This is a genomic window from Kitasatospora herbaricolor, assembly GCF_030813695.1.
Classification (GTDB): domain Bacteria; phylum Actinomycetota; class Actinomycetes; order Streptomycetales; family Streptomycetaceae; genus Kitasatospora; species Kitasatospora herbaricolor.
This window is the reverse complement of record NZ_JAUSVA010000002.1, coordinates 9,061,494-9,173,350: the sequence shown is the minus strand read 5'-3', so window position 1 is coordinate 9,173,350 and position 111,857 is coordinate 9,061,494. Positions and strand designations below refer to the sequence as shown.

Genomic DNA, 111,857 nt, shown 5'->3' with positions numbered 1-111,857 from the left:
CCTCCGGTTCCGGCCCCGGCGCCTTCACGACCTTGGCCCTGCTGCTGGTGGCCTGCGGGGTCACCGTCGCGGTGGTCCCCCAACTGCTGCAGTACCTGCAGGCGCAGCTACGGCGGGCGGTGGGGCTCCGGGCCCAGCTCGAACTGCACACCGCCGTCGACCGGTTCGTGGGCCTGAGCCGCTTGGAGGACCCGCGCTTCCTCGACCGGCTCCGGCTGGCCCAGCAGTTCGGCGGGTCCGCCCCGGTGGACGTGGCGGGCAGCGGGATCGGGCTGGTCGGTGCCCTGGTGACCCTCACCGGGTTCCTCGGGACGCTCGCCCTGCTCGGCCCCTGGACGGCCGTGGCCGTCCTCGCCTCCGGACTGCCGGTCCTCTGCGCAGAGTTGGCGCTCAGCCGCCGCCGGGCGGAGCTGACCTGGACGGTCGGGCCGGCGGAGCGCCGCGAGCTGTTCTACGCGGCGCTGCTGACGAACCTCCAGGCCGCCAAGGAGATCAGGCTGTTCGGCGTCGGCCGTCACCTGCGGGAGCGGATGATCACCGAGCGCCGGACCGCCGACGCCGCCAGGCAACGGCTGGACCGGCAGGAGCTCGGCGTCCAGGCCGGACTCGCCCTGCTGTCGGCCGTGGCTGCCGGCGCAGGACTGCTGTGGGCGGTGGCCGCGGCCGGCTCCGGGCGGATCGGCCTCGGGGACGTGACCGTCCTGGTGGCCGCGCTGCCGGCGGTGCAGGGGGCGCTCGCCGCCCTGGCCCTCGAACTGGCCCGCGCCCACCAGTCTGCCCTGATGTTCCGTCACTTCATCTCGGTGACCGGCGCTCCGGCGGATCTCCCGGCGCCCGCGCAGCCGCGGCCCGTACCGCCGCTGCGCGACGCGGTGGAGCTGCGCGACGTCTGGTTCCGCTACGGCGACCGGCAGCCCTGGATCCTGCGGGGCGTCGACCTGGTGATCCCCGCGGGGCGGTCGGTGGGCCTGGCCGGCCTCAACGGCGCCGGCAAGTCCACCCTGGTGAAGCTGCTCTGCCGGTTCTACGACCCGACCCGCGGGCAGATCCTCTGGGACGGCGTCGACCTGCGCGAACTCTGCCCGCGCGAGCTGCGCCGGCGGCTCGGGGCGACCTTCCAGGACTACATGGAGTACGACCTCACCGCCCGCGAGAACATCGCCCTCGGCGATCTCACCGCCCTGACGGACCCCGGCCGCCGGGTCGAGCAGGCCGCCGAACTGGCGGGCGTCCACGACAAGCTCACCGGCCTGCCGCACGGCTACGACACCCTGCTCAGCCGGATCTTCTTCAGCGAGCAGGACAAGGAGGACGCCGGCACGGGCCTGGTGCTCTCCGGCGGCCAGTGGCAGCGGCTGGCCCTGGCCCGCTCCCTGGTCCGCTCCGACGCCGACCTGCTGATCCTGGACGAGCCGAGCTCCGGCCTGGACCCGGAGGCCGAGCACAGCGTCCATCAGCGCCTGCGCGACCACCGGGCGGGCCGCGCCGGGCTGCTCATCTCGCACCGGCTGAGCGCTCTGCGGGAGGCGGACACCATCGCCGTCCTGGAGGACGGCCGGATCACCGAGACGGGCCCGCACCGGGAGCTCGTCCGCCGCGGCGGCTCGTACGCCCGCCTGTTCGCCCTCCAGGCCGGCGGGTACGGGGCCGCCGAGGAGACCGGCGGTGACGCAGCGGTGCCGAGCGCCGCAGGCGCGAGTGCGGACGCGGGCACCGGCAGGGACGGGTGGACGTGAGGTCCGTACGGCTCGTCCGGTGGATCCACCGCGTCCTGCGCGGCCGGGTGCTCGCCGTCACGGTGACCGGCCCCAGCATGGAGCCGGGCCTGCGCGACGGTGACCGGGTGCTCGTGGTGCGCCGTCGCGCCCGTCGGCTGCACCGGGGCCAGGTCGTCGTCCTCGGGCCACGGGCGGCTCCGCCGGTCGTGCTGGGAGCCGCACGGGCGGGGAGCCTGCCCGCACCGGACGAGCGCCCGGTGGGCCCCGCCCAGTTGCTGATCAAACGGATCGCGGCCGCCCCCGGTGACCTCGTCCCCGCCGCCCTGGCCGCCGCCCTGCGCTGCCCGCCGGGCTCGACGGTGCCGCCGGACCGCTTCCTGGTCCTCGGCGACAACGGGCCCCGCAGTGTCGACTCCCGGCACTTCGGCTACGTGACGCGGGAGCAGGTGGTCGGGGTTGCCGTCCGCCCGCTGCGCCCGGCGCCGGCCGGGCGCTGAACGGGGGCGCACCGGACGGGACGCCTCCCGGTCGGCCGTCAGCGCGGGCCTGGCACCCGGGCACGCCGCCACCTGCACGGGGGCCGCTCCCAGGGGGACGGTGCCAGGCGGCATCCCGGCCCTCGCCGCCGGGTCGGCCGGCGGCGGCCGGCCCCGCGCAGGCATGTGCCAGGATGACGCCGGTGTCGATGTTGATCCTCAAGTTGCTCCTCGCCCCCGCGCTGGTGGTCGCCTCCTCCTTGGCCGGGCGCCGCTGGGGGCCGACGCTGGCGGGCACGCTGGTGGCCCTGCCGATCGTGGCGGGGCCGATCCTGTTCATCACCTGGCTGGAACACGGCCGGGATTTCGCCGCGCGGGCCGCCGGGGCCTCGCTGCTGGGGCTGGTCTCGCTGGCCCTGTTCGCGGTGGTCTTCGCCCTGCTCGCCCGGACGGCACGGGCCGGACACTGGGCGGTCACACTCGTCCTGGCCTGGACGGTCTGCCTGGCCGCGGACCTCGTGCTGAGCCGGCTGTCGGTGTCGCCCGTCCTCGCGCTGGGCCTCTCCCTGGCCGCGACCGCCTGCGGCGCGAAGGCCCTCGGCCGGGCCCGCGCGGGTGAGGTGCCGAAGGCGCCGCCGCCCCCACGGTGGGACCTGCCGGCCCGCGGGACGGCGACCGCGCTCCTGGTCACCGCGCTGACCACGGCCGCCTCACACCTCGGCCCCGACCTGACGGGCGTGCTCGCGCCCTTCCCGATCGGCACCAGCGTGGTGGCGACCTTCGCGCTCGCCCAGGGCGGAGCGGCGGTCGCGGAGGCGACCCTGCGCGGCGTGCTGCGCGGTCTGGTGGGCTTCGCCGCCTTCTGCTACCTGGTGGCCGTGCTCACCGGGCCCCTGGACGGCGCGGCCGCGTTCGGCATCGCCGTCGTCTGCACGCTCGCCCTCCAGCTGGGCGTCGGACGGTTGCAGGGCACCGTCGCGGCACGGCGGACGGCCCGCGCCGCGCACCCGGAGGAGCCCGCACCCGACGACTCGCCCGTCCGGGCGACAACCGGGGCGCTCCCCGGTCCTCCTTCCCCGTCCGGCGCCGCCGGCCCCGGCCCGGGCGGCCTGCTGTCGTCGACCGCCGCCGAAGGCCGCTCCCGGCCGTCCCCCTGACGTCCGGGAGCGGCACGGTGTCCGGTCCGCTCCCGGACGACGCCGCAGTGCGCGCCGGTGCCGGTGCCGGTGCCCGTGCGCGCGCCGGCCCCGGCGGCTCCTCGACCCGCCGCGCCGCCAGGGCGTGCAGGACGCAGGCCCGGGCGGCGCGGCATGTTCAGCCCGTGGCCGCCGCGGCGGCGGCGTTGGCCCGCTCCAGCAGGGTCCGCAGTGCGCGTTGCTGCTCCGAGCGGCTGGTGGTGGCGCCCAACCCTTGGTAGTAGGCGGTGAGCCCCGCCAGCGCGCCGGCCGCGTCGGAGGGGCGGTCCGCCTGCTGGACCTCCTGGAACCACTGCTCCAGTTGGGCCCGGTGCGCCCGCTCCGGCACGTTGAACCGGTCGATCGTGAACTCCTCGCGCCAGTCGGCCCAGGCCTTCTCGACCCCGGCACGCCCGTCGTCCCCGAAGACCGTGGTGAGCGAGCGCTCCCAGGCGCCGAGTCCCGACAGGTACTTGGCGCCCAGCGCGGAGTCCAGCGGCCGGAGCCGGCCGGCCTCCAGCAGCGCCTGCATGTTCTTGTCGCTGAAGGTCCGCTCCGCCAGGTGGCCGATCGTCTCCCCGTTGACCGGGCCGAGCGTGCCCGCCAGGTGCCCCCAGCTCAGGTAGGCCCGGTCGAGCCGCTCCCCCGCCATGCCGAACGGCGCCGCACCGTCGAAGTGGCTGGCGACCACCCGGTGGTGACGGTCGGTCCCGATCTGCCCGAGGTCGAGCTCACCGCTCGCGGTGGCCCGGGCCAGCTGGAAGTCGTCCACGAAGGTGGTGTGCGGCAGCTTCTGGTGGGCGACCACGAAGAGCCGGATGAGATCGCTGGTCCGGGCCGGGCGCAGCGAGGGCGGGGTGTTCCCGATGTCCGCCAGCTCGCGCCGGGCGTGGTCGACCACCGCGCGGGTGGGCCCGTCCAGGTCCTGGATGCCGTGCATCTCGTCGAAGCGCGCGCCCAGCCAGCCCTCCAGCACCTGCGGGCTCTTCCCCTCGAAGGAGAGCAGCGAGGCCCGCATGAACGACCAGGACGCGGCGTGCGAGTTCTGCGTCTGGTACTGGGTGTCCGGCCGGGCCTGCTCGCTGAGCATGATCCGGCCGATCAGGGACGGGTCGCGGCGGTCGAGGGCGATGTCCGCGACCAGGTCGCTGTCGGCGCCGTAGCGCCGGAAGGCCTGGACGGTCGGTGGCAGGTCCGTGTGCGGCTGCACCGTCACCGGTGTGTCCATCCGCAGCAGGCCCTCGATCTCGGCCTTGCGGCCCGCCGTCAGGTAGTCCGGGAAAGCCCGGTGCAGGCTCTTGATCAGGTGTTCCCTGGCGGCGGCCGCGTCCTCCTTGGTCAGCGCGTTGTTCTCCTTGAGGTCCAGCAGGGTCCCCACCACCTCCTGCGGTGTGGGGGGCAGGCCCTCGCCCCGCACGTACCGGTCGATCCGGTCGATCATGTTCGCCTCGCCCCGGCCCTTGGCGGCGCCGTCGGCGAAGGAGGCGAAGGAGGTGATCTGGGACAACTCGATGTAGCCGGAGACCAGGTCGCCGAGGCTGCGGTGCCACTCCTGCAGGGGCAGGTCGGCCGGCGGATGCTCCGGCAGCTCGCCGAGCCGGCCCATGATGTCGTTCCAGCGTGCCACCACCGTCTGGTGTTCGGCGGCCGCCGCGCCCTTCGGCAGCGGCGGGTAGTTCTGGAACTCCTTGATGTCCGAAACCAGTTCGTTCCACACGGAGTCCGCCGTACGGTTCGCCAGGCCCTCCGCGGCGCGCCGGGTGAGCACCCACGGCACGGTGTGCGAACGCTGGTCGGACCCGAACCGGGTCATCGGCCGGTCGTTGGACGGGAGCACCTCGGTCAGCCACACCTGGTCGCCCCGGAGCGGGAACCGCGGATCGCCGGTGAAGCCGGTCTGCACGGCGACCGGCAGCGGCCGGCGCGGCGGGACGGTCGCCGGCTGCACCGGGCCCGGTTCGGAGCTCTGGGAGTGCACGCCCATGTCCTCGTCCAGGGCGGGGCTCGGGGTGCGGGAGCCCATGTCCGTGTCCATCGGCGCGTCGTTGCGGTTGACCGTCGGCGCGGGCGGCGGGGGCGGCGGGGCCTGCGTCGGGTGCAGCCCGCGGGAGACCGGGCCGGTGGTGAAGGCGGGCGGCGGCGGGGGCGGGGGCGGCGGTGCCGAGGTGGTGCGGCTGTCGGTACTCGGGGTGGGATGGGGCGGGTTGGCCGGGTTGGCCGGGGGGGTCGGGGTGGGCGGGTTGGCCGGGTTGCCGCGGTCGGTGGTCGAAGTGGACCCGCTGGCATGGGCGTTGGCGTTGGCGTTGGCGTTGGCGTTGCCGTTGCCGGCAGCGGCGGCGGCGGCCGCCTTGAGGCGCTTCGCCTCCTCCTTCGCGGCACGCAGCTCCGCCAGCTGCTCGGGAGTCGGCTTGGCGCCCTTCGGCTCCCTGACCGGCCGGGCCGTCGGTTCGCTGCCGAGACGCTGGGAGATCTCCTCCAGGGTGTGCAACTGCGCCGGGGTGAACCGGTCCGCCGAGTGCCTGGAGACCTCCGCGACCACGTCGGCCAGCTTGCCGATCGCCGGCCGCATCGACTCGCGGCCGTCCCGCAGGTGGTCCAGCGCGGCCGGGTCGAGCTTGGAGTGCAGCGTCAGCACGTCCAGGGCGTCGCGGACCCGCTTCTCGCGGAGCATCGCCACGTCAACCTTGGCGTCCTGCTTGCGCATCGCCAGCGCGGCGAGCTTGTCGCCCAGCAGGTCCTCGCTCGCCACCACCTTCAGCGGGACGGTCTCGCCGTTGTGGGTCTCGCCGTTGACGACCACCTCCATCGGGTGCTCCTGGGAGCGCACCGGCGCCAGCGTGATGCTGACGTCGAGGCCGCCGAAGCGACCGGTCACCGTGGTCGAGGCGGTACGCCGGCCGGGCACCACCTGGCTGTCCGTGAGCACTTCGTCCGCCAGGAAGCGGAGCACCTCGTTGGGGTTCCTGATCCCGTCGCCGCCGAAGGACAGGCGCATGTCGAGGTCCTGGACGGGACGGTGCAACTGGAGGGCGGCGACGCCTCCGCCGCCGCCGAGCACGAGGGAGCCGGGCGGCAGGCCGAGTCCGCTCCCGCCGAGCCGCTCGACGACGGTCTGCTCCAGGAGCGCGGCGGTGCCGAGCCGGAACTCGGACTCCGCCGTCTCCCGGTCGGTCATGCCGTCGGGCGTCGGGTAGGTCGTGGGAGCCGGCGGCGGGGGCGCCACCGGGTGGGCGGGGTTGGGCGTGCCGTGCGTCCCCGGGGTGGGCGCCGCACTGCCGGGTACCGGCGGCGGGGCGTGCGAAGGGGCCGGCGGCGGGGTGTGGGCGGGCGCGGGCGTGGCGGCGGCGGGCTGGTGCTCGACGCCCTCCATGAAGTCCCGGAGCCCTTGGTACATGTCGTTCTCGGCCCGGGTCGCCTCGACCGGGTTCGCCGGGGCGTGCGTCCCCGGGACGGGGTCCGGGCCGTAGAGCCGCTCCAGCAGCGGGAGCAGGGCCGGCTCGTTCGCCCGCACCCAGGCCGGGCCGTTGTTGCGCTGCTGCCCGGTGTGCGGGTCGGTCCCGTGGTTGGTGCCCAGGTAGGCGTTGGTCACCTGGGCGAAGTACTCCAACTCGTCCCGCGAGCCGTAGTTGTCGACCGGGTTGCCGTGGAGGTCCTGGCGCGGCCCGTCCGTCCAGGCCGCGTTCGGGTCGTTCAGCTTGCTCTGGTAACTGCTGGTGATCGTGGCCCGGTCCGGGGCGGGGAGGCCGTACTGGTGGACGGTGTGCGCGAACTCGTGCGTGGTGGTGGAGTAGCCGTCCGCGTAGTGGGTCGCGTTGCCGACCGAGGTGCTCTCCCCGAGCAGGTTCTCCTCGGTGACGGCGGCCCGCCGCCCGCCCGAGCCGCGCACGTCGTCCCAGCCGCGTCCGCCGCCGGACGCGCCGCCGGCCGTCGTCCCGCGCAGCCCGTGGAAGGCGTTGACCGAGGTCATCGAGACGTCCTTGGGGACCACCACGATCCCGGCGCCGCCCTTCAGCAACCTGGCCGCCACGTCGGGGTCCTGGAGCATCCGCTCGGCCTGTGCGCGCGCCTGGGCCCGGGCCGAGACCGGCTGGGCGGTACGGCTGTCGACGTCCACCATCAGCCGGGCGGCCGTGGTAGCGAACTCCTTGGCCGGCAGGGCGCCGCGCAGCGCGTCCACGAACGCCGGGTCCTTGGCCAGCCAGCGCCGGTACTCCGGGCGCAGCGCGTCCAGGGTCTGGGCCCGCTCCTGCGCGGACATCGTCGGCACGTCACGGACCAGCTGGGCCGCCTCGGGCGGCCGGGTGATGGTGAACTGCTGCTCCCGGCCCATCTCCTGGGCCGTCCGGCCGACCCGGCCGGAGCCTCCCTGACGCAGCGCGTCCAGCTCGGCCTGCCGCTGGTTGCGTTCGGTCTGGTGGATCTGGTCGGCCGCCTGCGAGGTCAGCGGGCGGTGCGGCGTGCCGGACCCGCCCGGGGTGCCGGCGGTGTTGCCCTGGTTCGGGTTCTGGGTCGGGTTCTGGGTCGGGTGCTGGGCCGGGTTCGAGGTGGGGTTGGCCGTCGGGTGCTGCGCGGACGGCTGCGCCTGCGTACGCGGCGGAATCGGCGGGGCGGTCCGGCCCGGCGCGGACGGAGCGGCGCGCGGGGGGATCGGCGGCGCGGTCCGGCCGGCGTTCGAGACCGGCTGCTGGGTCGGGTTCTGCGCCGGGTGCTGCGCCGGGTGCTGAACCGGAGGCTGCTGCCCCGACGGCTGCGCCTGACGACGCGGCGGAATCGGCGGAGCCGTCCGACCCCCACCGGAAGCCGGAGGCTGCACCGGATGCTGCACCGGATTCTGAACCGGAGGCTGCTGCCCCGACGGCTGCGCCTGGCGGCGCGGCGGAATCGGCGGAGCCGTCCGGGTCGACTGCGGCGGCGGGGCGGCCGACGGGCCGTGAGGGGTCCCGCTCCGAGGAGCGGCGCCGCCCTGGACGCCGTGCGGCGTGCCGGCGGCGGCCGCGCTCGTGTCCGCCGGGGGCGGCGGCGGTACGGACGGGGTCTCGGTCGAGCGGGAAGGCTGGTCGCCGGCCGCCGGCCGGGCGGTGGGGACGGACATGCCGGGCGGCATGCCTGCGGTGTCGAGCCGGCTCGTGCCGGTGTCGGCGGGCTCACGAGTGGTCGGCACCGGGTGGTCCCCCGCCGACGGGTGGGGCGCCGCCGGGCCGGACGGCCCCTGGGAAGGCCCGTGGGCCGTCGGCGCACCGCCGGGCGCCGCCGTCGCGTGGGCGGCCGGGGCGGCGGACGGCGTGGCGTGGCCGGGCGGCGGGGTGGCGGAGGCGGCGGCCGGCGTCTCGTGCGGAGCCGCGTTCGGGGTGTGGTCGGGCGTGCTGTGCGTCGGCGGGGGCGGCGGGGACGTCTCCCGGGAGGGAGCGGCGGCCGGGGTCTCGGAGCGCGACGGCGAGGCGGCGGGCGCCTCGTGCGGCGTGGCGCTCGGAGCCTGCTCCGGCGTGCTGTGCAGCGCCGGCGTCACGGTCGGGGCCGGAGTCGGGACGTGGTTCGCCGGGGTCGGCTCGGTACGGCTCTCGGCCGTCCGGCCGGTGTCGACGGGAGTCGGGTCGGGGGCAGACTGCCGGGGGACGGCGTCCGGTGTGGTGCGGGTCGGCGCGTCGGCTGCCGCCGTCTGCTGCGGCTCGGGCCGCTGCAGGCCGCCGGTGCTCGGCTGGGTGTCGGCGCGCCGGTCCGCCGCCGGGGCGGGCTCGGCGGGGTGCACGGTGTTCTCCGGCGCGGCGTTGCGCGGCGCGCTCTCGGTCGCCGGGGTGTGCGACGGTGCCGGCGCACTCTCCGCGACCGGGGTGTGCGACTGAGTGCTCTCCGCGACCGGGGTGTGCGACGGAGCCGGAGCCGCCTGGTGCGGGGCGGCCTCCGGCGCGGTGGCGCGCGGGGCGGCCGGTTCCGTACCGCGCGGCGCGCTCTCCTGGGCCGGGACGTGCGCGGGGGCCGAAGCCGCCGCGGGGGTGGCGGGCGTCCCGGTGGTGTGGTCGGCGACCGGGCCCGGCGTGGCCGTTCGGTCGGAGCCGAACGGGACCAGGCCGCCCGCTCCTCGGCCGCCTGCGCCGGCGCTACTGCCTGCAGCGGACGCACTGCCTGCGCCGGTGTCGGTCGAACGGCCGCCGGACGTGGTGTGCCCGGCCCCGGAGGCCGAGGAAGCGTCGGCGCCGTCGAGGGTGCCTCGGGTACCGGTCCCCCCGGCGGGGCCCTGGTAGGCGGAGGTGGCGGCATCCGGCCTGGAGAAGGCCGGTGTGCTGTCACCGTGCCCGGCCCCGCCGGACGAAGCGGCGCCCGTCGAGCCGGCGCCCGCCGAAGCAGCGCCGGAGGAGGCGCCGGTGGAAGCCGGACCGGAGGAGGCAGCGCCCGCCGAGGCGGCACCGGACGGCCCGGCACCGGCTCCCGAACCGGGCAGGGAACCCGAGCCGGAACCGGCCCCCGACAGGGAACCGCCGATGGGCTTGCCCCCGGTGCTGGTGGCGGCTCCACCACCCGTGGGCGGAGCGCTGTGCGGGGTGGGACCGGCCGGCGGGCCGTTGAACCGGCCCTTGATGTTCGCCGATCCGGCCCGCAGGCCCACCGCGGCACCGCCGCTGAGACCCGACCCGAGCAGGCTACCGCCCTCGACGTGGCCGGTGGTGATCAGCTGGGTCGACACGTCCGCACCGACTCCGACGGCCGCGCCGTGGACCATCTTTCCGCCGGTGGTCTGCATGGCGCCGGCCAGGCCGAGCTTCGAACCCGCGCCGCTCAGCCCCTTGCCGATCAGGTGTCCGCTGGCGCCGGCGACGGCGCCGCCGAGGGCGTTCTGGCCCAGCTCCTTCATGTCGATGCTCTTGCGGTGGCCCTCCATCAGCTCGATGCTCTGGGCCATCAGGTTGATGGCGGCCATCTGGGCCGCCTGCTTGGCGGCGAACTCCAGGGCCTCCTTCAGCAGTTGCTTGAGGATCTGCTGGACGACCGTCCGGCTGATCCCGACGAACACCGGGATCTCGGCCAGCGAGAGACCGGCGGTGAACGGCGCCTCAGCCTCGGCCGTGGCGACCTCGAAGGCCAGGATGCCGAGTTGCGCGATGATCTGGATCTTGGCGGTCTCCGCCGAGTTGGCCATTGCCTCCAGCATGTCGCCCATGCCGTTGCAGGCCTGCACCAGCCCGGGGAAGTAACCCGGGTCCTGCTCGGTGCCCTTGCCCACGGTGAACTGCGCCCAGTGCTTGGCCAACGCCTCGGCGGCCACGCCCTGCTGGCCCTCCAGTGCTCGCTTCAGCGCGGAGTCCGCGGCCTCACCGGCGTCCTTGAGGGTCTCGGCCCCTTGTCGCCAGCGCTCCGCCATGTCGCGCAGCATGTCCTCGTCCGCCTCCGGCCAGCGGGTGCCGGCCAGCAGGAGGAGCACCCACTGGAGGGGTTCGGGCAGCTCGACCGCCATCGGATCAGGCCTTTCGGTTGGTGTGCGACGGCGCGTCGGCGATGCCGCGCAGGGTGGCGGTGGGCAGGGTCGGGTCCACCGGTGCGCTCCATGACGCGGGCTGGCGGACGGCCGCGACGTCCGCCTCGGCGCTGCCGCCACCGAAGACCTCGGCGGTGGCCGCCTCGCTGTTGCGGTAGTTCTCGGTCATCGCCTTCAGGCCGTCGGCGATGTAACGCACGGCTTCGGGCATCCCCTTGAGTCCCTTGAGGGTGCCCGTGCTGTACGTCAGGTAGCCCTTCTCCCCCTCGGCGAACTTCTTGCCCGACTCGTCGTTGCCCCAGGGGGCGGTGGAGTGCGTGTGGTCCAGGTAGGCCGTCAGGCCGGTGACCAGTTGCGCCAGTTGGTCGGAGGCGGCCAGGATCGGCCCGATGGCCGCGCTGTACTGCTCGGGGTCGATCTGGAACCCGCTGCCCGCCGACCCGGGCACGGTGGCGGCGGCCGCCGTCGGGGAGGTGGGCAGGCCGTCCTGACCCGTGGGGGTGGCCAGCCGCTTGGTAGCCGTCGCCTCTCCCTGCTCCGCGCCCAGCGAGTCCTGCGCCGCCAAGGACTCGCCCTCGGGGCTGCGGAGCGCGGTGCTACGGGTCCGGGCGGCAAGCGGATGCACCGCTTCGGCCTCCAACGGACGCAAGGCGGCCTGCATGGGCTCGGCCTCCATCGCACGCAAAGGCGCCTGCATCGGCTCAGCCTCCATCGCACGCAAAGGCGCCTGCATCGGCTCGACGTCCGTCGGACGCAAAGCCTCCCGTACCGGCTCAGCCTGTGCGACGACCCGTTGGGTCACCCGGGTCGGCTGCAGCTCGGGCTGCTCATCCACGGCGGTTCCACCTCTGGCTGGTCGGGGTGCCGGTCGGAAGAGCGGCGGGGTGACGGGACTGCGGCCGGTCGGCAGGCGTCATCGGCCGGCCGCCGGTGCCGGGCGGGCGGCGTCGGCGCCCTCCAGCGAGCCGGTGGCGGCCAGCCGGGACAGCGCGGCGCGGAGGAACGGGCTGGGCACCTGGAACCCGCCCTCCTCCCGCAGGGGCGCGGGGCGCCCGGCCTCGGCGGCGGGCGTGGTGGAGGGCGACGCGCCGGCCTCCGGAGCGCGCCCCGCCGGGGCCTCCTCGTCGGGCCGGCCGCGGCGGGCGGCCGCCGCACGGGCCCGGTCGAGGTAGGCGTCGTCGCCGGTGGCCGTGGTGTCGGCCGCACCCTGCGGTGCGGCCGTCGCGGTGGGCGTGGCGGACGCGAGGTGTGTGCCCGCCGGCTCGGTGGTCGCCGCGCCGGTGTCCGGGACATCGGCCTGCGGCGCTGCGGTGCCCAGCACCGCGCTGGCGAGCTGGGTCAGCAGCGCCTGCTCGCTGCTCGCGGTGTCGGCGCCGTCCGCGCCGTCCGGGCCGGGCCGGCCCGCGTGCTGCGCGCCCGTGCCCTGCGGGGCGCCCTGGTCGTCGCTGCGGGCGGCGTCCAGCCAGCGGCGGCGCATCTGCTCCATCCGGCGGTCGCCCTGCTCGTGCCGAACGGCCTGCCCCTGGACACCGGAGTCGGTGAGCGCCGAGCCGTCCTCGTCCTCCGCTCCGCACTCGCCGAACCGGCTGGGCCGGACGAAGCGGTTGCCCTCGCCCTTGCCCTTGCCCCCGCGGCCACCGCCGCCGCCCGGGTGACCGCCCGCGTGGGCGCCGCCCGCACCGGCGGCCGAGGCGCTGCGGCCGGTGCCCGCACCGGCGCCGGCGGCCCCGCCCGCACCGCCGCGCCCCGAGCCCGCGCCGGAGCCGAGACCGGAGCGGGTGGAACCCTCGCCGCTGCCGGCGACTCCCAGCCCCGATCGCGCGCTGCCGGCCCGGGCGCCGGCGACCGATCCGCTGCCGCCCCCGCGACCGCCGCCGAAGCCGCCGGCCGCACCCCCGGCCGAGCCGCGGCCGGCACCGCCGGCACCCGGCATGCCGCCGCCGAGGCTCCGTCCGGTGGTCCCCGTGACGCCCCGTCCGGCCGACGCGGCGGTGGTGGAGCCCGGCGTGAACCGGCTGCCGCCGGTGGACGGCCGGGTCGCGCCGGAGCCGAGGCCACCCGGCAGGCCCAGGCCCCCGAACGGCGACGCCCCGCCGAAGGCTCCGCCGAACGATCCCCCCGCGAGGGTGGGTCCCGATCCGGACGAGCCACGACCGGTCCCGCTCCACGGGCTCAGTGCGCCGCCGATCCCGCCGCTCGGGTCGAAGCTGCTCTGCGACCCGGAGAGTCCTGCCAGGCTGAGGCTCGTGGGGTTGGGCCGGTAGACGGGCAGGTCGGCGCCGCCCATCCCGATGCCGCCGCCGGACCCGCCGCCCGACACGCCGCCGAAGCCGCCCAGGCCGCCGGGGGCCGGCGGCTCGAAGGGCTTGAAGGAGGCCAGCTGCGGCCGGTAGGGGCTGCCACCGGACCCTCCGACGCCCCCCATTCCGTCCGGAAGCGTGCCCGGCATCCCGCCGGGCCCTCCGTCCGCGGCGCTGAAGGGGGAGAACTCGGCCGCCGAGCCGCCGGGCGGGACGGCCCCGGAGTAGGAGGCCAGGTCCACGCCGTCCGGGCGCTGGAGGGTGGAGGGGTCGAACGAGGCGCCGGCCGCAGTGCCCCGGGTCGGGGCCGTCGTTCCGTCGCCGTGGCTGCCGAGGGTGGCGATCTGGCCGGCACCGGTCATCCGCTCGATGTGGCCGGCGCTCTCCCGGAGCATAGAGTCGACGCTGGTGCCGACCTGGCCGACGTAGCGGTTGTAGGTGTCCGCGGCCGTCTTGATGCCTTCGGACTGGGCGATGTCGTCGTGCTTGCCGGCCGGGTTCTGGTCCATGTACTCCTTCGCGTAACGGAGTTCACGGACCATCTCGCTCTTGGTCTGGGTCACCGCCTGCTCGGCCCCACGCAGCGACTGGGCCATCGCGACCCCGGCGTCCAGGGTGGTGACCGCGTGCGACTGGTCGGTGCCGGCGTACTTGCGCAGGTAGGCCTCGAAGCTGTCGGCGGCGGCGCCGGACATGTTGGCCATCGCCCGGTTGGCGCTCGCCACGATGGTGCGGACCGCGGGTTCGGCGGCGGTGTTCCAGGCCTCCCAGGCGGCTGCCAGCTCGGCCAGCAACTCCTCGTTGGCGTTCGGGAACACGATGCCGGAGCCGTGCTCGTTGCTCTGGACGACCTTCAGCACCTCGGCGAGGTCGGACGGCAGCTCGATCATGACGAGTCGCTCTCTTCGGCTGGCCGGCTGGCCTGGGACGGATGAGGGGAATGAGGGGGCGACGGACGGCCGGGCCCGGGGTCCCCGGGCCCGACGCCGTGTCACCGGTACGGCGGAGCGGGTGCGGTGCCGGGCCGCCCGGCGCCGGTGGGCCTCCCGGGCCCCCCGGGGCGGCGGCCCCGGCCCGCGTGGGCGGCCGCCGGTCGGACGGACCGACCGATCAGATCAGCTGGTTGTGCGCGCCGCCGGGAGCCGGGCGCGGGATCGGCTCGGGGTCCGGATCGCGCTCGTTGTAGTCGAGTTCGGGGGCCGTCGGGTCGTGGTAGATGTCCGCCTGGCCGTGCGGGACGTGCAGCGTGACCGGGTCCTTCTGCGGGATCGGCGGCTCCTGCACCGTGGGCAGGCTCGCCGGGACGGGCTCGGTCTCGCCGCGGCCCCCGTCCAGGGCCCGCAGGTCGACCGCGCGGGCCTCGTCGGTCGCCCGGTAGCGCTGGCACATCAGCTCCAGGTTCGCCGCCAGCTGCGCCGAGTTCTGCAGGTAGCGCTTGACGCCCTCGAAGACCTGCTTCTGGTGCTCGGACAGTCCGCCGACCGAGGACGTGCCGCCGGTCAGCGACTTGCCCACGTTGTCGGTGCCGTAGACCGTCGGCTGGATCTGCTTGATCACGGCGTCCAGCCGGGCGGCCGGGGCCTCCAGGTCGTCCAGCATGGTCCGGATCTTCTTGGCCGCAGCCTCGACCTCGTCGAGGTCGATCTGGAACGACGAACCGCTCATGGCCGCCCACCCCACTTTCCCGGGCGCCGTTGCCGCCGCCCGTCCCCTTCCGCCTCCGGCCCGCTGGGGGCCGGAGGCGGTCTTCGTCACGATCCGTTTGCGTCTGCCGTGCCGGTCAGAGCGTGGTCGCCCCGCCCGGGCCGACCACGTGCAGGCCGGCCTCGCCGAAGGCGACCGCCAGCGGCAGCCGGTCCAACTCGGCCTCGTTCAAGAGTGTTCCGCTCCCGGCGTGCCAGAGCCGCAGGGTCGCCCCCTGGTCGCCGGCGGCCAGCAGGGTCTCGCCGCCCAGGTCCTGGAGGACGAGGCTGCGCACCGGGGACCCGCCTCCGGCGAAGTCCCCCGCCGGGCTGCCGTCCCGGGCGTCCCAGATCCGCAGCGACCCGTCGGCGCCGCCGCCGACCAGCACCTCGCGGGTGTCCAGCAGGCCGAAGGAGAGCGCGGTGACCGGGCCCGGCAGGGAGCCGGCCGGCGCCGGGCCGGGGGCGCCGTCGGTGGCGTCCCAGAGCCGGACCGTGCCGTCGCGGCCGGCCGTGGCGAGCGTCGGACGGCCCGCCACCGAGCCGACGGCCAGCGCCGTCACCCCCGCCGGATCGGCCGTCAGGCGCAGCAGCGGGGCGCCCCCGAGCGCCTCCCGCACCCGGACGGTCCCGTCGGTGCCGGCCGAGGCCAGCAGGGCCCGGCCGTCCTGGTCCGGGGCGCCGACGGCGACCGCCGAGACCGGCCCGGTGTGCGAGGTGGGGACGGACAGCGGGGCGCCGCTGCGGGGGTCGAGGCAGCGGACCGCGCCGGTGGCCGTGCCGCAGACGACGAGTGTGCGGTCTCCGGCGGGGCAGAGCGCCACGGAGGTGACCGGTCCGCCCTCCGGGGCGGCGGTGTGCAGGGTGGTGCGGGTCGCGGCGTCCCACAGGCGCAGGGTGCCGTCGCCGTGGCCGGCCGCCAGCACCGGCCGCCCGTCCAGCTCGCCCACGGCCAGGGCGTTGACCGGGAAGTCCTGGCCGGGGCCGGGCGCGCAGTCGCCGACGGCCGTCCAGGTCGCCGGGTCCCAGAAGGTGAGTTGCCCGCTCTCGTCGCCGGTGACCAGCAGGTCGCGTCCGTCGTGCGGGACGGCGGCCAGCGCGGTGAGCCAGCCACGGGCGACGGGACGGCCGTCCAGGGCGCGGGCGGTGTAGACGTCCCAGGTGCGCACGGTGCCGTCGAGGGCGCAGGAGGCGAGCAGGGGGTCGCCGCCGGTGCGCAGGAAGGCGAGGGCGGTGACCGTGCCGGAGTGGCCGGTGAGCACGGCCAGCGGCTGCCCGGTGGCGAGGTCCCAGAGCCGGACGCTGCCGTCCTGCCCGGCGGAGGCCAGCAGGGCCTGGTCGCCGAGGCTGAGGACGGCGAGCGCGGTGACGCGGTCGCCGTGGCCCACCAGCAGGTGAAGCTGTTCGCCGGTGGCGGCGTCCCAGACGCGGACCAGGGCGTCGTCGCCGGCGGCGGCGACCAGGTCGAGTCCGGCGCAGCGGGCGTGGCAGAGGACCGCCGCGCCCTGGCCGGCGACCGACAGCAGCCCGAGGGCCCGGCCGTCCTCGGCGTGCCAGGCCTGCACCTCGCCCTGCCGGCCGGCCGAGAAGACCAGCGGCACGCCCTGGACGAGTCCGGCGGTCACCGCCTGGGCCCCTTCGCCGCCGGCGGTGCCGTGCAGCAGTGCGCCGCTGACGGCGTCCCAGACCTGTACGGCGCCGTCGGCGCCGCCGACGGCGAACAGTTCGCGGCCGCCGGCCGTTCCGAGTGCCAGGGCGGTGGGCAGCACGCCCGCCTCGGTCCCCGAGCCGCCGAGCGGGTCGGCGCCGTCGAGGGCCACCAGGCCGAAGCCCTGCTCGGGTTCGGCCAGCGCGTACGCGGCGCGACCGCCGACGGTGCCGATCGCGGCGGCGGGCCGGGCGGTGGTTCCGGCCTCGGCCGGGTCGATCTCGTCGAGCGCGAGCAGGACGCCGGGCAGCCGGCCGGCCGCGGCCGGGTCCAGCACCTGGGCGGCCAGCGCCTCCAGGGCCCGTCCCACGCCCGGGACCGGGCTGGTGGTGGCGTCGTCCCAGCTCGCGTCGCCGTCCGGCAGCAGGCCGGTGACGGTGAGCCGGCGGCCGGTGTCCGCCGCGGCGGCGGGGCCGTCGGGCGCGGCGTCCCGGCCGGGCGCGGCGCCGGGCGGGCCCGCGAGCAGCGCGCCCAGGACGCGGTTCAGGACGGCCAGATCGAGTCGGCCGGTCCGGACCGTCCGGGTGGTGCCGACGAGGGCCTCCACCCGGAGCCGGCCGTCCGCCGCCACGGTGAGCGCGACCCGGCCCGAGGGGAGCTGTGAGCTCCCGTGGACGTACGACAGGCCGTGTACCGACGATTCGTCAGTTCCGGCCGCAAAGACCGGAATCCCGGTTCCCCCCGACATCACGTTCTCCTCCTGGACGGCATGGCCGTCGCCTTGTCCTCACAGAGCACCCCCGTACTCGGAACACAATCCCTGTCTCAGCACAGATCCTGTGGCTGCAGGGTGGCATGCACGGCGTCGTGCAGCGTCTGGGTCCGGGAGCTGCGGAACAGCCCCGGGCGGTAGCCCGCACGCCGGAAACCTATGGACGCGCCGACCACCTGAACGGGCATGTTATCCCTTGCGGCGTACGCGTCAATATGACACAGGCCGAGCCCTTCGAAGCCGAACCTGCAGATCAACCGCAGTGCCGAACTCGCCACCTTGAGGCTGCGCGCCTGCGGCAGCAGCCAGATCGAAGCCTCGGCCGCGCCCTCCGCCGGCCGCAGGTCGACCAGCTCGGCCCAGCCCACCGAAGGCCCGTCCCCCACCACCACCGAGAAGTACGCCGCCCGGTCCCGTGCCCAGAGGGCGCCGGGCACCTCCGCCAGCCAGCGGCGCGCCTCCGCCATGTCCCGATGGGGGATCACCCCCTGCATGAACTCACGGACCAGCGGATCCCTCGATCCGGCCAGCAGCGTGGCGGCGTCGTCCACCTCCGGCCGCCGGATGGACACCTGACCATCCGTCAGCGTCGGTACGGGCAGCGTGCTCAGAAGACGCATCACCAGCCCCTTCCGTGCGCCGAGGGCACCTAGGAGACCACCTCTACGCGCGCAGATCAAACCGGCCCCGAAGTACCCGAACACCCGTCCGGGGCCCCTCTAACCCGCCGGTGGACTGGCCCGAGGCCCCCGGAGAACCGGGGAGGCCACCACCGAGCTTTGCCAAGAATTTGCCGTACGGGGTGAACGACGCGGCAACTCCACCCCGAATCCCCACACACCCCGCCCACCGAACCCCGGGCGGAGCGGCCGGCAGCCGCCCGGCGGATCGCCACGGCAGCCCGCACCGGGGCGGGCTGTGAGATCGGGTGCACCGTCACCGCGCGGCGACGGCAGGACCGTCCCCGGCCTCGCCGGGCACCGTGAGCTCTGGTGGCCGAACGCCGGGATCATCGCCGGAATCGGGCTCAGGCCAGCCGGCCGGACGCATGCAGCATGTCGAACACCAACCGGTCCACTGCCGAGACCCGGGCACGATCGCCGTAACCGAACCAGGCCGACTCCGCGATCTCGCCGGACGGGGTCAGCGGACCGGTGACATCGGCGGTGTAGCAGATCATCCGGAACTCGGTACGTCCGTCGGTGTCCCGCCGCGTCTCGAAGGTACCGACATGGACCATCGTGTCCGTGTCGACGCGGGACCGGAGCTCCTCGTCGATCTCGCGTGCCAGGGTCTCGGCATCGGACTCACCCGGCTCCCGCTTCCCACCGGGGAAGTAGAAGACGTCAACCCCGCGGTCGCGCGTGACAAGCACCCGACCGCCACGCACCAGAACCCAGGCCACCTTCTCGGGGACGAACTCCACCCTCTCCATGGCCGGACCCTACCCGTCCGCACCGGCACCACGGCAGGGCCGCGGCACGGCGCACGGGTGGTCGCCGGCGGCCCGGCCCGCTCCCCCGATCCGGACCACGATCCACGCGAGCATCACCTACCGGCGGCCCACGCTACGCGCTCGCCCCGCCGCCCCGGTCCGCGGGCTCGGCCGCCTCGCCGGTGACGCGCCGCGTCCGGCGGAAGGCCGGCGGGACCAGCACGAGGCAGAGCGCGAACCAGCCCACCGCGAGCAGCCAGCCCCCCAGCACGTCGAACGGCCAGTGCACGCCGAGGTAGACCCGAGTGAGGCCGACGGCCACCCCCACCACCCCGAGCAGCAGCGCCACCGGAACCGCCACCCGGCGCCGGACCGTGCACAGGACGGCCCAGGCCAGCAGGCCGGCCGCGAGCGCACCGGTGAAGGCGTGGCCGGAGGGGAAGGCGTAGCCGCTCGGCGAGGCGCCGACCCAGTCGGCCGCCGGCGGGCGCGGCCGGGCGAAGGCCAGCATCAGACCCCTGCGGAGCAGTTGCCCCACCGCCAGCACCAGCACCGGACCGCAGATCCACAGGATCCGCCGCCGCACCGGTTCGACGCCCCGCGCCAGGAGGACGCCCGCCCCGACCGCGGCGGCGTACGGCGGAAAGCCGGTGCCCAGGTCGGTGACTGCGCCCGCGAGGCGCACGGCCCACCCGGGACGGTGCGTCACCGCCCGGTCGTGCAGCCACGACTCGGCGGGGAACGGTCCCCAGCCGTGCAGGGCGAGCAGGAGGGCCAGCACGCCGAAGGCCGTCAGCGCGATGCCGGCGGTGAGCGCGGCGGCGCGCGGAGGAACCAGGGGCCGACCGCTGGGCTGGGGCATCCGCGGAGGACCTCTCGTCGCCGGGCCGCTGTCACATCCACACGTCTACATCAGTGTAGACCGTCGGCGCGGCCGTGGATCATCACCGATCCGCGCGGACCCGCACCCGGCAGGCCGGCCCGCCGCATCCGGCACCACGTTCAGCCCGGCAGCCCGGTCAGCCCTCGCGGCCGGCCTGGAGAGCGCCGAGCATCAGCCGTTCGGTCTCGGCCAGGTACGCCTCGGCGGCCGTCCCGGCCTGCACGGCCCGGCCGTCGGCGACCGCCGCGACCACCGGGGCGAGCCGGGCGGCGGCCGCGGCCGGGTCCTCGAACGGGGCCCGCAGGGCGGCCCGGACCGGGAGGTAGGCGTTGAACAGGGTGTTGGTGAGCAGCAGGTAGACGCGGTTGCCCGTGGCGCGGGCGAGTTCGCGGTGGACCTCGGCCTCGGCGAGCTGCGCGGCGTCGCCGTCGGCCGCCGCGGCGATCTCGTCGAGCAGGTCGCGCAGGCGCCGGGCCTGCCGGTCGGTGCGGCGGTCGGCGGCCCGGCGGGCGATCAGGGCGCCGATGTGGCGGCGCACTTCGAAGATCTCGGCGAGCCAGCCGCGGTCCTGGGCGGCGAGCATCGGCAGCAGGTCGGCGCCGCCGAGCCGCAGGAAGTCCCGCACCCTGGTGCCGATGCCGTGCCGGGTGCTGAGCAGTCCGGCCTGTTCGAGCCGGGAGAGGGCGTGCTTGAGGGTCGTCCGGGTGACGCCGTAGCCGGCGGCGAGTTCCCGTTCGGGGGGCAGGAGTTCCCCGGGGGCGTGGGCGCCGCCGAGGATGTCGTCCCGCAGCCGGTGCTCCAGCACGTCGACGACGGACTGGCGGGCGATGATCTCGACGGGCACGGACGGTCTCCTCGGTCGCGGGGGGGTGCCGTCGGCCGCCGCTCGGGCGCCCGCCGTCGCACCGGTCGTGGCGCTGTCCGGGTGGCTCCGCCACCGGTGACCGGAGTCAAGCCGCCGGCGGGCCGGCCGTCAAGCACCGCCCGGGGCGACCCCCGGGGGCGGACGGCCCGGTCCGTCCGGGGCGCCCGGCGAGGGGCGCTCCGGACGGCCCGGTGCCGGCGGCGGCCGGGGGTCAGAACTGCTCGACGAAGTACGGCGAGACGCTGAGCCAGCCGTTGGCCGCGGCGCCGTCGAGGCGGCCCGAGCTGGTCCGGGCGAGGGTGTACCAGGAGTCGACGTAGTCCGGGTCGTCGGTCCACCAGGAGGCGGGCACGGCCGACAGGACGGCGTTCACCAGCGGGATGTAGGCGCCCTGGTCGGCGATGGTGAGCAGGACGGCGGCGATGGCCGTGGCGAGTGCCTGGTAGTTGGTGTCGCCGTCGTCCTCCATCAGCACGACGTCGGCCAGGTTGTACTTGTAGTTCGACCAGTTGACCAGGATCTGGTTGGGGCGGTAGACCGTCCCGTCGTTGTTGAGATAGGGCATGTCGACGGAGTCGACCCGTACCTTGCCGTCAAGCCCGAAGCCGGTGACCAGGGCGAACATCTCCGCGTCACCCTTGAACCAGGGCTCCTCGTCGTCCTTGACCTCGACGGCGTCGATCTTGGTGGCCCACCAGCCGGCGGCGGCCGGGGCGGCGGGCCGGGCGACCGGCAGGCCGAGGCCCTGGCGGGCGAGTTCGGCGCCCAGCACCCGCAGGCCCGCGGCCGTGGTCCGGGCGGAGTCGAGGTCGACCAGGTAGACGGGTCGGTTCGGGATCTCCTCGGTCCGAAGGAGGTGCGAGCGGCCGGCCGTGTCGTAGGCGGTGATGGTCCGGGCGTGGTCGTCGGCGGTGGCCGCCGCGACCAGCGGGGCCAGGCCGGCGTCGAGCGCCGCCCGCATCGAGGGGTCGGCCAACTGCACCTGCAGCAGCGGGCCTGGTTCGGCGCCGAGGCCCTTCGCGGCGGCGATCCGCCGGTCGGCGTCCGCGACACCGGCGGCGAGGCCGCGAGCGGCGGGCGCGGAGGAACGCGAGGCCAGCGGGGCGAGTTGCGCGGTCCCCGCGTCCGCGCCGGCCCGCAGCCCGGCCCGCCAGGCGGGGTCGGCGAGCGAACGGGCGAGGTCGCGGGCGACCTGCTCCTCGATCCGGGTGACCTCGCCGCCCTTGGCGGGCGGCGCGGCGGGGGCCGGCGAGGCTGTCGCCGGGCCGGCGGTGATGGTCAGTAACGCGACGGCGGCGACGGCGGCGAGGGCGCCGCGACGGGTGCGGGAGCGGGACATGGGTGTGCACTCCTGACGGGTCGGGGAGGGCGGACGGCACCGGGTGCGGTGCGGCCGCATCCTATCCAGTGCGTACATGACACAACATCGATATTACCCAGCGTCAGCCGCTCTCAACAGCCGCCTGCGAGACGGCCAACGACATTGCCATGACGGTGAGTTGCGGGTTGACGCCCGGGCAGTCGGGCAGCCCCGAGGCATCCGCCACCAGCACCCCGCGGACCCCGCGGAGCCACCCCCGCGCATCCGCCGGGGCGACGGCCGGATCGGCGCCGAGCGCGACCGTGCCGGACGGGTGGAAGGCCGACAGGTGCAGGTCCCGGGCCCGGCATCGGTCGAGCAAGGCGGTCAGTTCGGCCGCCGACCGCACCCGGGGAGCACGCGGCAGCCCGGTCAGCACCTCCTGCGCGCCGGCCGCGAAGAGCAGTTCGCCCATCGCGCCGACCGCCCGCAGCAGCGAGCGGCCGTCGGCCGGGTCGAGCCGGTAGCTCAGCAGCGTCCGGCGGCTGCCGTGCACCCGGCCGCCCGGGCGGTCCGCGATCATCGCCCCGAGAGTGGCCAGCCGGTCGGCGTCCGCCAGCTCGCTCCGCAGCTCCCGCCCGAGACCGGGCAGCACGAAGGACCCCATGCCCGGCGGCGGCGCGGTCGCCTCGATCAGGATGCCCTGCTCGTGCAACTCCTCGACCCCGGCGCTCTGCAGCACCGCGGGCCCGGCCGCCACCGCCTCGGCGAACCGGCCGGCCACGCTGGTGGCCGGGTGCACGGCGAGGTTGCGGCCCGTCCTCGGGTGGCCGCCCAGCCCCGACCGGCGCAGCAGCGTCGGGCTTTCGAGCGCCCCGGCGGCGAGCACCACCAGCGGGGCGAGGATCTCCAGACGGGTGCCGTCCGGCCGCCGGACGGCGACCCCGGCCGCGCGCGGGCCGCCCGGACGGTCCCGGTCCACCAGGATCCGCCGGACCCGGGCCGAGGTGACGATCCGGGCCCCCGCGGCGCAGGCCGCCGGGAGCACGGAGAGCTGCACGCTCTGCTTGGCCCCGGCGGGGCAGCCGACCACGCATTGGCAGGAGCCCCGGCAACCAGGGGCGCTGCGCCGCAACGGACCGGCCCGCCAGCCGAGTTCGGCAGCGCCGGCCAGGGCGAGCAGGCCGTTGCGGCCGAGCACGTCCAGCGGTTGGGTGGCGACCCGCAGGGTCCGCTCGATCTCGTCCAGGCCGGCGCCGAACGCGGCCCGGTCGGCGAGGTCCACACCGTGGGCGGAGCGCCAGCGGTCCAGCACCCGGTCGGGAGTGCGGTAGCAGGTACCGGAGTTGACCACCGTGGTGCCGCCGACGGCGCGACCGGTGGGCAGCAGCACGGGCGGGACCCCCGCCATCACGGTGGCGCCGGCGTCCCGGTACAGCTCGGCGAAGCGGTCGAGCGGGGCGCGGCGCCCGAACTCGGCGGTGCTGTGGTGCCGGCCCTCCTCCACGACGACCACCCGCAGGCCGGCCAGGGCCAGGGTGCGGGCGGCCACGGCGCCGCCGGCGCCCGAACCGACCACCACCGCGTCGGCGGTCGCCCGGTCCGGCCATTCCGCGGCGGGGACGCAGTCCAGCGGCGGGTCCTCGGGGGCGCCGGGCGCGGGCGCCGGGAAGGGGCTGCGGTGCAGCAGCCGCTGCGTCCCGGCGGCCAGCAGGACGGGCACCTTGAGCACGTCGAGCAGGGGCAGCAGGGCGGGCCGGCGGGCGAGCCCGGCGATCAGCGCCTCGCGGTCGGGCGGCGGCAGGTCGTCCAGCCGGGCGCCGGTGCGCAGCAGCGCGTACCCGTCGAGGGCGGCGGTCGCGGCCCGGTGGGCGGCCCGGGCCGGGCGCGGCATGGCGGCCAGCAGGTCGTCCAGGCGGCCGGCGGTGCCGGGGACCCAGGCGTCGCGGCCGTCGTCGGCGAGCAGGGCGGCGACCAGGCCGCTGCCGCTCCGGCCGCTGCTCCCCGGCCGGCTCCGGAGGTCGGGGTGTTCGCGGCTCATCGCCGGCCGACCTCGGCGTGCGCGGTGCCCGTCAGCTCCCAGCGCGCGTGCGGGCGCCAGCGGCCCCACCAGCGCTCCACGGTGATCTCGGCGTCGGCCGCCTCGCTGTTCCGGCAGACCGCGCGGCTGCCGTCCGGGTCGGTGTAGTCCAGGGTCAGGGTGCGTTCCGGTGGTTGGCGTACCGTCACGGTGATCCGGCGCAGCGCGGTGCGGCCGGTGACGCTCCAGCCGGGCAGGCCGATCCGGGCCCGGAAGCCGCCGAGGGCGGAGCGGACGGCGCTGCGCGGCCAGACCCGGCCGTCGCGGCGCAGCCGGAGCAGGACCACCGGCGGCAGGCCCCGCAGCCCGGGCCGGTGGGCGACGGCGGCGATCACCTCCAGCACGTCGCCGCCGCCGAGGTCGGCGTGCAGCCAGGCCCAGCGGTGGGCGTTGCCGTGCCCGCGGATGCGGGCGGTGGCGCCGGGGGCGTCGGCAAGGGTGAGTGTGCCACCGGGGTGGCGGACGGTGCCGGTGTAGCGGGCGGTGGCGGCCGGCAGCATGTGGGCGGCGGGCAGCACCGGGCGGCGCCAGGCCCACCGGGGGAAGGTGTGCAGCGGTGGCCCGGCGGGTCGTTCGGTGAGGTCCCAGCTGTACGGGCCGGCCGCGCCGCGCAGCCACTCGGGCGGGGTGTCGGGGCCAGGCGGTGCCTGCGGCCCGTACCGGGCGTGCTGGGCGCGGCCGTCCGGCGGGAACACGGCGATCCAGCCGTGGGCGTGGGCGGGCCGGCCGTCGGTGGGCGTGGTCAGTTCGTGGTGCAGCCAGAGGCCGGTGCCGGTGGCCGGGTCGGTGAGGGTGGTGTACCAGACCTCCGTCCGGCCGGGTCCGCCGTCCGGACGGGGCAGCAGGTCGGCGTCCGCGGGGCGCGGGCGCGGGAAGCGCCAACCGGCCAGGAAGGGCAGCAGACCGGTGGCGGGGGGGAATCGCAGGGTGCCGCGGCCGGCTTCGGCGCCGTCCTCCAGGAGGGTGAACGGCAGCACGGTCAGCGAGGTGAGCGGCCGGCGCGGGGAGAGCGACTTCCAGCCGTGCAGGGTGAGCCGGCGGCCGGCGGCGGTGAAGTGGAGCCGGTAGCGGATCCGTCGGCGGGCGAGCGGTGAGATCTCCAACTCCCCGGTCGCCGCCGGGTCGTCGGCGAGCCCCTCGATCCGGACCCGGCCGGTGAGGCGGGCTTCGGTGGTGCGGTGCGGCAGGACCACCCGGTCGGCACCGGCGGCGAGGTCGAGCCGGATCGGGCGTGCCCCGGCCTCGCCGGTGAGCCGCACCGTTCCCACCATCCGTTCGTCGAACGCCGTGCCGCGCCGGGGCTTGGTCGTCATCAGGCCTGTCCCTTCGGTGGTCCAGTGGCTGAGCCACTGAACCATTGTGACGACGCCCCGTCAATCCCTGCGGCGGGCAGGCGGATTCCGGGCGCGACCGAGACGTCTCGGGCGGGCGGACGCCATTGCGTGACCGCCGGCCCGGACCTTCAGAGCGCCTGACCGGCGCGGTCCGCTCGGCCGGCCGTCGGCGGCAGCGTCACCGTGAACGCGGCGCCGCCCTCGGGCCCGTGGCCCTCCACACCGATCGTGCCGCCGAGCAGACCGCTCAGCCGGTGGGCGATGGCCAGGCCCAGGCCGCTGCCCACCGGACGGGTGGCCCGGTAGCGCTCGTAGAGCGCTCCGGCGTCGAAGGCGACCCGGACGTCGTCGTCGGTCAGGCCCGGCCCGCTGTCCCGGACCTGCAGGTGCGCGCCGCCGCCCGCGGCGGGCCGGACGGCCAGCACCAGGTCGCCGCCGGCCGGGGTGACCCGCAGGGCGTTCCGCACCAGGCCGTCGATCAGCTGCCGGACCCGGAAGGCGTCGGTGTCGACCACCGGCGGCGGCCCGGCCGGCTCCGGGCCCGCGGCCGGCTCCACCCGCAGGCACACGCCGTGGCCCGCGCCCGGGCCGGCCCAGAAGGCGGCGGCCTCGGCCACCAGCGCGGCGAGGTCCGTCCGGCCGGTGTCCAGGCGGAAGTCCTCGGCCTCCAGCCGGGCGAGGTCCAGCAGGTCACCGAGGAAGCGGTCGAGCCGCTGGGTCTCGTCGGCCAGGATCCGGCCGACCTCGGGGATCCGCCCGGGTTCGATCAGGCCGTCGGCGAGCGCCTCGGCGTATCCCTGCAGCGCCGTCAGCGGGGTGCGCAGCTCGTGCGAGACCGACAGCAGGAAGTCCCGCTGCCTGCTCTCGCTGCGGGCCAGGGCGGCGTCCAGGACGTCGAGGGCGTGGATGATCTCGGCCGCCTCGCGCGGCCCGTCGACGGTGGCCCGCACCCCGCGTTCACCGCCGGCCAGGCGGTGGGCGACGTGGGCGGCGGCCACCAGCGGGCGGGCGGTCCGCCGGGCCAGCAGGGCGCCGGCCAGCGCGGCGCCGACCATGCCCACCACCAGCGGCAGGACGGTGCTGCGGCGGATCCGGCCGGTGTTCCGCTCGACCACGGAGTACGGCTCGGTGAGCACCACGGCGCCGCCGCGCAGGCTCGGCCGGCCGACAAGCAACACCTCCTGCCCCGCCAGCACACCGGTGGTGGAGACCGGCCGGCCGGCCAGCAGCGCGGCCCTGGAGGCGGTGTCCAGGGCCGGGGTGGCGACGCCGGCCACCCGCCCGTCCGGGGTGAGCACCGCGAACTCCTCGCCGTTCGGGCCGCCGAGCACCTGGGCGCCGTCGAAGAGCAGCGGCGAGAGGTCGGGCACCCGGCTGAGCACCGTAGCCTGCCGGGTCAGCTGCTCGCGTTCGCGCTGCTCGGCGCCGTGCGCGGCGCTCTGCCAGGTGACCAGCCCGGTCAGCAGCACCGCGAGGGCCGCCACGGCGGTGGTCAGCCCGACGACGGCGCGGGTGAGGGAGCCGCGCGGGGTGCGCCCGCCGCTCATCCGGCCGGGTCCGTCGCGCTGTAGCCGACCCCGCGCACGGTGCGGATCGGACTGGCGTCGCCGAGTTTGGCGCGCAGCTGCGAGACGAAGACGTCGACCATCCGGGTGTCGCGGTAGCCCGGGTAGCCCCAGACCCGTGCCAGCAGCTGCTCCCGGGTGAACACCTGGTTCGGGTGCCGCACCAGGTGCTCGATCAGGTTGAACTCGGTGGTGGTCAGCTCCACCGGCCGGCCGTCGCTGCGCACGGTGCGGCTGACCGGGTCGACGGAGAGCCGGCCGACGCTGCCCGGCAGTGCCGTCGGTGGTCCGCCGGCCCGGCGCAGGACGGTCCTGACCCGGGCGACCAGTTCGCGCGGCGAGAAGGGCTTGGTCAGGTAGTCGTCGGCGCCCAGCTCCAGCCCGAGGATCCGGTCGGCCTCCTCGCCGCGCGCGGTCACCAGCAGCACCGGCGTCCAGTCGCCCTCGTCCCGCAGGGTGCGGCAGAAGGTGATGCCGTCCAGACCCGGCAGGCCGATGTCCAGCACGATCGCGACCGGGTGCATCCGCCGGGCCGCGGCCAGCCCGGCCGCCCCGTCGCCCTCCACGTGCACGCCGAAGCCCTCGCGGGCCAGGTAGAGCCGCTGCACGTCGGCGATGTGGCGCTCGTCCTCGACGATCAGCACCAGGCCCTTGGACTGCGGCCCGGGGCCCATGGATTGCGTCACGGCTGCCACTCTCACCTGCGGGGACGTGAGGGGGCTCACGTGCGGGGACGCCACCGATGCTAACCACGCGGCCCCGCGGCCGGCCCCCGGCCCCGGCGGCCCGTACATTCCCCGAACAGTGCGCCCATGGTCCCCGTACGCCGGTGCGGCAGAGTGCCGCCCATGCAGAGAGCATCCACCGGCGCCGAACCGACCGGCACCGAACCGACCGGGACCGGAACCCCGCACTCCCCGGCACCCCTCCCGGAGCCACCGCGCTCCCCGACGCCCGGACGACCCGGCCTGCTGCACCGGACGGGCCACTGGTGCGCCCGGCACGCCTGGCGCGTCCTCGCCGTCTGGGCCCTGCTGCTGGCCGGGCTCGCCGTGGCCGACCGCGCCTGGGGCGGCGACTACGCGGACAGCTTCTCGCTGCCAGGCACCGGCGCCCAGACCGGCGCCGACCTGCTCCGGGCCCACAGCAGCGGCGCGGCGGGCGTGAGCGCGCCGATCGTGATCAGCGCCGGCACCGGGTCGCTGGCCGGCCACCGGGACGCCGTCGAGGCGGCCGTCGGCGGCCTCGGCCGGCTGCCGGACGTCCTCTCCGTCACCGACCCGCTCGGCACCCCCGGGGCGCTCTCCGCGAGCGGCTCCACCGGCATCGTCACCGTCCACTTCGGCGCCGACCCGGCGGGCTACGGCGACGCCTACCTGGCCCGGCTCGACAGCGCCGTCCGGCCGCTGCGCGCCGACCACCTCACCGTCGAGTACGGCGCGCCGCTCGGGCAGCTGACCGCGCCCAAGGCCGCCGACCGGGCGTCCGAGGCGATCGGCCTCGCGGTCGCCGTCCTGGTGCTGCTGGTCGGCTTCGGCAGTGTCGCGGCGACCGGGCTGCCGCTGCTGACCGCGGTGGCCGGCCTGGCCGCCGGACTGGGCGGGCTCGGCCTGCTCGCCGCCCGGGTCGACTTCGCCCGGTCCGCCCCCACCCTGGCCGCGATGATGGGCCTGGGGGTCGGCATCGACTACGCGCTGTTCCTGACCACCCGCTACCGGGCGCTGCTGCGGGACGTCCCGGAGCCCGCCGAGGCGGTCGGGCGCACGGTCGCCACCAGCGGGCGGGCGGTGCTGGTGGCGGCCGCCACCGTCGCGATGGCGCTGGCCGGCCTGTACGCCGGCGGGGTCTCGTTCATCGGCACCCTCGGCGCGGCCGCCGGGCTGACCGTCCTGGTGGGCGCCGCCGCCTCGCTGACCCTCACCCCCGCCCTGCTCGGGCTGCTCGGTGACCGGATCGACCGCCTCCGGGTGCGCACGCCGGTCGCCGAACCGGTCGGCGACCCGGACGTCTGGCACCGCTGGGCCGGGGCGCTCGGCCGCCGGCCGTGGCTGTACCTGGTCGGCGGTCTGCTGGTGCTCGGCGTGCTGGCCGTTCCGGTGGCCTCCATGCGGCTCAGCCATGTCGACGCCGGCGCGCAGCCCACCAGCCGGACCGACCGGCGCGCCTACGACCTGATCGGCGAGAACTTCGGCCCGGGCGCCAACGGGCCGCTGACCGTCGTCGTCCAGCTGGACAGCGCCCTGGTCGCCGACCGTGCCCGGCGTGAGGCCCTCGCCTCCTCGCTGCGCCAGGAGCTGGCGGCCCTGCCCGGCGTCGCCGCCGTCTCGCCGCCGACCTCCGGCCCCGACGACGTCCTGCTGATCGCCACGGTCACCCCCGGGACCGGCCCGCAGGACGAACGCACCGCGGATCTGTTCCACACCCTGCGGGACACCGGCCTGCCGCACGCGCTCGCCGGGACGGGCGCCGTCGGCTACGTCACCGGCGGCACCGCCACCGGGCTGACCTTCACCGACACCCTGGTCAGCAGGCTGCCTCTGGTGGTCGGTGTGGTGGTCGCGGCCGCGTTCCTGCTGCTGCTCACCGTCTTCCGCAGCGTGCTGATCGCGGTGAAGGCCGCGCTGCTCAACCTGTTCTCCATCGCCGCCGCCCACGGCGTGGTGGTCGCGGTCTTCCAGTGGGGCTGGGGATCGTCGCTGCTGGGCGTGACGGCCCGGGTCCCGGTGGAGTCCTACGTGCCGATGATGATGTTCGCGATCGTCTTCGGGCTCTCGATGGACTACGAGGTCTTCCTGCTCTCCCGGATCCGCGAGACCTGGCTGCGCACCGGGGACAACCACCTGGCGGTCGCCACCGGCCTGGCCGCCACGGCCCGGGTGATCACCTGTGCGGCGGTGATCATGACCAGCGTCTTCCTGGCCTTCCTGCTCTCCACCGGTGTGGTGGTCAAGATGCTGGCGCTCGGGCTCGGCGTCAGTGTGATCATCGACGCGACGGTGGTCCGCCTGCTGCTGGTGCCCGCGAGCATGTACCTCTTCCGCCGGGCCAACTGGTGGCTGCCCCGCCGGCTGGACGCGCTGCTGCCGCACTTCGACCCCGAGGGCCCCGCCGTCCCGGCCGCCCGGGGTGAGCAGCGGTGAGGCGGCGGCCCTTCCGGTCCGGGCCCGGCCGGCTCCGGACCGACCGGCCCCGGCCGGCCGCGCGGGGGCGTCGCACCCGCCTGCTCGCAGCCGCACTGGCCCTGGTGCTGGCGGCGGGCGCGGGGGCCGGCGAGTTCACGGCCCGTCAGCTCATCCGGAGCAGGATCGCCCGGGCGGCGCCCGCGCTCGGGGACACCCTGACGGCCCGCACCGGCGACGGCTCGGCCCTTTGGGACCTGGCGAACCGGCGGATCCCCCGGCTGGACATCAGCAGCGAGGACGCCCGGCTGGGACCGCTCCCGCAGGCCGCCGTCCGCGCCAGGCTGGACGACGTCCGCCTCGGCGGCACCACGACCGTCGCCCGTACCCACGCCGAGGTCACCGTCCCCGTCCGGTCCCTCGGCGCGGCGGTCCGCGCCGCCGCCGGGTCGACGCCGGTCGGCCAGGTGCGCACCGACCCGGCGGCGGGGACGGTCGAGGTGGCCCTGGGCCAGGGCGGATTCGGCCGGCTGACCCTGCGCCCGGTGATCGCCGACGGCAGGGTGTCCCTGACGGTGTCGAGCCTGACCGTCCTCGGCCGCGGCCTCCCGCCGGACGATCCGGGGCGGGGCGGCGGGTGGGGCCCGTCCGACGGCCGCCCGTACCCGCTCGGCCTGCGGGCCGGCTCCGTCCAGGTCCTTGCGGACGGCCTCCGGGTCGTCCTGGACGGCGGCCCCGGCACCGTCTCCGCCCCGGACGGCGGCTGGACGGCGGCCCCGGACCCCGGTGCGGCTCCGTGACCACGGCGTGGCCGGCCCCCGCACGCCGGGAGACGCCCTGGCGGCCTGGCCGGCGCCGTCGACCCGTGGCGCCCCTGCCGATCGTGGTGACCCTCCGACTGCAGCGACCCCTGTGACCGCAGTGACTCCTGTGACCACGGTGACCCTTGTGACCGGGACGTGCCTAGCCAGGTGACTAAGCGCTTGCTTAGACTACTCCCGCAACCCCACGGGCCGCCCACCCGACCTGCGGCCCGCGCGGCCCGGACCGGCCGGGCCGGCCGGGTGACCGGCGCCTCGACCGGCCCACCCCGAACGACAGGAGACGTCATGTCCGGAACGAACCGCCAGATCCGCCTCGCCGCGCGACCGGTCGGCGAGGTGAAGCCCGAGGACTGGGAGCACGTCACCGAGCCGGCGGCGGCACCCGGAGAGGGCCGGTTCGCCGGACGGACGCGCTTCATCTCGCTGGACCCGGCCATGCGCGGGTGGCTCGACGACCGCCCCTCCTACCTGCCGCCGGTCGGCATCGGTGAGGTGATGCGGGCGGGATCGGTGATCGAGGTCACCGAGTCCGAGCACCCCGGGTTCCGGCCCGGCGACCACGTGGTCGGCACCTTCGGCGTCCAGGAGTACGTGGTCTCCGACGGCAAGGGCGTGCTCAAGGTCGACCCGGCGCTCGCCCCGCTGTCGACCTATCTCGGCGCGCTCGGCATGCCCGGTATGACGGCCTACTTCGGGCTGCTCGACGTCGGAGCACTCAAGGAGGGCGAGACCGTCGTGGTCTCCGGGGCCGCGGGCGCCGTGGGCACCATGGTCGGCCAGATCGCGAAGGTGAAGGGGTGCCGGGTGATCGGCATCGCCGGCGGCGCCGACAAGTGCGCCATGCTGACCGGTGAACTCGGCTTCGACGCGGCCGTCGACTACCGCTCCGACGACGTCAGGAAGGCGCTGCGCGAACTCGCGCCGGACGGCGTGGACGTCTACTTCGACAACGTCGGCGGCGACATCCTGGACGCGGTGCTGACCCGCCTGGCGCTGCACGCCCGGGTGGTCGTCTGCGGGGCGATCAGCCAGTACAACAACGAGACGCAGGTCCAGGGCCCGTCGAACTACCTCAGCCTGCTGGTGCGGCGCGCCCGGATGGAGGGCTTCGTGGTGTTCGACTACGCGCCCCGCTTCGGCGCCGCCGCCCGCGAGCTCGCCGGCTGGATCGCCACCGGGCAGATCAAGGTCAAGGAGCACGTGGTCAGCGGCTCGCTGGACGACTTCCCCGCGACGCTGCAGATGCTCTTCCGCGGCGAGAACGTGGGCAAGCTGGTGCTGGAACTGAGCTGAAGCGGGACGGGGGCCGGGCCGGGGCGGCTGCCGGCCCGGCCCCCGTCAGCCCCCGCTCGCACCCGCCGGGGCCGGCGGCGATGATGAAGGTATGCCACGGGATCTTGTCCTGGTGGGCGCGCCGACCAGTGCGGGCAGCTACGCACCCGGCCAGGAGGCCGCGCCACGGGTCCTGCGCGACCTCGGCCTGGTCGACCGGCTCCGGGCCGCGGGCCGCCAGGTCCGGGACGCCGGCGACGGACCGCTCCAGGTCTGGGCGCCGGACCCTGCGCACGCACGGGCCCAGAACCTCGCAGCGGCCGTCCTGGCCGTGCGGACGGTCGCCGGGCAGGTGGCGGCGGCGCTGGAACAGGACGCCGACGTCCTGCTGATCGGCGGCAACTGCACCATCGCGCTCGGCGTGATGGACGCCCTGATCCGGCACGACCCGGACGCCGGTCTGCTCTACATCGACCGGCACTTCGACCTCAACACGCCGGTGAGCAGCATCGACGGCGCCCTGGACTGGATGGGCCTCGCCCACGGACTGGACCTGCCCGGAGCGGCGGAGCAGCTGGCCGCGGCCTTCCACCGCCGTCCGCTGCTCACCCCGGAGCAGTTGTACCTGCTCGGCACCGACCCGGCGGGCTCCACCCCCTGGGAGCGCGAGCAGGCCCGGCTGCTGTCCCTGCGGTGGGTCTCCGGCGCGGACCTGGCCTCGGCTCCGGAGGGCGCGGTGGCCGGGGCCCTCGGCGCCCTCCCGCCCGGTGCGCTGGCGGTGCACATCGACGTGGACGTGCTGGACTTCACCGACGCGCCGCTCGCGGAGAGCACCGACGGCCGCAACAGCGGCCCGTCGCTCCAGGCGATCGCCGGGGTGCTTGACACCGCCTGCCACGACCCCCGCGCCCGGGTGCTCTCGATCGGCGAGCTGAACCCCGCACGGGCCGCCGGGCGTCCCGAGATCCTGCCCCGCTTCCTGGCGAGCGTCGCCGACGCCCTGCGATCGACCGCACCGCCTGCCTGAGGCCGGGCCCGGCCGCCTAGGCCGGCCCGGCCGACGGCGGCCGGCGCCGCCGCAGCGGGAAGGCGGCCGCGAGCCTGCCCCGGGCCCAGCCCGACCCGGTCGGCCTCGGAGCCTGCCCGTCCGGGCCCTTCGGTTCCTGCGCCCGGCCGGCCGCGCCGCCGGGGAGTTCCAGTTCGTCGGGCGGTACCCGCAGCAGGTCGTCGATCCGGTCCCCGGCCGGGCGGGGGCGGTCCGGGCAGGGCCAGGCGCAGCCGCCGTGCGGGGTGCGTTCGCGCACGGCGAGGCAGGCGGCGCAGATCTCCATCTGCGCCGCCGCGTCCTGGCCGCCTGCCGCCACCGTCGCTCCCGCCGTCCCGTCCTGGACCGTCCCTGTCCGGGGCAGCCGTGGAGGAACGGTACGGGTGGCACCGGGCCGGCGGGGGACGAACGTGCGGTTCCTCACCCGTGGCGCTGATCACGGGCGGGCCGCCCCAAGGCCTCGGACAGGTGCGCCCAGCACAGACCCATGCCTTGCCCCACAAGGGCCGTACGTGGACGTCCGAGGAGCTTCGAGGGGCGGCCGGGTCCGCGCGGGTCAGGCGGGTGGCGCCGCCGCGAAGTCGACGTCCGCCGTGGCCACCGTCCCCGCCGTCCGGCCCGGGGCGGCGTGGTACGTCCAGTACAGGTTCGTGTGGGCGATCACCTGCTCGGGCGGCGGGGCGCCGAAGGAGGAGAGGTCCTCGGTCGTGTGGGCGTCGGCCACCAGCAGGGCGTCGTAACCGCGGACGATCGCGCCGTGCAGGGTCGAGCGGATGCACTCGTCGGTCTGCGCGCCCGCCACGAAGAGCCGCCCGATGCCGCGCTCGGCGAGCACCGGCTCCAGGTCGGTCTCCTCGAAGGAGTCTGCGTAGGTCTTGTGCACCAGCGGCTCGGCGTCGCGCCGCCGCAGCTCGGGCACGTACTGCCAGCGGTCGCTCTCCCGGGGCAGCTCGGCGCTGCTGTGCTGGACCCAGACGACCTCGATCCCGGCGGCCCGGGCCCGGTCGACCAGGGTGGCGATGTTGGCGACGACCTTGTCACGGTCGTACGCGTCCCCCACCACGCCGTTCTGCACGTCGATCACGAGCAGCGCGGTGTCAGGTCGGTCGGCGAGCGTGGTCATGGGCTCTCCCTGTCATCCGGAACATGGCCAGGGCCAGGCTAGGCCCCGCCACCGACAACGGCCCCGGACGACGGTCCCGGACGACGGTCGTCCACCGCCGGGGCCATGGACGCGGGACTCCCCCGGACCGGCCCGGACCGGCCGCCGCCATTCGGCTGAACCGGCCGGAACGCCTGCGGCCGGTTTCCCGGCCACGTGGCAGGCTTCGCCTATGCGCGCCGGAACAGAGACCGCCGGTAGAGCCGGAGCCACCCTCGTCCTGGCGACGCTGGCCGCCGGACAGTTCCTGATGGCCCTGGACAGTTCCGTGATGAACGTGTCGATCGCCACCGTGGCCGAGGACGTGGGCACCACGGTGAGCGGGCTCCAGGGGGCCATCACCGCCTACACGCTCGTCATGGCGATGCTGATGATCTCCGGCGGCAAGGTCGGCGCGATCATCGGCCGCAAGCGGGCCTTCACCATCGGCTGCGTGATCTACGGGGCCGGCTCCGCCACCACCGCGCTGGCGCCGAACCTCCCCGTCCTGCTGCTCGGCTGGTCGCTGCTGGAGGGGATCGGGGCGGCGCTGATCCTGCCGGCCATCGTGGCCCTGGTGGCCGGGAACTTCACCGTCGAGCGCCGGCCCGCCGCCTACGGCCTGGTCACCGCGGCCGGAGCGATCGCCATCGCGCTCGGGCCGCTGATCGGCGGCGTCGCGACCACGTACTTCTCCTGGCGCTGGGTGTTCGCGGGCGAGGTCGTGGTGGTGCTCGGCATCCTGCTGCTGGCGCGCAAGCTGGCGGACGCTCCGCCGGACCACCGCCCGCGCCTGGACGTGGTCGGTGCCGTCCTCTCGGCGCTCGGCATCGGCCTCTTCGTCTTCGGGGTCCTTCGCTCCGGCACCTGGGGCTGGTTCCTGCCGAAGCCGGACGCCCCGGCCTGGCTGGGCGTCTCGGCGACGGTGTGGCTGATGCTGGCCGGCCTGCTGCTGACCTGGCTCTTCCTCCGCTGGGAGGGCCGCCTGACCCGCCGGGGCACCGAGCCGCTGGTCGATCCGGCGCTGCTGCGCAACCGGCAGCTCACCGGCGGTCTGACCATGTTCTTCTTCCAGTACCTCGTGCAGATGGGCGTGTTCTTCCTCGTCCCGCTCTACCTGTCGGTCGCCCTCGGCCTCTCCGCGCTGATGACCGGCGTGCGGATCCTGCCGCTCTCCCTCACGTTGCTGGCCGCCGCGCTCGCCATCCCCAGGTTCCTGCCCGACGTCTCTCCCCGGCGGGTGGTGCGCCTGGGCATCCTCTCCATGCTCGCCGGGGCGCTGGTGATGCTCGCCGCCCTGGACGCGGACGCGGACGCGGCCGTCGTCACCGTGCCGCTGCTGCTGATCGGCCTGGGGATGGGGGCGCTGGCCTCCCAGCTCGGTTCGGTCACCGTCTCTGCGGTGCCGGACGAGAAGAGCGCCGAGGTGGGCGGTGTCCAGAACACGGTCACCAACCTCGGCGCCTCGATCGGCACCGCCCTGGCCGGCTCCATCATGATCGCCACCCTGACCACCTCGTTCCTCACCAGCGTCGAGCAGAACCCGGCCGTCCCGGACCAGGTCAAGACGCGGGCGAGCACCGAACTCGCCGCCGGTGTGCCCTTCCTCTCGGACGCCCAGCTCACCACCGCGCTGGACGACGCGAACGCCTCGCCCGAGGTGACCGCCGCCGCCCTGGACGCGAACGCCGAGGCCAGGCTGGACGGCCTGCGGGCCGCGCTCGCCGTCCTGGCCTTCGCCGGGCTCGGCGCCCTCTTCTTCACCCAGCGCATCCCCGCGACCCAGCCCCGCGCGCCCGGTGCCGAAGCCCCCGCCCCCGGGCGGCCCGGCCCGCACCCGCCCCACGACCCGGCCGACCCGACGGACCCGGCCCGCCCCCGGTAGCACCGGGGACGCCGGCCCTGTCCCGCCCCGAGGAGGGCACGACGGCCAGCATCGACCGCGAGCGCGTTCTCCGGACGCTGACCTTCTGGCTGCGCCCGGACTTCGCCCTGCGCGTCGTGAACCGCTTCCAGAAGATCGTCGGCTTCGACCGCTCGATGGCACTCGCCTCCAGCGCGCTGACCTCGCTGATCCCCTTCACGATCCTCGGCGCCGCGGTGCTGAGCCGGTTCGGGAGCAACGACGTGGCGAGCCGCATCATCAGCCGCTACAGCCTCACCGGCGGCGGCGCCGAGGCGGTGCGCAGCCTCTTCGCCCCCACCACCAGCGAGGCGGACCCGGGCGTGGGCGTCCTCGGGGCACTGTTCCTGATGATCTCGGTCCTCAGCTTCACCCGGGCCGCCCAGCGACTGTTCGAACAGACCTGGGAGCTCAAGCCGCTGAGCGTGCGCAACACCCCGAACGGCCTGTGGTGGATCCTCACCCTGGGGGCCTACCTGACCGTCACGAGCTGGATCCGGGTGCTCTTCGGCAGCGGCCGGCTGGAACTGGGGGCGGCCCTCTGCTCCGCCCCGGTGACGGGGGCCTTCCTCTGCTGGACGGGCTGGATCCTCTCCGCCCGCCGGATCCCCCGCCGCCTGCTGCTGCCGTTCGGCATCGTCGCCTCCGCTCTCACGGCGGTCTACTCGATGGGCGCGAGCCTCTACCTCCCGCGCCTCTTCAACTCCTACGCCACCCGCTACGGCTCCCTCGGCGCCGTGCTCGCGCTGATCTCGGCGCTCTTCGGCGCCATGCTGGTGATCGTCGCCTCGGCCGCGCTCGGGCGGGAGGTGGGCGACGAACTCGACCGGATCCGCCGCGGGCAGCGCCCCGCCGACGACGAGATCAGACGGCAGTGGGCCAACGTGGTCGACCAGACCCGTTCACGGTGGCACACCGCCCGGGAGCAGATCTCCCGGCACCGCTCCGACGGCCGCGACAAACCCTGAGCGCCCGCACCCTCAGACGTGCGGCTCGGCCGGCCGCCCGGCCGGATGGGCGGAACCGAGCGGCGCCAGCACCACGGCGGCCGAGGCCAGCGACTCGGCGAGCAGGGCCGCCGTCCGGCCCGCCTCGTAGAGCTGCTCGCGAGCGTCACGGGCGGACCGCAGGGCGTCGTAGCCGGAGCCGGCGCCAGGATCCTCGCCGGGGCCCGGCCCGATCCGCCCGGCGGCCTGCTCACTGCTGAGGAAGCCGGCCAGAACGTCGAGGAGTTCCGGCAGCCGCGCGGTCAGGCCGGCCAGCGCCGCCGCGGTCTCGGCGGCGTCCGACGGGTGGACCAGTCCGGGGTGGCTGCTCCGGGAGGTGGACAGCGCGGCGCTGCGCATCAGTTCGGCGGCCTCCGCGGTCAGCTCCGCGATCGACAGGCCTGGGGGTACGGGATTGCTCACGGTGGTCTCCTTCGGGTGTCCGGGGGCCGGCCCCGAAGCGGTCGGGCGGCCCGCAGCCCGTCTGCCCCCTGCCCCCGGCGACAGGCCCGCCCGCTGGAGAATGGCCGGGAACCGACGGTCCGCGCGGTCCGACGCGTTCGACGGTGCGTGCCGGAACCATCCGCACCCGCATGACCACTTAGAGTGTCGTCGACGGCACTCATGGTGATCGACGCGAGGAACGGCCTGGTCATGGCGATGGACTCAGCACACGGTGCGGCACCCGGGGACGCGGATGTGATCTTCTTCGGCGGGGAGATCGTGACGGTGGCCGACGGGCCGGAGACTTCGCCGCCCGAGGCGGTGGCGGTCAAGGACGGCAGGATCGTCCATGTCGGCGATCACGCGCGGGCGGTCGCCGACTGGCAGGGCCCGCACACCCGGCTCCGCGACCTGCAAGGACGGGCGCTGCTGCCCGGCTTCATCGACGCCCACGGCCACCTCACCGGCACCGGTCTGCAGGCCAGCATCGCCAACCTGCTGCCCGAACCCGACGGCGAGGTCACCGACATCCCCTCGCTGCAGGCCGCGCTGCGCGAGTTCGCCGCCGGCGAGGTGGGCGGGCGCTCCGAGTGGATCATCGGATTCGGCTACGACGACTCGATGCTCGCCGGGAAGCAGCACCCCACCCGCCAGGACCTGGACGAGGTGAGCCGCGACCGGCCGGTGCTGGCCGTCCACCAGTCCTTCCACCTCGGCGCGGTCAACAGCCGTGGCCTCGAACTCCTCGGGTACGACGCCGGGCAGCCGAACCCGAGCGGTGGTGTGATCCGGCGCGAGGACGACGCCCAGCCGTTCGGCACGCCCGACGGCGTCCTGGAGGAGTCGGCCTTCAACCCGGCCTACGGCCTGGCCGTGACGGGCATGCACGAGGACGACATCGCCCGGTTCCTGTCGACGGGTCTGGCGGCCGCCGCGAGTTTCGGCTTCACCACCGTGCAGGAGGGGGCCGCCACCCTCGACACGCTGGACGCACTGCGGGAGGCCGTGAAGGACTCCGTGGCGGGCCTGCCGATCGACGTGGTCGTCTACGTGAAGGCGGACGAGGCCCTCACCCACCCGGAGCGGGTCCGGGCGAGCCGGGAGTACGACGGCGGACTGCGGGCCGCCGGGATCAAGATGGTCCTGGACGGCTCGCCCCAGGGCCGCACGGCCTGGCTCACCCGGCCCTACACCACCCCGCCGGACGGCACCGGGCCGGATTACCGCGGCTACCCCGTCCTCGACGACGCGACGGCGCTGGCCCAGCTCGGCACCGGCTTCGAGCAGGGCTGGCAGGTCATCGCGCACGTCAACGGCGACGCCGCCGTCGACCAGTTCATCACCACCGTCCGGACCGTCAGCGCCGAGGCCGAACCGGGCGACCGGCGACCGGTGGCGATCCACGCCCAGACCGCCCGCGAGGACCAGATCGACGCCTTCGCCGAGCTCGGCGTCATCCCGTCGTTCTTCTCCATGCACACGTACTACTGGGGTGACTGGTACCGCAAGACCGTCCTCGGCCCGGAGCGGGCGAAGGACATCTCCCCCGCCCGCTGGGCGCTGGACCGGAAGATGATCTACACCTCCCACCACGACGCCCCCGTCGCGCTGCCCAACTCCATCGCCATCCTGGCCAGCCAGGTCACCCGGGTCACCCGCTCCGGGTACGTGCTCGGCGAGCACCAGCGGGTCTCAGCGCTGGACGCGGTGAAGTCCCTCACCGTCAACGCCGCCCACCAGTACTTCGAGCAGCGGGACAAGGGCAGCATCGAGGTAGGGAAGCTGGCCGACCTGGTCGTCCTCAGCCACAACCCGCTCACCGTCCCCGGGGCGAAGATCAAGGACATCACCGTCGAGGAGACCATCAAGGCGGGCAGGACGGTTCACGACCGCCACCACGCCCCGGGCCACCACACCCCCGTCCTGGTCACCCGCGGCGCGGCCCCGGGCCGGCACTGCTGAGACGCGTGGGGCGCGGCGGCGTACGCTCGCGCCCCCACGCGTCCGCGGCCGGAGGCCCGGGTCCGGCCGCCGGCTCACTCGTTGACGATCGCCATCCACCAGTCCGGCTTCGGCAGCGGCACGAAGCCCGCCTTGGCGTACACCCCGTGCGCGTCCGCGGTGGCCAGCAGGACGCGGCGCACCCCGTAGGGGGCGAGATGATCGCGGACGGCGGCAGCCAGCGCCGTGCCCAATCCCCGGCCACGGGCCTGCGGCGCGACGTAGACATCGCACAGCCAGGCGAAGGTGGCCCGGTCGGTGACCACCCGGGCGTAGCCGACCTGGGCACCGGCGGAGCGTTCGTAGATGCCGAAGTTGAGGGAGCTCTCGACGGCCAGGTCGTGCTTCTCGCGCGGGCGGCCCAGTGCCCAGTAGGCGTCCTGCGAAAGCCACCGGTGGACCAGGTCCTTGTCGAGGCGGGCCGGGTCGGTGGAGAGTTCGTAATCGGCGGGGAGGTCGTGGTCCATGCCCGCATGAGATCAGCACCGGCCGCCACCCGGCCAGCGAATTCCCGGCGGCGCGCACCGGCACCGCGCTCGTGATGCTCGCCCGGACGGGGCCGCCGCCCGCCCTACCGGTGGGACCGGTGCGCCAGGCCGATGCCGGATAGGCTCGTAGGTGTCCGCAGCGACAGACCGCGACCGCTCCCCCGAGGGCCGTGGACGACGGACGGAGGACGCGGTGTCCCCAGACGAAGGGCCCGTCGGGCCGCCCGGCGGCGAGGCGGGCACGACCCGTCCGGCGGCCGCGGCCCGTCCCGCCGGCACCGGCGAGGCGGCGCACACGGCAGGCGGGACGAGATCCGGCCCCGACACCCGGCCGGCCGCCCCCTCCGGGGCACGCGACGGCACACGCTCGACCGGCGGCCGGGTGGACATGGTCGGCACCGGTTACGGCGAGGCCCTCTTCGAGCCGTGGAAACCCGGCGAGGGCGAGCGGATCGACCTGGGTTCCATGGCCTACGACACCTTCACCCGGGCCCGGCTGCTCGCCCTGGGCGCCGGGCCGGGCACCCGATGCCTCGACATCGGTGCCGGCACCGGCACCATCGCGCGCTGGCTCGCCACCGAAGCCGGCGTCGACGAGGTGCTCGCGGTGGACCGTGACGTCCGCTTCCTGGAGCCGTACACGGGCGGCGCGCTGCGGACCCTGGCCGCGGACGTCACCGAGCCCGGCTTCGCCCCCGGCCGGTTCGACATCGTCCACGCCCGCTTCGTGCTGATGCACCTCCCCGAACACCGGCGGGTGGCCGCCCGGCTGTGCGAACTGCTCAACCCGGGCGGCCGCCTGGTGCTCGGCGACGCCGTCGACCTCACTACCGCGGCCCCGCCGGACACCCCCTACCGGCTGGCCATGCGGGCGATGTGGCAGGCCCTGCGCAGCACGATCGGGACGGACGTCAGCTGGACGCCCGAATACCCCCGGCTGCTCCGCGACCTGGGGCTGACCGAGGTCGGGGCGGAGATCCAGGTACCCGAACTGACCGCCGGCAGCCCGATCGGCGCGTTCTGGCTGGAGACCTGGGAGCGCACCCGCGAGGCGATGCTGGCCACCGGCCACGTGGACGCCGGCCTGCTCGCGGAGGCCGCCGAGTCGATCGCCTCCGGCACCGTCGCGGACCTCTCCCCCGGGCTGGTCACGGCCTGGGGCCGGCGCCCCTGACGGTCCGGCACCCGCCCCGGGACGCACTGCCGACCCGTTCCGGGTGACCGGGGCCCGTGTGCCCGTGTGCCTGTGCGCCCGTGTGCCTGTGCGCCCGTGTGCCCGGAACGGTCAGGGCACGTCGCCCTCCCAGTCCCATCGCGACGGATCGCCTGCTCGCGGCCCGTAGCAGGCCCGGCCACCGGCCCCGTGGGCACCGATCTCGGTGGGGAGGGCCGCTCCGTCCGCCAGTTCCGCGGCGCTCCAACCGGTGACGTCCAGCAGCAGTCCGTCCAGCGGCCCGGCCACCAGCTCCCGGTACGCGTGCCCCACCCTCGGCCCCGGGTCGGGATCCTCGTGGTCCGCCCCGTACACCCGCCCCCGCATCAACCGCTCCTCCTCGTCCATCACCGCAGCATCGCACCCGCCACCGACACTCCCGGCGGCTCGACACCGTCCGGTCGTCACCCCCGGTCGACGCCCGTCGCAGCCGGCTGCCGGGCGGGCCTCAGGGCCGGGGCCAGGGCCGCCCGTGCAGGTTCTCGATGTCCGTGTTGAAACGCTTGAGGAACGCCGCGAACTCGGCCACGTCCTCCGCCGACCAGTCGGCCAGCACCTTGTCGAGGCCGCCGACCAGCTCCGTCCGCGCCTCCTCCAACCGGCGGGCGCCCTCCTCGGTGATCCGGAACTTGCGGGCGATGCCGCCCTCCAGGTCGGGGATCCGGTCGACCAGGCCCGCGCGCATCATCGCCGCCGTCTGCCGGTTGAGGGTCGAGGCGTCCAGCCCGAACGCCTCGCTGAGCCCCCCGATCGACATCGGGCCCTGCATGCGCAGCCGGCTGAGCAGGATGTAGGCGCTGCGGTCCAGGTTCCCGCCGGTGCGCTTGCTGCGCGCACCCATGTGGACGTGCCGGCCCAGCAGCATGGTCTCGTACTCGATCGAGTCCGTGGGCTTCTCCATGCGAACCGTCTCCCCATTCCTCGCACCTGCAGCTCAGTATGCCTGCCGCTACGTACGGCGCCCGAAATGTCCCCCGTCCTTCGGTGCGACGGCCGGGCAGGTCACGGCGCCGCTGACCGAGACCGTGCGGGCGGCGAACCCGAGCAGGACAACCGCCCACGGCCCCTCGGCGGGACCGTCCGGCGCGCTGACGGCAGGCGGCCGGTCCTGCTCCGGCTCGGCCGGGAAAGGACGGGAAAGGAGTGGTCTCCTGAGGCGGGCGGACAGTAGGTTGTCCCCGCCCTGCACGCCGACCGCAAGGAGTCCTCGTGTCCGACAACGTCCAGGACCTTTCTCCGGAGAGTGCCGCACGCCTCGGCCCCCTGGTCGAGCAATGCGAGCGGTTGCTGGAGCAGGGCAAGGACATGGAGGACGTGCAGCGCCTGCTGCGGGACCTCGGTACCGGGGTCCAGGACTCGGTCGCCGTCACCCGGGCGCTGCTGGGAGTCGGCCTGAGGGAAGCGGGCGAGAGCGTGCTGTCGAGCGCCGCACGGACCGTCGAGCTGCGGACGCGCCAGCAGCTCGCGGACGTGACGGAGCGGGCGAAGGACGTCGCCGACGGCCTCCTGGAGCTGCCCCGCACCCGGGGGAGCAGCAGGATCGTCGCCATCGACGGCGCCGGGGGATCAGGCAAGACGACCCTGGCCGCCGCGGTGGCCGGCCTCCTCGACGGAGCCGACGTCGTCCACGTCGACGACTTCTACCGCCCGATGCCCGACCACGAGCGGGAACTGCTCGATGCCGAACAGGGCTACCACCGCTACTTCGACTGGGAACGCCTCCGGGACCAGGTCCTGATCCCGCTGCGGAACGGCGGGGCCGCCCGGTACCAGCTCTACGACTGGCCCACCGAACGGCTCGGTGCCTGGCGCGAGATCGCCCCCGGCACCCCGGTGATCGTCGAAGGGGTCTACGCGGCGCGCCCGGAACTCGCCCCCTACTACCACTTCACCGCCTACGTCGACACCCCGCGCGAGGTCTGCCTGCAGCGCGTACGAGCACGCGGCGAGAACCCCGAGGAGTGGATCGGGCGCTGGCGCGCCGCCGAGGACCACTACCTGCACACCACCTGGCCCCAGACCAGGGCCAAACTCGTCGTCAGGGGCTACTGAGGCAGGCGGGGCCCGGTGCGCGCTGGGCCCCTGCCCGGCGTGGAGGCCCGCCGAGCGCCGCGGGAGCCCCCACCGGAGGTCGAGGCTGTTCCGGACCAGCACCTGGAACAGCACGAACCCACCCGCCGGCGGCGCCACCGCGGCCGGCACCAGGCCCACCGCCCCGGCCGCGGTACCCGTCCGACTCAACGCCCGCTGCTCGCCCACCACATCCCCTCGGTCCACTGTCGGTTCCGACCGCCACCCCAGGGACCGGCGTCCTCGCGCACATGAGCATCCGTACGCATCCGGGCCGGCCCCCACGCCGTTCCCGCCGGTCGGAGCGCCGGAGGGCCGGCCCCGACGGCGGCCACGGGGGCGCGTGGAGCCGCCGAAGGCCCGGGCAAGGCGGCGAGCGACGTTTCGAGTCGGGCCTGCGTCGGTATCGTGGTCAGCATGTCCACCTTGGTCGAGCTGCCGGAGCAGCTGGAGTCAGCCGTCCGCGCGGCAGCCGCCGAAGCGGGTCTCAGCGTCAGCGACTACGTCACCCGGGTCCTGACCGCCGATCAGGCGGCGGCCGCCGGCAGTCCGGCCGAGCGCGCCGCGCGGGCGGATGCGCTGGCCGCCGCCGCCTACCGTCACTGGGTGGCCGGCGGGAGCAGCCAGGCGGGGTCGATGTCGATGGACGAGGTCTTCGGAGGCTGACGAACTCCTGCGCCGGCGACCCTCCTCACGGCGTGGACGCCTTCGGTGATCTTCATGATCGTCGGGCTCGCAGACGACGCGCCCGGGCGATCCAGCCCGGACCGGCGTGATGGAACCGACGGCACATCAGCGCGTTTCCCCGGAATCGCTCGGCCGGGCGGCGAGGATGCGCTCGTTCAGCAGATCGACGCACTCATGGATGCCGGGAGTCGGCGTTTCCGCGCAGTCGCGCATCCACTTGATCGCCTGGACGTAGTGGCCGGCGGCGACGAGCCGGTCCACCTCGGCCTTCCCCTCGGCCGAGATCCTGTCCCACAGAGAGTTCTCCACGTCGGCATTGAACCGCCCCGGTGACCTGCGGGCCCAGCGGATTTCCCGCCGAACCACCGCGCGGGAGTCGCGCCCCGGCCGGCGTCACGGCCCGGGCGGGAACCAGACCGGGCGGCGAGGCCGGCGCCCGGGCCGGCGCGGTCCGTCGCGGCGCCCAGCAGCCTTCCGTCGCGGTCGCCCGGCTGCACGCTCTCAGCGAAAGCGGCTGGGCCTCCAGGGCGTTCGGTGCTTCAGTGGCGGGATGGACATTCTGGTACTGGGCGGGACGGCGTGGTTGGGCCGGGAGGTCTCCCGGCAGGCGATCGGGCGCGGGCACCGGGTCACCTGTCTGGCGCGCGGCGAGAGCGGGGCGGTGGCGGAGGGAGCGGTCCTGGTGGCCGCCGACCGTGGCGATCCGGCGGCCTACGAGGCGCTGCTCGACCGGGACTGGGACGCGGTCGTCGAGGTTTCGTGGCAGCCCGGCTTCGTCCGTGAGGCCCTCGGCGCACTGGCCGGCCGGGCCGGGCACTGGACGTACGTGTCCTCGGTCAGCGCCTACGCCTCGCATGCCGAGCTGGACGCGGACGAGAGCACTCCCCTGCTCGCTCCGACCGAGCTGGCGGAGGCCGGACGTGAGGCGTACGGCGAGGCGAAGGCCGCCTGTGAGGTGGCGTCGGCAGCGGCTCTCGGCGACCGCCTGCTGATCGTCCGCGCCGGACTGATCGGCGGGCCCGGCGACCACAGCGGACGCTCCGGCTACTGGGTGGCCCGGGCCGCCCGGGATCCGCACGGCCCGATGCTGGTGCCCGCGGCGCCGGACGCACCGACCCAGGTCGTCGACGTGCGCGACCTCGCCCACTGGCTGCTGGACGCCGCCGAGGCCGGGACCACCGGCACCTTCGACGCCGTCGGCCCGGTGCTCGCCCTCGGGGACTGGATCGCGCTGTCCCGTACCGTCGGCGGGCACACCGGCCCGCTGGCCGCCGCCGAGCCGGACTGGCTGGTGGCCAAGGAGGTGGCCCAGTTCATGGGGCCCGAATCGCTGCCCATGTGGCTGGCCGAACCGGGCTGGGAGGGCTGGTCGGCCCGCAGCGGCGCGGCGGCGCGCGCGGCCGGGCTGCGCCACCGGGCCCGGGTCGAGCTGCTGGCCGACACCCTGGCCTGGGAGCGCGAGCAGGGCCTGGGGCGGAGCCGGCGGGCCGGGCTCAGTGCCGAGCGCGAACAGGACCTCCTGGACGCACTGGGCTGACACCGCGGCGTCCGCTCCGCGCTACTTCCGGGCGACCGGACGGTAGGTGCACACGTTCACACCCGCGCCGCTGCTGACGGCGGAGACCAGTTCGAGGGTGCGCAGCGCGCCGTCGTCCGGGAAGACGGACTTTCCGCCGCCGAGCAGCACCGGCATGATCATGAGCCGCAGTTCGTCCACCAGACCCTCGGTCAGCAGGGAGCGCACGAGGGTGGGGCTGCCCATCACGGCCAGGTCCCCGCCGTCCCGGTCGCGCAGCTCGCGGATCCGGGCGGCCGCCTCCGCGCCGGGGACGCGGGTGGTGTTGTGCCAGGTCAGGTCGGCGTCGTCGAGCGTGCTGGAGACGACGAACTTGGGGATGGAGTTCATCCGGTCCGCGAACGGGTCGCCGGCCCGCTCGGGCCAGGCCGCGGCCATCGACTGCCAGGTGCGGCGCCCGAACAGCAGCGCCTCCGCCTTCGCCAGCGCCTCGGTGAAGGCACCGCCCACGACCTCCGGGTCGAAGAACGGGTGTGACCAGCCGCCGTGGGCGAAGCCGCCGTCGGTGTCCTCCTCCGGTCCGCCCGGTGCCTGCACGACGCCGTCAAGACTGATGAACTCACTGATCACGATGCGCACGGGATGCACTCCTCTTCCTGTCCCGGAGGCCGCGGAGGGGGGGCTCCGCCTTGTGGCAGACCATCTCATCCGGTACTGACAGTGCCTCAGGTGACCTGCGGGGCAAGGGGGATCTGCAGGCACACCCGGTGCGGCGGCCGGGAGCCGCCCCGCGCGGGTGGTTCTCCCCCGCCGCGCGGCCCCACCGGCCGGCCGCGCCGACGCGTCAGTCCCACCACAGCGTCCAGACGTCGGTGTCGACCAGGTGTTCCGCGTAGGCGGACAGGGTGCCGACTCCCTGGAGGATGTTGTCCGGGCAGAGCGCCAGGTGCTCGGCGGCGACCAGCAGGGCCTCGTCGAGGTTCGCGGGCGGGGCCGCGACACCGAGGTCGAGGGTGTCGAAGCCCACGGCGACGACCTGGGCGCCGAATCGCTGCTCCCAACTGCGGAGCACACCGGCGATCCTGCCCATGTCGTTCTCGTGGTTCAGCGGGCCGCTCCACCCGCAGGACGCCAGGGCTGCCGCGCCGTCCGTGCCCGCGACCAGCCCGATCCGGAGCGCCGGCCGGACCTGCAGCAGGGCGGCGGCGCAGGCCCGCGCGTGCTCGTCCGGACTCCGCGTCAGGGCGCCGGCGGGTGCGAGACCGGGCCAGGACGGGCCGAACGGCGCGGTGATCGCGCGGCGCTCGGCCTCCTCCTCAGGGTCCTCGTCCTCCCACCCGGCAATCCCCTCCCACCACTGGCGCAGCAGGTCGGGGGCGTCCTGGCTGTCGGGCGACGACATCTGGTCCGGGAACAGCTCCTGGGACCCCCAGGGGCGGAAGTCCGGCTCGTCCCGGAGGGGCGCCAGCAGCAGCGGCCAGAGCCCCGAGGTCTGTCGCTCGCGGTGGAGCGCCTCCCACAGCCCGACGGGTGCCGGGCCCTCACTCATCCACAGCACGGGCCTCGGGTCCCTGCCCTCTTCGGCCCCGACCAGGCGGCCGGCCGGGAGGGAGGAGTTCAGGGCGTGGTGGCCGGCCGCGACGCGCCGGAAGAGGGGGCGCAGTTCGGCGGGCAGGGGCGGGGAATCGGTCATGCGGGTCACGCTAGGCGGAGGCACCGACAACCGGGCGCCCCCTGCCTGCCCTCGTGCCGTCAGGGGCACCAGCACCGGGGCGGAGGTGCCTGGTCCGGGCGGACACCGGTGGGCGGCGCCGGACGGCTTCGCCGCGCGTCCTACGCCTCGTCGCGTACTCCTCCGGCAGGTGCTCCAGGACGGGCGCCCAGAAGCAGGAGTTGTCCGCGCCCTGGCCCGGTTGCCGGAGCAGGACGGCGCGGCTCCGTCCGGGCGGGGCGGAGCCGGTCCCCGCCCGCGCGGACGGTGACGATCCCCTTCAACCGGGCGGTGCTGACAGCCCGTCGGGCGGGCGCGGCGGCCGCTCCCCCGACAGAGGGAGCGGCCGCGACGGCCTCAGGCCGGACGGGGCGCCGTCCGACGTCCGAGCGCCCAGGCGATCAGCGCGAGGACCCCGGCGAGCGGGCCCAGGAAGGGGACGGGGGTGGTGTGGAAGACGGTGCTGCCGAGGACACCGATCAGCTGCCAGCCGCAGGTGAGCACGGCCAGCAACGACAGCCAGTGCCAGCGGTCCTGGCGCACCACGGTGAAGGGCAGCGCCAGCACCGCCACGGTCTGGACGACGTACCCGTACTGGAACCAGCTGGTGTAGAAGACGTTCCACCAGGGCGAGGGCAGGGCCGGCCCGTCCGCGTACTCCTGGCGGAACTCCAGGAAGGTCGAGTCCCGGTAGCCGGAGGACCACCAGGGCCACAGGTACAGGCCGACCAGGGTGAGTACGAGTGCGACCACCGCGAGCACGGCCGAGGGTGCCTTGCTGGGGGGCGCGGGTTCGATGAAGGGCATCTGGATCCTCGTCCTCTTCGGGCCGGAAATGAACTGACGGTGCGACAGGCTGTCCTCCTGTCACGGCTCGTCGTGCCGTCAATGGTCGGGCCGACGGGCCTGCGACGCCAGGGATTTGGGAGGAGTGCCTGGCCGCAGGGGTCGCCTCCACGCCGGGGGCGCATCCGTCCCACGGCCGGGCCGGCGGCGCGGTACGGCATCCGGGCGATGCGGCGGGCGGATGCCGCGGGCGGAGACGGCAGACGGGCGGGGCGCTTGACGCGGGCGCCGTCACCGGGATTGCATATGTCGTATCACGTTCGAATATGTTGGGTTATGAAGATTTCAGCGGACCCGTCGGCCCTGGCCGGGGCACGACCGAGTGGTCCGACGATCGGTGAAGGAGATCGCGATGGTGCACGCACGAGCCGGTTCCCCGGCGGAGCCCGGGGACCTGGTGGACGTGGCCGAACTGGTCACGGCGTACTACACGCTGCACCCCGACCCGGCCGAGCCCGGCCAGCGGGTCGCCTTCGGCACCTCCGGCCACCGCGGGTCCTCCCTGGACACCGCCTTCAACGAGGACCACATCGCCGCCACCACCCAGGCCATCTGCGAGTACCGCACCACCCGGGGCACCACCGGCCCGCTCTTCCTCGGGGCCGACACCCACGCCCTGTCCGAACCCGCCACCGCCACCGCACTCGAGGTGCTGGCCGCCAACGGCGTCCACGTCCTCCTCGACAGCGCCGGCGGCTGGACCCCCACACCCGCCGTCTCCCACGCCATCATCACCCACAACCGCACCCACCCCCACGCCACCGCCGACGGCATCGTCGTCACCCCCTCCCACAACCCGCCCCGCGACGGCGGCTTCAAGTACAACCCCCCGAACGGCGGCCCCGCCGGCTCCGACGCCACCGGCTGGATCCAGGACCGCGCCAACCAGCTCATCCGCAACGGCCTCACCGGGGTCCGCCGCACCCCCTACGCACGGGCCCTGGCCGCGGACACCACCGGCCGCCACGACTTCCTCACCCACTACGTCGAGGACCTGCCCGCCGTACTCGACCTGAACGCCGTCCGCGCCGCCGGCGTACGGATCGGCGCCGACCCCCTCGGCGGCGCCTCCCTCGCCTACTGGCAACGCATCGCCGAGACCCACCGCATCGACCTCACCGTCGTCAACCCGCTCGCCGACCCCACCTGGCGGTTCATGACCCTCGACTGGGACGGCAGGATCCGGATGGACTGCTCCTCGCCGTACGCGATGGCCTCCCTCATCGCGCGCCGCGACGAGTACCAGGTCGCCACCGGCAACGACGCCGACGCCGACCGGCACGGCATCGTCACCCCCGACGGCGGCCTGATGAACCCCAACCACTACCTCGCCGTCGCCATCGACTACCTCTACCGCCACCGGCTCGACTGGTCCCTCACCGCCGGCATCGGCAAGACCCTCGTCTCCTCCTCCATGATCGACCGGGTCGCCGAGGAACTGAAACGCACCCTGGTCGAGGTGCCGGTCGGCTTCAAATGGTTCGTCGACGGCCTGACCGACGGCACGGTCGCCTTCGGCGGCGAGGAGTCCGCCGGAGCCTCGTTCCTGCGCCGCGACGGCGAGGTGTGGACCACCGACAAGGACGGCATCCTCCTCGCCCTCCTCGCCGCCGAGATCACCGCCGTCACCGGCCGCAGCCCCTCCGAACGCTACGCGGACCTCACGGCCCGCCACGGCGACCCCGCCTACGCACGGGTGGACGCACCCGCCACCCGGGAGCAGAAGGCCCTGCTGGCGCGGCTCAGCCCCGAACAGGTCAAGGCCGACACCCTCGCCGGCGAGCCCATCACCGCGATCCTCACCCAGGCCCCCGGCAACCACGCCCCCATCGGCGGGCTCAAGGTCACCACCGAGAACGCCTGGTTCGCCGCCCGCCCCTCCGGCACCGAGGACGTCTACAAGATCTACGCCGAAAGCTTCCACGGCCCCCAACACCTCACCCAGGTGCAGGAGGAGGCCCGCACCCTGGTGAGCGACGTACTCGGCACCTGATCAGACCCCGGAGAGCACGGAACCGCCGCCCGCCCGGTACATCCGGAGGGGCGGCGGTCATGACGGGCAGGACGCGCCCGTGCCAGGGCCGGGCCGTCGCGACGGGGGCCGGAGCCGGGCGGGTGCCCGCCCGGTCAGCGGCCGTTGCGCGGGTGCCGCGAGGCGGTGCGTTCGTTGCCGCGCTTGTAGTTGCCCGTCCAGCGGGCCATCACCAGTTGGGGGTCGCCGCCGGCGCTCTCCGCCAGGAACCTCGTGGCGCGGTCGCCGCGCAGCTTGGCGGCGGCCCGGCCGTGGTGCCACACCACCACGGTGCCGTCGGGTCGCAGGTCGTAGCTGAATCCGGACGGTGACGGCATGGAGTCCTCTCGGTGCACGGCTGGACCCACACCCTGGCAGAGGCTCGACCCGGGGCGCAACGGATTTCGCCCCGCCGGCCCCGCCCGGACGAGCGTGGGACCCGCCGGCCGGGCGGACGCGGGCCGACCGCGCTCCGCCTGCGTATCGTGGACGGCGTGAGCGAGCACCACGCATGGCAGGTCGCCCCGGTACCGGGGGCCTCCGTCCGGCCCGACTGCACCCATCTGGACGAGGCGGCGGAGCCGCCCGCGAAGGCCGTCCGACGTGGCTGCGAGGGCTGCCTGCGGACCGGGAGCCGCTGGGTCCACCTGCTCGAATGCCTGGTCTGCGGGCATCAGGGCTGCGACGACAGTTCGCCCGGGAAGCATGCTTACGCCCACGCGCACACCGTGCCGGGCCACGACCTGGCCCGGACGCTCAAGCGGGGCGAGGACTGGGCCTGGTGCTACGCCGACGAGCTCTTCCTGCGGCCGGCCGGCTGAACGGGACGGATACGGAGCACCGTACGGCCCGGTCCCCGATGTCGCGCAGGGCAGCCGCGGCCACGGCTCCTATCGTTGGTGGTACAGGTCGGCGAGCCGAGGCGGGCAGCACTGATGACGGAAGCAGCGATCGACTACGCGGCGGTGTTCCGGACCCTGCCGGGCATGGTGGCGCTGCTGACCCCGGACCTGGTGTTCGCCGACGCCAACGAGGAGTTCCTGCGGTTGTCCGGGCGCAGCCGTGAGCAGGTGGTGGGCCGCTACCTGTTCGACGTCTTCCCCGACAATCCGAACGACCCCTCCGCCACCGGTGCGCGCAACCTGGCGGCCTCGCTGAAGCGGGTGCTGGAGAGCGGCGAGCGGGACGCGATGGCGCTCCAGCGGTACGACGTGGAGTCCGCGAAGCGGCCGGGCGTGTGGGAGGTGCGGTACTGGAGTCCGGTCAACGACGCGGTGCTGGGCCCGGACGGCCGGGTGGTACTGCTGGTGCACCGGGTGGAGGAGGTCACCGAGCTGATCCGGGCCCGTGGCGGCCCCGAGGGGTCGCGGGCCCGGGTGCTGGAGGCGGAGCTCTACACCCGGGCCCGCGAGTTGCAGGAGGTCAACGAGCGGCTGCGGCGGGCGCACGCCCGGGACCGGGAGGTGGCGCTGGCCCTGCAGGAGGCGTTGCTGCCGGCGCCCGGCCCGGTCGGGCACCACGGGGTGGCCGTGCGCTACCGGCCGGCGGTGGACGCGCTGAACGTCTGCGGGGACTGGTACGACCTGGTCGACCTGCCGGGTGACCGGATCGGCGTGGCGGTCGGGGACGTGGTGGGGCACGGGCTTCGCGCCGCCTGCGTGATGGGCCAGCTGCGCAGTGCGCTGAGCGCCGCCTCGCGGGTCGCCGACGGCCCGGCGCAGGCCCTGGAGGTGCTGGGGCTGTACGCCCGGTCGGTGGCGGGCGCCGAGTCGACCACGGCGGTGAGCACCCTGATCGACTGGGACACCCGGACGATCACGTACAGCAGCGCCGGGCATCCGCCGCCGCTGCTGCTGCACGCGGACGCCCGGGTCGAGTTCCTGGACCGGGCCACCGACCCCCCGCTGGGCGCGCGGCCCGAACACGTCCCCAGACCGCAGGCGACCACCACCTTCACGGAGGGGGACACGCTGGTCCTGTACACGGACGGCCTGATCGAGCGCCGGTACGAGGACATCGACGTCGGGCTGGCCCGGCTCGCGGACTCGCTCGCCGGGCACCGGAGAGAGGATCCGGAGGCGCTGGCCGACTCCGTACTGGCCGAACTGCTCTCGCAGCGCACCGCCACCGACGACACCGCCCTGGTCATCGTCCGGCTCTGAGCGGCGCCGGCGGCGGATGCGGGCCGGACCGGCCCCGGCCGACGGGCCGGCGCGGAAGATTCTCCGAAGAATGTCCGGGGAGGTGTCGATCCGGGCCGGGCCCGTTCGACGCAAGGGTGAAGAGGCGGGGAAACGCCCCCGCCGCACCGACCGAGGAGTCATCATGCCGCGCTTCCTGTCCATGATCCGCGTCGACGAGCAGAGCGCCCCCGCGCAGGCGCCCGGCCCGGAGTTCGAGCAGCGGATGGGCGCACTGTTCGAGGAGATCACCAAGGCCGGGGTCATGGTGGACACGGCCGGGCTCGCCCCCACCTCCGAGGGCACCCGGCTCACCTGGTCGGGTGGCCGGGTCACCTGCACCGACGGCCCGTTCGCGGAGGGGAAGGAGGTCGTCGGCGGCTACGCCATCATCCGGACCGAGGACAAGGCCGAGGCCCTGGAGTGGACCAGGCGGTTCCTGGAGGTCCACGACACGCACATGACGGTCACCGCCGAGCTGCGCCAGATCGCCGACAACTGACACCGCCCGGCGGGCGCCGCCGGACACCACCCCAGGACACCGCACCACCCCGCACACCGGACCCTGCCGGCCCGGCCGCAGCGATGCGGCCGGGCCGGCAGGGTCTCGGGCCGACGGGTCTCAGGCCGACAGCTTCCGCATCAGGCGCACGCCCTGGGCCGCGGTCAGGTGCGGCAGATAGGCCTTGCCGATCGCCCGGGTGATGCTGGGCAGGGCCGCCGGGTCCGGGTAGACCATGAACAGCGGCCGGTACTCGGGCTGGAACTTGGCCTTGAAGGCGAGCAGCGATCGGAAGCCGTACACCGGCTCCAGCACCTTGCCCATCCAGTCCAGCATCCGCTGCAGGGAGGTCGGGTCCTGGCCGCGGTCGGCGCGGGCCAGCGGCGCGCCCGAGAGGGACAGGAACCGGGCGCCCTCCTCCTTGAAGCCGAGCGCCGCGGAGGCGATCAGGAACTCCATCACGCCGCGGAACCCGTCGGAGCCGCGGCGCATGAAGTCCAGGGTCCAGCCGACCGGGCGGCCGTCCTCGTAGACGGGCATCCAGCTGGTCAGGCCGTGCACCTGGCGCTCCGGGTCGACGGCGATCAGCACCCGGACGGCCGGGTCCTCCAGTTCGTCCAGGCCGCCGAGGGTGAAGCCCATCTCCGGCAGGCCCTTGTCGCAGACCCACTCCTCGGAGATGGACCGGATCTGGTCCTTGATGTCGGCCGGCGCGTCCCGGTAGCTCCACCACTCCGCGACGATGCCCTGCTTGCCGGCCTTGTTCAGGGACGTCCTGATGTCCTGCCACTTCTTCCCGGTGAAGGCGAGTTCGGGCAGCGCCACCACGGTGTCCTCGGCGACCTGGAGGGAGCGCCAGCCGAGTTCGACGGCGGCCTCGCGGATCTCGGGGGTGACGCTGTAGAAGCACGGGGTCCAGCCTCGCGCGTCGCAGTAGCGGGCGAACCCGGCCACCGCCCGGCGCCTGGCCGCCGGCTCGCCGAAGGGGTCACCGGTGGTCAGGGCGACGGTGGAGAGCACCCGGTAGGGCACCGCCGCCTCGCCGGCCTCGTCGAACCAGTAGTGGTTTCCGTCCCAGGTGCTGATGAAGGACAGCGTGCTGCCGCCGTGGGCGGTGAGCAGAGCCCGGGCGCGGGCGGCGTCCTCGGCGTCCACGTGCACCACCGGCCGGCGCAGCGCGACCAGCAGGGCGGACAGTGTGACCGTCCAGAACAGCAGTCCGCAGTAGGTGACCAGCAGCCGGGCCACCGGGCCGGTGGCGATCGGGTAGTCGGAGAGCAGTTCGCCGTACGCCGGCGGCAGGTAGGCCGCGGGCAGCCCGGCGACCAGCCGGCCGACGGTGACGGCCGGGTCGTACTGCTCTCGGACCAGGCCGCCGACCCCGACGTAGGCGGTGGCGGTGAGCACCAGGGCCGTCGCGATGACGGCGAGCAGGCGGCGGACCACCCGCCGGGCCATCCGCAGCTGGAAGCGGTGCCGGGTGCGGATCAGCAGGGCGGTGGTCAGCACGGGCAGCAGCAGGGCCTCGACGAAGAACTCGACGACGGCCGCGGTGTCGGCCGGATCCTGCAGGACGGAGAGGTCGTCGGCGAGCAGCCGGACGAGCAGGCAGATCCAGATCAGCTCGGTGAGGACGGTGATCCGCCAGGCGGCGCGCAGCCCGCGGCGCAGGCCCTCCGCGAGCACCAGCAGCAGGGCGGGGACGGCGGCGGCCATCAGGCGTCCGGGCGAGTCGAAGAAGTCCTGGACGGCGTGCGCCCGGGCGCATTCGTGGACGGAGATCGAGCAGAGGTCGGCGATCTCGTCGGGTGCGTAGGAGCGCGAGAGGTAGAGGTCGGAGAGGCTGTTGAAGGGGCCGATGGCGTTGTCGTACAGCGAGGCGAAGAGCGGGCCGACGGCCGCCGCGACCAGGCAGAGGGCGACCAGGACCCGGGTCTCGTTGTGCGAGGAGCGCCCGCGCCGGGGCAGCCCGAGGCGGCGAAGGCGGCGGGTGCCGTCGGCCGCCCGGTCGGCGTCGCGGTACGGGCCGTGGCGGTGCAGAAGGCCGCCGACGGCGAGGCCGACCACGGCGGCGGTGAAGCGCTGCAGACCCTGCAGGTGCCCGATGTACAGGGTGGCGACCAGCGGGATCAGCACCACCAGCAGGTGCATCCGTCGGCGCCAGAGGGCGCTCAGGCGGTAGCCGAGAACGGCGGCGAGCCCGAACAGTCCGACGCCCGGTCCGGTGGCGATCTGGTCGGCGATGTCCAGGGTCCAGCCCTCGCCGGCGGCGATCCCCAGCCGTACCAGGGCGGTACCGAGCAGCGTGGCCACGATCTGGCCGGTGACCAGCACCAGGACGCTGCGGCGCCGGCCGAGCCGGCGTTCGGCCACGGGACCGACCAGCAGGAGCAGCCCGCTGGTGAAGAGGTAGGCGCTCAGGCCGGAGCACCAGACCAGCGAGGTGAGAGGGGTCCACCAGCGGCCGGCGTCGAGGGTGGGCAGGCCCACGCCGACCTGTTCCAGGAGCGGGCCGGAAGGGCCGTGGCGGAGGCTGCCGGTGGCCGCCCCGATGATCCACAGGGCCGCGAGCAGGCCGAGGGTCAGCGGCGCCTCGCGCAGCCGGCGGGCCTGGCGCAGCCAGCGGGAGCGGGCCGGTTCGGGGGTCGGCGCGGTCGGTCCCCCGCCCGGTCCGGCGCCGGGATCGGCGGGCCTGGCGGCGGGGTCATCGGGCCCGGGCCGCGGGCCGGCCGGGGCCGGTACGGCGGAGGATGTCGAGCGGGTGTCGGCGGGCCCGTCGGCCGGGGTGGTGGCCGGGGCGCTCATCCGATCAGTCCGGTCCGCTTGGCGAGCCACTGCAGGTTGTCACTGATGGCCGCCCGGAAGACGGTCCAGTCGTGCCAGCCGGGCTTGACCTGGAGCTGGACCGCGACGTCCGCCCGGACGGCGGCCGCGTAGACCTTCTCCTGCTGGGGGCGGAACTCCTGGTCGTTCGAGCCGACCACGAAGATCCCGGCGGTGTCGGGGAACTTCTTGCGGGCCATCACGTGCATCGGGTCGACGGCGTCGAAGGCAGCCTCGTCGCCGCCGAAGGCCTCCTTCACGCTCTTGCCGTGGCTGCCCAGGGTGGGCTCCTGCTGGCCGGAGATGTTGATGAAGGAGCCGTAGACCTCGGGTGCGTTCAGGGCCAGTTGCAGGGAGCAGGTACCGCCGAACGACAGGCCGGCCACCGCCCAGGACTGCCGTCCGGTCGCGGTCTGCAGGGTGTCGCGCACCCAGGCCGGGACGTCGTGGGCGAGGTAGGTCTGCGCCTTGGCCAGCCGGGAGTCCATACAGAGCTGGTTCACCCAGGGCGAGCCGGTGGGGTCGGCGACGACCACGATCGGGGCCAGGCCCCGGTGGGCGCTCGCGAAGGTGTCCATCATGTCCTGCAGGCCCCCGGAGTTGATCCAGTCCTCGGGCGCGCCGGGCTGGCCGGGCAGCAGGACCAGCACCGGCAGCAGCGGCCGCGGGGTGGCCTGGTAGGCGGGCGGCAGGTAGACGAAGCCCGGGCGGGTCCTGAACGCGGACCGCGGGCCGGGTATCCGGACGCCGGCCATGGTGCCCTTGGCGGGCAGGTCGGCGGGCGGGTTCCAGACGTCGGCCAGCGTCCTGCCGGGCGGCGCGCCGATCGTCCGGTCGGCCTGCGTGGTGTCCAGGGTCCCGGTGTCACTGATCCAGGGCGCGAGCAGCACACGTGCCGTCGGGTACTGGTCGAACAGCCGGTTGACCTGGGAGGACGCCATCAGCACCGCCAGCCCGGCGGCGAGCGCGACCAGCGCCCGGCCGGGCCACCAGGGCAGCCGGCGCAGCCGGAACCCGGCCAGGGACAGCCCGAGGACCGCCGTGCCGATCCACACGGTCACCTCGTCCGGCAGGCCCTCGGGGAAGGGCTGCCACCAGTCGTCGACGGCCACGTCGATCAGCAGGGTGAGGGCCACGGCCAGAGCCACCGCGCAGGGCAGCAGGCGTAGCCCCCACCGCCGGCCGCGGGCCACGGCGAGCATCAGCAGCGCCCCCCAGCCCGCCGCCAGCACGGCGTACGCGATCGGCCCGTGCGTCAGCGGCCAGTCCAGCGGGTTCCAGGTGGCGGCGAGCGCCAGGGTCATCATGCTCCTTGCTTCGCGGCGCCGGTACGCACCGCAATTCCACTACGCCGCGACGTCGCCGCCACGGCCGTCCTACACACCCACCAACAGGAGCACCGGCACGAACGGCCCGGGCTCGGTGCCGCGCTCGCGCGCGGCGCCACCTGTCACGGTCTGCGGGACACCCGGATGCCGGGGCGCGCGTACCGTCGGCACCGCACCGCCGGAAGCCCCGCACCGCACCGCCGGGACGTCCGACATGAACGCGGCAGGGCGAAGCCCTGCTGCATGTCGACGTGTCCAGCCATGGTTGTGGTTCCCCCGCCGCCCCCGCGCCCCGATCCGTCCTGCCCCGGCCCCGGTCTCCCGATCCGTCCCGCCCCCGTTCTCACCAGCCCCGTTCTACCAGCCCAGGTAAGCACGACCCGCGACCGGGGTCGCCGGACGGGGTCCGACACGCCGTCGGTGCACACCCCCGGCCCAGGCGGAGCGGCGGCGCGCTCCTCCCGCCGCGGGCCGGACCGGTGCGGCCCGCGGCGGGAGGAGCGCGCCGGCCGGTCCCGGTGGAGCGGCCGGGCGGCGGACCACCTGTGGCCCTGCCGCCGCCGGAACGGCCGGGCCGCGTGCCCGAAGGGGACGCCCCGAGTGCCCGAAAGGGCGTTGCGACGATCGCGCCGGGCCGCCTAGCCTGTGCCCAACGCGATGAGGGAGACGAGTACCCGAGGGATCCCGCGAGTCGAGAGAGCCGCCGGCAGCTGTGAAGGCGGCATCGCGCCCGAGGCGAAGACACTCCTGAGCGCGGGGAGGAAATGCCCCGCCGGCCGGCCCCCGTGATCGGGCCCGAACGAGGCTGCCGCCGTCGGCGGGAGCGAAAGTGCGGTGGCACCGCGAGCCCCTTCTCGCCCGCACTCCCAAGGGATCACCCGACGTCCTACGGAGGACTGCGATGATCCACCCCACCCCCCGTGTCCTGGTCGCCGACCTGCGGGAACACCTGGGCCGCACGGTTTCGGTCCACGGCTGGGTGAACACCCTGCGCCTGCAACGCACGATGCAGTTCGTGCTGGTCCGGGACCACAGCGGCACCGCCCAGGTCACCCACCGGCGCCTGGGCGCGGACGACCCGGTCGAGGAACGGATCGAGGAGCTGACCGTCGAGTCGGCGGTGCGCGTCACCGGCTTGGTGGTCGAGAACCCCGCCGTCCGGCTGGGCGGCCTGGAAATCGTCCCGGAGCACGTCGAGCTGCTCAACCGGGCCGAGGCACCGCTGCCCCTCAACGAGCTCACCGGGCTGGAACACCGCCTGGACTGGCGGTTCCTGGACGTCCGCCGGCGCCCCGCCGCGCAGCTGCTGTTCGCGGTGCAGACCACCGTCGAACAGGCCCTGCGGGAGTTCGCGTACGCCGAGGGCTGCACCGAGATGCACACGCCGAAGCTGATGGGCACCGCCTCGGAGTCCGGCGCGGAGGTGTTCGAGCTGGGCTACTTCGGCCGCAGCGCGTACCTCGCGCAGTCCCCGCAGTTCTACAAGCAGATGGCGATCGCCGCCGGTATCGACCGGGTCTTCGAGATCGGGCCGGTGTTCCGCGCCGAACCCTCCTTCACCTCGCGGCACGCGACCGAGTTCACCGGGGTGGACGTCGAACTCGCCTGGACCGAGGACGTCGAGGACGTGATGGCCTTCGAGGAGCGGATGCTCGCGCACACCCTCGGCCGGGTCGCGGAGCGGCACGGAGCCGCGATCCAGGAGCAGTTCGGGGTGGAGGTGACCGTCCCTGCGCTGCCCTTCCCCCGGGTCACCATGGCCCGGGCCCAGGAGATCCTGCGGGCGGGCGGCCGGGACCCTGAGGGCGCCAGGGCCGACCTGGACCCCGAGGGCGAGCGTGCGCTCGCCGCGCACATCCGGCGGGAGACCGGGCACGAGTTCGTGTTCGTGACCCACTATCCGGCCGGGATCCGGCCCTTCTACCACATGCGGGCAGCGGGCGAGCCCGACCTGACGCTCAGTTTCGACCTGCTGTGGAAGGGGCTGGAGATCACCACCGGCGCGCAGCGCGAACACCGGTACGACGTGCTGCTCGAACAGGCCGCGGAGAAGGGCATCGGCATCGAGTCGCTCCAGGACTACCTGAACTGCTTCCGCTACGGATGCCCTCCGCACGGCGGTCTGGGCCTGGGCCTCGGCCGGGTGCTGATGGTGCTCCTCGGCCTGGACTCGATCCGTGAGGCGACCTTCCTGTTCCGCGGGCCCAACCGGCTGACTCCGTAGGGTCTCGCGGGGCCGCAGGGTCTCGCGGGCCGGAGTCCGGGGCGGGCCGGACACCGGAGTCCGGGGCGAGGACAGGACGGTCCTCGCCCCGGGCGCCCGTCCTCGGCGGGCCGGCCCAGGGCGGGCTCCTCCTACTGGCAGGAGTCGCAGATCCCCGTAGCCGGGAGCTGGACGTAGCAGCCGGTGCAGATCGGTGCGGCCGGCTCCGGGAGCCGCGCGCGTCGGCGCTCGATCGCGGCCAGCAGCCGGGGCGCGAGCGCGGGGACGCCGCCGCCGGGCGGCAGGGCGGCGCCGAAGCGGCGGTAGCAGTCCAGCCGGGCGGCCGCCGCGTGGTTCTCCCGGTCGATGTCCTCGGCGGCGGCCTCCTGCCCGGCGACCGCGAGGACTTCCCGGTAGCCCTCGCCGACCATCCCGTCGCTGGTGCGGACGACCAGTGCCGTCAGGGGCGGGTCGCCACGCCGATGGGCCTCGCGGACCACATGGCCCAGCACGCCCCCGATCCAGTTGTGCAGGAGGGCGGTCGTCCGGACCCCGGACGCCGCCTGGACCGCCTCCGCCAACTCCTTGTAGGTGATGACGGCGTGATAGGTCCCGGCGACGGTGACCAGGTGCGGATAGGCCTCGTCGGCCCAGAGCTGCTGGGCCTGCGCCGCCCCCACCGCGGACCCGTCCGCCTCACGCCAATAGCTGCGCTGTGCCATCCACCCTGCCCTGTCCGTCGATCAGTCGTCACGGCCCGGCCGGGGCGTGATCGGTGACGTTCCGCAGCGCCCGATCCGGCCTCGTGGCGGCCGCCGGCCCGGCCGAACCCCTCGGGAGCCGGCCTCCTCGCACGCCTGACGGCCACCGGGCCCAGCACCGGGCCACCGCGTCCGGGCCCATCTTGCTCCCGTCCGGGCCCACGCTCAACTTCCGTCGACAAAGCGACTGTTCACGCGGAGCCCGGCCTGGTCGGGCGACCCCGGCGAGGCCCCGCCGGGAGTGGCCCGGCCGGCCTCAGAGCGTTATCCAGTACCGCCGCACGGCCCCGAACTCGGTGTCCTGGACGCCTTCGAGGACGCCGCCCAGACGCTCGATCGTCCTCACGGAGGCGACGTTGCCGACCTCGCAGACGAGGAGCAGCCGGCCCAGGTCACGGGCCCGCGCCTCGTCGAGCATCCGGCCCAGGGCCCAGGCGGCCAGCCCGCGCCGGCGCGAGGACGGCCGGATGCCGTAGCCGATGTGGCCGAACGGCAGCACGAAATCACCCGGCCCGTACCGCAGCGCGATCCCGCCGTGCACCCGGCCGTCCTCGACGATCCAGCGGTACACGCAACCCACCGGACCGGGCCGCCCCTGGCTCCCGTCCGGCTTCGGCGGCTCGGCCAGCCGGGCCACCCAGGCCGCGAATCCGTCCGGCGAGTCGACCTCGTCGGCCGCCCGCAGCCCGAAGCCGTCCTCATGGGCGCCGGGCCCCCAGTCGGCACGGGCTTCGAGCCAGGCGGACCGCAGACGGGTGGTGGGCGCGATCAGTTCAGGCATGCCGCGACGATACCGAGCGGTTCCGGCACCTGTCACAGGCGTTTCGGACAGTCGTACCCGCCTTGTCCGGGGCAGCAGTTGGCCGGTCGTCAGCCTGTCGTGATCGGGGTCTCCCCCCGGCGGCGCCGCCCTACCGGACGCCGTCGCGACGTGCACCGCCGCCCGACCGGGAGCCCGCGCCGCCCGTACCCGCCGGCCCTGCGGCGGGTCGGCGGCGGCGACCCGCGCGAGGGGCCGGCCCCGGCTCCGGCTCCGGATGCCGGGGTGGGCGCGGAGGACGCCCCCGGAGCGGCCGGAGCCCGGGCGCCGGCCCGCCCTCTCGCTTCGCCCGATCGGTCCATCCGACGGGCGCGGGCGCCGGGCGACTGCGATCTTCGGAAGATGCGGCTCCCCCGCCGCCACCGCCCTGGACCCGACGCCTGGAGGCCCGGATGTGGGACGCTCCCCCCGCCGCTGCGCCCGCCGCGGCCGAGTTCCTGCCGACGCTGGACATGCCGGAACCGGCGGACCAGAACCGGCTGACCGTGCTGCTGCGCCTGCTGATGCTGATCCCGCAGATCATCGTGCTGTGGGTGCTGTCGGTGGTGGCCTTCTTCGTGAGCGTGATCGGCTGGTTCGGGGCGCTGGTGCTGGGGCGGCTGCCGGAATTCGCCGCGACCTACCTGGCGGGCTTCGTCGCGTACGAGACGCGGGTGAACACCTACGCGATGCTGACCCACGACCGGTACCCGCCGTTCGCCTTCCAGGCGCCCGGGTACCCCGTCCAGGTCGGGCTGAAGCCGGGCGAGCTCAACCGGCTGGCGGTCTTCTTCCGGCTGATCCTGGCCATCCCCGCGGCGATCGTGCAGAGCGTGCTGCTCACCGGCTGGTGGACGGTGTCGTTCATCAGCTGGCTGGTGGTGCTGATCCTGGGCCGGATGCCGCGACCGCTGTTCGAGGCCAGCGCGGCGATCGTGCGCTACCGGATGCGCTTCCAGGCCTACCTGTTGATGCTCACCGCCGCCTACCCGAAGCAGCTCTTCGGTGAGGACCCGCCGGTCGGCGCGGTGGGCGCGGCGCCGGTGGCCTCGGCGACCAGGCCGCTGGTGCTCAGCGGCGCCGGGCGCGGCCTGCTGGTCGTCTTCATCCTGGTGGGGATCGCCGCCTCACTCACCTCCTCGCTGACCGGCACCTTCGGCTCGGACGACGACAACGACGACCTGTCCGTGCACGTCACCGCGCCGCTGGACCCGGGACGGGTCCCGGCCGGGCGCTGAACCGGCGGGGCCGCCCGGGCCCGGTCCGGCCCCGGCTCAGAACCGGCCGGCCGGGACCGCCGGGTGGCGCCAGAGTCCCTCGGCCGCGAGCAGCGGCAGGACGCCCTCGCCGACCTGGTAGGCCTCCTCCAGGTGCGGGATGCCGGACAGGACGAACTCCTGAACGCCCGCGCGGTGGTACTCCCCGATCAGGTCGGCGACCTCCCGGTGGCTGCCCACCAGCGCGGTGCCGGCGCCGCCGCGCACCAGCCCGATGCCCGCCCACAGGCCCGGGTGCACCTCCAGCCGGTCGGTGGCGCCGCCGTGCAGCTCCCGCATCCGTCGCTGTCCGTCCGACTCGCTCCGGGCCAGGGCGAGTTGGGTACTACGGATCCGCTCCGGGCTCATCCCCGCGAGCAACCGTTCGGCTTCGGCCCAGGCCTGCGCGGAGGTGTCCCTGGCGATCACGTGCAGCCGGATCCCGAACCGGGGCGTGCGGCCCCGGGCCCGGGCCAGACCGCTGATCCACTCGATCTTCTCCCGGACCTGCGCGGGCGGCTCGCCCCAGGTGAGGTAGACGTCCGCGTGCCGGGCCGCCACCGTACCGGCCGCCGCCGAGGACCCGCCGAAGTAGATCTCCGGCGCGGGATCCGGCAGCCGCGCCAGCCGGGCCTGCTCGACCCGTAGATGGTCCCCCTCGTGGTCGACGATCTCGCCCGACCAGAGGCGCCGGACGATCCCGAGGAACTCGTCCGCCCGGGCGTAGCGCCCCTCCTTGTCCAGGAAGTCGCCGTAGGCGCGCTGCTCGGCCGACTCGCCGCCGGTCACCACGTTGAGCAGCAGCCGGCCGTGGGACTGACGCTGGTAGCTGGCCGCCATCTGGGCGGCCAGGGTCGGGCTGAGCTGCCCCGGGCGGAAGGCGACCAGGAACTTGATCCGCTCGGTGACCTGGGTGAGCATCGCCGTGGTCAGCCAGGCGTCCTCGCACCAGACGCCGGTGGGGGTCAGCGCGCCGGCGAAGCCGAGTTGCTCCGCCGTGCGGGCGATCTGGCCCAGGTACTCGATGCTCGGCGGGCGGTCGGCGCCCGCCGTGCCGGGCGTCGACCCGTGGCCGCCGCCGACCACGTGGCGGCTGTCGCCGGTGGTGGGCAGGAACCAGTGGAAGGTGAGGGACATTGCGGACTCCTGGGACGGGCGGCGGCCGGGTGCGCGGGCCGCGTGGAGGTGCCGGGCGGTGGCCGGGGCACCGGACGGGGGCCGGTCAGCTCCGGCGGGCACCGGCGCCCGGAGCGGAGGTGAACCCGCCGAAGGCGCCGTCGTGGTGCACCAGCGGGCCGACGTCCTCGCGGGCCAGGGTGTCGACGACCTCGCCGACCACCAGCAGGTGGTCGCCGACCTCCTGGAGCAGCACCGGACGCGCCGTCAGCCAGGCCGCGACCCCGGCCAGGACGGGTGTGCCCAGCTCGTCGGGCGTCCAGTCGGTGCCGGCGAAGCGGTCGACGCCGCTACGGGCGAACCGGGCCGCCAGCTCCTCCTGGCCGCGGCCGAGGATGTGGACGGCGAAGCCGGCCGCCGCCCGGACGGCCGGCGCCGCCGAGGCGGTGGCCGACACGTAGAAGGACACCAGGGCCGGATCCAGGCTGACCGAGGTGAAGGAGGTGGCGGTGAAGCCGGCGGGGCCCGGCACGGTGATGACGGTGACGCCCGCGGCCTGCCGGCGCAGGGTGCGGCGCAGCCGGTCGGCCGGCACGGGGGCCGGCCCGATCGGCCGGAGCTGTGTGGCGGGGAGGTCCTGGATGATGGTCACGGGATGTCCTTCCTGGGACGTGGATCGGTGCCGGCGGGGCCGGCGGTCGGGCGGCAGGCTTGCGGACGCGCCGGTGGTGACCGGCGGGGACGGGTCCGGTCCGTACGCTCCGGACGGACCGGACCCGTCCTGGCGGTGGTGGCGGGGGTGGGGCGGGCCGGACCTCAGCGGGCCGGTTCCTCCACCGTGAGCAGGCGGGGCAGGTCCGGGCCGCCGCGCAGGCGCTCCAGCCACTGGACGAGCTGCGCGGCGACACTGCGGTGGGTGGCGTCGTTGAGCACGTCGTGCCGGCCGTCCTCGACCAGCACCAGGACGGCCGCGGGCAGCCCGGCGGCGAACTCCCGGACCGCCTGCGGCGGGGCGACGGGGTCGGCCGCGCCGTGCAGGACCAGGACGGGCAGCGGCCCGGGCGCCGCAGGCGCCGCGGCCGGGGCCTGGGCCGCAGCCGGGGCCGGGTTCAACGCCGGAGCGAGCAGCGCGTCCGGGACGCGGTCCGCGAAGCGGCCCCGGCCGAACGCCGGATCGGCCGCCAGCACGCCGCGGTGGGCCGGGCAGGACGTCCGGGCCGCCAGTTCCTCCTCCCAGTCGCCGGGCGGCGGGGTGTCGGCCGTCAGCGGCAGTGCGGCGAGCACGAGGCCGTCCGGCCGCGCTCCGGCTTCCCGGGCTGCGGCCAGCGCCCGCAGCGCGCCGGTGTCCGACCCGGCCAGCACCACCGGTGCGGGAGCCTGCCCGGCGACGGCCGCGAAGGCGTCCGCCACCTCGGCCGGCGCCGGCTCCGGGCCGAGGGCGAGCGCGTGGACGCCGTAGCCGTCGGCGGCCAGCCGGCGGCCGAAGCGCTGGTAGACGGCCGGGCTCTCGCCCCGGCCGGGGAGCAGCACCACGGTGCCGCGCCGGGCGGCGCCCTCGGCGGGCTCCCAGACGAGCGTGCCGGGCCGGGGGCCGGAAGCTGCGGCCGCGGGCACCGGAGCGGGGGCCCCGGGTGCGAGCGGGGCCTGGGCGACGGGGGCGCTCATCGGGCGCTCCCCGCGGTGACCGGGGCGGCCAGCCGGGCGGCGGCCTCGCGGGCGGCCTCCGCGCGCTCGCGGCGGGCGACCTCCTGGCGGACCAGCGGCAGCAGGTGGCGCCCGTAGTCCAGCGCGTCGTCCAGCGGGTCGTAGCCCCGGATCAGCAGGGTGCTGACGCCGATGTCGACGTAGTCGAGCAGGGCCTGGGCGACCGTCTCGGGGGTGCCCACCAGCGCGGTCGAGTTGCCCGCGGCGCCGGTGGCGGCGGCCGGGGCGGTCCACAGGGCCCGGTCGTGCCGGTCGGCCTTGGCGGCGGCGGCGAGCAGTCGCTGCGAGCCGGCGTTCTGCGGGCGGGCGTCGGGACCGACCGGGAGGATCGCACGCTTGCCCACGAAGGAGCCGCCGCCCCGGCCGCGGTTCTGGATGGTGTGCAGGATGCCGTGGGCCCGCTCCCAGGCCTCCTCCTCGGTGCGGCCCAGGATCGGCCGGAAGGAGACGCTGATCCGGGGCGGCGTGCTGCGTCCGGCCGCCTCGGCGCCGGCCCGGACGGAGGCGATCTGCTCGGCCGTCTCGGCGAGCGGCTCGCCCCAGAGCGCGAAGACGTCCGCGTGCTTGCCGCCGACCCGGTAGGCCGCCTCGGACGACCCCCCGAAGTAGAGCGGGATGCGCGGCTGCTGGACGGGCCGGACCTCGGCGTGGAAGTCCTCCAGCCGGTAGTGCGGCCCCTGGTGGTCGAAGGGGCCCTCGCTGGTCCAGGCCTTCGTGAGGACGTCCAGGTAGTCGTCGCTGCGGTCGTAGCGCTCGTCCTTGGGCAGGTAGTCGCCGTCCCGGCGCTGCTCGGCGTCGTGGCCGCCGGTGATGATGTGGACGGCCACCCGGCCACCGGAGAACTGGTCCAGGGTGGCGAAGGTGCGGGCCGCCAGGGTGGGGGCGACGAAGCCCGGCCGGTGCGCGACCAGCAGGCCCAGCCGCTCGGTGTGGGCGGCCACGTGGGCGGCGACCTGGCCGCCGTCCGGGCTGGAGGAGCCGTAGCCGATCAGGATCCGGTCGAAGCCGGCCTCCTCGTGGGCCTTGGCGAAGCGCCTGGTGAAGTCGGGGTCGACGACCGGGCCGGAGGCGGGGCGGGTCTCGGAGACGTCGGTGGTGCCGATCATGCCGATGAACTCGACGGGCATGGTGTCAGGCCTTTCGTGCGGTGGCCGCGGGGAAGCGCGGCCGGGGAGCGGGAATCAGGGAGCGGGAGTCGGGGAGCGGGAGTCGGGGTGGTCGGGAGCAGGGCGGTGAGGGGCGGGGCCGTCAGGGGCGGGCGCGCAGCAGGGCGCGCTGCCCGGCGGCGAGCAGGACGGTGTCGTCCTGCGGGGTGTGGATGCGGCTGCAGAGCACGTTGCGCAGGTGGCGTTGGAGCGGGTTGTCGTAGGTGAGCGCGTTGTTCCCGATCAGGGCGACGGCCTGTTCGACCGCGCCGATCGCGGCCCGGGTGCCGAGCACCTTGGCGCCGGCGGACTGTTCGGCGGCGGCCGACTCGCCCGCGTCGACGGCCTGCGCCAGCGCGGTGACCAGCCGTTCGGCGCCGTCCAGCGCCACCTCGATCTCGCCGACGGCGTTCTGGAAGCGCGGCAGGCTCGCGAGCGGGGCACCGAGCGCGGTGGGGACGCGCTCGTGCAGGAAGCCGGTCAGCCACTCCAGGGCGGTCCGGGCCACGCCGAGGTAGAGGGCGGTGAGCCCGAGCGAGTTCCAGGCGCCGGCCACGGTGTCCCGGCCGCCGTCCGCACCGGGCCGGGCGAGACCGGCGACGTGCCCGTACGGGACCCGGACGGCGTCGAGCAGCACGTCGTCGCTGCGGCTGGCGCGCAGGCCGAGGTGGTTCCAGGTCCGCTCGACGGTCAGGCCCGCCGCGTCCGAGCGGACCAGGAAGCTGCCGACGCGGGGTTCGGGCTCGTCGGTGCGGGCCCAGACCAGCATCCAGCGCAGGGCCTCCGCGCCGGTGGAGAAGATCTTCCGGCCGGTCAGCTCCCAGTGCTCGCCGCGGCGGCGCGCGACGGTCGCGGGCAGTCCGCCGCGCACGGGGGTGCCCAGGTCGGGCTCCACCCGCAGGGCGTTGACCAGGGCGGGCCGCTCGGCGGACTCGGCGAGCAGCTCCGCGTACACCTCGGCGGGCCAGTACGGGGTGCGGGCCTCGGCCGCGTGGGTGAACAGGGTCATCGCCGTGACCAGGGCCACCGCCGGGTCGCCCGCGCCCAGGGCGCCGAGGATCCGGACGGTGTCGGCGAGCCCGCCGCCGGGGCCGCCGGAGCGGGCGCCGACGGTGGCGGTGAGCAGCCCGGCCCGGTGCGCGGCTTCGATGCCCCGGTAGGGGAAGGAGGCTTCGCGGTCGTGCTGCTCGGCGTCAGCGGCGAGGGCGGCGGTGACCGTCGGCAGCCTGTCGAGGTCCGGGGCGGGCAGGGCGGGACGAACGGGCGCCGCGGGCGGCAGGGGCGAGGGCGAAACGGCGGGTGCGGCGGGCGGCTGCTGGGCCCCTGGCTGGATCAGCTGCTGGGTCGGTCGCTGGGTCATCGCGGGGCTTTCGGGTCGGTGGGCGGCTCGGTGGGGGCCGCCGGTGCGGCGGGCGGGGTGGCGGCGGGGCGGACGAAGGTGGGCGCGGTGCGGACGGTGACCGGGGGCGGTTCGCCGCCGCTCCAGCGTTCGAGCTGCACCAGGGCGTGCTGGCCGACGCAGCCCTGGGAGAGCCGCGAGCTGGGCAGGTCGGCGGTCAGCACATTGGGGTTGCCGTGGGCGCAGAGCGGCGGCTCCACCCCGGGGACCGGGTCGAACCAGGCGCCGGTGGGCAGTCGGACGACTCCGGGGCGGACCTGCTCGGTGAGCAGGGCGCCGGCCAGGCAGGCACCGCGGTCGTTGAAGATCCGGACCAACCCGCCCTGCTCGATCCCTCGTTCGGCGGCGTCGGATGGGTGGATCTGGACCGCCTCCCGGTCGGCGACCTTGGCCGCCAGGCTGACGGCCCCGGTGTCCAGCTGGCTGTGCAGCCTGGTGGCGGGCTGGTTGGCGATCAGCAGCAGCGGGTGCCGTCCGGCGGCCGGGCCGCCGAGCCGCTCCTCGGGCTCCAGCCAGCTCGGGTGGCCCGGGCAGTCCGGCAGGCGCATCGCCGCGACGGTGGCCGAGGCGAGTTCGATCCGCCCGCTGGGGGTGCGCAGCGGGAAGCGTTCCGGGTCCGCCCTGAACTCCTCGAACAAGGTGAACTCAGATGGTCCCTGGGGAAGTTGCCACTCCCCCTCCGACCAGAACCGGTCGAAGGCGGGCGGCCGCGCACGGCCCGAGGCGGTCAGCTCGGCCGCCCATTCGGCGTACAGGTGCTCCAGCCACTGGCGCGGGGTGCGGCCCTCGGTGAAGCGTTCGCCGAAGCCGAGCCGGCCGGCGAGGGCGGCCAGCACGGCGTGGTCGTCACGCGCCTCGCCGACCGGTTCGACGGCGCGGTGCATGGCGATCAGGTGGGTGTCGCGGCGGCCGCCGCCGAAGTCCTCGCGTTCCAGGGCGGTGGTGACGGGCAGCACGATGTCGGCGTGCCGGGCGGTGGCGGTCCAGTGCGGTTCGTGGACGACGACGGTGTCGGGGCGGGCGAAGGCGCGGCGCAGCCGGCCCAGGTCCTGGTGGTGATGGAAGGGATTGCCGCCTGCCCAGTGGACGAGCCGGATGTCGGGGTAGGTGTACCGGGCGCCGTCGTAGTCGAACTCCTCGCCGGGGTGCAGCAGCAGGTCGGCGATCCGGGCGCAGGGGATGAAGTCCTTTACGGGGTTGGGCTCCTGGGGCAGGAACGGCAGCCGCAGCTGCGGGCCCGTGTCGCCGACGTCGCCCATCGAGCCGTAGCCGTGGCCGAAGCCGCCGCCCGGCAGGCCGATCTGGCCGAGCGCGGCGGCCAGCGCCAGCCCGGCCCAGACCGGCTGCTCGCCGTACCGGGCGCGCTGGAGCGACCAGGTGACGGTGACCAGGGTGCGGGTGGCGGCCATCCGGCGGGCCAGGGCGCGGATCCGGCCGGCCTCGATCCCGCAGATCGCGGCCGCCCAGTCGGCGTCCTTGACGACGCCGTCCGGCCCGCCGTGCAGGTAGTCGGCCAGGGTCTCGAAGCCGGTGGTGCAGGCGTCGAGGAAGGCGCGGTCGTGCAGCCCTTCGCTGACCAGGGTGTGGGTGAGGGCCAGCATCAGGGCGGCGTCGGTGGCCGGCGCGACGGGGTACCAGTCGGTGACCGGTCCTTCGGGCAGGTCCTCCCGCAGCGGGCTGACCAGGGCCACCTCGACGCCCCGGGCGGCGAGTTCGGCGAGGTGTCCGGGGGTTCCGTGCCGGGTGACGCCGCCGGGGGTGACGTAGACGTTCTTGGCGGGGATCCCGCCGAAGGCGACGATCAGGCGGGTGTTCCGGGTGATGGTGGGCCAGGAGGACGCCGCGCGCAGCACCGTCTCGGCGTCGCCGACCAGGTGCGGCAGCAGCACCAGCGAGGTGCCCAGGCTGTAGGAGTTCCGGGAGCCGGTGTAGCCGCCGAACTGGCCGAGGAAGCGGTGCAGTTGGCTCTGCGCGTGGTGGAACCGGCCGGCACTGGCCCAGCCGTAGGAGCCGCCGAAGACGGCCTGGTTGCCGTGCTCGCGGCGGACCCGGTCGAGTTCGGCGGCCACCAGGTCCAGCGCGTGCTCCCACTCCACCTCGACGAACGGCTCGGCGCCGCGCGCGGTCGAGGGCCCGGGGCCGTGTTCCAGCCAGCCCTGCCGGACCGCCGGACGGCGGACCCGGGTCGGGTGGTCGAGCGCCCCGGCCACCCCGCCGAGCAGCGGGGAAGGGGAGGGGTCGGCGGGGTGCGGCACCACTTCGACGCCACCCCTCGCACCGGGGCGGACACCGAAGGCGCCCCAGTGCGAGGTGGTGGGCGAGGTCCGGGGTGGGAGGACGGAGGTCATGCGCTCGCCGCTCCCGCGAGCACCGCGCCGCCGGCGTCCACCTGGTCGCGGACCAGCGTGATCAGCTTGCCGTAGTCCCGGGCGTCGGCCAGCTGGTCGAAGCCGCGGATCAGCAGCGTGCCGACGCCGATCGCGGTGTAGTCCAGCAGCGATTCGGCGACCTGCTCGTACGAGCCCACCAGGGCGGTGGAGTTGCCGGCCGCACCGGTGGCCTTGGCGACCGCCGTCCAGAGCCGCTTGTCGTGCACGTCGCCTTCGGCGGCGGCCGCGAGCAGGCGCTGCGAGCCCTCCTGGGCGGAGTGGTCGAGGTTGAAGGCCTTGCGAAGGTCGCCGACCTTCTCCTTGGTGAGCCGCAGGATCTCGGCGGCGCGCTCCCAGGCGGCGGCCTCGGTCTCGGCCGGGATCGGCCGCAGGCTGACGCTGAACGCCGGCTCCCGGCCGTAGGGTTCGGCCGCCGCGCGAACCTGGCGGATCCGCTCGGCGATTCCGGCCAGCGGCTCGCCCCAGAAGGCGTAGACGTCGGCGTGCCGGCCGCCGACCCGGACGGCGTCCGCGGAGGCGCCGCCGAAGTAGACCGGGATCGGCCGCTCGGGCCGGACGGACGACAGACCGCCCTTCACCGAGTAGAACTCGCCCTGGTGGTCGAAGGGTTCGGCCGACTCCCAGGTGCGGCGGACCACCTGGAGGAAGTCGTCGGTGCGGCGGTAGCGGGTCTCCTTGTCGCTGAAGTCGCCGTCCCTGGCCTGGTCCGCGTCGTCCCCGCCGGTGATCACGTGCAGGGCGATCCGGCCGGGGTGGAAGGCGTCCAGGGTGGCGTACTTGCGGGCCGCGACGGTCGGCGAGACGAAGCCGGGGCGGTGGGCGAGCAGGACGCCCAGGCGGGTGGTGTGGGTCAGCACCTGGTCGGCGACGGTGAAGCCGTCGGGACTGGCGGAGGAGTGTGCGACCAGCACCCGGTCGAAGCCGGACTCCTCGTGGGCCAGGGCCAGTTCGCGCAGGTAGCCGGGCTGGACGGCGGGGCCGGTGTCCTGGGTGTCGGTCTCGGTGAACGGCTTGGTGGCGGCGAGGCCGATGAACTCGACGGGCATGGCGCTACTCCAGACGTGGGTCGGTATTTCTTGGGGGGGTGGTGCGACGAGGTGCGAGGCGGCCTGTGACCGCCGAGGGCGTGGGGGCCGGGCCGGCCTCAGAGCGCGTCGGCGGCGAGGCGCTCGCGCCAGTCGGCGGCGCGGTGGCAGGCGACGGAGCGGCCGGGACCGCCGTGCTCCGCGGCCACCGGGGCCTGCCGGCAGTCCTCGCCGGCGAACGGGCAGCGGTGCGCGAACACGCAGGCACCGGGGGCCGGTCGGCGGGTCCACTCGGGCCGGGGCTCGCGCGGGCGCAGCTGGGCCGGCGTGATCCGGTGTTCGCGCCGGACGCTGGGGGCCGAGGCGGTGAGCAGCGCGGTGTACGGGTGCCGGGGGTCGGTCAGGACGTCCTCGGCGGGCCCCTGCTCGACCAGCCGGCCGCGGTAGAGGACGGCGATCCGGTCGGCGATGCCGGCCAGCGAGCTGAGGTCGTGCGAGATGATCACGACGGCCAGGCCGAGGCTGCGGCGCAGCTCGTCCAGGAGCAGCAGGACGTGGTTGCGGTTGGAGGCGTCCAGCGCGCTGACCGGCTCGTCCGCGAGCAGGAGCCGCGGGCGGGTCACGACGGACCGGGCCAGCGAGACCCGCTGGCGCTGGCCGCCGGACAGCCGGCCGGGCGTCCGCTCGGCGAACTCGGGCGGCAGGCCGACGAGTTCGAGGGCCTCCCGGATCCGCTCGGCACGTTCGCCGCGTTCGGTTCCGGTGCCGACGGTGAGCGGTTCGCCGACGATCTCGCCGACCGTGAGGTCCGGGTCGAGCGAGCGCAGCGGGTCCTGGAACATGTACTGGATCCGGCCGCTGCGGCGCAACTCCCGCAGGGGGCGCCCGCGCAGGCCGGTGACCTCCTCGCCGTCGACGGTGATCCGGCCGCCGACGACCGGCGCCAGGCCGACGACGGCGCGGGCGAGGGTGGTCTTCCCCGAGCCGGTCTCACCGATGACGCCGAGGATCTCGCCGGCCCGGGCGTCCAGGGAGACGTCGTCGAGGACGCGCTCGGCGGCCCGGCCGGGGCGGCGGCCGTAGGCGACCGAGAGGGCGCTGATCCGCAGCAGCGGTTCGGTGCCGGCGGTCGCCGGGCGGGCGGCCGCCGTGGCGGTGGCGGTGCTGGGGCTCATGCGGTCACCTCCTGGAGGGTGCGGTGGGTCCGGCCGGCGGTGCCGGTGGCGGTGGCGGTTGTGGCGGCGGTGTCGAAGGCGCCGGCCAGGGCGAGTTCGTCGGCCCGGCCGCAGCGCACCCGGCGGCCGTCGGGCCGGACGGTCAGCGGGACGGGGGCGTCGGAGCAGGCGGGCGTGGCGAACGCGCAGCGGTCGGCGAAGCGGCATCCGACGGGGGCGGCGCCGGCCTCCGGCGGGCGGCCGGGGATCACCGCGAGGTCGCGGCGCCGCCAGTCGCCGATCGAGGCGACCCGGAGCAGGGCCTCGGTGTAGGGATGGGCGGGGGCGGCGACGACCTCGGCGGTCGGCCCGTCCTCGACGATCTCGCCCGCGTAGAAGACCAGGATCCGGTCGCAGACCTCGGCGACCACCGCGAGGTCGTGGGTGACCAGCAGCAGGGCGAGTCCGCGCTCGGTCCGCAGCCTGGCGAGCAGTTCGAGCACCTCGGCCTGGACCACGGTGTCCAGCGCCGTGGTGGCCTCGTCGGCGACCAGCAGCTCCGGCTCGCCGGCCACCGCGACGGCGATCAGCACGCGCTGCAGCATGCCGCCGGACAGCTCGTGCGGGTACTGGTGGTAGACCTCCTCCGGCCGGTGCAGGCCGACCGAGGCGAACAGCTCGACCGCGCGGGTCCGGGCGGCGGCGCGGTCGAGGCCGTGCCGCAGCCGCAGCGGTTCGGCCAGCTGGCGGCCGACGGTGAGGGAGGGGTTGAGGTAGGAGGCCGGGTCCTGGAAGACGGCGCCGAGCCGGGTGCCGCGCACCTGCTCCCACTGGCGCTCCGTCAGGGCGGTGAGCTCGGTGCCGGCCAGCTCGATCCGTCCGGCGGAGACGGCGACGCCGGGGGCGCCGACGCCGAGCACCGAACGGCAGGTGAGGGTCTTGCCGCTGCCCGATTCGCCGACCAGTCCGACGGCCTCGCCGGCCCGGACGCGGAACCCCACGTCGCGGACGGCCTCGGCGCGGCCGGCGCCGACGGTGATGTGCAGCCCTTCCACGGTCAGGACGGGTGCGCCCGGGGTGGTGGCGGCGGTGTCCGGGTCAGGCGGGGAGGGGGGCATCGGCCTGCTCCTTCGGTGCGGACTGCTCGGACGGGCCGCCGCGGCGGGGACGGCCCGCCGGGGCGGTGGCGGCGGTGCGGGCCCGGGCCGGTTCCGTCCCGGCCGCCCCGGCGTCGCGGACGGCGTCGGCGAGCAGGTTGAGCGCGCCGACGGTGAGCATGATCAGGGTGGCCGGCAGGATCGGGGCCCAGGGCTGCTGGGCGAGGAAGCCCAGGTCGCTGGCGAGCATGCCGCCCCAGGTCGGGGCCGGCGGCTGGACGCCGACACCGAGGAAGGTCAGCGAGGTGACCGTCAGCAGGGCGGTGGCCAGCGCGTGGGCCGTGGTGACGGCGACGGTCGGCAGGATCTTGGACCACAGGTGGGTCCGCAGGATCCAGCGGCGCGAGGCGCCCATCAGCTCGGCCGCCTGAACGTACTGGGCCTGCGTGAAGCCCAGCGCCGCGGCCCGGGTGACCCGGAAGAACAGGGGCGAGAGCAGCACCCCGAGAGCGAGCATCGCCTGGTGCAGGCCGTTGCCGAAGACTCCCACCGCGGCGATCGCGAAGAGCGTGAACGGCAGGGTCATCAGGGCGTCCACCGCCCGCAGCGACACCCACTCGAAGACCCGTCCGAGCCAGAGGGAGGCGATTCCCGGGACGATGCCGAGCAGCATCGCCGCGGCCACCGCCTCCACCGCACCGGCCACCGAGTCGCCGGTGCCGGCGAGCAGCCGGCTGAGCACGTCGCGTCCGAGGTAGTCGGTGCCCAGCAGGTGGGCGCCGCCGGGGGCCCCGAGCAGCTGGGCGGTGTCCTGGGCGAGTGGGTCCTGCGGGGCGAGGGCGCCGCCGAACAGGGCGAGCAGGGCGACCGCGACGAGTACCGGCAGGGCGAGCCGGGCGGTCCGCAGCCGCAGCGTGCGGCGGATCGTTCTCATAGCTGGCCCCCTTGCCCGGGGCGGGCCTTGGCGGCCCGGCGGGCAGCCGGGTTGAGGGCCAGCAGGCCGGCGTCGACGGCGAGGTTGGCGATCAGCACGACGGCGACGGTGACCAGCAGGGTGCCCTGGATGACCGGGACGTCGTGCTGCTGGGCGGCCTGCAGGGAGAGCTGGGCGATGCCGGGCAGGTTGAAGATCCGCTCGGTGACCACCGCGCCGCCGATCAGCATCGGCACGCTCATCCCGAGGACGGTGACGGCCGGGCCGGCGGCGTTGCGCAGGACGTGGCCGAAGAGCACCCGGCGGGCGGGCAGGCCGCGCATCACGGCGCCGGTCACGTAGTTCTCGCGCAGCGCGCCGACCAGCGAGGTGCGCAGTTGCCGGGCGATGCCGGCCGCCGCGTCCAGGCTCAGGGCCAGCGCGGGCAGGACGGCGAAGCGCAGCCACTGGCCCGGGTCCTGGCCGAACGGGACGTAGCCGCCGGAGGGCAGCAGCCCGGCCTGCACCGAGAGGACGGCGATCAGGCCGATGGCGATCACGAACGCGGGCAGGGTGCCGAGCACCGAGCAGACGGCGGTGACGGCCAGGTCGAGCCGCCCGCCGTTGCTGCGGGCGGCGGCGATCCCGGCGGCGCCGCCGAGCAGGACGGCGAACAGCAGGGCGAGGCCGGCGATCGACAGGTCGACGGGCAGCGCGGCGGCGATGCTGTCGGCCACCGGCAGGGTGGTGAACCAGGAGTGGCCGAGGTCCCCGCCGAGGGCGTGCCCGAGCCAGCCGGTGAACTGCTCGGTGAGCGGCCGGTCGAGCCCGAACTCGTGGTTCATCCGCGCGATGTCGGCCGGCGTGGCGGTCTCGCCGAGGACGGCGGCGCCGGGGTTGGCCTCGGAGAGCGCGCCGAGTCCGAAGGTGATCAGGGAGGAGATCAGGAAGACGGTGGCGGTGGTCAGCAGGGCCCGGACCGGGCCGCGCGGCGCCCGCGCGGCCCGGGCGGCGAGCACCCGGCCGCGCCCGCCCTGGCGGGCGGGCGCGGGCGCGAGGAGCGCTGTCACGGCGCGGTCACCCCCTCGAAGCGCTGGACGACGGTGAACTCGGGGATGGCGGAGACGCTCTTCTGCCGGGCCAGGATCCGCGGCACGCTGTAGAGGAAGACGTTGGGCATGGTGCGGACCGCGAGGGCCGTGGCGGCCTGGAGGTTCTTCGGGTAGTCGGGCGAGTCGAGCGGGGTCCTGGAGACCAGGTCGACGGCGGCCTTGAGCTCGGGCGGGGTGCTGCGGCCGGGGTTCATCAGCCCCTGCTCGCCGAAGAGCACCTGGAAGGCCTGCGGCGCGGAGTCGCGGCCGGCGAACTGGTCGGTGAACAGGGCCCGGGAGTGCTGGATGTAGATGATCTGGGTCGCCTGGGCGGCCGGGATGACCTCGATGGTGGTCTTGATCCCGACCTCCTTCAGCTGGGCCTGGAGCTGCTCGGGCAGGCCCTGCGCGGCGGTGGTGGTGATGGTCAGCTCCACCCCGTCCGGGTGCCCGGCCTGGGCGAGCAGCTCCTTGGCCTTGGCCGGGTCGTGCGGGAAGAGGTCGGCGGAGCCGGCGTCGTACCCGACATAGCCCTTGGGGAAGGGCTGGTAGCTGACGTCGCCGAAGCCGAACTGCTGGGTCTTGAGCAGGGCTTCACGGTCGATCGCGTACTTGAGGGCCTGCACCACCAGCGGGTTGTCGAAGGGCGCCTTGGTGGGGTTGATGTCGAGCACCGCGACCACCAGGGACGGGATGACCTGGACCTCCAGGCCGGCGGCCTTGGCGGCGGCCACCTGGCTGCCGGGGATCTGGGCGACGTTGTACTGACCCGACTGCAGGGCGGCGACCACGGTGGAGGCGTCCGGCAGCGGGTAGATCTCGAAGTTGTCGAGCTTGATGCTGGACGCGTCCCAGTAGCCGGGGTTGCGCTTCAGCACGGCCTTGGCGTTCTGGGTGTAGGAGCTGAGCGTGAACGGCCCGGCGCCGACCGGCCGGGAGGCGAGGCCGGCCGCGTCCCCCTCGAAGGCCTTGGGGCTGACGATCATCCCGGTCTTGCCGGCCAGCAGGTTCGGCAGCTGGTAGTCGGCCTGGGTGAGGGTGAGCACCACGGTCTGCGGGTCGGGTGCGGTGATCTCCTTGATGTGCACCAGCTGCGGGGCGACCAGCGACTTGGGGTCGGTGCGGCCGCGGTCCAGGCTCTTCTTCACCGCGGCCGAGTCCAGCGGGGTGCCGTCGCTGAAGCTCAGGCCGTCGCGGAGCTTGAAGGTGACGGCGGTGCCGTCCGGGCTGTACGTCCAGCCGGTGGCGAGGGCGGGGACGGCGTCGCCCTTCTCGTTCAGCTTGGTGAGGCCGGCGTAGACCAGCGAGAGGTCGTGGACGTCCCAGCCCGCCGAGGAGAGCACCGGGTCCCATGAAGTGGGCAGCGCCCAGCCCCACTTGACGGTTCCGCCGGCCGCGCCGCCGGCCGTGACGGGGGTGCCTGAGCCGCAGGCGGCGAGGGCGAGGGTCGCCGCGGTGCCCAGGGCGAGGCCGAGGAAGGAGCGTCTGGCGAGGGTCGAACGGGTGCTGATCGGGGCGTTCATGATGCTGCGTCACCTTTCGGGTGCATGCCGGACCGGCCCTCGTCGGGGGCGGACGGGCAGTGCAAGGGGCGCCGCGTCGGGGCGGGGCCGACGGCGCTGGAGGGGCAGGACGGGGTGTGCCGGGGCGTACGGGATCAGGGCGTGCGGGATCAGGGTGTGCCGGGACGGGCCGTGCGACGGCGGGGCCGTCGGGGCCGGAAGGGGCGAGCCGATGGGTGCGGGCAGGGGCCGGCGGCCCGGGGAGCCCGGAACAAAGGGGGGTTCGGCCCGGCACAGGGCAACGGGCGCGGCCGGTCAGGCCTGTCGGGGTGCGGCCGGGGCGACGGTCAGGCCGTCGGGGGCCGTGGATCGGCAGGTGTGGTGGCGGCCGGAGGGCGCTGGGTCAGCGACAGAGGTCGCTGCTGGTGCGCCGGAAGTCCACGAAGCGGCACACCACACCGGGGTGCGTCGAAAGCATGCGCTCATCCTGTCCGGGCCGCGCCGCCCTGTCAATGGACACCAAACGGTGTCTCATTCGTCGGACCGTCAGCGCCCGCCCGAACCCGCCGGTCAGGCCCCTGGGACGGCCGCGCGGAGCGCCGCGGGGGCCCGCTCGGGCCGCCCTGCTCAGTGCCCCGGCGACCGGTCGGCGGCCGGGGCCGGGCGCCGCTCCGTGTACGCCGGAACCTGTTGGGCGTACGCGGGATGCCCCTCGGCGTACGCCGGATGGAGCCAGAGCGGCCCGTTCCCGCTCTCCAGCCGGACGGCACGGGCCGGCGGGCGGCCGTCCGTCGTCAGCTGCTCCAGGTCGGCGCGGGTCAGGCTCAGATGAAGCTCCAGCGCCGTGTCCGGGTCGAGCCGCCCCGCCTCGGCCGGCAGCCCGGGGGCCACCGCCCGCGCCGCCGCGAGGTACTCCCCCAGCGCTCGCCAGCCCGGCACCGGCCGGCGGCCGGCGGGCCCGACGAAGAGCAGCGTCGGCAGTGCGTAGCGGTACCCGTCGCCGGCCTCCTTGGCCGCACCCGGATGGGGCGGCGGGCCGCTCATCCCGAGCACCTCGGGCACCGGTGCGCGCGCCTCGGCCCGGTCGGCCGCCAACCGGTCCAGGACATGACGATTCGTCATGTCGGCCAGCAGCAGGCCCTCGTCGAGCCCGGGCAGACCGGCGACGGCGGTGCGCACGCGGTCCGTGGTGTCGGCCGGCTCGCCCAGCACGAAGACGCTCTCGCGCAGCCGGCGCAGCACCGCCGCGGCCACCGCCGGGCCCTGCCGCTCCGCCGCGACGGCGGCCAGCGAGGCCGGGCGACTGCAGGCCGCCACCCGGGCGAGCCGGACGGCGTGCGGGGCGCCGGTGTGGGAGCTGATCTCCGCGATGTAGCGGGCGTACCAGGCGGTCTCGGCCGCGGGGTCGGGCGCCGGGTCGTCCTCCTCCTCGTCGAAGAGCATCGCGTAGACCGGTCGCCAGACGGCGCGGCCGGCCAACAGGCCCCGTAGCCTGCGGAGTTTGGGCTCGGAGCCCCAGGCCCAGGGACAGAGCGGGTCGGTGTACTCGACCACCTCCAGCCCGCCGGCGGGCGGTTCGGGGACGCCCGGACGGGCGGCGGCGGTCATACCAGGACGTCCGCCCGCTGCCGGACGGACGACGGACCTGACGACGGACCGGGCTGCGCTGCGCCGGGGGCGCCGACCAGGGCGGAGATGGTGACCCGGCCGAGGATCTCGGCGGCGCTGTCCTCGACCGCGCGCCAGACGTCCGGCAGGCCCTGCGCCGGTGCGGGGTAGTCGAGTTGGGCCAGCGGCTCGCCGCGCAGGGTCATCAGCCCGCCGTCGACCGCGCGCATCACGTCCAGCAGGCTGATGTCCTCGGCGGGCCGGCCCAGCCAGTACCCGCCCTCGCAGCCGCGCTGGCTGCGCACCAGCCCAGCCCGGCGGAGGTCGCCCACGACGGATTTCAGGAAGCGGAACGGGATCTCCTGGGACGAGGCGATGCTCTCACAGGTGAGCGGACGGGCCGTGTCGCGGGCGAGTTCGACCAGGGCCCGCGCGGCGTAGTCCGCCTTCGCGGAAATATGCATGTGCACCATTATCCCCTGTCGGGTCGCCGTCACAATGCCTTTCGGTCACGGAGGACCGGGCGCCGGGGCGGTGGAAGGGGCCCTGACCAGGGCGGCGACCGGTGCGGCGGCGGGCACGAAGTCCGTGCGCGGGCCCGGGCCGGGCCGGCGGCGGACGCAATGGACACCTCTTGACATCCTTTCGACCGCGGCTCTAGCGTCCTGTTCATGCCCCGCCGTGTCCTGCTCCGCGCCGCGAACCGCACCGACTGTCCGTCGGCGCCGTCCGCGCTCTGTCGCGCCAGCTGAAGGACACCGCCGCCCGGGCGGGCCGCCCGCCGGCCGACCCATGCCCCCGGCGCCCCGCCCTCCTCGGATCGGCACCCCCGGTTCCCAAGCCGGACACCACTGACACACCCTGCTCCGTCCAGGCCGCGCCGCCCTCTCACGCGCCCACTCCTGCGCGCGTCCCTGCACCTCCGCGTGGCATCTCCCGTCCGCACGTCCACTCCCGTACAAGGAACGTCATGAGCTCAGCGCACCCGCACCCCGAGTCCGCCTCCCCCGCCGAGGCGGGCGGCGCCGCCCGCCCGCAGGGCACCGCCGGCGGCGAGGGCCGCCCCGCCACCGAGGCCGGGGCCGGGTTCCACCCGCACCTGCCCGACCGCGAGGCCCGACCCGCGCCTCTGGCCGCCAGGTTGCACCACATCCGGGCCGGCGCGCTGGACGGTGACACCGCGCAGACCGGCGGGATGCGGAGGTTCGCGGCCGTCAGCGGCCAGACGGTCGGGTCGGAGAAGCTCTGGATGGGCCAGACCCATGTCGCGCCGGCCACCTCCTCCTCCGACCATCACCACGGCGAGTCCGAGACGGCCATCTACGTGGTCAGCGGGCACCCGGTCTTCGTCTTCGCGGACGACTCCGCCGGTGAGCCGGAGGAGGTACGGCTGGAGACCGGCCCGGGCGACTACATCTTCGTCCCGCCGTTCGTCCCGCACCGCGAGGAGAACCCGGACCCGGACGTGGAGGCCGTGGTGGTGATCGCCCGCAGCACCCAGGAGGCGATCGTCGTCAACCTCCCCAGCCTGTATCCCGTCGAAGGATCGGACTGATCCGGCGTCAAGACGACGGCGGGGAGCTGGACATGCGCTACGCCAGGCCCTCCGCGTCGGTAGGTTGGCCGGATGAGCGAAGAACTGCCGCCGGGCGGCGTCGCGATCACCGAGGCCGAGGCCGCGGCCCGCTGGACGAGGGCCTGGACCCCGGCCGAGGTGACCGGCCGGCTGGCGGGGCTCTCGGCGCCCTGGTGCGTCGCCGGGGGCTGGGCCCTGGACGTCTTCCGGGGCCGCCGGAGCCGCGAGCACGGCGACCTCGAGATCTGCGCCCCGGCCGAACGGTTCCCGGAGGTGGCGGCCTGCCTCCCCGGCCACGACTTCGACGTGGTGGCCTCCGGGCGGCTCTGGACGGGACTCTCCCCCGAACTGCTGGAGCTGACCCACCAGACCTGGGTCCGCGACCCCTCGACCGGCGACTACCTGGTCGACGTGTTCCGCGAGCCGCACGACGGCCCGACCTGGATCTGCCGCCGCGACCCGTCGATCCGACTGCCGTACACCGAGGTCGTCGAGCACTCGCCGGAGGGGATTCCTTACCTGGCACCGGAGTTGGTCCTGCTCTTCAAGGCGAAGGGGGACCGCCCCAAGGACCGGCGGGACTTCACCGCCACCCTCCCCCTGCTGGACGACGCCCGGCGGTCCAGGCTCGCCGGGCTGCTCGGCCGGGCGCATCCGGGGCACCCCTGGCTGGCGGAGCTCTGACCGGGCGGCGCGGCCCACCCCGGCCCGCACCGGCCGCACAGGTCTCCCGGCCGTTCCCGCCCGGGCCGAACTATGCTGCTTCTATGCATGTGCATCGGACACCCGGAGGACCGGAGACCGGCCCGGCGGCGCGCAGCGGCGGCCTGGCGGAGGTCGAGCGCCTGCTGGCCGGCCGGGACGTCGCGGTGCTGAGCGGCGCCGGGCTCTCCACCGAGTCGGGCATCCCCGACTACCGGGGCGCCACCGGCAGCCTGCGCCGCCACACCCCGATGACGTACCAGGAGTTCGTCGCGAGCGAGCAGGGACGCCGCAGGTACTGGGCCCGCAGCCACGTCGGCTGGCAGGCGATCGCCCGGGCCGAGCCCAACGCCGGCCACCGGGCGGTGGAGGGGCTGCGCCGGTCCGGGCACGTCTCGGCGGTGATCACCCAGAACGTGGACGGTCTGCACCGCGCGGCCGGCACCCTGGGCGCGGTGGAGCTGCACGGCGGTCTCGACCGGGTGGTCTGCCTGGACTGCGGGCGCAGCAGCTCCCGCGCCGACCTGGACCGCCGGCTGCACGCGCTCAACGGCCCCCTCTTCGTGCCGGACGCGGCACTCAACCCGGACGGGGACGTCCAGCTCCCGGGCGCGCTGGTGGAGGCCTTCCGGATCGCGCCGTGCGAGGCCTGCGGCGGCGTCCTCAAGCCCGATGTGGTCTTCTTCGGCGAGAGCGTCCCGAAGCCCCGGGTCCAGCACTGCTTCGACCTGGTCGACGCGGCCCGGGCGCTGCTGGTCCTCGGGTCGTCCCTGACCGTCATGTCGGGGCTGCGCTTCGTACGGCACGCCGCGCGGGCCGGCAAACCGGTCGCCATCGTCAACCAGGGGGCGACCCGCGGGGACGAGTACGCGACGACCACGCTCGCGCTGCCCCTCGGCGCGACGCTGACCACCCTGCTGGAGCAGCTCACCGCACCGTGAGGCCCCGACCGGGCCGGACGGGCCGGACGGGCGGGCCGGCCCCGTCACGACCGACACGGCCCGGCCCCGTCACAGGGGATCGCCGAGCGGCCCGTACTCCTCCTCCAGCTCGGCGGCCCAGTGGGCGGCGAAGTCCGGCCGGCTGCCGTCCACGTCGGTGAACCCGTACTCCTTGTAGAGGCCCCAGGTGGCCAGTGCCCGCCCGGTCCGCGCCAGCACGGCCGGGTCGGCCGCCAGCGCGGCGACCGCCCGCCCCAGGTAGGCGGGGGTCTCGGAATACGCGAAGTTCGGGTCCTCGGCCGCGCCGTCCCGCCAGTTCTCCTCGGTGACGCCGAAGTGCTCCAGCATCGCCTCCGAGCGGAGGAACCCGGGGGTGAGCGCCACCGCGGCGACGCCGTGCGGCTTCAGCTCGGCGGCCTGGGCGAAGGCCAGCCGGATGACCGCGGACTTCGCCAGGTCGTAGAAGAACGAGCCGCGGTAGCGGGCGGTGTTGCCGTCGGTGACCTCCACCACGAGCCCGCTCCCCCGGGCGACCATCAGCGGCAGCGCGAACCGGCTGGTGATCACATGGGTCTCGACGGCCTGCCGGAGCAGGCGCAGACCGCGCTCCAGGTCCTGCTCCCACAAGGGGTGTTCCCAGTCGGTCAGCGGGTCGCCGCCCCAGACGGAGTTGACCAGGACGTCGAGCCGCCCGCCCTGCTCGGCCGCGATCCGGTCCACCAGCGCCCGGACCTCCTCCGGCCGGCTGTGGTCGGTGCGGACCGGGATGCCCAGGCCGCCGGCCGCGGTGACCCGCTCGGCGGTCCCCTCGATGGTCTCCGCGCGGCCCAGCTCGGAGCGGCCGGCCGCGCTGCTGCGGCCCGACACGTACACCGTCGCGCCGGCGGCGCCGAGCTCGACGGCGATCCCGCGCCCGCCGCCACGGGTGCCGCCGGCCACCAGGGCCACCCGTCCGGCCAGGGGCAGGTCCTTCGTCGTCATGATCCCTCCAGGTCGTGGTCGTGGCGGGGCGGGACGTGCGGGGCCAGTACGGCGTCGAGTTCGCGCCGGAGCCGTTCGGCCAGGGTGCCGTCCCGCTCCAGCGCCCAGGTCAGCCCCGCGCCGGCGGTGATCGCCTGCACGGTGCCGGCCAGCACCGGGACGTCCGTCCCGCCGAGCAGCTCGCCGGCGTGCACGGCCTCCGTCAGCAGGGCCTCGACCACGCCGCGCTGCGCCCGGTGGACGGCGAGGGCGCGCTCGTGCAACTGCGGGTCCGTGAGGTCGGTGCAGAGGAAGGCCAGATGGTTGGCGAAGCTCTCGGGGGTGGCCATCGGGGCCGCCCACCCGACCTGGGCCGCCACCAGCGCCGCGAGCGCCGACGGGTGTTCGGGCCGCAGTCCCGCGGACAGCTCGGCCGCGTCGGCGACGGACCGGTCGGCGAGTGCCAGCAGCAGGCCGCGCTTGGAGCCGAAGCGCTGGACCAGGGTGCCGGGCACCAGTCCGACCTCACCGGCGACCGCCGCCAGGGTGAATCCGGCGGGGCCCACCCGCCCGATCACCTCGGCCGCGGCGCGCAGGATCACCACGTCGTCGACACCTCGGGGGCGTCCGGCCATCGCTGCTCCCGTCCGTCATTAATAAATGCCTGTTCATTTATTAAACCGCTCCGCCCCCGGCACGGGCAAGCCGGGCGCCGGGCGGCTCCCGGGAGCACGGGAGCAGCGGCCCGACGCGCCGGGGGGGCGCGGACACGCCCCGGCGCCCCGGGGACGGCTCGCACCGTCCCGGGGCGCCGGGGCACCGGTCCTGCTTCGACGCGCGGACTCCGCGCTCTCCCCCACCGCACGGCCTGCACGCGCGATCCGGGGTTTCACCTGCTCCCGGAGGCCCGTGCCCCGGCCGGGGCGTCACCCGGCGGGCTGGGGATCACCGACCGGCGGCGCCTCGGCCACGACGGCGGCGGGGGCACCCACTTCGGAACCCGGCGCGCCACCGGCCGCCTGCATCGTGCGGCGCACGGCGTCCAGACAGGGCGCGCAGTAGCGGTCCGGCAGCCCGTCGGGGCCACCGGGACCGGGCGACGGCGACGGCCCGGTCTGCTGCAACCGGCTGCCGCAGAGGGACCGGCCGCCGTCCTCCTTCGCGACCACATGCCACAGCAGACTCCGCCCCTGTGTGCTGTGGTCGGCTTCGGCTCGCATCTCGTGCACGGGACCCTCCCAAGGTCAGACGGGAATGGCTTGACCTCATGCAACCGCCGGGCGGCCCTGACGGCCAGCCGGATTCACCCGACCGCGCCACCGCCCGGCCGCCCGCACGGGCGCCGGGACGGCCCTGGCCTGCCGTCCCGGCGCCTCCCGGGGCCCGCTGACTGCCCGTGCGGCCCGCGGGGCCCGTTGCTCCGAAGGAGGGACCGGCCGCCGGCCGCCGGGGCATCCCCGGCCGGCACGGCGACCGGCCGGGTCAGCGCCAGACCCGCAGGTAGTCGGCGGCGAAGGTGATCGGCGTGGTGCTGTCGGGGGCCGGGTGGTAGCGCCCGGCGCTGACGGAGAGGTTGAGGATCAGGTAGGCCGACCACTGGCTGCCGACGCCCGTCCGGTCGGAGTAGACCTTGGTGTTGTTGACGTACCAGTCGTCGGAGGTGGCGCCGCACAGCACCCCGACGGTGACCCAGCCGCCGGGGGCGACCGTCTTCGGGTTGGTGTAGTCGGCGGAGCCGCTCCGGACGTGGTTGGTGAGTTCCAGCAGGTCCGGGTGGTCGGGGTGGTACTCGAACACGTCCACCTCGTTGCCGCCGTCCTTCCACGTCCACAGGGCCGGCCAGGCGCCCGCCCGGGTCGGCAGCTGCACCCGGGTCTCGATGTAGTCGCCGGTCCGGACCTTGAAGCCGCGTGCCGATCCCTCGGTGGTGAGCAGCCCCGTCGTCCAGGACTGCAGCCCGTTCTCCAGCACCCGCGACCCGGGCCGGGCGGTGAAGGTGGCCGCTCCGTCGGCGACGGTGACGGCGTCCTGGGTGAGCAGGTCCAGCTTGTTGTCCTTGGGGTTGTGGTCGCCGTACTCGTAGGCGCTGGTCCGGGTGCCGACCCAGGTGCCTCCCCAGTCGAGCGGGCGGCTGAACTCCTCCAGGAAGACCGGCGACCGGCCGCTGATCGGCGGCGTGGTGGCCGGATTCGCCGGGGTGGCCGGGACGGTCGGGACGGTCGGGGCGGTCGGAACGGCGGCCGGTCGGACCGTCAGCGTCGTGCCGATCAGGTTGTGGTAGCCGGAGGCGTCCCGGTAGAAGCCGAACTGGAGGTAGGTGCCGGCCGGAAAGGTCCGGGCGCGGGTGGTCATGGTCACCCCGGTGGGGCAGATCCGGACGTCGGTCGCCGAACCGGGGAAGTCCAGGTTGTGGCCGGCGGAGTCCCGGACGCCGACGCCGAGGGACCGGACGGTCTGACATCGCGAGGACAGCACGGTGAGGGTGGCCGAGACCTCGGCGCCGGCGGTGGCACCGGTCGGGGTGAGCCGGAGCTGGACCACCACCGGCGCCGCGACCGCGTCCTGCCCCGGGAGCGCGGCGAGCGCGAGCAGCAGGGCGACGGCGGCCGCGGTGGCGGTACGGACTATGACGGTCAGCGAGTGCTTGCTGATCACGGGGCTTCCTTCCTGGGGTCGAGCCCCTGGAAGACCGGGCCGCCGATCGACGACGGCCCTCCGGGCCGGGGGGCCGCGGCTCTTCACCACGTCGGACCTACCGCCACCCAGGAAAGCTCAGCTGTGGAAAGACGATCACACAGGGCCGCGGCGATCTCCCGGGGAGCTGAGCCAACTGGGCCAACCTTGGACGGGTCAGGCCGACCGTCCGTCAGCGGGACCTCCGAGCAGGCGGGGCGACGGACATGACGGTGCCTCGGGAACCGCGGGGGCACCGGGCCCGGGCCCGCCCGAAGCCGACGGCTCGACCGGACCCCGGCGGCCGACGGGGGGCCGAACGGGTGGACGGACTGCGCCGTGCGGGTGAGCCGGGCCATCCGGGCCGCCGACGGAGCCGAAGGGCCGGTGAAGTGCGGTGATCGACCTGCCCGGCCCGTCCGGGCGGCGGGCGCCGCACCCAACCGGGCGACCTGTCGCCCCCACCGGAAGCGAGAACGATGAACCCTGTGCTCGGGCGCGCCCGATCCAAGTCCACCCTCCGCACCGCGGCAGCCATGGCCGCCATGGGCCTCGCGCTGGCCACCAGTGCCCTCGCCGGGCCGGGCGCCGGGGTCGGCGCGGCGTCCAGCCACCGCGAGGCACCGCTGATCGCCGCGGACCCGCAGGTCGACAACACCGACGTGTACGCCTTCACCAGCCCCGACCAGCAGGACAGCGTCACCCTGGTCGCCAACTGGCTGCCCTTCCAGGAGCCCAACGGCGGTCCGAACTTCTACCCCTGGGCCGACGGCGCCCACTACGACATCAACATCGACTCCCAGGGCACCGGCAAACCCGACATCACCTACCGCTGGACCTTCCACACCGAGGACCAGCGCGGCACCAACACCTTCCTCTACAACAACGGCCCGGTGAACAACCTCACCGACCCGACCCTGCTGTTCCGCCAGTACTACACGCTCCAGGAGCTCCGCTCCGGCTGCGAGCCCAAGACCCTGGTCGAGCACGGCACCGCCGCGCCGTCCGACACCGGCAAGGCCTCCATGCCCGACTACGGGCGGCTGCGCGGCCAGGCCACCGTCCAGCTGCCCGGCGGCGGGCAGACCGTGGCGACCCAGGCCGCCGACCCCTTCTTCCTCGACCTGCGGGTCTTCGACCTCCTCTACGGCGGCAACCTCACCGAGACCGGCCAGAACACCCTCGCCGGATACAACGTCAACACCCTCTCCATCCAGATCCCCAAGAGCCGCCTCGCCTGGAAGGGCGACGCCACCCGCAACCCCGTCATCGGCGTGTGGAGCAGCACCGAGAAGCGGACCATGAAGCTCAGCCCCGGCAAGGAGGAGCCGACCGGCAAGTACGTCCAGGTCTCCCGGCTCGGCAACCCGCTGGTCAACGAGGTGGTGGTTCCGGCCGGGCTGAAGGACGCCTTCAACGCGCTGCCGCCCTCCGAGGACCACAACCAGCCCGCCGTGGTGGCCAAGGTGCTCGACCCGGAGGTCCCGAAGCTGGTGCAGGCGATCTACGGCCTGCCCGCCCCGGCGACGCCGCGCACCGACCTGCAGGAGATCTTCCTCACCGGCATCGCCAAGGCCACCGGCGGTCCCTTCCAGGTGGACCTCAACTCGCAGCTGATGAACCAGGACATCGACCCCAGGCGGTTCGTGCCGGCCGAGGAGCTGCGGCTCAACATGTCCACCCCGGTCTCCGCCGCCCCGAACCGCCTCGGCATCCTGGCCGGCGACTTCCAGGGCTTCCCGAACGGACGGCGCCTGACCGACGACGTGGTGGACATCGCGCTCCAGGTGATGGAGGGCGCCACCCCCGGCAACCTGATCGGCGCCCTGGCCGCCGGTGACGGGGTCAACCAGGCCGACCGGCCGTTCTCCGCCTCGTTCCCGTACGTGGCCCTGCCCTACGCCAAGGCCGTCAACCAGGCCGGCTGACGCGGAGCGGCGGTGCGGGCCCGGGTCCTGGCGACCGGGCCCGCACCGGTCCGGGTGCCGCGTGCGCAACCGCGCACCCGGCACCACCGCTCCACCGCTCCACCGCTCCCGCCGCTCCCGCCGGACCGTCCCACTCTCAGCACCCGAAGGATCCGTGATGCGCCGACTGCCCCTGCTGCTCACCACCGTGGCGCTCTGCGGCACGCTGGCCGCGTTCGGCGCGCTCGGCCGCGAAGGACCGGCCCCCGCTCCGGAGCCCGGCGGCGACCGGCGCGACGCCGGAACCGCCGCGGCCGGTGCGCCCGACGGCGGCGCCCTCGGCCGGAGCATCGCCGCCGACCAGCGGCGCCTGCGCGGCACCCCGCAGGACGCCGAAGGCTGGGCCCGGCTGGGCGCCGAGTACGTCGAGCGGGCCCGGCTGACCGCGGACCCGTCGTACTACCCGAGGGCCGACGAGGCGCTGGCCCGGTCCCTGGAGCTGCGCCCGGCCGACAACGTCGACGCGCTCACCGCACTCGGCGCGCTGGCCAACGCACGCCATCTCTTCGCCGAGGCAAGGGACTTCGCCGAGCGGGCGATCGGCCTGGCGCCGCTGCACTGGCAGGCCTACGCCGTCCTCGCCGACGCCCGCACCCAGCTCGGCGACGACACCGGCGCCACCGAAGCCGTCCAGGACCTGCTGGACCGCCACCCCGGCACCGCCTCCTTCACCCGCGCCGCCTACGAACTCGAACAGCACGGCCGCGCCGACGAAGCCCGCCAGGCCCTCCAGCAGGCCCTCGACAGCTCGTACGACCCGGCCGACCGCGCCTTCTGCCGGCACCAGATCGCCGAACTCGACCAGGACTCCGGCCGCCCCGAACAGGCCCTCACCGGCTACCGGCAGGCGCTGGCCGACGACCCCTCCTTCACCCCGGCCCTCGCCGGCCGGGCCCGCGCCCAGGCGGCCCTCGGCGACACCGACGCCGCCGTCGCCGACTACACCGCGGCCGTCGCCCGCGTCCCGCTGCCGCAGCACCTGCTGGAGCTCGGCGAACTCCAGGAGTCGCTCGGCCACCGCGCCGCCGCCGAGGAGCAGTACCGGCTGCTCACCGCCGAGCAGCAACTGGCCGCCGCCAACGGAGTGCTGGACGACCTCACGCTCGGCCGGTTCCAGGCGGACCACGGCGACCCTGCGCAGGCCGTCACACTGCTGCGCGGCGAGTGGGAGCGGCGGCGGTCCGTCCTGGTCGCCGACGCCCTGGCCTGGGCCCTGCACCGGCAGGGCAAGGACCAGGAGGCCCTCCCGCTGGCCGAGCAGGCCGGGAGCCACGGCTGGCGGAACGCCCTGTTCGCCTACCACCGGGGCGAGATCGAGCGCGCTCTCGGGCAGCCGGACGCCGCGCGCGAGCACCTCGCCGAGGCCCTGCGCCTCGACCCCCACTTCTCCCCGCTGCTCGCGCCCCAGGCCCGCAGCGCCCTCGCCGCCCTCGGAGGTACCTCATGACACACCGTCATGTCCCACGACGTGCGGCGGCCGTGGCCGGCTGCGCGCTCTGGCTGCTCGGCGCCGGCGCGCCCGCCGCCGAGGCGCACCCGCTCGGCAACTTCTCCGTCAACCACTACACCGGCCTGACCGTCCACACCGACCACGTCGAGGCCCTGGCCGTCACCGACACCGCCGAGATCCCCGCCCTGCAGGCGGCGCCGGACGTCGACACCGACGGCGACGGCAGTCCGAGCGACGCCGAACGGGCCGCCTGGGCGGGCGCCCGCTGCGCCGAGACCGCCGGGCGCCTGGCGGTCACCAGCGCACCGGGCCCCGGTGTACCGGCCGGGCCCCGGCAGCGGCTCGGCTGGACCGTAACGAGTGCCTCCTTCACCTACCGGCCCGGGCAGGCCTCGCTGCGCACCAGCCGGCTGGAGTGCCGGCTACGGGCGCCGCTCGACCTGACCGGCGGACCGGTGGCGCTACGGGTCGACACCGGGGCGGACCCGACCCGGGTCGGGTGGAACGAGATCACCGCCCGCGGGGACGGCGCCCGCCTGCGAGGGTCCGGGGTGCCCGAGACCTCCGCCTCCGACGAGCTGCGGAACTACCCCCGCGACCTGCTGGACACCCCGCGGGGCGACACCCGGGCGGAGTTCACCGCACTCGCGGGCGAGTCCGGACCGGGCGCGGGCGGCGAGCGGCCCGGACCGACCGCGGCCGACGGTCCGACCGCCCGGCTGGAGGGGCTGGCCCGGCATCTGGCCGCGCTCGCGGGGGCGGAGCGGCTCACCGTGCCGGTCGGCCTGCTCGCCGTCCTGCTCTCGGTGGTGCTGGGCGCCGGGCACGCGCTGCTGCCCGGCCACGGCAAAACCGTGATGGCGGCCTACCTGGCCGGCCGGCGCGGCCGCACCCGGGACGCGGTGACGGTCGGGGCGACCGTCACCGCCACCCACACGGCCGGGGTGCTGGTCGTCGGGCTGGCCCTGACCAGCTTCTCCGCACTGGCCGGGGACGCCGTGCTGGGCTGGCTCGGCGTGGTCAGCGGAGCCCTCGTCGCGCTGGTCGGCGCCGGACTGCTCGCCGACGCGCGGCGCGGGCACCGGGAGGCAGACAGCCGACACGGCCACCACGGCCACCACGGCCACGACGAGCACGACGATCGCCACGAACACCGTCCGGACACCGTCCCGACGACCGAGGGGGCGCGCCGGCCCGTCCTGGTCGGAGCGGCCCCCGGCACCGCCGCCGAGGTGGTGACGGACGGACAGCAGCACCTGCACGGAGCCCACTTGCACCACGAGCACGACCAGCCCCACGAGCACGAGCAGGCAGACGACCACCCGCACCACGATCACCCGCACCACGACCACCACCCGCACCACGACCGGCCCCATCGCCACGGCCTCTTCGGGCACCGTCACTCCCATGGCCCGGCCGCCGCCGAGGCGCAGCCGTTCACCACCCGGGGCCTGGTCGGCCTGGGGGTCGCCGGCGGCCTGGTCCCCAGCCCCTCGGCCCTGGTCGTCCTGCTCGGAGCGGTGGCCCTCGGCCGGACATGGTTCGGCGCGGGCCTGGTGGTGGCCTACGGCCTCGGCATGGCCGCCACCCTCACCGCCGTCGGCCTGCTCCTGGTGCGGATCGGGGACCGGCTCGGCCGGCTCGCCGCCCGGCCGGCCCTCACTTTGCTCCGCCGCCTCACCCCGCACACCGCACGGCTCACCGCGGTGCTTGTGCTGGTCGTCGGGCTGGGCCTGATGGTCCGCAGCCTGCCTCCCCTCCTCTGACCCCCCGGAGACACCGTCATGAACGCACGTCCCGTCCCGTTCGCCGTGCTGCTCCTGCTGGCCGCCCTGAGCGGCTGCGGTGCGTCCGACGACGGCTCGCTCGACACTCAGGCCGGTGCGGCCGCGCCGACCTGTCTGGTGCACCAGTCGAAGACTCCCGGCAGCCGCTACACCGCCGGCGTCCGTGCCGACACCGGGTCGGTGCTGCAGCTGATGCGGTACTACACCGCCAACGGCACCAAGGACTTCTGCGACGGCAGGCCCGCCACGGATACCGACCGCCGATGGACCGACCTCTACACGGCCCTCGGCGGCGACCGCGCCCATGTCGCCGCCGGGGCCCGCACCCCGTAGGCCCGGCCGGTCGCGCAGCGGCGTTCCGCTCGGCGCTCCCGCGGCGGCGGGCCCGTCAGGCCCGGGGCCCGGCCCGCCTGGCAGGATGGCCGGCAGCCGCACCGGGCGGCGCCCGCCGGGCGGCGAGGACGGGAGAGCCGCCGGTGCAGCACCGATCATGGGACCAGTTGGCCGTCCACCGCTCCCGCGTCCGCGGCAGCTTGCTCGGCGGAGCCGTCGGGGACGCGCTGGGCAACCCCGTCCGGTTCCTGTCCCTGGACGCGATCCGGGCCGAGTACGGTGCGGCCGGGGTCACCGGGCTGGTCCCGGACGCCGAGGGGGTGACCGGGCGGGTCACCGACGACACCCGGCTGACGCTGTTCACCGTCGAGGGCCTGCTGCTCGGACACGCCCGGTCCGAGGAGGCGAAGGGCAGCGGCGACGACGGGACGGCGCTGGTCCACGAGGCGTACCTGCGCTGGCTCGACACCCAGGACCACGCCTCCCCGCCGCCCGCGGACGCCGCCGGCCACCGCCACGGGTGGCTGCGCGAGCAGCCCTGGCTGTACGCGCGACGCGCGCCCGACAACTCCTGCCTGTCCGGGCTCCGGTCGACGCCCGCCTCAGGAGACGGCGGCCGCCCTCCGCGCGGCCCTCGACCTGGCCGCCGACGGCGAGGCGACCGCGGAGAAGGTGGAGAGCCTGGGCGCGGGCCGGGTCGCCGAGGAGGCGCTCGGCATCGCGGTCTACGCGGCACTGGCCCCCACCCGGCCGCAGGTCTTCCACGTGGACCAGCACGGCCGGCACTGCCACCCGAACCCGCCGCGGACACCGGTCGAGGCGGCCTTCCTGCTGTCCGTCAACCACTCCGGCGACAGCGACTCCACCGGCTCCCTCTGCGGCAGCCTGCTGGGCGCCCTGCACGGGGACGTCCGCCTCCCGCACGCCTGGCTGTCCCGGGTCGAGGGGCGCGCCGTGATCGCCGCGCTGGCGGACGACCTCGCGGCCGAGGTCCATCCCTGCGAGCCGCGCTCCTGGAAGTACTGACGCCACGGCGAGTCTCGCGGGAGCCCACCCGCTCGCCGGAGCCCGCGGCATCTGCCCGCACCGGCCACCACCCGGCGGACCGCGCCGGTCGGTCCTATGAGCACCGGTCACCCCCATCAAGGCCTGCCTGGTCACCCGGGCCGGGCCGGGGCAGCCTGGCGGCATGACGGAACAGCGGCGGGCGCCCGAGGTGTGGCGCCGTGAGAACGACTCCTCCCATCTGAGCACGCCCCGGGTCCTGGTCCGGGTCTTCCTCGCCCCGGGCGGCCTGGCGGCGGCGATCGGGTTCTACGAGCGACTGCAGGGGGTGACCGCCGACGCCCGCTTCGCCTTCGGCGCCCTGCGGCTGGCCACGGTCGGGGCCTTCCTGCTGATCGAGGGCGCCGAGGAGGAGCTGGCGCCGTTCCGCTCCACCACCGGGACGTTGCTGGTCGACGACGTGCGGCCGTACCACGACCGGCTGGTCGCCGAGGGGGCGGAGATCGTCCTCCCGCTCCGGCAGGTGCCCACCGGGGCCGGGTTCAACGCCCGCCACCCGGACGGCACGGTCGTCGAGTACGTCCACCACCGGCCGACCGCGGAAGGACGCTGACCGCGGCGCGCGTCCGGCACCGCACGGGAGCACGCGTCCGGCCTCGGCCCGGTGCGGCCGGACCGGGTCTGGTGCGTCGGCCCCCGGCGGGGCCCCCGGGATGGCACGGTGGGGGTATGTGCGGTCGTTACGTCTCCACCTCCTCCGTCCAGGACCTCGCCGAGTACTTCGGCGCGGTCGGCCTCCCCACCGCCGAAACGCTCGCCCCGAGCTGGAACGTGGCGCCCACGGACCCGATCCTGGTGGCGCTGCAACGCCTGGACCGGGAGACCGGCGAGCTGGTCCGCCGGCTCCGGCAGGTGCGCTGGGGCCTGGTGCCGTCCTGGTCGAAGGACCCGGGCGGCGGGGCCCGGATGATCAACGCCCGGGCCGAGACCGTCCACGAGAAGCCCGCCTTCCGCAAGGCGTTCGCCACCCGCCGGTGCCTGATCCCGGCCGACGGCTACTACGAGTGGAAGCCGGTGCCCGCGGCCGGCGGGAAGAAGGCCTACAAGCAGCCGTACTTTCTCGCTCCGGCCGCCGGGACCCTGATGCCGATGGCGGGCCTGTACGAGTTCTGGCGGGACCGGAGCGTACCGGAGGACGACGACCCGGCCGCCTGGCTCGCCACCGCGACGATCATCACCACCGACGCCACCGACGCGGCCGGCCGGGTGCACGACCGGATGCCGCTCACCATCGACGCGGCGGACTTCGACGCCTGGCTCGACCCCGAGCTGACCGACGCCGCCGAGGTACGCCGGCTGCTGCACACCCCGGGCGGCGACGAGCTGCGGATCACCCCGGTCTCCACCGCCGTGAACTCCGTCCGCAACAACGGTGCGCAGCTGCTCGACCAGGTGCCGGACCCGCTGCCCGTCACCTGAACCGGCACTCCCTGGCGGCGCCCGGGCCCGGGTGAGGCATCTCTCAGTACCGGCCGCGAGGGGTTTGAGCGCAGACGAACGGGTCAGACGGGAGCGGTCCCTGTTCCCGGCACGAAGAGTGAACCCTTGAGTCCAGCGTCATCGAGAGCCGTACTGTCCAACGGCGGGGGCAGCGCCCCCGCCGCCACCACCGTCGCCCAGTCGTCCGCCGCCGGCAGATCCCTCGCGGTCGGGGACGTCACCGTCGTCGAGCGCGGGATGCTGCGGCGGGCGGTGTCCGCCGCAGCCCTCGGCAACGCCATGGAGTGGTTCGACTTCGGTGTCTACAGCTACCTGGCGGTGACCCTCGGCAAGGTCTTCTTCCCGACGGCCGGCGGCGCCACCCAGCTGCTCGCCACCTTCGGCACCTTCGCCGCGGCCTTCCTGATCCGGCCGCTGGGCGGTCTGGTCTTCGGGCCGCTGGGTGACCGGATCGGCCGGCAGAAGGTGCTCGCGGCCACCATGATCATGATGGCCGCCGGGACCTTCGCGATCGGGCTGATCCCCTCCTACGCCACCATCGGCATCTGGGCGCCGGTCCTGCTACTGGTCGCCCGGATGGTCCAGGGCTTCTCCACCGGCGGCGAGTACGGCGGGGCGACGACCTTCATCGCCGAGTACGCCCCCGACCGGCGCCGGGGCTTCCTCGGCAGCTGGCTGGAGTTCGGCACCCTGGTCGGGTACGTGGCCGGCGCCGCGCTGGTGACCCTGATGACCTCCGCCCTGGACGAGTCGAGCCTGCTCTCCTGGGGCTGGCGGCTGCCGTTCCTGATCGCCGGCCCGCTCGGGCTGATCGGCCTCTACCTGCGGATGCGGCTGGAGGAGACGCCGGCCTTCCGCAAGCTCCAGGAGCAGGCCGGGCCGGCGGAGAAGCAGCGCCGCAAGGGCGGGCTGCGGGAGCTGCTGACCACGCACCGGCGGGCCCTGCTGCTGTGTATGGCGCTCGTCCTGGTCTACAACGTGACCGACTACATGCTGCTGTCCTACCTGCCCACCTACCTGACCGCCGAGCTCGCCTTCGACGCCACCCACGGCCTGCTGGTGATCATCGCCGCGATGGTGCTGATGATGGCCGTCAACGGCCCGGTCGGGCACCTCTCGGACCGGGTCGGGCGGCGGCCGGTGCTGCTGGCCGGCTGCCTCGGCTTCCTGCTGCTGTCCGTGCCCGCGCTGCTGCTGATCCGCGGGGGCGAGCAGTGGGGCGTCCTGCTCGGCGTCGGGGCGCTGTGCCTGCTGCTGACCTGCTTCACCGGCACCATGCCGGCCTCGCTGCCGGCGCTGTTCCCGACCCATGTGCGGTACGGCGCGATGTCGGTCGGCTTCAACGTCTCGGTCTCGCTGTTCGGCGGCACCACGCCGCTGGTGGTGACCTCGCTGATCAACGCCACCGGGGACCGGATGATGCCCGCGTACTACATGATGGCCGCCGCCGTGATCGGCCTGGTCGCGGTCGCGCTGATGCCGGAGAGCGCCGGGCGCCCGCTGCCCGGCTCGCCGCCCGCGGTGGCCTCGCCGGAGGAGGCCCGCGCGCTGGTCGCCCGGGCGCGCGGCCGGGCGGTCGGCGTCCGCGCCCCGGCCGTGGCCCGGTAGCCCCGACGACCGGGACGGCCAGGACGGCCGGTCTCACCGCCGCGGCCCCGGTCGGTGGCCGACAGGTGCCCGTGAGGGCGTGCCCCCGCACGCCTCACGGGCACCGGCCCGTCCCGGGCAGCGACACGGCCCGGGCGGACCGCACGGGGACCGGGACCGGACGGCCGGCGGCGCCGCTCAGCGGCAGAGCTGCTGGAGGTCCTCCGTGAAGGTCGGGAACTCGGCCCGGGCCTCGACGATGATCAGGCCGGCGGCCCGGCGCGGGGTGGTGGCGTGCCGCTCGGCGATGGCGGTCAGGACGGCGTCCGGGCGGGGCTCCCGGCCCTCCTCCAGAGCGGCCTCCAGCGGCCCGAAGCCGTCGGCCAGCACCCACAGGAAGTCGGAGAGGCTGCCCGCCGCCACACCGCTCTCGCCCTCCGACCCCACGAAGACCACAGGCTGCTCCGCCAGCGGCCGCCCCGGCCGTACGCACCACAGGGCGGCCAGACCGCCGGTGCCGTCCTGCCCGAAGATCCGGTAGGCCGCGCCGTCCACCTCCCGGTTGCCCGTCCAGCTGCGCAGCCAGTCGGTGGTGTCGGCCGCCGTGTCGAAGGCGTCGTAGGGCTCGAAGTCGACGCCCTCGCCCTCGTCGCCGTAGTCGAACTCCACCAGCGCCACCTCGGCCAGGGCGGGCGGAAAGCGGCGGTCGTCCTCTGGGATCCCGGTCATGCGCGCAGGCTACCGGCCCCGGCCGACAACCGAGGGCCCCGGGCACCCCGCCGCCGCCCGGCCGGCCGCCCCACTCCCCGGTCCTTCCCGCTCCCGGACCGGCCGGGTCATCGGCCCGCGGGGATCCCCGGCGCCCGGATACTCAGCTCCCGGGCCCGGCGTACCCAGACCGAACGGCCCCGTCCCCGTCCCGCGGCCGGCGGGGCCGGGACGGCGGGCGGGCACGGCCGGGTGCGGGCCGGGGGTCCGGCCCGCACCCGTGGGGTCCGCCGACGTCAGTAGACCGTGATGTCCCAGTGGTTGCCCTCGTTGCAGTAGAGGTTGCCCGAGGCCGCCTTCCACTGCGGGTAGCCGTCCCCGCGGTAGCCGATGTAGGTGAAGCTGTTCTGGACGTACGCGTCGATGCAGGAGTTCCGGGAGACGTCGACCTTGTAGCCGTTGTAGTGGCTGTAGGTGCCGGAGGCGTGGCCGACCTCCGTCCCACCCGTGATGTTGATGGCGCAGCCGCTGGACTGCTTGAGGGTGATGATCGTGCTGACGGTGCCGGAGTTGATCTGCTCGAAGGAGGTGCAGGTCGAGTTGGAGCGGGTGGTGCAGTTGCCGCTGGAGCTCCAGGTGATCCCGGCGTTCCTGAACTGGCCGGCGGCCGTCGCCTGGGACACCTTGCTGCCGCTCGCGTCGGCCGCCGGGGCGGTGACGCTGAACGCGGCCATGGCCAGGGCCACGACGGTGACTGCGGTACGGGGCTTCATTCGCTCTCCCGGGTGGGGCGGTGGACCTCGGACGGGGGGACGGGTGCCCTGACCGTTCGTCAGACCGCCGTGGCGGGCGCCACGCGCCCACGCCGGGGGTCGGACCGGTGGGGGGACGGTGGCGTGGCCGGGCACGGCGGTCTGGTCGCGGCTCGGGCGGTGCGCTTCCGGAGGGGGCGGGACCTGGGGAGCGGCGCCGCCGGACCAGGATGGCGGCCGGGGAGTCTATGCGGGTAGAGCCGGGGCGTGAATTTCCCGTGACCGTCATGTATCCGACAAGCGTGCACGGCTCGTGCCGCCCGGCCGCCGGTCGCCCGTTCGCGCGCCGGGCGGGCCGGATCGGCGCACCGACCCCGCACCGGTGGGCCGACGCGGCGGCAGGCCCCGTCCCGGGGCCACCGGGCGGCCCGCACGCCGGCCGGGCGCAGGCCGGACCGGCCGTCCTCCCGGGGCAGCGCTGGGCCGGATGCCGTTCGGGCGGGTGAACGAACCGTGTGCCCGCGCGACGCGCGGCCCGGTTGGTGCAAAGACTGGTCGGGAGGTGTCACCGCCAGGCACGACATGCTGCCGGCGGTGGCTTCTTCATGAACCTGCACCATCCCCCCAGGAATGGAGAAGACCGTGAAAGACCTCCGCAAGGCTCTCGTTCTCGCCGGTGCCGCCGCCGCGCTCGTGCTCGGATCGGCCGGCGCCGCGAGCGCCTCGTCCACCGCAGAGGGCGTCGCCGTCGGGTCGCCGGGCATCCTGTCCGGCAATGTCATCCAGATCCCGATCCACATCCCGATCAACGCCTGCGGCAACAGCGTCAACGTGCTGGGCGCGCTGAACCCTGCGTTCGGCAACGTCTGCATCAACGAGGGCTGACGTCCTTCCACGGCTTGAGCGGGGCCGGCGGCCGTCCAGGCCTGCCGGCCCCGTGTCGTAACCCGGCGCGCGGCCGCCCACCCCCGCGCGGCACGCGACCCGGCACCCTCACTCCGTACCGCCGGCCACCGCCTGCCGGATCCGGCCCAGCAGCGCCCGGAGCTGCTCGCGTTCGGCCGGCGCCAGGGTGCCGGTGGCGACGGCCAGCGCGGCCCCGTCCAGCTCCTCCGCCTCGCGGTAGTGCAGTGCACCCAGGTCGGTGAGGGCGAGCAGGAAGGCCCGCCGGTCCTCCGGATGGCGGACCCGCTCGACCAGACCGTCGCGCTCCAGGCTGTCCACGATGGTGGTCGTGGTGCGCGGGGCGTTGCCGAGCAGGTCGCTGAGGTCCCGCATCCGCAGCGGTTCTCCCGTCCTGGCCAGCACCCGCAGGGCCCTCAGCCGGGCCACCGACGCCCCGTGCTCGCGCAGCCGGCCGTCGACGAAGATCCGCAACTGCTGGGTGGTGGCGAACAGTTCGTCCACCAGAACATCGCTGCTGCCAAAGCCCTGTTCGTCCGCCATGGTGCGACTCTCCTCGTCCCCGTACTTCATGAGCACCATCATAGTGAGTATGCTCAGCTTCTATGAGCACTCGCATCAGCCAGCGCTACGTCGTACCGATCATGACCGTCTCCATCACCTTCATCTGCATCGTCGACGGCGCCATCACCACCGTCGCGCTGCCCAGCATCGCCCGCCAGTTCCACCTCACCGCAGCCTCGCTCAGCAGTGTCGTGGTCGTGTACCCGGTCTGCCTGGGCATCATGATCCCTTCCTCCGCCTGGCTGCTGGAACGCTTCGGCGGCCGCCGGATGCTGCTGTGGTCCCTCGGCGTGTTCACCGCCGCCTCCGTGCTCTGCGGGGCCGCCCCCGACCTGCCGTCGCTGGTGGGCGCCCGCGCCCTGCAGGGCCTGGCCGCAGGGCTGCTCACCCCCACCTCGCAGGCCCTGCTGTTCCGTACCTTCAGCCACTCCGAACAGGTCAGGCTGTCACGGCTGCTGATCATCCCGCAGCAGATCGCCCCCGCCGTCGCACCGCTGCTCGGCGGCGTGCTGGTCACCGGCCTGTCCTGGCGCTGGGTCTTCTACGTCAACGTGCCGATCGGCGCCCTGGCCATGCTGTTCGGCCTGTTCTTCCTCGCCGAGCACCGCGACCACGCGCCCGGCCGGCTCGACCTGCGCGGCCTGCTGCTCAGCGCCGCCGCCACCGGCACCCTGATGTACGGCGTGTGCGCCGGCCCCGACCTCGGCTGGAGCCGGCCCCTGGTGCTGGCCGCCCTCGCCGCCGGCGCCGTCCTGCTCGTCCTGGCGATCCGGACCGAACTCCGGGTGCCGGAACCGGTCCTGCGGCTGCGGCTGTTCCGGGACCGGCTGTTCCGCGACACCAACCTGATCAGCCTGGTCGGCTTCGTCCCGGTGCTGGGCGCGATGTTCCTCACCCCCCTGTTCGTCCAGGACGCCCTCGGCGGCAGCCCGCTGGCCAGCGGCAGCGTCACCTTCACCGAGTCCTTCGGCGTCCTGCTGACCATGCAGGTGGTCGGCGTGCTCTACGCCCGGATCGGCCCGCGCGTGATCATCGGCACCGGACTGCTGGGCGTCACCGCCGCCCTGCTGCTCTTCGCCACCGCGGACGCGCACACCGGCCTGTGGGCGATGCGCGGCTACATGTTCCTGCTCGGCCTCGCGATGGGCGCGTTCTTCATGCCCACCACGATCGCCTCGTTCACCACCGTCGCCAGGGCCGACGTGGCGCACGCCGCCACCCTCAACACCGTGGTGCGGCAGACCGGAGCGGCCCTCGCCCCGGCGACCGTCACCACCCTGCTCGTCCTCCACCCCGTCGGCGCGGGCCACGACGGGCCACCGCTGACGGCCTACCAGCACAGCTACCTGGTGCTGGCACTGATCGCGGCGGCAGCGGCCGTGTTCGCCTTCACCATGCCCGACGCCGGCGCCCGCAGGGCGGCGGCCGTCACCGCCGGCACGGAACCGGATCCCGCACCGTCCCCGTCCCCTGCTACCGCTCCCGCCCCCGCATCGTCCCCGACGCCCGAGGAGGCTCCGGCCGGGGCGGCCGCCGGAGCGGGACCGCGGAGCTGACCACCCGCTCGGCCGGCCCGTCGGCCGACGTCCGGGCCGGTCAGTCGACCTCCAGGTACCCGACGACGACCACCGTCCGAAGGACCGTCACGTGGTAGACGACCAGCACGTGGTCGACCTCGTCGCGGTAGAGCCGGAGCCGGCCGTCCGGGCGCGGCTCGCCGAGGTCGGGGCGGACCGAGAGGACGGCGAGCACCCGGTCCAGCGCCTGGGTCTGGCCGGCCGAGAGGCCGGCCAGCTGCTCCTCCGCGAACGGCGAGAGGACGACCTGGGCGCGGCGGGGCTGGTTCCTGGGTGACACGTCCGCAAGTCTGCCCTGCCCCGGGCCGGCGGAGGTGCTCTTCACCGAATTCCGGCGCCGGGCGGGCCGGTCCCCAGGCGGCCCGTGGCGTCCGCCCCGGCCGCCCGGTCCGTCACGTCCGTCCCGCCTGTCACGTCCGGTCAGGCCTCGCCGGACGGGGAGCCGACGGAGACCACGACCGCGCTCTTCGGCCCCTCGGGGGTCCGGTAGCTCACCGGATCGCCGGCGACCCGGCCGAGCAGGGCGCGGCCGAGCGGGCTGTCGGCGGTCACCAGGGCGCTGTCCGTGGAGTCGGCGATCTCGCCGAGGTGAACGGCCGTGGTGCTGCCGTCGGCGAAGCGCACCGTGACCGTGCTGCCCACGCCCACCACACCCGGGGCCGGCGGGACGGCCACGGCGGCCTGCGCGAGCCGCGCCTCGATCACCGCGATCCGGGAGTCCAGCCGGGCCGCCTCGGTGGCCCGCTGCAACTCGTCCGCCTGGTCCGCGAGGTCACCGGGCGAGTCGGCGTCGGTGCCCCGCAGGGTCGCGGCGACCGTCTCGCGTTCGGTGCGCAGCGTGGAGAGTTCCTGCTCCAGCGCCCGCCGGGCGTCGGGGCTGATCGGCTCGGGGACACCAGTCATTCCGACTCCCGGGGTGGGCGAGGCAGTGTCAAATGCCGACATTGCAGACAACATGATCGTATCAACCGATGCACGGCGGCGGGCGCCCGCGCGGGAGCGGCCGGGGGCCCGGTCACGGCGGGGGCACGTCCGGTCACCGCCGGGTCGCAGGTAGTCGGGCACCCCGGAGGCCGCCGCGCAGCGGCCGACGGGCGGGCGTAGCCTCGGCCGGGGTGCCAGGCAGCGGCCCGCGCCCGGTGGATCCAGGGCGCGCGGGCCCGGGACGGCCGCGGGCACGGGGGCCCCGGACGGACGAAGGGGTGCACGAGGTGAACTCCGCCGACGACCCGCCGGGTCCGCAGGGCCCGAGCGGCCCGCAGGACAGGCCCGGGGTGGGGCCCCCGGGGGGAGCCGTCCCGGTTCCGGCCCTACCACCACCCGGCCCGCTGGCTGAGCGCAGGCCCGCCGCAGCGGGGGCCGGGCATGGTCAGTGCGTGACGAAGTCGGCGACGAGGCTGATCGTGGTGGCGAGGATGCTGGCGCCGAAGACGTAGGACAGCAGGCAGTGCCGCAGGACCACCGCCCGGATCCTGGAGCTGGAGACGCTGGTGTCGGAGACCTGGTAGGTCATGCCGAGGTTGTAGCTGAAGTACAGGAAGTCGCTGTACTTCGGCCGGTCCTCGGTGTTGAAGTCGATGCCGCCGCCGGGCTCCCCGTAGTACAGGTCCGCGTACCGGGTGGCGTACATCAGGTGCAGGGCCGCCCAGGCCGCGAAGACGCCGGCGAGCGCGACGGCCGCCGCGCCGCGGCCGCCGGCGGAGTGCGGGCCGTCGGGGTGGGCGATCAGGAGCAGCATGACGATGCCGAGCAGACCGCCTAGGGCGGCGGACACCACCAGGAGTTCCTCGGTGACCGGGCGGAAGTCCTCGCGCCGTACGTTGCGCCGGGTGGCGAGGGCGTCCATCGGCCAGAGCACCGCCCAGCCCGCCACCACGAAGATCGAGCCGACGGTGGCGATGCCGGCCAGGATCCCCAGTGGCACCCTGGTCAGCCAGCCGACGAGCAGGCCCACCAACGCGCCGACGACCGTCGAGGCCGCCAGTCTGGGGCCGGCGGACTGCGGCAGGCGCCGGCTCACCGGACGGCCCGGGGCCCCGGCGCGGCGACGGCCGCGCCGGCGGGTACCGGTCGGGCCGGGACACCGGCGGCGGTCGGCATTGGCTCACTCCTTGCGCACGACCCGCGCAACGCCGGGGTGTACAACGACGGGACGTCCCTACACGGTGGCCCGGGCGGCGCGGGCGGCCCGGGAGACGCCGTCGCTCAGGAGCGAGGAGACGTCGGCGAGGCGCCGGGCGGCGGTGTCCAGGACACCGCGCGAGGCGGCGCCGGTGAGCTGGTCGGCGAGGCCCTCGGACAGTTGCTCCAGGCTGCGGACGGCCGCGGCCACCGCCGCCAGCAGGTACTCCTCGTCGCCGAGCCGGAAGCGCTGGTCGCGGGCCCGGCAGACGGGGTCGACGGCGGTGCGGCGCAGCTGACGGTCCACCTCGTGGACGGCGGTGGCGAGCGGGTGCTGTTCGATGCTCATGCCGGCTCCTCCGGTGCGGGGCTCGGCCGCGGCGGCCGCCCGCCCCAGTCCTACCATCAGTCCGGTCCCCGGCCGTGCACCCTGGGGCGTGTCCGCCACCGCGTCCACCCGGATGCCGCCGGCCCCGGCCCCCGTACGGGGGCCGCGCGGTGACGGAACGGCGGGGTGACGGAGCGGCGGGGTGACGGGCCGCCGGGGTGACGGGCCGACAAACGGGAGCACCAGCGGCGGGGGCCTCCGTCAGCGGGCCGTCAGCGGGCGGTGAGCTCCCGGACCACTCGCATGTCCTCGAACGGCAGCACCCGGTCGCCGATCAGCTGGTAGGTCTCCGAGCCCTTGCCCGCGACCAGCACGATGTCCCCCGGCCCGGCGTGCTCCAGCGCGTGGGCGATGGCCTGGCGCCGGTCGGTGATCCGCTCGTGGGCGGCGTCCGTGCCCCGCAGTCCCTCCGTGATGGCGTCGAGGATCGCCTCCGGGTCCTCGCTGCGCGGGTTGTCGCTGGTGAGCACGACAAGGTCCGAGTAGCGGCCGGCGATCGCGCCCATCGGGGCCCGCTTGGTCGCGTCCCGGTCACCGCCGCAGCCGAAGACGGTGATCACCCGCGCGGTGGCGAAGCCCCGGACGGTGGCCAGCGCCTTCTCCAGCGAGTCGGTGGAGTGCGCGTAGTCGACCACCACCGTGGCCCCGGCCGGGGTGGTGATCGTCTCGAAACGGCCGGGGATCTGCGGGAGCCGCTCCAGCGCGCGGAGGATGTCGGGCACGGCGTGCCCGAGCTGGTGGCAGGCCGCGACGGCGGCGAGCGCGTTGTACACGCCGAACAGGCCCGGCACGGGCACCCGCGCGCGGTGCGTCCGGCCGGCGTGCTGCAGGCGGAAGGCGCTGCCCGCGGGGGTGACCACCACGTCGGTCGCCCGGTAGTGCGCCGGGGCGTCGATCCCGTACGTGAGCGCGGCCGGCATCAGCGCCAGGATCTCCGCGGCGACCGGGTCGTCCGCGTTCACCACCGCCCGCTCGCAGAGGCCCGCGAAGAGCCGCAGTTTGGCCTGCTTGTAGGCCGCCATGGTGCCGTGGTCGTCCAGGTGGTCGGGGCTGAGGTTGGTGAACACCCCCGTCCGGGCGAACACGTGGTCGGTGCGGTGCTGGGCGAGCGCCATCGAGGACACCTCCATCACCACCGTCCGGGCCCGGCCGTCCCGCAGGTGGGCGAGGATCCGCTGCAGGTCGACGGGCTGCGGGGTGGTCGGGGTGCTGGTGGCCAGCGGTACCGGCCGGCCGCCCAGCCGGGGCCCGCCGGTGCCGATCACGCCGACCGGCGCCGAGGTGAGCTCGGTGACGACGCTCTCGATCATCGCCGCGACGGAGGTCTTGCCGTTGGTGCCGGTGACGGCCACCACGTCCATCGCGCGGCCCGGCTCGCCGAACCACCGGGCGGCGGCCAGCGAGGCAGCCGCCCTGGTGTCCTCGACCCGGACCACGCACATCCCCTCGGGCAGGTCGGCGGGCGTGCGGCTGACCAGCGCGGCGACCGCCCCGGCCGCGGCGGCCCGGTGCAGGTGGTCGTGCCCGTCGGCGCGCCGGCCCGGAACGGCGACGAACAGCCACCCCTCCCCGGCGTCGGCGGAGCTGTCCGACACCCCGCCGGTGACGTCCAGCGCGGGGTCGCCGCGCAGAACGGTGTACGGGTGGCCGGCCAGGAGGTCGGACAGCTTCACTCGGTGCTCCTCGGGTCGGTTCGGTTGCGTGCGGGCCGGCCGGCCCCGCCCGGGTGCCGGGGCACCGGCGGACGGGGTACCGGCGGACGGGGACGGATCGTCGCAGGCCGCCCCGGCTGCCGCGGCGCCGGCGGGCCTCACCAGGTCCTCGCCACGGCCAGCAGCCGCTCGCGGACCAGCTCCACCTGCGGATTGTCCGAGCCGGCGGGCCGGCGGACCAGGTACGCGGTGTTGATCGGCGGGTCCTCGGGCTCGTGCAGCAGGACCAGCTCGCCGGAGGCGAGCCGGTCCCGGCAGAGGTAGCCCGGCAGAACGCTCCAGCCGGCGCCGGCGGTGAGCGCCGCCAGGACGGCGCGCAGGTCGGGGACGGTCACCGCGGCCCGGGCGCCGAGACGGCGGTCGAAGACGTGCCGCCAGTAGCGGCGGGCTATCGGCAGGTCCTCGGCGTAGCTGACCAGCGGCACCTCGTCCAGCGCCCCGGGCAGGTCCCGGCCGGCCAGCCGCCGGGCCCAGAGCGGCGCGGCGACCAGGACGAACTCCTCGTCGGCGAGCGGCACGGCGCTGAGCGTGCGGCCGCGGGGACGCCGGGTGGCGACGACCAGGTCGTGCCGGCCGGCCCGCAGCTCCTCCAGGAGCGGATCGGTCAGCCCGGTGACCACCCGCAGCCGCAGGCCCTCGGCGACCAGCGGCGCGAGCGCCGGGAGGAGGCAGGTGCCGAGGAACTCGGCCGGCCCGGCCAGGTGGACCGGCTCCGCGGTGATCGGCTCCCCCTCGCCGCGGGCGAGGGCCGCCAGTTCGTCCAGCGGGGCGCGGAGCCGGGCGGCGTACTCGTCCGCGAAGGCCAGTGGCGTCACGCCCCGGGCGCCGCGTTCGAAGAGCCGGCGGCCCAGCCGCTGCTCCAGGGTGCGGATCTGGGCCGTCACCGTGGACTGCGACAGCCCGAGCCGGTGGGACGCCGCGGTGAACGAGCCGGAGCGGTGGACCGCCAGGAAGGTGCGCAGCAGGTTCAGGTCCAGGGGGCCGGCCCCGGTGGCGTCCCGATCGCTCATGGGCGGGAGTCTACGGGCCGCCGGGGGCCCTGCGGACCGGGCGCGCGCCCGGCCGGGGGGGGTTCGCGCCGGCGCGCGGAACATTCCCGGACGAGGCATCGGTCTTCCGATGCCCGGCATCGGTGCGCCCATTGGTCGCCGATGCCGGGCGGGGCTACGTTCGAGGCGATGAGCGATCCGGCGTCCCGGCCACGGGACGCCGGCGCCCGGCCCACCACCCCACGGAGTGAAACCACCATGGCTAAGATCCTTTTCGTGCTGACCGGTGCCGACCACTGGACGCTGGCGGACGGCACCGAGCACCCCTCCGGCTTCTGGGCCGAGGAGGCCGTCACCCCCTACCAGGCGTTCAAGGCCGCCGGCCACGAGGTCGTCTTCGCCACGCCCGGCGGCGTGGTCCCGACCGTCGACAAGGGCAGCCTGGCGCCGGAGTTCAACGGCGGCGAGGAGGGCGCGCGGGCGGTGACGGAGGCCCTGGCCGGCATCACCGGGCTCCAGCACCCGCTCAAGCTGCAGGACGTGGCACTGGAGGACTACGACGCCGTGTTCTACCCGGGCGGGCACGGCCCGATGGAGGACCTCGCGGTCGACGCCGACTCCGGCCGGCTGCTCACCCTGGCGCTGAGGTCCGGCAAGCCGCTCGGTGTGGTCTGCCACGGCCCGGCCGCGCTGCTGGCGGCCCGGGACGACGACGGCGTCTCGCCGTTCGCCGGGTACCGCCTGACCGGCTTCACCAACGCCGAGGAGACCCAGGCCGGGCTCGCCGACCGGGCGAAGTGGCTGCTGCAGGACCGGCTGGTGGCGCTCGGCGCCGACTTCCAGGAGGGCGAGGCCTGGGCCCCGTTCGTGGTCACCGACCGCAACCTGGTGACCGGCCAGAACCCGGCCTCCTCGGCCCCGCTGGCGGCGGAGCTGCTGAAGCGGCTGGGCTGACCGGCCCTCCGGAGCCCCGCGTGCCCGTCGTCGGGCGCGCGGGGCTCCGGCCGTTCGGCGGCGGGCCGACGACCCGTCAACGCGCCGGGCGCCACATGGTCGTCACGACATGGCCGGAGGGCACGGTGATCCGGTCCCGGGGGACGAAACCGGCCCGCTGGTACCGGGCGTCGTTCGCCGGGTTGGACGACTCCAGGTAGGCGGGTGAGCCCAGGGCGTCGATCCGGGCCAGGCTCTCCGCCAGCAGGCCCGTCCCCAGGCCCTTGCCGCGGTGGTCGTCGTGGGTGCCCAGCAGGGTGAGGTAGTGGTGCGGCTCGTCGGGCCGGGCCGCGTCGAGCTGCTCGAAGATCCGCAGGATCTCGTCGGCACCCTGCCGGCCCACGCCGTCCAGCAGCAGGCGCTCCAGGGTGTCCTCCTCCTCGTGGGTCAGCTCGAAGCCGCCCGGCGGGATCCACACGGCCGCGGACTCCACCCGCTCGATGACGAGCGTCCACGGGTAGCGCAGGGCGGAGACCAGGTAGAGCCGCCACATCGCCCCCGCCAGCTCCGCCCGCCGGTCGGGGTCGGGGAAGACCGGCCCCCAGAGCGGGTCCTGGAAGAACGCGGTCGTCATGGTGGCGACGAGCGCGTCGATGTCCGCGGGCCCGGCGACCCGCACGGGCGAGGGCAGAGGTTCGGTGGTCACCCGTCCACCCTAGTCGCGGCTCTGACCTGCCGGTTCACCGACACGGGTGCTCCCGGCACGGGACGGGTCGACCCCGCTCCCCCGGCCCGGTGCGGCCCGGTGCCGTCCGGTGCGCCCCGGTGCGGCCGGGCGGGTCGGCGGCCCGCCCGGCCGGACGGTCAGGGCCGGCTCTTGGGGGCGTTCTCGGCGGTCCGCGCCGGGTCGGTCTCGGCGACCGGGGCGAGGATCTCGTCGATCGCCTTCAGCAGGCCCTCGTCCAGGGTCACCCCCGCCGCCTTCACGTTCTCCGCCACCTGCTCGGGCCGGGAGGCACCGATGATCGCGGCCGAGACGTTCCGGTTCTGCAGGACCCAGGCGACGGCCAGCTGGGCCAGGCTCAGCCCGGCCTGCTCGGCGAGCGGGCGCAGCAACTGGACGCTCTCCAGCACGTCCGGGCGCAGCCAGCGGGAGACGAAGTTGGCGCCGCCCTTGGAGTCCGTGGCGCGCGAGCCGGCGGGCGGCTCGGCGCCCGGCAGGTACTTGCCGGTGAGCACGCCCTGGGCGATCGGGGACCAGACGATCTGACCGATCCCGAGCTCCTCGCAGGTCGGCACCACCTCGGCCTCGATCACCCGCCACAGCGCGCTGTACTGCGGCTGGCTGGAGATGAAGGGCACCCGCAGCTCGCGGGCCAGCGCGTGGCCGGCCCGGATCTGCTCGGCCGTCCACTCGGAGACGCCGATGTACAGGGCCTTCCCGGAGCGGACCACGTCGGCGAAGGCCTCCATGGTCTCCTCCAGCGGGGTGCTGGTGTCGAAGCGGTGGGCCTGGTACACGTCGACGTAGTCGGTCTGCAGGCGGCGCAGCGAGCCCTCGATCGACTCCATGACGTGCTTGCGGCCCAGACCCCGGTCGTTGCGGCCCGGGCCGGTCGGCCAGTAGACCTTGGTGAGGATCTCCAGGCCCTCGCGGCGCTCGCCCTTCAGCGCCCGGCCGAGGACGGCCTCGGCACGGGTCTCGGCGTAGACGTCGGCGGTGTCGAAGGTGGTGATCCCCGCATCGAGGGCGGCGCGGATGCAGGCGGCGGCCGCGTCCTCCTCGACCTGGGAGCCGTGGGTGAGCCAGTTGCCGTAGGCGATCTCACTGATGATCAGACCGCTGCGGCCGAGGTGGCGGAACTCCATGAGGTACATCCCTTTCGGTACGGGTGTCGGGTCCGATCATGCCTGCCGGGCGCCGCCGACGGGAACCGCAAATCCCGCGTCGGACGCCGAGACCGGCGCACGGGCCCGGACCGGCCGGGTGGCGCCCTTGAACCGGACACCGTGATGGTGGCACCGTCGGACGGGGCGACGCCGGTCCGACGGCCGAACCGGTCGTACCGCCATGGCCGGCGCCGCTTTGATCTACCGTGGATCCACCCGCAAGTGACGCACCGCCAGAAGCCGGCCCGCCCCTCTGCCTAAGGACGACCGATCGTGCCCCTGCCCGCCGCCCCCGCCAGCCCCTGCCCGGTCCACGGCGTCCCCGACAACTGCGCCGACCTGATGCGGCAGCTCGCGAAGGCCCAGCAGGCGAGCCCGGTGCAGCCGCGTACGGTCGTGGTCCAGGAGTCCTCGTCGGTGCCCCTGGTGGACGCCCGGACGCTGCAGGCGCGGGCCGCCAACCGTGACTCGCTGCGCAACGCCCTCTGGCTCGGGATCGCCGTGATAGCCGTCATCGGCGGCCTCACGGTGGTGAAGCTGCTCGGCTGGGTCAACGGTTCGATCCCCGCACCGCACCCGTCGCCGGCCGCGACGGTGACCGTCACCGCGGCTCCGGGACCGAGCCGGTAGCAGGCCGGGCGGCACCCTCGGCGGCCTCCCCCGGCGCCGGCCGGCCGGCGCCCCGCCGTGGCGGGGCAGGGGCCGCCGCGGGGCGCAGCACGGTGGCGGCGCAGGCCGCCGTCACGCAGAGGGCCACCGGCAGGAAGAACGCCAGGTTCAGCGGCATGACCCGGGTGAGCGGCCCGATCACGGCGGGCCCGGCGAGCATGCCGAGGTAGCCCAGGCCGGCGACCCGGGAGACGTTGGCGCCGGCGTGGTCGCGGTCGGCGTGCCCGGCCGCGCTGAAGAGCTGCGGGATGCCGCCGGACAGGCCCAGCCCGAAGAGCGTCCAGCCGGCCAGCGCGAGCGGGACGGAGCCGGCCAGGGCCGCCGTGGTCAGGCCGACGGCGGCGACCGCGGAGCCGTACCGGACGACGGCGACCGGGCCGAAGCGCCCGGCCACCCGGTCGCCGGCCAGGCGTCCGAGCGTCATGGCGGTGGAGAAGGCGCCGTAGGCGAAGGCGGCGGTGGCGGCCGGTGCGCCGAGCACGTCGCGCACGGCGAGCACGCTCCAGTCGTTGGCGACGCCCTCGCTGAGCATCAGCATGAGGGCGAGGACGGCGAGCGCCCAGATCCGCGCGGGTGTCCGGTGCCGGGCTCCGGCGGCCGGGTGCCCGGGGCCGTCGTCCGCCGCGTCCCGGGTCGGAGCGGGCTCGGGCGGCAGCAGGGCGGGGGTGGCCAGCGCGGCCGCGGCGAGGCCGAGCAGGCTGACGCCGGCGAGGGTCGCGGCCGGGCTCCAGCCCCAGCTGAGGGTGCGGGCGCCGACCAGTGCGGCGAGCACGCCGCCGACCGAGTACACGGCGTGGAAGGCGGACATGACGGGCCGCCGGTAGCCGTGCTCGACCTGCACGGCGTGGGTGTTCATGCTGACGTCCAGGCAGCCGATGCCGAAGCCGAACACCAGCAGCGCGCCGCCGAGGGCGAGCGGGCCGGTGGCCAGGCCGGGCAGCACCAGCCCGGCGCTGCACAGGGCGGCAGTGACCGGGACGACCGTACGGGCCCCGAAGCGGTCGGTGAGCGGGCCGGTCGCCCGCATGCCGGCGAAGGCCCCGCCGCCCAGCAGCAGCAGGAGCCAGCCGAGCACGGCGTGGCTGACGCCGGCCCGGGCCTCCACCGCGGGGATGTGCACCACCCAGATGCCCATGAGGAAGCCGTTGAGGGCGAAGAAGCCGAAGGTGGACAGCCTGGCGGCGCGTAGCGATCTTGTCGTGCTGCTCATGCCGCCGAACATAACAAACATTCTTCATGTTCGTAAGATGGACTATCGATCAGCGATTGTGTTCAATAGGACCATGGCAAGCACAGACCGACTGCGACAGATCACCGAGGCCGTCCGCGAGGCCGGACAGCTGAGCGTCGCCGAACTCGCCGCCCTCACCGGCGCCTCCGAGATGACCGTGCGCCGCGACCTGGAGAGCCTGGCCGCGCAAGGGGTCCTGGAGCGGTACCGGGGCGGGGCCAGGAACCTGCTGCTGCGCGGGGAGGAGCCCCCCTTCACCTTGCGGGCGGAGGAGGGGACGGAGGCCAAGCGCCGGATCGCCGCGGAGGTCGCCGGCCTGATCGCCGACGGCGAGTCGGTCGTCCTCGACAGCGGCACCACCTGCCTGGAGGTGGCCCGCGCCCTGACGCACCGGCGCCTCACCGTCGTCCCCCTCTCCCTGCACGCCGCCAACGCGCTGACCGGGGCCCCGCAGCTGAGGCTGCTGCTGCCGGGCGGCGAGCCGCGCCCGGGCGAGCTGGCGCTGACCGGCCCGCTCACCGAGGCCTCGCTGGCCGCGCTGCGGTTCGACACCGCCGTGATCGGCTGCTGCGGGCTCACCGCGGCCGACGGGCTGACCGCCTTCGACCTCTCCGACGCCGCGATCAAGCGGGCCGCGATCGCCTCCTCCCGCCGTGTCATCGCCGTCGCGGACGCGGCCAAGTTCTCCCGGACGGCGCTCGCGTTCGTCGCGCCGGTCACCGCCCTGGACGTCGTGGTCACCGGCCGGGACGTCCCCGAGGACGAGGCCGAGGCGCTGGCCGCCGCGGGCGTCGGCGTGCGGAAGGTCTGACGGGCGCGGTCGTGCGCGGCGGGGCCCTGCCAGGCGGGGGCCTGCCGGGCGGGGCCCTGCCGGGCGGCGGGCGCCACCGGCGGTGCCGGCGGGCGGGTGAGGGGGCGGGACGGGGCCGCGGGATTCCCGCACCGCCGCGGAATGTCCTGGGCATCGCGAGCGTTCACCTCGACCGTCGGCGCATGCATGAAACGCGACCGCCGTCGGCGCCCCCGCCCCCTCCCCGTGGAGGGGTGCCAGCACTGATGCACATGACCGCGCTCCGGCAGGCACCGGGGCGTCTCGTGGTCGTGCCCGTGCGTCGATGTAACGTTCGGTGTTCACCGGAACACCTGTGGGCCGCGGAGGGCCGGCATTTCGCACGCGCCGGACTCCGCCAGCACGACGAGATAAGGATTAGATGTGGCAACCGACTACGACGCTCCGCGCAAGGGCGAGGACGATGAGTCGCAGGACAGCATCGAGGAGCTGAAGGCCCGGCGCACCGAAAAGTCGACCTCCAGCGTCGACGTGGACGAGTTCGAGGCCGCCGAGGGGCTCGAACTGCCCGGCGCCGACCTTTCCGGCGAGGAGCTCACCGTCCGCGTGCAGCCGAAGCTGGCGGACGAGTTCACCTGTTCGAGCTGCTTCCTGGTCCAGCACCGGAGCAGGCTCGCGCGCGAGAAGAACGGCCAGCCGATCTGCCTCGACTGCGACTGACCGGACGGCCGCGCACGCCGCCGTCCACGGACGCGCGGCCACCGCGGCTCCCAGGCCGGCCCGGGTGAGGCCGGCCTGCCCGACGCCAGCCGGCGGCCCGTCCCTGACCTTCCGGTCGCGGGCCGCCCGGCAGCCCTCGGAAGGGGCGTGAACCGGCGCATCCGAGCGTCCTCGCCCCGGCGCACCGGGGCGTACACCCGGCGCGCGGGTGGTGAAAGTGCGCCTCACGAGAGCAATCCAGAAGAAGTCCCCACCACCCGGTCTCGGGAGACTGGCCGAACTCGACGAAGCGCCCGCCCCGCAGGACGGGCCGGGCGCGCCCCGTCACACTTGGCAAATCACCCTGTCGGGAGCCCTCATGGCCACGCTCACGAAGCCGGTGGGGCAACGCCCCAGCGGCCTGCTCGACCGCTTGAACTCCACCAACCACCGCGCCGCACTGAACGCCTTCATGGTCGTCGTCCTCGCGCACTGGGCGGAGCACCTGGCGCAGGCCTACCAGATCTGGGCGATGGGCTGGCCCGTCAAGAAGGCCAAGGGGGTCCTGGGTCTCGCCTACCCGTGGCTGGTCACCTCCGAGTGGATGCACTACGGATACGCGCTGGTCATGATCGTCGCGCTGTTCCTGCTCCGCCGCGGCTTCACCGGGCGCAGCCGCACCTGGTGGACGATCGCCCTGGCCATCCAGTTCTGGCACCACATCGAGCACCTGCTGCTGCTCACCCAGGCGCAGACCGGCCACAACCTCTTCGGCAAGCCGGTACCGACCAGCGTGCTGCAGCTGGTGGCACCCCGGGTCGAGCTGCACCTGTTCTACAACACCGTCGTCTTCATCCCGATGGTGATCGCCATGTACCTGCACCTGCGGCCCAGCCCCGCCGAGGCGGAACTGATGACCTGCAGCTGCCGCGTCCCGCACACCCGGCCGCACGCCCTCACCCCCGCGTGACGGTGACCGAGGCCCGGCCCGCCACCACCGATCCGACCCCCGCGCGGGCCGGGTCCCCCCGGTCGTTCCAGCGGACGATGGCCGGTGCGCTGGCCGTCCTGGTGGTGCTGCTGGCCGCACTGGCCTGGGCCAGCTCCGCCGTCCCCGTCCGGCTGACCGGGGTGTCCCCGGGGGACGGCAGCGCCGTCGCGCAGGCGCCGTCCGAGGTGCAGCTGACCTTCTCCGGCCGGCTGGCCGCCGAGTCGGTGTTCGCGCAGGTGAGTTCCGCGGACGGCGGTTCGGTCACCCGGGGGCCGGCCCGGGTGGAAGGGCAGCGGCTGGTCGTGCCGGTCTCGGCCGGCGCCGAGGGGACGTACCTGGTCGTCTACCGGCTCGCCCTGGGCGGCGGCCGCGAGGTGTCGGGCCGAACCGGCTTCACCGTCGGGCCCGTTCCGCTGGTGGGAGCCAGTTCGGACCTCGCCGACGCCGCGGACGGGGCGGACACCCATGACCACGGGCACGCCGAA

The 111,857-nt window shown here is 75.2% G+C and carries 96 protein-coding genes and 1 pseudogene (2 of these 97 cut by a window edge); 39 read left to right on the top strand and 58 right to left on the bottom strand.

Features of this window, described 5'->3' with window-relative positions:
* The 3 genes from J2S46_RS39440 to J2S46_RS39430 form a co-directional block, all read left to right on the top strand.
* A protein-coding gene (locus tag J2S46_RS39440) for an ABC transporter ATP-binding protein (protein ID WP_191290928.1) crosses the window boundary here: on the top strand, positions 1–1,736 show its 3' portion. The gene continues 238 nt to the left of window position 1, outside the view; only the last 1,736 of its 1,974 coding nucleotides appear in the window; its start codon lies off the left edge, out of view; its stop codon occupies positions 1,734–1,736.
* Positions 1,733–2,215 (top strand): S26 family signal peptidase, encoded by a 483-nt coding sequence (locus tag J2S46_RS39435; RefSeq protein WP_229912856.1) that lies wholly within the window; start codon positions 1,733–1,735, stop codon positions 2,213–2,215. Before J2S46_RS39440 ends, J2S46_RS39435 begins: the two co-directional genes overlap by 4 nt.
* A 182-nt stretch (positions 2,216–2,397) precedes the next feature.
* Complete coding sequence (locus J2S46_RS39430; protein ID WP_229912857.1) at positions 2,398–3,351, top strand: hypothetical protein; 954 nt, start codon at positions 2,398–2,400, stop codon at positions 3,349–3,351.
* Between the two features lie 157 nt (positions 3,352–3,508).
* Here the strand turns inward: J2S46_RS39430 and J2S46_RS39425 are convergent, their stop codons facing one another.
* The 14 genes from J2S46_RS39425 to J2S46_RS39360 form a co-directional block, all read right to left on the bottom strand.
* Positions 3,509–10,816: a WXG100-like domain-containing protein gene (locus tag J2S46_RS39425; protein ID WP_191290929.1), complete on the bottom strand. Its 7,308-nt coding sequence runs from the start codon at positions 10,814–10,816 to the stop codon at positions 3,509–3,511.
* Positions 10,817–10,820: 4 nt separating this feature from the next.
* Complete coding sequence (locus tag J2S46_RS39420) at positions 10,821–11,534, bottom strand: hypothetical protein (RefSeq protein ID WP_307352692.1); 714 nt, start codon at positions 11,532–11,534, stop codon at positions 10,821–10,823.
* A gap of 216 nt (positions 11,535–11,750) precedes the next feature.
* Positions 11,751–14,027 carry a WXG100-like domain-containing protein gene (locus J2S46_RS39415; protein ID WP_191290931.1) on the bottom strand — a complete coding sequence of 759 codons (2,277 nt, stop codon included), beginning with the start codon at positions 14,025–14,027 and terminating at the stop codon, positions 11,751–11,753.
* A gap of 220 nt (positions 14,028–14,247) precedes the next feature.
* Positions 14,248–14,802 carry a hypothetical protein gene (locus J2S46_RS39410; protein WP_191290932.1) on the bottom strand — a complete coding sequence of 185 codons (555 nt, stop codon included), beginning with the start codon at positions 14,800–14,802 and terminating at the stop codon, positions 14,248–14,250.
* Positions 14,803–14,917: 115 nt separating this feature from the next.
* Complete coding sequence (locus tag J2S46_RS39405) at positions 14,918–17,098, bottom strand: WD40 repeat domain-containing protein (RefSeq protein WP_307352688.1); 2,181 nt, start codon at positions 17,096–17,098, stop codon at positions 14,918–14,920.
* Between the two features lie 194 nt (positions 17,099–17,292).
* The gene (locus tag J2S46_RS39400) at positions 17,293–17,859 is read right to left on the bottom strand and encodes a GNAT family N-acetyltransferase (RefSeq protein WP_191290934.1); all 567 of its coding nucleotides are present in this window, start codon (positions 17,857–17,859) and stop codon (positions 17,293–17,295) included.
* Between the two features lie 407 nt (positions 17,860–18,266).
* Positions 18,267–18,674: an NUDIX hydrolase gene (locus tag J2S46_RS39395; RefSeq protein WP_191290935.1), complete on the bottom strand. Its 408-nt coding sequence runs from the start codon at positions 18,672–18,674 to the stop codon at positions 18,267–18,269.
* A gap of 133 nt (positions 18,675–18,807) precedes the next feature.
* Positions 18,808–19,536 (bottom strand): phosphatase PAP2 family protein, encoded by a 729-nt coding sequence (locus J2S46_RS39390; protein ID WP_191290936.1) that lies wholly within the window; start codon positions 19,534–19,536, stop codon positions 18,808–18,810.
* Between the two features lie 157 nt (positions 19,537–19,693).
* Entirely contained in the window at positions 19,694–20,401 is a 708-nt protein-coding gene (locus tag J2S46_RS39385) for a FadR/GntR family transcriptional regulator (RefSeq protein WP_191290937.1), read from the bottom strand.
* Between the two features lie 232 nt (positions 20,402–20,633).
* Positions 20,634–21,761 (bottom strand): DUF3103 family protein, encoded by a 1,128-nt coding sequence (locus J2S46_RS39380; protein ID WP_191290938.1) that lies wholly within the window; start codon positions 21,759–21,761, stop codon positions 20,634–20,636.
* 103 nt (positions 21,762–21,864) lie between these two features.
* A complete protein-coding gene (locus J2S46_RS39375) occupies positions 21,865–23,763 on the bottom strand; it encodes a GMC family oxidoreductase N-terminal domain-containing protein (RefSeq protein WP_191290939.1) in 1,899 nt (632 codons plus the stop codon).
* Positions 23,760–25,115 (bottom strand): tocopherol cyclase family protein, encoded by a 1,356-nt coding sequence (locus tag J2S46_RS39370; RefSeq protein WP_229912858.1) that lies wholly within the window; start codon positions 25,113–25,115, stop codon positions 23,760–23,762. The genes J2S46_RS39375 and J2S46_RS39370 overlap by 4 nt, the downstream gene beginning before the upstream one ends.
* Before the next feature lie 149 nt (positions 25,116–25,264).
* Positions 25,265–26,683, bottom strand: a complete 1,419-nt coding sequence (locus J2S46_RS39365) for a sensor histidine kinase (protein WP_191290940.1) — start codon at positions 26,681–26,683, stop codon at positions 25,265–25,267.
* Positions 26,680–27,387, bottom strand: a complete 708-nt coding sequence (locus J2S46_RS39360) for a response regulator transcription factor (protein ID WP_229912859.1) — start codon at positions 27,385–27,387, stop codon at positions 26,680–26,682. Before J2S46_RS39360 ends, J2S46_RS39365 begins: the two co-directional genes overlap by 4 nt.
* Positions 27,388–27,549: 162 nt before the next feature.
* Between J2S46_RS39360 and J2S46_RS39355 the strand changes: the two genes are divergently transcribed.
* The 4 genes from J2S46_RS39355 (at position 27,550) to J2S46_RS39340 (ending at position 32,943) form a co-directional block, all read left to right on the top strand.
* Positions 27,550–29,841, top strand: coding sequence for an MMPL family transporter (locus tag J2S46_RS39355; protein WP_191290941.1), 2,292 nt, complete (start codon positions 27,550–27,552; stop codon positions 29,839–29,841).
* The gene (locus tag J2S46_RS39350; RefSeq protein ID WP_191290942.1) at positions 29,838–30,620 is read left to right on the top strand and encodes a hypothetical protein; all 783 of its coding nucleotides are present in this window, start codon (positions 29,838–29,840) and stop codon (positions 30,618–30,620) included. The genes J2S46_RS39355 and J2S46_RS39350 overlap by 4 nt, the downstream gene beginning before the upstream one ends.
* Before the next feature lie 309 nt (positions 30,621–30,929).
* Positions 30,930–31,937 (top strand): NADP-dependent oxidoreductase, encoded by a 1,008-nt coding sequence (locus J2S46_RS39345; protein ID WP_191290943.1) that lies wholly within the window; start codon positions 30,930–30,932, stop codon positions 31,935–31,937.
* 91 nt (positions 31,938–32,028) lie between these two features.
* A complete protein-coding gene (locus tag J2S46_RS39340; protein ID WP_191290944.1) occupies positions 32,029–32,943 on the top strand; it encodes an arginase family protein in 915 nt (304 codons plus the stop codon).
* A gap of 16 nt (positions 32,944–32,959) precedes the next feature.
* Here J2S46_RS39340 and J2S46_RS39335 read toward each other — a convergent pair whose 3' ends face one another.
* A complete protein-coding gene (locus tag J2S46_RS39335; protein WP_307352681.1) occupies positions 32,960–33,280 on the bottom strand; it encodes a hypothetical protein in 321 nt (106 codons plus the stop codon).
* 237 nt (positions 33,281–33,517) lie between these two features.
* On the bottom strand, positions 33,518–34,084 hold the full coding sequence (locus J2S46_RS39330) for a cysteine hydrolase family protein (RefSeq protein ID WP_191290946.1): 567 nt from the start codon (positions 34,082–34,084) through the stop codon (positions 33,518–33,520).
* Between the two features lie 211 nt (positions 34,085–34,295).
* Between J2S46_RS39330 and J2S46_RS39325 the strand changes: the two genes are divergently transcribed.
* Both J2S46_RS39325 and J2S46_RS39320 read left to right on the top strand, forming a co-directional pair.
* Entirely contained in the window at positions 34,296–35,987 is a 1,692-nt protein-coding gene (locus J2S46_RS39325; protein WP_191290947.1) for an MFS transporter, read from the top strand.
* Between the two features lie 116 nt (positions 35,988–36,103).
* Complete coding sequence (locus J2S46_RS39320) at positions 36,104–36,973, top strand: YhjD/YihY/BrkB family envelope integrity protein (RefSeq protein ID WP_229912860.1); 870 nt, start codon at positions 36,104–36,106, stop codon at positions 36,971–36,973.
* 12 nt (positions 36,974–36,985) lie between these two features.
* On the opposite strand, the gene J2S46_RS39315 is transcribed toward J2S46_RS39320, so the two are convergent.
* Positions 36,986–37,414, bottom strand: coding sequence for a hypothetical protein (locus J2S46_RS39315; protein ID WP_191290948.1), 429 nt, complete (start codon positions 37,412–37,414; stop codon positions 36,986–36,988).
* A gap of 237 nt (positions 37,415–37,651) precedes the next feature.
* Here J2S46_RS39315 and J2S46_RS39310 point away from each other — a divergent pair, with 237 nt between their 5' ends.
* On the top strand, positions 37,652–39,397 hold the full coding sequence (locus J2S46_RS39310) for an amidohydrolase (protein ID WP_307352677.1): 1,746 nt from the start codon (positions 37,652–37,654) through the stop codon (positions 39,395–39,397).
* Between the two features lie 74 nt (positions 39,398–39,471).
* Here J2S46_RS39310 and J2S46_RS39305 read toward each other — a convergent pair whose 3' ends face one another.
* Positions 39,472–39,903, bottom strand: a complete 432-nt coding sequence (locus J2S46_RS39305; protein WP_191290950.1) for a GNAT family N-acetyltransferase — start codon at positions 39,901–39,903, stop codon at positions 39,472–39,474.
* A gap of 409 nt (positions 39,904–40,312) precedes the next feature.
* On the opposite strand from J2S46_RS39305, the gene J2S46_RS39300 reads away from it, so the two are divergent.
* Positions 40,313–41,098 carry a class I SAM-dependent methyltransferase gene (locus tag J2S46_RS39300; RefSeq protein WP_191291060.1) on the top strand — a complete coding sequence of 262 codons (786 nt, stop codon included), beginning with the start codon at positions 40,313–40,315 and terminating at the stop codon, positions 41,096–41,098.
* Positions 41,099–41,209: 111 nt separating this feature from the next.
* Here the strand turns inward: J2S46_RS39300 and J2S46_RS39295 are convergent, their stop codons facing one another.
* Together J2S46_RS39295 and J2S46_RS39290 are read right to left on the bottom strand one after the other, a co-directional pair.
* Entirely contained in the window at positions 41,210–41,485 is a 276-nt protein-coding gene (locus tag J2S46_RS39295; protein ID WP_191290951.1) for a hypothetical protein, read from the bottom strand.
* Between the two features lie 100 nt (positions 41,486–41,585).
* Positions 41,586–42,038: a MarR family winged helix-turn-helix transcriptional regulator gene (locus J2S46_RS39290; RefSeq protein WP_073926758.1), complete on the bottom strand. Its 453-nt coding sequence runs from the start codon at positions 42,036–42,038 to the stop codon at positions 41,586–41,588.
* A 308-nt stretch (positions 42,039–42,346) separates the two neighbouring features.
* Between J2S46_RS39290 and J2S46_RS39285 the strand changes: the two genes are divergently transcribed.
* The gene (locus J2S46_RS39285; protein ID WP_191290952.1) at positions 42,347–43,189 is read left to right on the top strand and encodes a uridine kinase family protein; all 843 of its coding nucleotides are present in this window, start codon (positions 42,347–42,349) and stop codon (positions 43,187–43,189) included.
* A gap of 435 nt (positions 43,190–43,624) precedes the next feature.
* Positions 43,625–43,873 carry a hypothetical protein gene (locus tag J2S46_RS39280; protein ID WP_190215070.1) on the top strand — a complete coding sequence of 83 codons (249 nt, stop codon included), beginning with the start codon at positions 43,625–43,627 and terminating at the stop codon, positions 43,871–43,873.
* 126 nt (positions 43,874–43,999) lie between these two features.
* Here the strand turns inward: J2S46_RS39280 and J2S46_RS39275 are convergent, their stop codons facing one another.
* Positions 44,000–44,203: a hypothetical protein gene (locus J2S46_RS39275; protein WP_190215071.1), complete on the bottom strand. Its 204-nt coding sequence runs from the start codon at positions 44,201–44,203 to the stop codon at positions 44,000–44,002.
* Positions 44,204–44,444: 241 nt separating this feature from the next.
* On the opposite strand from J2S46_RS39275, the gene J2S46_RS39270 reads away from it, so the two are divergent.
* On the top strand, positions 44,445–45,431 hold the full coding sequence (locus J2S46_RS39270; RefSeq protein ID WP_191290953.1) for an NAD-dependent epimerase/dehydratase family protein: 987 nt from the start codon (positions 44,445–44,447) through the stop codon (positions 45,429–45,431).
* Positions 45,432–45,452: 21 nt separating this feature from the next.
* Here J2S46_RS39270 and J2S46_RS39265 read toward each other — a convergent pair whose 3' ends face one another.
* From J2S46_RS39265 to J2S46_RS39255, 3 genes are all read right to left on the bottom strand, one after another.
* On the bottom strand, positions 45,453–46,049 hold the full coding sequence (locus J2S46_RS39265; RefSeq protein ID WP_191290954.1) for a dihydrofolate reductase family protein: 597 nt from the start codon (positions 46,047–46,049) through the stop codon (positions 45,453–45,455).
* Between the two features lie 205 nt (positions 46,050–46,254).
* Positions 46,255–47,103, bottom strand: a complete 849-nt coding sequence (locus J2S46_RS39260; protein WP_191290955.1) for a DUF4253 domain-containing protein — start codon at positions 47,101–47,103, stop codon at positions 46,255–46,257.
* A gap of 375 nt (positions 47,104–47,478) precedes the next feature.
* Positions 47,479–47,928, bottom strand: coding sequence for a hypothetical protein (locus J2S46_RS39255; RefSeq protein ID WP_191290956.1), 450 nt, complete (start codon positions 47,926–47,928; stop codon positions 47,479–47,481).
* A gap of 391 nt (positions 47,929–48,319) precedes the next feature.
* Between J2S46_RS39255 and pgm the strand changes: the two genes are divergently transcribed.
* On the top strand, positions 48,320–49,960 hold the full coding sequence (pgm, locus tag J2S46_RS39250; RefSeq protein WP_191290957.1) for a phosphoglucomutase (alpha-D-glucose-1,6-bisphosphate-dependent): 1,641 nt from the start codon (positions 48,320–48,322) through the stop codon (positions 49,958–49,960).
* A 134-nt stretch (positions 49,961–50,094) separates the two neighbouring features.
* On the opposite strand, the gene J2S46_RS39245 is transcribed toward pgm, so the two are convergent.
* Positions 50,095–50,316 (bottom strand): hypothetical protein, encoded by a 222-nt coding sequence (locus tag J2S46_RS39245; RefSeq protein ID WP_191290958.1) that lies wholly within the window; start codon positions 50,314–50,316, stop codon positions 50,095–50,097.
* A gap of 156 nt (positions 50,317–50,472) precedes the next feature.
* Between J2S46_RS39245 and J2S46_RS39240 the strand changes: the two genes are divergently transcribed.
* From J2S46_RS39240 to J2S46_RS39230, 3 genes are all read left to right on the top strand, one after another.
* Positions 50,473–50,799: a UBP-type zinc finger domain-containing protein gene (locus tag J2S46_RS39240; RefSeq protein WP_307352671.1), complete on the top strand. Its 327-nt coding sequence runs from the start codon at positions 50,473–50,475 to the stop codon at positions 50,797–50,799.
* 114 nt (positions 50,800–50,913) lie between these two features.
* Positions 50,914–52,140, top strand: a complete 1,227-nt coding sequence (locus J2S46_RS39235) for a PP2C family protein-serine/threonine phosphatase (RefSeq protein WP_191290959.1) — start codon at positions 50,914–50,916, stop codon at positions 52,138–52,140.
* Between the two features lie 163 nt (positions 52,141–52,303).
* Positions 52,304–52,660 (top strand): YciI family protein, encoded by a 357-nt coding sequence (locus tag J2S46_RS39230; RefSeq protein WP_073925542.1) that lies wholly within the window; start codon positions 52,304–52,306, stop codon positions 52,658–52,660.
* 120 nt (positions 52,661–52,780) lie between these two features.
* On the opposite strand, the gene J2S46_RS39225 is transcribed toward J2S46_RS39230, so the two are convergent.
* Positions 52,781–55,465, bottom strand: a complete 2,685-nt coding sequence (locus J2S46_RS39225) for a DUF2156 domain-containing protein (RefSeq protein WP_191290960.1) — start codon at positions 55,463–55,465, stop codon at positions 52,781–52,783.
* Entirely contained in the window at positions 55,462–56,787 is a 1,326-nt protein-coding gene (locus J2S46_RS39220; protein WP_191290961.1) for an alpha/beta hydrolase, read from the bottom strand. The genes J2S46_RS39225 and J2S46_RS39220 overlap by 4 nt, the downstream gene beginning before the upstream one ends.
* A gap of 925 nt (positions 56,788–57,712) precedes the next feature.
* On the opposite strand from J2S46_RS39220, the gene aspS reads away from it, so the two are divergent.
* A complete protein-coding gene (gene aspS, locus J2S46_RS39215) occupies positions 57,713–59,035 on the top strand; it encodes an aspartate--tRNA(Asn) ligase (protein WP_191290962.1) in 1,323 nt (440 codons plus the stop codon).
* 131 nt (positions 59,036–59,166) lie between these two features.
* Here aspS and J2S46_RS39210 read toward each other — a convergent pair whose 3' ends face one another.
* On the bottom strand, positions 59,167–59,736 hold the full coding sequence (locus J2S46_RS39210; protein WP_229912861.1) for a hypothetical protein: 570 nt from the start codon (positions 59,734–59,736) through the stop codon (positions 59,167–59,169).
* 295 nt (positions 59,737–60,031) lie between these two features.
* Positions 60,032–60,556 (bottom strand): GNAT family N-acetyltransferase, encoded by a 525-nt coding sequence (locus tag J2S46_RS39205; protein ID WP_191290963.1) that lies wholly within the window; start codon positions 60,554–60,556, stop codon positions 60,032–60,034.
* Between the two features lie 431 nt (positions 60,557–60,987).
* On the opposite strand from J2S46_RS39205, the gene J2S46_RS39200 reads away from it, so the two are divergent.
* On the top strand, positions 60,988–61,812 hold the full coding sequence (locus J2S46_RS39200) for a DUF4389 domain-containing protein (protein WP_191290964.1): 825 nt from the start codon (positions 60,988–60,990) through the stop codon (positions 61,810–61,812).
* A gap of 36 nt (positions 61,813–61,848) precedes the next feature.
* Here J2S46_RS39200 and J2S46_RS39195 read toward each other — a convergent pair whose 3' ends face one another.
* From J2S46_RS39195 to J2S46_RS39130, 14 genes are all read right to left on the bottom strand, one after another.
* Complete coding sequence (locus J2S46_RS39195; RefSeq protein WP_191290965.1) at positions 61,849–62,967, bottom strand: LLM class flavin-dependent oxidoreductase; 1,119 nt, start codon at positions 62,965–62,967, stop codon at positions 61,849–61,851.
* 85 nt (positions 62,968–63,052) lie between these two features.
* Positions 63,053–63,598, bottom strand: coding sequence for a flavin reductase family protein (locus J2S46_RS39190; protein ID WP_191290966.1), 546 nt, complete (start codon positions 63,596–63,598; stop codon positions 63,053–63,055).
* A gap of 164 nt (positions 63,599–63,762) precedes the next feature.
* Entirely contained in the window at positions 63,763–64,611 is an 849-nt protein-coding gene (locus J2S46_RS39185) for an alpha/beta hydrolase (protein ID WP_191290967.1), read from the bottom strand.
* Positions 64,608–65,777 (bottom strand): LLM class flavin-dependent oxidoreductase, encoded by a 1,170-nt coding sequence (locus J2S46_RS39180; protein ID WP_191290968.1) that lies wholly within the window; start codon positions 65,775–65,777, stop codon positions 64,608–64,610. The genes J2S46_RS39185 and J2S46_RS39180 overlap by 4 nt, the downstream gene beginning before the upstream one ends.
* A 121-nt stretch (positions 65,778–65,898) precedes the next feature.
* Positions 65,899–67,155 carry an acyl-CoA dehydrogenase family protein gene (locus J2S46_RS39175; protein WP_191290969.1) on the bottom strand — a complete coding sequence of 419 codons (1,257 nt, stop codon included), beginning with the start codon at positions 67,153–67,155 and terminating at the stop codon, positions 65,899–65,901.
* On the bottom strand, positions 67,152–69,542 hold the full coding sequence (locus tag J2S46_RS39170; protein WP_191290970.1) for a molybdopterin-dependent oxidoreductase: 2,391 nt from the start codon (positions 69,540–69,542) through the stop codon (positions 67,152–67,154). The genes J2S46_RS39175 and J2S46_RS39170 overlap by 4 nt, the downstream gene beginning before the upstream one ends.
* The gene (locus J2S46_RS39165) at positions 69,539–70,630 is read right to left on the bottom strand and encodes an LLM class flavin-dependent oxidoreductase (RefSeq protein WP_191290971.1); all 1,092 of its coding nucleotides are present in this window, start codon (positions 70,628–70,630) and stop codon (positions 69,539–69,541) included. The genes J2S46_RS39170 and J2S46_RS39165 overlap by 4 nt, the downstream gene beginning before the upstream one ends.
* A 98-nt stretch (positions 70,631–70,728) precedes the next feature.
* Complete coding sequence (locus tag J2S46_RS39160; RefSeq protein ID WP_191290972.1) at positions 70,729–71,784, bottom strand: ABC transporter ATP-binding protein; 1,056 nt, start codon at positions 71,782–71,784, stop codon at positions 70,729–70,731.
* On the bottom strand, positions 71,781–72,881 hold the full coding sequence (locus J2S46_RS39155) for an ABC transporter ATP-binding protein (RefSeq protein ID WP_191290973.1): 1,101 nt from the start codon (positions 72,879–72,881) through the stop codon (positions 71,781–71,783). Before J2S46_RS39155 ends, J2S46_RS39160 begins: the two co-directional genes overlap by 4 nt.
* Positions 72,862–73,794, bottom strand: a complete 933-nt coding sequence (locus tag J2S46_RS39150; protein ID WP_191290974.1) for an ABC transporter permease — start codon at positions 73,792–73,794, stop codon at positions 72,862–72,864. The genes J2S46_RS39155 and J2S46_RS39150 overlap by 20 nt, the downstream gene beginning before the upstream one ends.
* Positions 73,791–74,843: an ABC transporter permease gene (locus J2S46_RS39145; RefSeq protein WP_191290975.1), complete on the bottom strand. Its 1,053-nt coding sequence runs from the start codon at positions 74,841–74,843 to the stop codon at positions 73,791–73,793. Before J2S46_RS39145 ends, J2S46_RS39150 begins: the two co-directional genes overlap by 4 nt.
* Positions 74,840–76,387 carry an ABC transporter substrate-binding protein gene (locus J2S46_RS39140; RefSeq protein WP_191290976.1) on the bottom strand — a complete coding sequence of 516 codons (1,548 nt, stop codon included), beginning with the start codon at positions 76,385–76,387 and terminating at the stop codon, positions 74,840–74,842. The genes J2S46_RS39145 and J2S46_RS39140 overlap by 4 nt, the downstream gene beginning before the upstream one ends.
* 606 nt (positions 76,388–76,993) lie before the next feature.
* Entirely contained in the window at positions 76,994–77,974 is a 981-nt protein-coding gene (locus J2S46_RS39135) for a DsbA family oxidoreductase (protein WP_191290977.1), read from the bottom strand.
* Positions 77,971–78,438 carry an RrF2 family transcriptional regulator gene (locus J2S46_RS39130; protein ID WP_191290978.1) on the bottom strand — a complete coding sequence of 156 codons (468 nt, stop codon included), beginning with the start codon at positions 78,436–78,438 and terminating at the stop codon, positions 77,971–77,973. Before J2S46_RS39130 ends, J2S46_RS39135 begins: the two co-directional genes overlap by 4 nt.
* Before the next feature lie 506 nt (positions 78,439–78,944).
* On the opposite strand from J2S46_RS39130, the gene J2S46_RS39125 reads away from it, so the two are divergent.
* The 3 genes from J2S46_RS39125 to J2S46_RS39115 all read left to right on the top strand — a co-directional run bounded on the left by J2S46_RS39125 (position 78,945) and on the right by J2S46_RS39115 (position 81,193).
* Positions 78,945–79,529, top strand: coding sequence for a cupin domain-containing protein (locus tag J2S46_RS39125; protein ID WP_191290979.1), 585 nt, complete (start codon positions 78,945–78,947; stop codon positions 79,527–79,529).
* Between the two features lie 72 nt (positions 79,530–79,601).
* Positions 79,602–80,234 (top strand): nucleotidyltransferase domain-containing protein, encoded by a 633-nt coding sequence (locus tag J2S46_RS39120; RefSeq protein WP_191290980.1) that lies wholly within the window; start codon positions 79,602–79,604, stop codon positions 80,232–80,234.
* 83 nt (positions 80,235–80,317) lie between these two features.
* Complete coding sequence (locus J2S46_RS39115; protein WP_191290981.1) at positions 80,318–81,193, top strand: NAD-dependent protein deacetylase; 876 nt, start codon at positions 80,318–80,320, stop codon at positions 81,191–81,193.
* Positions 81,194–81,262: 69 nt separating this feature from the next.
* On the opposite strand, the gene J2S46_RS39110 is transcribed toward J2S46_RS39115, so the two are convergent.
* From J2S46_RS39110 to J2S46_RS39100, 3 genes are all read right to left on the bottom strand, one after another.
* A complete protein-coding gene (locus J2S46_RS39110; protein ID WP_191290982.1) occupies positions 81,263–82,174 on the bottom strand; it encodes an SDR family oxidoreductase in 912 nt (303 codons plus the stop codon).
* Complete coding sequence (locus tag J2S46_RS39105) at positions 82,171–82,788, bottom strand: TetR/AcrR family transcriptional regulator (protein WP_191290983.1); 618 nt, start codon at positions 82,786–82,788, stop codon at positions 82,171–82,173. Before J2S46_RS39105 ends, J2S46_RS39110 begins: the two co-directional genes overlap by 4 nt.
* Before the next feature lie 847 nt (positions 82,789–83,635).
* Entirely contained in the window at positions 83,636–84,808 is a 1,173-nt protein-coding gene (locus tag J2S46_RS39100) for a glycoside hydrolase family 16 protein (RefSeq protein ID WP_307352664.1), read from the bottom strand.
* Between the two features lie 497 nt (positions 84,809–85,305).
* Here J2S46_RS39100 and J2S46_RS39095 point away from each other — a divergent pair, with 497 nt between their 5' ends.
* The 8 genes and pseudogenes from J2S46_RS39095 to proP all read left to right on the top strand — a co-directional run bounded on the left by J2S46_RS39095 (position 85,306) and on the right by proP (position 94,476).
* Positions 85,306–86,754: a DUF4331 domain-containing protein gene (locus J2S46_RS39095; protein ID WP_191290985.1), complete on the top strand. Its 1,449-nt coding sequence runs from the start codon at positions 85,306–85,308 to the stop codon at positions 86,752–86,754.
* 157 nt (positions 86,755–86,911) lie between these two features.
* The gene (locus J2S46_RS39090; protein ID WP_191290986.1) at positions 86,912–88,240 is read left to right on the top strand and encodes a tetratricopeptide repeat protein; all 1,329 of its coding nucleotides are present in this window, start codon (positions 86,912–86,914) and stop codon (positions 88,238–88,240) included.
* Complete coding sequence (locus J2S46_RS39085) at positions 88,237–90,009, top strand: high frequency lysogenization protein HflD (RefSeq protein WP_191290987.1); 1,773 nt, start codon at positions 88,237–88,239, stop codon at positions 90,007–90,009. Before J2S46_RS39090 ends, J2S46_RS39085 begins: the two co-directional genes overlap by 4 nt.
* 18 nt (positions 90,010–90,027) lie before the next feature.
* Positions 90,028–90,363: a hypothetical protein gene (locus J2S46_RS39080; RefSeq protein WP_191290988.1), complete on the top strand. Its 336-nt coding sequence runs from the start codon at positions 90,028–90,030 to the stop codon at positions 90,361–90,363.
* A gap of 143 nt (positions 90,364–90,506) precedes the next feature.
* Positions 90,507–91,389 (top strand): annotated as a pseudogene (locus J2S46_RS39075) (ADP-ribosylglycohydrolase family protein).
* A gap of 163 nt (positions 91,390–91,552) precedes the next feature.
* Entirely contained in the window at positions 91,553–91,981 is a 429-nt protein-coding gene (locus J2S46_RS39070) for a VOC family protein (protein WP_191290989.1), read from the top strand.
* 116 nt (positions 91,982–92,097) lie between these two features.
* Positions 92,098–92,847 carry an SOS response-associated peptidase gene (locus J2S46_RS39065; protein ID WP_191290990.1) on the top strand — a complete coding sequence of 250 codons (750 nt, stop codon included), beginning with the start codon at positions 92,098–92,100 and terminating at the stop codon, positions 92,845–92,847.
* Positions 92,848–92,973: 126 nt separating this feature from the next.
* Positions 92,974–94,476, top strand: coding sequence for a glycine betaine/L-proline transporter ProP (proP, locus tag J2S46_RS39060; RefSeq protein WP_191290991.1), 1,503 nt, complete (start codon positions 92,974–92,976; stop codon positions 94,474–94,476).
* A gap of 177 nt (positions 94,477–94,653) precedes the next feature.
* Here the strand turns inward: proP and J2S46_RS39055 are convergent, their stop codons facing one another.
* Together J2S46_RS39055 and J2S46_RS39050 are read right to left on the bottom strand one after the other, a co-directional pair.
* A complete protein-coding gene (locus J2S46_RS39055; protein WP_191290992.1) occupies positions 94,654–95,184 on the bottom strand; it encodes an SMI1/KNR4 family protein in 531 nt (176 codons plus the stop codon).
* Positions 95,185–95,459: 275 nt separating this feature from the next.
* Complete coding sequence (locus J2S46_RS39050) at positions 95,460–95,936, bottom strand: hypothetical protein (protein WP_191290993.1); 477 nt, start codon at positions 95,934–95,936, stop codon at positions 95,460–95,462.
* 609 nt (positions 95,937–96,545) lie between these two features.
* On the opposite strand from J2S46_RS39050, the gene J2S46_RS39045 reads away from it, so the two are divergent.
* Complete coding sequence (locus tag J2S46_RS39045) at positions 96,546–96,800, top strand: chaplin (protein ID WP_191290994.1); 255 nt, start codon at positions 96,546–96,548, stop codon at positions 96,798–96,800.
* Positions 96,801–96,908: 108 nt separating this feature from the next.
* Here J2S46_RS39045 and J2S46_RS39040 read toward each other — a convergent pair whose 3' ends face one another.
* Positions 96,909–97,391 (bottom strand): MarR family winged helix-turn-helix transcriptional regulator, encoded by a 483-nt coding sequence (locus J2S46_RS39040; protein ID WP_307352658.1) that lies wholly within the window; start codon positions 97,389–97,391, stop codon positions 96,909–96,911.
* A 32-nt stretch (positions 97,392–97,423) separates the two neighbouring features.
* Between J2S46_RS39040 and J2S46_RS39035 the strand changes: the two genes are divergently transcribed.
* A complete protein-coding gene (locus tag J2S46_RS39035; protein ID WP_191290995.1) occupies positions 97,424–98,938 on the top strand; it encodes a DHA2 family efflux MFS transporter permease subunit in 1,515 nt (504 codons plus the stop codon).
* 40 nt (positions 98,939–98,978) lie between these two features.
* Here J2S46_RS39035 and J2S46_RS39030 read toward each other — a convergent pair whose 3' ends face one another.
* From J2S46_RS39030 to J2S46_RS39005, 6 genes are all read right to left on the bottom strand, one after another.
* Positions 98,979–99,239, bottom strand: a complete 261-nt coding sequence (locus J2S46_RS39030) for a hypothetical protein (protein WP_191290996.1) — start codon at positions 99,237–99,239, stop codon at positions 98,979–98,981.
* 140 nt (positions 99,240–99,379) lie between these two features.
* Entirely contained in the window at positions 99,380–99,862 is a 483-nt protein-coding gene (locus J2S46_RS39025; protein WP_191290997.1) for a GreA/GreB family elongation factor, read from the bottom strand.
* A gap of 466 nt (positions 99,863–100,328) precedes the next feature.
* Positions 100,329–100,979 (bottom strand): DUF1345 domain-containing protein, encoded by a 651-nt coding sequence (locus J2S46_RS39020; RefSeq protein WP_191290998.1) that lies wholly within the window; start codon positions 100,977–100,979, stop codon positions 100,329–100,331.
* Positions 100,980–101,117: 138 nt separating this feature from the next.
* Positions 101,118–101,429, bottom strand: a complete 312-nt coding sequence (locus J2S46_RS39015) for a hypothetical protein (protein ID WP_191290999.1) — start codon at positions 101,427–101,429, stop codon at positions 101,118–101,120.
* A gap of 251 nt (positions 101,430–101,680) precedes the next feature.
* Positions 101,681–103,141, bottom strand: a complete 1,461-nt coding sequence (locus tag J2S46_RS39010) for a UDP-N-acetylmuramoyl-L-alanyl-D-glutamate--2,6-diaminopimelate ligase (RefSeq protein ID WP_191291000.1) — start codon at positions 103,139–103,141, stop codon at positions 101,681–101,683.
* A 137-nt stretch (positions 103,142–103,278) separates the two neighbouring features.
* Complete coding sequence (locus J2S46_RS39005; protein ID WP_191291001.1) at positions 103,279–104,190, bottom strand: LysR family transcriptional regulator; 912 nt, start codon at positions 104,188–104,190, stop codon at positions 103,279–103,281.
* 237 nt (positions 104,191–104,427) lie between these two features.
* On the opposite strand from J2S46_RS39005, the gene J2S46_RS39000 reads away from it, so the two are divergent.
* On the top strand, positions 104,428–105,123 hold the full coding sequence (locus tag J2S46_RS39000; protein WP_191291002.1) for a type 1 glutamine amidotransferase domain-containing protein: 696 nt from the start codon (positions 104,428–104,430) through the stop codon (positions 105,121–105,123).
* A 76-nt stretch (positions 105,124–105,199) separates the two neighbouring features.
* Here J2S46_RS39000 and J2S46_RS38995 read toward each other — a convergent pair whose 3' ends face one another.
* Positions 105,200–105,808, bottom strand: a complete 609-nt coding sequence (locus J2S46_RS38995; RefSeq protein WP_229912862.1) for a GNAT family N-acetyltransferase — start codon at positions 105,806–105,808, stop codon at positions 105,200–105,202.
* 158 nt (positions 105,809–105,966) lie between these two features.
* On the bottom strand, positions 105,967–106,971 hold the full coding sequence (locus J2S46_RS38990) for an aldo/keto reductase family protein (RefSeq protein WP_191291003.1): 1,005 nt from the start codon (positions 106,969–106,971) through the stop codon (positions 105,967–105,969).
* A 294-nt stretch (positions 106,972–107,265) separates the two neighbouring features.
* Here J2S46_RS38990 and J2S46_RS38985 point away from each other — a divergent pair, with 294 nt between their 5' ends.
* Complete coding sequence (locus J2S46_RS38985; protein WP_191291004.1) at positions 107,266–107,622, top strand: hypothetical protein; 357 nt, start codon at positions 107,266–107,268, stop codon at positions 107,620–107,622.
* Here J2S46_RS38985 and J2S46_RS38980 read toward each other — a convergent pair.
* Positions 107,594–108,871: an MFS transporter gene (locus J2S46_RS38980; RefSeq protein WP_191291005.1), complete on the bottom strand. Its 1,278-nt coding sequence runs from the start codon at positions 108,869–108,871 to the stop codon at positions 107,594–107,596. The two genes, J2S46_RS38985 and J2S46_RS38980, sit on opposite strands and share 29 nt — an antisense overlap.
* Positions 108,872–108,944: 73 nt before the next feature.
* On the opposite strand from J2S46_RS38980, the gene J2S46_RS38975 reads away from it, so the two are divergent.
* From J2S46_RS38975 to J2S46_RS38960, 4 genes are all read left to right on the top strand, one after another.
* Positions 108,945–109,703: a DeoR/GlpR family DNA-binding transcription regulator gene (locus J2S46_RS38975; RefSeq protein WP_191291006.1), complete on the top strand. Its 759-nt coding sequence runs from the start codon at positions 108,945–108,947 to the stop codon at positions 109,701–109,703.
* Between the two features lie 402 nt (positions 109,704–110,105).
* A complete protein-coding gene (locus J2S46_RS38970) occupies positions 110,106–110,402 on the top strand; it encodes a DUF4193 domain-containing protein (RefSeq protein ID WP_073925504.1) in 297 nt (98 codons plus the stop codon).
* 358 nt (positions 110,403–110,760) lie between these two features.
* A complete protein-coding gene (locus tag J2S46_RS38965; protein ID WP_191291007.1) occupies positions 110,761–111,351 on the top strand; it encodes an MFS transporter in 591 nt (196 codons plus the stop codon).
* On the top strand, positions 111,348–111,857 hold the 5' portion of the coding sequence (locus J2S46_RS38960; protein WP_191291008.1) for a copper resistance CopC family protein. 96 nt of this gene lie beyond the right edge of the window; 510 of the gene's 606 nt are visible here — the first part of the coding sequence; the start codon lies at positions 111,348–111,350; its stop codon lies off the right edge, out of view. Before J2S46_RS38965 ends, J2S46_RS38960 begins: the two co-directional genes overlap by 4 nt.

What these genes read in the sequence shown, in the direction of transcription:
- J2S46_RS38980 (WP_191291005.1), bottom strand. Translation starts at nt 108,871, where the DNA reads ATGAGCAGCACGACAAGATCGCTACGCGCCGCCAGGCTGTCCACCTTC.
- J2S46_RS39120 (WP_191290980.1), top strand. Translation starts at nt 79,602, where the DNA reads ATGAGCGAAGAACTGCCGCCGGGCGGCGTCGCGATCACCGAGGCCGAG.
- J2S46_RS39295 (WP_191290951.1), bottom strand. Translation starts at nt 41,485, where the DNA reads ATGGACGAGGAGGAGCGGTTGATGCGGGGGCGGGTGTACGGGGCGGAC.
- J2S46_RS39130 (WP_191290978.1), bottom strand. Translation starts at nt 78,438, where the DNA reads ATGCATATTTCCGCGAAGGCGGACTACGCCGCGCGGGCCCTGGTCGAA.
- J2S46_RS39005 (WP_191291001.1), bottom strand. Translation starts at nt 104,190, where the DNA reads ATGAGCGATCGGGACGCCACCGGGGCCGGCCCCCTGGACCTGAACCTG.
- J2S46_RS39420 (WP_307352692.1), bottom strand. Translation starts at nt 11,534, where the DNA reads ATGCAGGCGCCTTTGCGTGCGATGGAGGCCGAGCCCATGCAGGCCGCC.
- J2S46_RS39110 (WP_191290982.1), bottom strand. Translation starts at nt 82,174, where the DNA reads ATGACGACGAAGGACCTGCCCCTGGCCGGACGGGTGGCCCTGGTGGCC.
- J2S46_RS39410 (WP_191290932.1), bottom strand. Translation starts at nt 14,802, where the DNA reads ATGAGCGGTTCGTCGTTCCAGATCGACCTCGACGAGGTCGAGGCTGCG.
- J2S46_RS39135 (WP_191290977.1), bottom strand. Translation starts at nt 77,974, where the DNA reads ATGACCGCCGCCGCCCGTCCGGGCGTCCCCGAACCGCCCGCCGGCGGG.
- J2S46_RS39185 (WP_191290967.1), bottom strand. Translation starts at nt 64,611, where the DNA reads ATGAGCGCCCCCGTCGCCCAGGCCCCGCTCGCACCCGGGGCCCCCGCT.
- J2S46_RS39180 (WP_191290968.1), bottom strand. Translation starts at nt 65,777, where the DNA reads ATGCCCGTCGAGTTCATCGGCATGATCGGCACCACCGACGTCTCCGAG.
- J2S46_RS39345 (WP_191290943.1), top strand. Translation starts at nt 30,930, where the DNA reads ATGTCCGGAACGAACCGCCAGATCCGCCTCGCCGCGCGACCGGTCGGC.
- J2S46_RS39055 (WP_191290992.1), bottom strand. Translation starts at nt 95,184, where the DNA reads ATGACCGGGATCCCAGAGGACGACCGCCGCTTTCCGCCCGCCCTGGCC.
- J2S46_RS39305 (WP_191290950.1), bottom strand. Translation starts at nt 39,903, where the DNA reads ATGGACCACGACCTCCCCGCCGATTACGAACTCTCCACCGACCCGGCC.
- J2S46_RS39025 (WP_191290997.1), bottom strand. Translation starts at nt 99,862, where the DNA reads ATGACTGGTGTCCCCGAGCCGATCAGCCCCGACGCCCGGCGGGCGCTG.
- J2S46_RS39150 (WP_191290974.1), bottom strand. Translation starts at nt 73,794, where the DNA reads ATGAGAACGATCCGCCGCACGCTGCGGCTGCGGACCGCCCGGCTCGCC.
- J2S46_RS39395 (WP_191290935.1), bottom strand. Translation starts at nt 18,674, where the DNA reads ATGGAGAGGGTGGAGTTCGTCCCCGAGAAGGTGGCCTGGGTTCTGGTG.
- J2S46_RS39170 (WP_191290970.1), bottom strand. Translation starts at nt 69,542, where the DNA reads ATGACCTCCGTCCTCCCACCCCGGACCTCGCCCACCACCTCGCACTGG.
- J2S46_RS39205 (WP_191290963.1), bottom strand. Translation starts at nt 60,556, where the DNA reads ATGCCTGAACTGATCGCGCCCACCACCCGTCTGCGGTCCGCCTGGCTC.
- J2S46_RS39225 (WP_191290960.1), bottom strand. Translation starts at nt 55,465, where the DNA reads ATGAGCGCCCCGGCCACCACCCCGGCCGACGGGCCCGCCGACACCCGC.
- J2S46_RS39380 (WP_191290938.1), bottom strand. Translation starts at nt 21,761, where the DNA reads ATGTCCCGCTCCCGCACCCGTCGCGGCGCCCTCGCCGCCGTCGCCGCC.
- J2S46_RS39090 (WP_191290986.1), top strand. Translation starts at nt 86,912, where the DNA reads ATGCGCCGACTGCCCCTGCTGCTCACCACCGTGGCGCTCTGCGGCACG.
- J2S46_RS39035 (WP_191290995.1), top strand. Translation starts at nt 97,424, where the DNA reads ATGAGCACTCGCATCAGCCAGCGCTACGTCGTACCGATCATGACCGTC.
- J2S46_RS39330 (WP_191290946.1), bottom strand. Translation starts at nt 34,084, where the DNA reads ATGACCACGCTCGCCGACCGACCTGACACCGCGCTGCTCGTGATCGAC.
- J2S46_RS39140 (WP_191290976.1), bottom strand. Translation starts at nt 76,387, where the DNA reads ATGAACGCCCCGATCAGCACCCGTTCGACCCTCGCCAGACGCTCCTTC.
- J2S46_RS39235 (WP_191290959.1), top strand. Translation starts at nt 50,914, where the DNA reads ATGACGGAAGCAGCGATCGACTACGCGGCGGTGTTCCGGACCCTGCCG.
- J2S46_RS39045 (WP_191290994.1), top strand. Translation starts at nt 96,546, where the DNA reads ATGGAGAAGACCGTGAAAGACCTCCGCAAGGCTCTCGTTCTCGCCGGT.
- aspS (WP_191290962.1), top strand. Translation starts at nt 57,713, where the DNA reads ATGATCCACCCCACCCCCCGTGTCCTGGTCGCCGACCTGCGGGAACAC.
- J2S46_RS39230 (WP_073925542.1), top strand. Translation starts at nt 52,304, where the DNA reads ATGCCGCGCTTCCTGTCCATGATCCGCGTCGACGAGCAGAGCGCCCCC.
- J2S46_RS39195 (WP_191290965.1), bottom strand. Translation starts at nt 62,967, where the DNA reads ATGTCCCTCACCTTCCACTGGTTCCTGCCCACCACCGGCGACAGCCGC.
- J2S46_RS39085 (WP_191290987.1), top strand. Translation starts at nt 88,237, where the DNA reads ATGACACACCGTCATGTCCCACGACGTGCGGCGGCCGTGGCCGGCTGC.
- J2S46_RS39040 (WP_307352658.1), bottom strand. Translation starts at nt 97,391, where the DNA reads ATGAAGTACGGGGACGAGGAGAGTCGCACCATGGCGGACGAACAGGGC.
- J2S46_RS39310 (WP_307352677.1), top strand. Translation starts at nt 37,652, where the DNA reads ATGGACTCAGCACACGGTGCGGCACCCGGGGACGCGGATGTGATCTTC.
- J2S46_RS39065 (WP_191290990.1), top strand. Translation starts at nt 92,098, where the DNA reads ATGTGCGGTCGTTACGTCTCCACCTCCTCCGTCCAGGACCTCGCCGAG.
- J2S46_RS39415 (WP_191290931.1), bottom strand. Translation starts at nt 14,027, where the DNA reads ATGATCGAGCTGCCGTCCGACCTCGCCGAGGTGCTGAAGGTCGTCCAG.
- J2S46_RS39390 (WP_191290936.1), bottom strand. Translation starts at nt 19,536, where the DNA reads ATGCCCCAGCCCAGCGGTCGGCCCCTGGTTCCTCCGCGCGCCGCCGCG.
- J2S46_RS39245 (WP_191290958.1), bottom strand. Translation starts at nt 50,316, where the DNA reads ATGCCGTCACCGTCCGGATTCAGCTACGACCTGCGACCCGACGGCACC.
- J2S46_RS39155 (WP_191290973.1), bottom strand. Translation starts at nt 72,881, where the DNA reads ATGCCCCCCTCCCCGCCTGACCCGGACACCGCCGCCACCACCCCGGGC.
- J2S46_RS39260 (WP_191290955.1), bottom strand. Translation starts at nt 47,103, where the DNA reads ATGACCGATTCCCCGCCCCTGCCCGCCGAACTGCGCCCCCTCTTCCGG.
- J2S46_RS39255 (WP_191290956.1), bottom strand. Translation starts at nt 47,928, where the DNA reads ATGCCCTTCATCGAACCCGCGCCCCCCAGCAAGGCACCCTCGGCCGTG.
- J2S46_RS38975 (WP_191291006.1), top strand. Translation starts at nt 108,945, where the DNA reads ATGGCAAGCACAGACCGACTGCGACAGATCACCGAGGCCGTCCGCGAG.
- J2S46_RS39340 (WP_191290944.1), top strand. Translation starts at nt 32,029, where the DNA reads ATGCCACGGGATCTTGTCCTGGTGGGCGCGCCGACCAGTGCGGGCAGC.
- J2S46_RS39165 (WP_191290971.1), bottom strand. Translation starts at nt 70,630, where the DNA reads ATGCCCGTCGAGTTCATCGGCCTCGCCGCCACCAAGCCGTTCACCGAG.
- J2S46_RS39175 (WP_191290969.1), bottom strand. Translation starts at nt 67,155, where the DNA reads ATGACCCAGCGACCGACCCAGCAGCTGATCCAGCCAGGGGCCCAGCAG.
- J2S46_RS39115 (WP_191290981.1), top strand. Translation starts at nt 80,318, where the DNA reads ATGCATGTGCATCGGACACCCGGAGGACCGGAGACCGGCCCGGCGGCG.
- J2S46_RS39050 (WP_191290993.1), bottom strand. Translation starts at nt 95,936, where the DNA reads ATGAAGCCCCGTACCGCAGTCACCGTCGTGGCCCTGGCCATGGCCGCG.
- J2S46_RS39290 (WP_073926758.1), bottom strand. Translation starts at nt 42,038, where the DNA reads ATGGAGAAGCCCACGGACTCGATCGAGTACGAGACCATGCTGCTGGGC.
- J2S46_RS38965 (WP_191291007.1), top strand. Translation starts at nt 110,761, where the DNA reads ATGGCCACGCTCACGAAGCCGGTGGGGCAACGCCCCAGCGGCCTGCTC.
- J2S46_RS39370 (WP_229912858.1), bottom strand. Translation starts at nt 25,115, where the DNA reads ATGACGACCAAGCCCCGGCGCGGCACGGCGTTCGACGAACGGATGGTG.
- J2S46_RS39365 (WP_191290940.1), bottom strand. Translation starts at nt 26,683, where the DNA reads ATGAGCGGCGGGCGCACCCCGCGCGGCTCCCTCACCCGCGCCGTCGTC.
- J2S46_RS39080 (WP_191290988.1), top strand. Translation starts at nt 90,028, where the DNA reads ATGAACGCACGTCCCGTCCCGTTCGCCGTGCTGCTCCTGCTGGCCGCC.
- J2S46_RS39105 (WP_191290983.1), bottom strand. Translation starts at nt 82,788, where the DNA reads ATGGCCGGACGCCCCCGAGGTGTCGACGACGTGGTGATCCTGCGCGCC.
- J2S46_RS39400 (WP_191290934.1), bottom strand. Translation starts at nt 17,859, where the DNA reads ATGCGTCTTCTGAGCACGCTGCCCGTACCGACGCTGACGGATGGTCAG.
- J2S46_RS39355 (WP_191290941.1), top strand. Translation starts at nt 27,550, where the DNA reads ATGCAGAGAGCATCCACCGGCGCCGAACCGACCGGCACCGAACCGACC.
- J2S46_RS39210 (WP_229912861.1), bottom strand. Translation starts at nt 59,736, where the DNA reads ATGGCACAGCGCAGCTATTGGCGTGAGGCGGACGGGTCCGCGGTGGGG.
- J2S46_RS39015 (WP_191290999.1), bottom strand. Translation starts at nt 101,429, where the DNA reads ATGAGCATCGAACAGCACCCGCTCGCCACCGCCGTCCACGAGGTGGAC.
- J2S46_RS39125 (WP_191290979.1), top strand. Translation starts at nt 78,945, where the DNA reads ATGAGCTCAGCGCACCCGCACCCCGAGTCCGCCTCCCCCGCCGAGGCG.
- J2S46_RS39070 (WP_191290989.1), top strand. Translation starts at nt 91,553, where the DNA reads ATGACGGAACAGCGGCGGGCGCCCGAGGTGTGGCGCCGTGAGAACGAC.
- J2S46_RS39280 (WP_190215070.1), top strand. Translation starts at nt 43,625, where the DNA reads ATGTCCACCTTGGTCGAGCTGCCGGAGCAGCTGGAGTCAGCCGTCCGC.
- J2S46_RS39300 (WP_191291060.1), top strand. Translation starts at nt 40,313, where the DNA reads ATGGTCGGCACCGGTTACGGCGAGGCCCTCTTCGAGCCGTGGAAACCC.
- J2S46_RS39270 (WP_191290953.1), top strand. Translation starts at nt 44,445, where the DNA reads ATGGACATTCTGGTACTGGGCGGGACGGCGTGGTTGGGCCGGGAGGTC.
- J2S46_RS39375 (WP_191290939.1), bottom strand. Translation starts at nt 23,763, where the DNA reads ATGAGCCGCGAACACCCCGACCTCCGGAGCCGGCCGGGGAGCAGCGGC.
- J2S46_RS39000 (WP_191291002.1), top strand. Translation starts at nt 104,428, where the DNA reads ATGGCTAAGATCCTTTTCGTGCTGACCGGTGCCGACCACTGGACGCTG.
- J2S46_RS39160 (WP_191290972.1), bottom strand. Translation starts at nt 71,784, where the DNA reads ATGAGCCCCAGCACCGCCACCGCCACGGCGGCCGCCCGCCCGGCGACC.
- pgm (WP_191290957.1), top strand. Translation starts at nt 48,320, where the DNA reads ATGGTGCACGCACGAGCCGGTTCCCCGGCGGAGCCCGGGGACCTGGTG.
- J2S46_RS39325 (WP_191290947.1), top strand. Translation starts at nt 34,296, where the DNA reads ATGCGCGCCGGAACAGAGACCGCCGGTAGAGCCGGAGCCACCCTCGTC.
- J2S46_RS39220 (WP_191290961.1), bottom strand. Translation starts at nt 56,787, where the DNA reads ATGACCCTGGCGCTCGCCGCCACCTGGAACCCGCTGGACTGGCCGCTG.
- J2S46_RS39425 (WP_191290929.1), bottom strand. Translation starts at nt 10,816, where the DNA reads ATGGCGGTCGAGCTGCCCGAACCCCTCCAGTGGGTGCTCCTCCTGCTG.
- J2S46_RS39200 (WP_191290964.1), top strand. Translation starts at nt 60,988, where the DNA reads ATGTGGGACGCTCCCCCCGCCGCTGCGCCCGCCGCGGCCGAGTTCCTG.
- J2S46_RS38990 (WP_191291003.1), bottom strand. Translation starts at nt 106,971, where the DNA reads ATGGAGTTCCGCCACCTCGGCCGCAGCGGTCTGATCATCAGTGAGATC.
- J2S46_RS39095 (WP_191290985.1), top strand. Translation starts at nt 85,306, where the DNA reads ATGAACCCTGTGCTCGGGCGCGCCCGATCCAAGTCCACCCTCCGCACC.